Source organism: Pseudomonas sp. BIGb0381, from assembly GCF_024809815.1.
In the GTDB taxonomy this organism is placed as follows: domain Bacteria; phylum Pseudomonadota; class Gammaproteobacteria; order Pseudomonadales; family Pseudomonadaceae; genus Aquipseudomonas.
Genome location: NZ_JANUEN010000001.1, coordinates 617,054 through 731,894 on the forward strand (window position 1 = coordinate 617,054; position 114,841 = coordinate 731,894).

Consider the following 114,841-nt stretch of genomic DNA (forward strand, 5'->3'; position numbering starts at 1 on the left):
TGCCGGCCGCACGCGAGTTGTTGGAAGAGCAATTGACGCCGATCTGGACCGAAGGGCGCATGAAGCTCAACGACATCATCACCGAAAACAAGGCAGTGTCGGATAAAGCAACGGCGGCTATTGACGACGCGGTTGCCTCGGCCAAGGTCAGCATGTTCATGTCGCTGGCCGTGGCGATTCTTGCCGCTGGTCTGTGCGGCCTGCTGCTGATGCGCGCGATCATGGCGCCGATGCAGCGCATCGTCGACATCCTCGGCACCATGCGTGACGGTGACCTGAGCAAACGCCTGAACCTGGCGCGCAAGGACGAATTCAACGCGGTGGAAACCGGCTTCAACGACATGATGACCGAGCTTACGGCCCTGGTGTCCCAGGCCCAGCGTTCTTCGGTACAGGTCACCACCTCGGTCACCGAAATTGCCGCCACCTCCAAGCAGCAACAGGCCACTGCCACTGAAACTGCTGCGACTACCACCGAGATCGGTGCCACTTCGCGGGAGATCGCTGCCACTTCCAAGGATCTGGTCCGTACCATGACCGAAGTGTCCACCGCCGCCGACCAGGCCTCGGTGGCCGCCGGTTCCGGCCAACAAGGCCTGGCGCGGATGGAAGAAACCATGCATTCGGTGATGGGCGCCGCCGATCTGGTCAACGCCAAGCTGGCAATCCTCAATGAGAAGGCCGGCAACATCAACCAGGTAGTGGTGACCATCGTCAAGGTCGCCGACCAGACCAACCTGCTGTCCTTGAATGCCGCCATCGAAGCCGAAAAGGCCGGTGAATACGGGCGCGGTTTTGCCGTGGTGGCCACCGAGGTGCGCCGCCTGGCCGACCAGACTGCCGTGGCGACCTACGACATCGAGCAGATGGTGCGTGAGATTCAGTCGGCGGTTTCCGCTGGTGTCATGGGCATGGACAAGTTCTCCGAAGAAGTGCGCCGAGGCATGTTCGAAGTGCAGCAAGTGGGCGAGCAGCTGTCGCAGATCATTCATCAGGTACAGGCGCTGGCGCCGCGGGTGTTGATGGTCAACGAAGGCATGCAGGCCCAGGCCACGGGCGCCGAGCAGATCAACCACGCCCTGGTGCAACTGGGTGATGCCAGCAGCCAGACGGTGGAGTCCCTGCGCCAGGCCAGCTTTGCCATCGATGAACTGAGCCAGGTTGCGGTGGGTCTGCGCAGCGGCGTGTCGCGTTTCAAAGTCTGATGAGCGACCTCGCGGCTAAACGCGGCGCCGTCCCGGCAGCGAAAAAAGCGTTGTTCCTGGTGTTCCACGTCGGCCAGGAGCGCTTTGCCCTCAAGGCTACGGAAGTGGCCGAGGTGCTGCCGCGCCTGCCCCTCAAGCCCATCGCCCATGCGCCGCAGTGGGTGGCGGGGATCTTCGCCCATCGTGGCCTGCTGGTGCCGGTCATCGACCTCAGCGCCCTGACCTTCGGCAAACCTGCCCAGGCCCGCACCAGCACGCGGCTGGTGCTGGTCAACTATCAACCCGAACCCTGGGTCGAAGCGCGCTGGCTGGGGCTGATCCTGGAGCAGGCCACCGACACCCTGCGTTGCGCGATTGAGGAATTCAAACCTTATGGCCTGGACAACCGTGAAGCCCCGTACCTGGGGCTGGTCCGTGAAGATGCGTTGGGCCTGATGCAGTGGATCGGCGTCGATGAATTGCTCACTGAGCCAGTGCGCACTCTGCTGTTCAGCGCCGAGCAGAGCCTATGAGCAGCGACCCGCGCTTCTTTGCCTTCCTGAAGGAACGCATCGGCCTGGATGTCGCCTCGGTCGGCGAGGCCATCATCGAACGTGCCGTACGCCAGCGGTGCCAAGCCATTCAGGCCGGCACCACGAATGACTACTGGCACCATCTGCAGCGTTCCCACGATGAGCAGCAAGCGCTGATCGAAGCGGTGATCGTCCCCGAAACCTGGTTTTTCCGTTACCCCGAATCTTTCGCGACCCTGGCCCGCCTGGCCAAGGCGCGCCTGCTCGAGATCAACCAGATGCGTGCGCTGCGTATCCTCAGCCTGCCCTGTTCCACCGGCGAAGAGCCTTATTCGATCGCAATGGCGCTGCTGGATGCCGGCCTCGCGCCGCACCAGTTCAAAGTGCAGGGCATCGACGTCAGCCCTCTGTCGGTGGAGCGTGCCCGGCGCGGGGTGTACGGCAAGAACTCGTTTCGCGGCGGTGACATCGCCTTTCGTGATCGCCACTTCGTCGAATATGGCGACGGCTTCCACATCGCCGAGCGGGTGCGCGAACAGGTGCGCCTGCAGGTGGGCAACCTGCTCGACCCCGCATTGCTGACCAACGAGGCGAGCTACGATTTTGTGTTTTGCCGCAACCTGCTGATCTACTTCGACCAGCCGACCCAGAAGCACGTCTTCGATGTGCTCAAAGGCCTGACCCACGTGGACGGCGTGCTGTTTATCGGCCCGGCCGAGGGCAGCCTGCTGGGCCGGCATGGCATGCGTTCGATCGGTGTGCCGCAGTCCTTTGCGTTCAGCCGACATGCCGAGCCGGTCAAGCCCGAGCCGGTTTTCATGCCGATGCCCATACCCCAGCGCAGCGCCGCACCGATTCCTGTCAAGCCGCGACCGTTCAGCACAGTCAGCGCCCAAGTGGTGCCGATCAAGGCGCCGGCGTCCGATGCGAGCGCCTTGCTCAGCCGGATCGCTACATTGGCCAATGAAGGCAAAAGCGTTGATGCCCGCGCCGCGTGCGAACAATATCTGAACAACCACCCGCCGGCCGCCCAGGTGTTCTACTGGCTGGGACTGCTCAGCGATGTGGCCGGCAGCGCCCTGGAAGCCCAGGGCTATTATCGAAAAGCCTTGTACCTGGAGCCCCAGCATTCGCAGGCTTTGATGCACCTGGCCGCCTTGCTCGAGTCCCAGGGCGACAGTGCGGGGGCGCGCCGGTTGCAGGCGCGGGCCGCGCGTAGCGAGCGAGCCGACAGTGAGCAAAAACCATGAGTAGCCCAGACGTGCTCGACACTACCGGCCTGGACTTGACCCTGGCCGACACGCAAGCCATCGACGACTGCTGGAACCGCATCGGTATTCATGGTGACAAATCCTGCCCGTTGCTGGCGGACCATATCCACTGCCGCAATTGCTCAGTGTATTCGGCCGCGGCCACGCGCCTGTTGGACCGCTATGCCCTGCAACAGGACGATCATCGCCCGCAGGCCGGCGTTGCGCGTGGCGAGGAGGTGGCCACCCGTTCATTGCTGATATTCCGCCTCGGCGAAGAATGGCTGGGTATCGCCACCCGTTGCCTGGTAGAGGTGGCAACCCTGCAACCGATCCACTCCTTGCCGCACCAGCGTTCGCGTGCCTTGCTCGGCGTGGCCAATGTACGCGGCGCGCTGGTGGCATGCCTGTCGCTGGTGGAGCTGCTGGGCCTGGACACCACCGGCCATGGCGCCAGCGGTGGGCGGATCATGCCGCGGATGTTGATTATTGCCGCCCAGGACGGCCCGGTGGTGGTGCCGGTGGACGAAGTCGACGGTATCCATGCCATCGATGAGCGCACCTTGAAGGCGGCGTCGGCATCCGGTACCCAGGCCAGCGGCCGCTTTACCCAGGGCGTATTGCAGTGGAAGGGCCGCAGTCTGCGTTGGCTGGACGAGGCGCAATTGTTGTCCGCCGTGACCCGGAGCCTCACATGACCCCCGACCAGATGCGTGATGCTTCGCTGCTGGAACTGTTCAGCCTGGAAGCCGATGCGCAGACTCAGGTATTGAGCGCGGGCCTGCTGGCCCTGGAACGCAACCCGACCCAGGCCGACCAGTTGGAAGCCTGCATGCGCGCCGCGCACTCGCTCAAGGGCGCGGCGCGAATCGTTGGGCTGGACGCCGGCGTCAGCGTGGCGCATGTCATGGAGGATTGCCTGGTCAGCGCCCAGGAAGGCCGCCTGTACCTGCAACCCGAACATATCGACGCGCTGCTGCAGGGCACCGACCTGCTGATGCGCATCGCCACCCCCGGCAACGACGTGGGGCCGGCGGACATCGAAGCCTACGTGGCGCTGATGGAGCGCCTGCTCGACCCGTCCCAGCCCGCTGCCAGGCTCGCGCCGCCACCCGAGCCGGCGCCTGCGCCTATCGTCGAAGAGCTGCCCGCAGAACCCGAGCCCGCGCCACCGGTCACCAGCGAGCCTGTGCGCCAGAACAAGCGCATGACCGAAGGCGGCGAACGCGTACTGCGGGTAACCGCGGAGCGCCTGAACAGCCTGCTGGACTTATCCAGTAAATCCCTGGTGGAGACCCAGCGCCTCAAGCCCTACCTCGCCAGCATGCAACGCCTCAAGCGGATCCAGAGCAACAGCGTGCGTGCCCTGGACAACCTGGACGGCCAGCTCAAGACCCTGAACTTGAATCTCGAAGCCCAGGAAGCGCTGGCCGATGCCCGACGCCTGCTGAGCGAAGCCCAGGCGTTGCTGGCGGAAAAGACCGCCGAGCTGGATGAATTCGGCTGGCAGGCCGGGCAACGCGCCCAGGTGCTCTACGACACCGCGCTGGCGTGTCGCATGCGCCCGTTTGCCGATGTGCTGGCCGGGCAGGTGCGCATGGTGCGCGACCTCGGCCGCAGCTTGGGCAAGCAAGTACGCCTGGAGATCGAGGGCGAAAAGACCCAGGTCGACCGCGACGTGCTGGAAAAGCTCGAAGCGCCACTCACCCATTTATTACGCAATGCCGTCGACCACGGCATCGAAATGCCCGACCAACGCCTGTTGGCAGGCAAACCGGCCGAAGGCTTGATCCGCCTGCGTGCGTCCCATCAGGCCGGTTTGCTGGTGCTGGAACTGAGTGACGACGGCAACGGCGTCGACCTGGAGCGCCTGCGCGGCACCATCGTCGACCGGCACCTGTCACCGCTGGAGACCGCCCTGCGCCTGAGCGAAGAGGAACTGCTGACGTTCCTGTTTCTGCCTGGCTTCAGCCTGCGCGACAAGGTTACCGAAGTGTCCGGGCGTGGTGTCGGCCTGGATGCGGTGCAACATATGGTCCGTCAACTGCGTGGCGCGGTGGTGCTGGAGCAGACGGCGGGGCAGGGCAGCCGCTTCCATCTGGAGGTGCCGCTGACCCTGTCGGTGGTCCGCAGCCTGGTGGTGGAGGTCGGCGAAGAAGCCTATGCGTTCCCGTTGGCCCATATCGAGCGTATGTGCGACCTGGCGCCTGACGATATCGTGCAGTTGGAAGGCCGCCAGCATTTCTGGCACGAGGGTCGGCATGTGGGCCTGGTCGCCGCCAGCCAGTTATTGCAGCGCCCGCCAGGGCAGAACAATGATGAAACCTTGAAGGTGGTGGTGATCCGCGAGCGCGATGCGGTTTACGGCATCGCCGTGGAGCGCTTTATCGGCGAGCGCACGCTGGTGGTGCTGCCGCTGGATGATCGCCTGGGCAAGGTCCAGGATATCTCCGCCGGCGCCTTGCTGGACGACGGCTCGGTGGTATTGATCGTCGATGTGGAAGACATGTTGCGCTCGGTGGACAAGCTGCTCAACACCGGGCGCCTGGAACGCATCGCCCGGCGCAGCCAGCAGGCCAACGAAGCACCGCGCAAGCGAGTACTGGTGGTGGACGACTCGCTCACCGTGCGGGAGTTGCAACGCAAATTGCTGCTTAATCGTGGGTACGAAGTGGCCGTCGCGGTCGACGGCATGGACGGCTGGAACGCCTTGCGCTCCGAAGACTTCGACCTGCTTATCACTGACATCGATATGCCTCGTATGGACGGTATTGAATTGGTCACACTCTTGCGCCGTGACAGTCGCCTGCAATCGTTGCCGGTGATGGTGGTGTCGTACAAAGACCGTGAAGAAGACCGCCGTCGCGGGCTGGACGCTGGCGCCGATTATTATCTGGCCAAAGCCAGCTTCCACGATGACGCGCTGCTGGATGCCGTGGTGGAACTGATTGGAGGCGCGCGGTCATGAGGATTGCGATCGTCAATGACATGCCCCTGGCCGTGGAGGCCCTGCGCCGGGCCTTGAGCTTCGAACCCGCGCACCAGGTGGTGTGGGTGGCCGGCAATGGACTGGAGGCGGTGCAGCGCTGCGCTGAATTGACCCCGGACCTGATCCTGATGGACTTGATCATGCCGGTGATGGACGGCGTGGAGGCCACTCGGCAGATCATGGCCGAGACCCCGTGCGCGATCCTGCTGGTGACCGTCGACCGCCAGGCCAATATGAGTCGGGTGTTCGAAGCCATGGGTCACGGCGCCCTGGATGTGGTGGATACGCCGGCGCTCGGCGTGGGCAACCCCAAGGATGCGGCGGCGCCGTTGCTGCGCAAGATCCTCAACATCGGCTGGCTGATCGGCCAGCGCGGCAGCCGTGTGCGCGCCGAAACCACGCCGGAGCGCAGCACCGGCAAACGCCAGAGCCTGGTGGCGATCGGTTCTTCGGCGGGTGGCCCGGCTGCTCTGGAAATCCTGCTCAGGGGTTTGCCCCGGGACTTTGCCGCGGCCATTGTGCTGGTGCAGCATGTGGACCAGGTATTCGCCGCCGGCATGGCCGAGTGGCTGAGCAGTGCCTCCGGCCTGCCGGTACGCCTGGCCCGGGAAGGCGAACCGCCGCAAAGCGGGGTGGTGCTGCTGGCCGGCACTAATCATCACATTCGTTTATTGAAGAATGGCACGCTAGCCTATACCGCAGAGCCGGTGAATGAGATTTACCGGCCTTCGATCGACGTGTTCTTCGAAAGCGTGGCCAGCCACTGGAATGGCGATGCCGTCGGCGTACTGCTCACCGGTATGGGCCGTGACGGGGCCCAGGGGCTCAAGTTAATGCGTGAACAAGGTTATTTGACCATCGCCCAGGATCAGCAAAGCTCGGCGGTGTATGGCATGCCCAAAGCGGCGGCGGCGATTGATGCTGCTGTTGAAATTCGCCCACTGGATAGAATTGCGCCCCGACTGCTGGAGGTCTTTGCAAAATGATCATGACCTTCCACGGTGCAGGCTTGCAGGCAGTAATTCAGGTGACTGCACATGAATGATTTACAGATCGACGGCATCAAGACCGACGAAAATGCCGCCATGGTGTTGCTGGTCGACGACCAGGCCATGATCGGCGAAGCCGTCCGGCGCGGCCTGGCCCACGAAGAAAACATCGACTTCCACTTCTGCGCCGACCCGCACCAGGCGATTGCCCAGGCCATCCGTATCAAGCCCACGGTGATCCTGCAGGATCTGGTGATGCCCGGCCTCGACGGCCTGACCCTGGTGCGCGAATACCGCAACCACCCGGCCACGCAGAACATCCCGATCATCGTGCTTTCCACCAAGGAAGACCCGCTTATCAAGAGCGCGGCGTTCTCGGCGGGGGCCAACGATTACCTGGTCAAGCTGCCGGACAACATCGAGTTGGTGGCGCGCATCCGCTATCACTCACGCTCCTACATGACCCTGTTGCAGCGCGATGCCGCCTACCGTGCGCTGCGGGTCAGCCAGCAACAGCTGCTGGACACCAACCTGGTGCTGCAACGGCTGATGAACTCCGATGGCCTGACCGGGCTGTCCAACCGCCGCCACTTCGACGAATACCTGGAGCTGGAATGGCGACGCGCCATGCGTGACCAGACCCAGCTGTCGTTGCTGATGATCGATGTGGACTTCTTCAAGACCTACAACGACAGCTTCGGCCACGTCGAGGGCGACGAAGCCCTGCGTAAAGTCGCCAACACCATCCGTGAAGCCAGCAGCCGTCCCTCGGACCTGCCGGCGCGCTACGGCGGCGAAGAGTTCGCGCTGGTGCTGCCGAACACCTCGCCGGGTGGCGCACGTCTGGTGGCGGAAAAGCTGCGCATGGCCGTTGCCGCGCTGAAAATCCCGCATATTGCCCCGGCTGAAGGCTCAAGCCTGACCATCAGCATCGGCCTGTCGACCATGACGCCGGTGCAGGGTACGGATTGCCGCCAGTTGATCATGGCGGCGGACAAGGGCTTGTATACGGCCAAGCACAACGGGCGCAATCTGGTCGGCATCGAGTGAGTCGAGGCCGCAACAGATCAAAATGTGGGAGGGGGCTTCCTCCCTCCTACATTTAACCCTGCGTCGTCTGCCTTTTCGCCAGGCGGGCTGCCGCTCCCCCCCGTTTGCCGTTATACTCGCCGGCTTTCAAAAGTTCGCCAACGAGTGCTGCCCGCCATGGAAATCAACCCGATCCTTAACACCATCAAGGACCTGTCCGAGCGCTCCGAAACTATTCGGGGGTATCTTTGACTACGATCAAAAGCATGAGCGTCTGACCGAAGTCAATCGCGAGCTTGAAGATCCGAGTGTCTGGAACAAACCTGAATACGCCCAGGAACTGGGGCGCGAGCGCGCTGCGCTGGCGCAGATCGTCGACACCCTCGACGAGCTGAACACCGGCCTGGCCGACTGCCGCGACCTGCTGGACATGGCCGTCGAAGAAAACGACGAAGGCGCAGTGGGCGATGTCGTCGCCGAGCTGGCCCGTCTCGAGGAAAACCTCGCCAAGCTTGAATTCCGCCGCATGTTCAGCCACGAAATGGACCCGAACAACGCCTACCTGGACATCCAGGCCGGTTCCGGCGGCACCGAAGCCCAGGACTGGGCCAACATCCTGCTGCGCATGTACCTGCGCTGGGCCGACAAACGCGGTTTCGACGCCACCATCATGGAACTGTCGGCCGGTGAAGTCGCCGGCATCAAGGGCGCGACCGTGCACATCAAGGGTGAATACGCCTTTGGCTGGCTGCGTACCGAGATCGGCGTGCACCGCCTGGTGCGCAAGAGCCCGTTCGACTCCGGCAACCGTCGTCACACCTCGTTCTCTGCGGTGTTCGTCTCCCCCGAGATCGATGACAAGGTGGAAATCGAGATCAACCCGGCCGACCTGCGGATCGACACCTACCGCTCCTCCGGTGCCGGTGGCCAGCACGTAAACACCACCGACTCGGCCGTCCGTATTACCCACGTACCGACCAACACCGTGGTGAGCTGCCAGAACGAACGTTCCCAGCACGCGAACAAGGACACCGCCATGAAAATGCTGCGGGCCAAGTTGTACGAGCAGGAAATGCAGAAACGCAACGCGGCTTCCCAGGCGCTGGAAGACACCAAGTCGGATATCGGCTGGGGTCACCAGATCCGCTCTTATGTGCTCGATGCGTCGCGGATCAAGGATCTGCGCACTAACATCGAACGCAGCGACTGCGACAAGGTACTCGACGGTGACATCGACGAATACCTGGAAGCCAGCCTGAAGTCCGGCTTGTAATAAAGATTGTAGGAGCCGGCATGCCGGCGATCCCCGGCCTACGCCTGGGACAACGAACCTGATGGAAAATTTAAAGACATGAGCGACCAACAACTCGACCCGCAAGTCCTGCAACAGGAAGAAAACTCCCTGATCGCCCTGCGCAAGGAAAAGCTGGCTGCCGAGCGCGCCAAGGGCAATGCCTTCCCCAACGACTTCCGCCGCGAAAACTACTGCGATGCCTTGCAGAAGCAGTACGCGGACAAGACCAAGGAAGAGCTGGCAGAGGCTGCGATCCCGGTCAAGGTAGCAGGTCGCATCATGCTCAACCGTGGCTCGTTCATGGTGATCCAGGACATGACCGGGCGTATCCAGGTCTACGTCAACCGCAAGACCTTGCCTGAAGAAACACTGGCCTCGGTGAAAACCTGGGACATGGGCGACATCATCGCCGCCGAAGGTACCCTGGCCCGTTCCGGCAAGGGCGACCTGTACGTGGAAATGACCAGTGTGCGTCTGCTGACCAAGTCCCTGCGCCCGCTGCCGGACAAGCACCACGGCCTGACCGATACCGAGCAGCGCTACCGCCAGCGTTATGTCGACCTGATCGTCAACGAAGAGGTGCGCCAGACGTTCCGCGTGCGTTCGCAAGTCATCGCGCACATCCGCAGCTTCCTGATGCAGCGTGACTTCCTGGAAGTGGAAACCCCGATGCTGCAGACCATCCCGGGTGGTGCTGCAGCCAAGCCGTTCGAAACCCACCACAACGCACTGGACCTGGAAATGTTCCTGCGTATCGCGCCTGAGCTGTACCTCAAGCGTCTTGTTGTCGGCGGCTTTGAGAAGGTGTTCGAGATCAACCGCAACTTCCGTAACGAAGGCGTCTCGACCCGTCACAACCCGGAATTCACCATGTTGGAGTTCTACCAGGCCTACGCCGACTACGAAGACAACATGGACCTGACCGAAGAACTGTTCCGCGAACTGGCGCAACTGGTCCTGGGCAGCACTGACGTGCCGTACGGTGACAAGGTGTTCCACTTCGGCGAGCCGTTCGTGCGCCTGTCGGTGTTCGACTCGATCCTCAAGTACAACCCTGAACTGACCGCCGACGACCTCAATGACATCGACAAGGCACGCGCCATCGCCAAGAAAGCCGGTGCCAAGGTGCTGGGCTTCGAAGGCCTGGGCAAACTGCAGGTGATGATTTTCGAAGAGCTGGTGGAGCACAAGCTGGAACAGCCGCACTTCATTACCCAGTACCCGTTCGAAGTGTCGCCTCTGGCCCGTCGTAACGACGACAACCCGAACGTCACCGACCGTTTCGAGCTGTTCATCGGTGGCCGCGAAATCGCCAACGCCTACTCCGAGCTTAACGACGCGGAAGACCAGGCCGAGCGCTTCATGGCCCAGGTGGCCGACAAGGACGCCGGCGACGACGAAGCCATGCACTACGATGCCGACTTCGTACGTGCCCTGGAATACGGCATGCCGCCAACGGCCGGTGAAGGTATCGGCATCGACCGCCTGGTGATGTTGTTGACCAATTCGCCGTCGATCCGCGATGTGATCTTGTTCCCGCACATGCGGCCACAAGCGTAAGCGTAGCGAAATCCGAAGCCGCCTTTTATAAGGCGGCTTTTTTATGTGGCATTAATAAGCGTCAAACAAACAGCGCCATGGGATCGTTCCCGCGCTCTGCGTGGGAATGCACACCGTGACGCCCCGCGTCACCTGATAAGGAAGATCCGTCGTGAACCGCGTAACCGCTCAAGAAGGCGCCGCCGGCATTGCCGCTGCCGTGGCTGAAAGCGTCCAGTACCAGGGCCGTAAGGCCAGCCGTCGGGGCAGCGAGCAACGCAGGCAAGACATTCTCGATGCGGCCATGCGCATTGTGGTGCGCGATGGCGTGCGGGCCGTGCGCCATCGGGCCGTGGCGGCCGAGGCCGGCGTGCCGTTGTCGGCTACCACCTATTACTTCAAAGATATCGACGATTTGCTCACCGACACGTTCGCCCAGTACGTCGAGCGCAGCGCTGCGTTCATGGGCAAGCTATGGGTGCGTAACGAAGGCTTGCTGCGTGAGATGGTCGCCTATGGCGATGGCAGCCCGGAATCGCGTTCGCAACTGGCCGATGACATCGCGCGGTTGACCGCCGACTATGTGCTGCGCCAACTGACCAACCGCCGCGAACACCTGATGGCCGAGCAGGCCTTTCGCCAGGAAGCCTTGCTCAACCCGCGCCTGGCGCAATTGGTGCGTTCCCACCAGCAGATTCTGTTGCAGGGCACGGGACAGTTTTTCCAAGTATTGGGCTCCCGCGAGCCGCAACAGGACGCCAAGGTGTTGACGGCGATTATCAGTCGGATGGAATATCAGGGCCTGCTGGGCGGCGCAGAGCCTCTGACCGGTGAAGAGATGCTTGAGATCCTCAAGCGTTACATGCATTTGGTGTTGGCCTCGGTCTGACACCGGGGAGTCCAATGAAAACCTGGCGTGTGGCGATAATCGCCTTGTCGTTCCTGTTGCTCAGCGGTTGCCTGGTAACGTTCAAGGACCCGTTGCCCGCCCATGAGGCGGCGCCGGATGAATTGCTGGGCCATTGGACCAGCAGGAATGCCTGGGGCGAACCGCTCAACCTGCACATCAGCCGTATCGGTGAGCACCGCTATAAGGCGGTGAGCTACCCTAAAGCCACGCCGGCCCAGCGCGATGAGTACCTGTTTACGGTTTCGCGTCATGGCAGCCGCTGGTACCTGTCGGCACCGTTGCCGGCCCGGTTCGGAGGGCATTACTTCCTGGCGGGGTTCGAGTTCGACGATAAGCACGAATTGGTGGTCTATAACCTCGACCTCGAACAGATTCACCAGGCCATCGGGCAACAGGTGTTGCAGGGCAGCAGCGTGGATACCGTCGAAGGCACCGGGGTACTGGTCGACAGTTCCATGAGCCAGGTGTTTGCCTATCTGGATGATCCGGCCAATGCCGATGTGTTCGTTGAAGCCGTGCGCTACCGGCGTGCGGGCAAATAACGTTTAAAGAGGAAGCACCGGGTGGACGATTACCAGCAGACGATACGCACCTTGTCCGATCGCATTGTGCTGGCGCAAACACCGATTCGCGTCCTCGACGCTGTGAAGTGGGACGACAACATTCGCCAGGGGTTCCTCAAGGCCAAGGGCAAGGCAATGCCGGCCGTGGACCGCGACTATTACCTGAACCGGCCGCTGTCGTTCGACTCCAGTGCTGTGAAGCTGGAATTCCAGAACATCGAACGCGACATCACTCGCCGTCTCGGCCAGTTCAGCCCGGTGGGGCAGATCATGCGTCGCATGTGCCGTGAATACCGCATGGTGGTGCGGATGCTCGAAGCCCGCGGCACCGAGGACTTCGGCCTGATTTCCCAGGAACTGTACGGCGCGGCTTCCGATGCCTTCCACGCCGGCGACCCGACCCTGGCTGACCTGGGCCTGATGCTCTCCGACTACCTGAACAATATCGACGGCCGTGGCGACCTCAAGGACGAAGCCAAGACCCTTACCGCCAAGGACGCCGTGGCCCTGCTGCAAACCCGCCTGAACAAGGTGTTTGGCGAGGCGGAAGAGACCATTCGGGTGTTTGAGTCCGACGGCATCGTCGCCGATGCCGCAGCGGGCGCCGACTACATCAAGATCCGCGCCGACGCGATGTTCAACGACCGCGATGTGCGAGCACTGGAAGTCCACGAAGGCCTGGTGCATGTAGGTACCACGCTCAACGGTCAGAACCAGCCGATCTGCACGTTCCTGTCCAAGGGCCCTCCGTCGTCCACCGTGACCCAGGAAGGCTTGGCGATCCTGATGGAGATCATCACGTTCGCCTCCTACCCGAGCCGCTTGCGCAAACTGACCAACCGCACCCGTGCCATCCACATGGTGGAAGAGGGCGCCGACTTCCTGCAGGTGTTCGAGTTCTTCCGCGAACAAGGCTTTGAAATGGCCGAAAGCTATGGCAATGCCAGCCGGGTATTCCGTGGCTCGGTGCCGGACGGCCTGCCGTTTACCAAGGATTTGTCCTACCTCAAGGGCTTTATCATGGTTTACAACTACATCCAGCTGGCCGTGCGCAAAGGCAAGCTGGAGCAAGTGCCGCTGCTGTTCTGCGGCAAGACCACCCTGGAAGACATGCGCACCTTGCGCCAACTGGTCGACGAAGGCCTGGTGGTGCCACCCAAGTACCTGCCCGAACAGTTCCGCGACATGAACGCACTGGCGGCATGGATGTGCTTCTCCAACTTCCTCAACCACTTGAGCCTGGACCGGATCGAGGCGGATTACTCCAATATCCTTTAAACGCTGTTATTCACGAGGCTTCAACGGATGAGAATCCTCGGCATTCTATGCCTGCTACTCACATTGAACGGTTGCAGCTCGTTGCTGTTCTACCCCGAACCCGGCCTGCCGTTCACGCCCGAAAAAGCGCACTTGCAATACCGCGATGTCACCCTCACCACCGCCGACGGTGTGAAGCTGCATGCATGGTGGCTGCCGGCGAAGGCCGGAGTGCCCGTCAAAGGTACGGTACTGCACCTGCACGGCAACGGCGGCAACCTGGCCTGGCACCTGGGGGGCAGTTGGTGGTTGCCGGAGCAAGGTTACCAGGTCCTGCTGCTGGACTATCGCGGTTATGGGCTGTCGGAAGGCAAGCCCTCATTGCCGGCGATTTATCAGGATGTGGATGCGGCTTTCAGTTGGCTCGACAAGGCCCCCGAAACCAAGGGCCAACCGTTGATCGTCCTCGGCCAAAGCCTCGGCGGCGCGCTGGCGGTGCATTACCTGGCGGAACACCCACAGCGTCAGTCCCAACTCAAAGCCCTGGTACTGGACGGTGTGCCCGCCAGTTATCGTGACGTAGGACAATTCGCCCTGAGCACCTCCTGGTTAACATGGCCATTCCAGGTGCCTTTGTCTTGGTTGGTGCCCGACGCCGACAGCGCGATCAACGCCATGCCGCAGCTGACCGGCGTGCCGAAATTGCTGTTCCACAGTCTGGATGACCCGGTCGTGCCCGTGGCCAACGGTATCCGCCTGTATCAGGCCGCGCCACCGCCACGAGTGTTGCAGTTGACCCGAGGTGGCCATGTGCAAACCTTTGCCGACAAAACCTGGCAAACCGTGATGCTGCGTTATCTGGATGACCCGCAGCACTTTAACGGCCTGCGCCGCCTGGGCGAAATTCCGAACTATCCGACTCCTAAAGTTGACCCATCAGAGAGCCCGCAATGAGCGAAGAACGCAACATGATCCCGCTGATCCTCACCGGCATCGGCACCATCATCGGTACTGTCGGTTGTCTGTGGTACTACGGCTACCTGCACTTCGCCAAGCCGGAAGATGCTCTGCTGCTCAGTGACTTCACCATGCTCAAGACTGTGCCTGGTGAGGATTACAAGATCTCCCTTACCCCGGCCGCGCAAGTGGCGCAGTGTGTTGATGGTGTACTGGTAATGTTCGACACCGAGCAGAAAGGCCTGAGTGGTGTGCTGGTAAACAACAAGAAGCAGGCTGTGCGTTGCATGGGGCAGGAAACGCCGCAATTGCAGCAGTAAGCTATCGCATCACCGCCGTGGGAAAACGCGATGAAACCTGGCGATTAGTCCTTCGATGCACCTGCGATCCTCATAAGACTGGAACCATCTCAATTTGCCAACCACAGATTATGGGCTGATTGGTATTACTGATCGGTCCTTTTTATTAGTTAATGTGGAGTCGATGTTTATGGCAGGTATCAACGGAGTATCGGGTGCTGGGAGTGTGGGCAATATTGGTAACGCTGGCGGCGGGGCTCAAGGCGGCCTTGAACAGCAGATTCAGGACTTACAAAGTAAAATTAAGCAACAGCAGTCGCAAGGTTCCCAAGGTGGGCAGGGTAGCGGCGGTGCCGGAGGTGAAGAAAGCCTTGAGGAACTGTTGAAGAAGCTGGAAAAACTGCTTGCACAAACGAACCAAGGTGCACAGTCCGGTCAGGGTGCGCAAGACGGTCAGAGTCAGCAAGGCAGTCAAGATGGCGCACAGAGCGGTGCGCAAATCCAGACGCCGGACTACCAGGGGTCAGGCAGGGTTGGCAGCTGATTGGCCGCCTGAGAAAACCCGCCGGTCATAGGCGGTTTTTTTATAGTGCATGGGACGATCAGTCGGCGACGGGTTTATTTGGAACCATGTCGCGTAAGAAGCCACAGAAAGCGGGGTAACTTACACAGATCAGGGCCGAGAAAGTGGCGACAATTGCAAATCCTTTACCTCCTGTACATCCGGCAAGTTCTGAAAGTCAGGCATTTCGCAATCTGCTGAATATGTGCAGGTGTCATGGGGATCTGGAACGGCGGGCCCAACAGGAGCGTAAACCAAAAATTGAGCTGCCAGCGGAGGACACGCACCGTTCTATCCAGTTCGGCGAACCGAAAAAAAACCCACCGTGAGGTGGGTTTTTTTATCCAGCATCAATCAATCAGTTCGCCATGGACGAACGTGGCTTGACGGGCTGGTTGTCGTTGGAGATGGTCACTTCAACACGGCGGTTCATGGCACGGCCCGAGACGCTGCCGTTATCGGCAACCGGGTATTCCTTGCCATAACCCTGGGTCACGATGCGCGAAATATCCACGCCTTGCTGAGCCAGTGCGCGTTGTACCGATGCCGCGCGGCGCTCCGACAGGCTCTGGTTGTACGAATCGGAACCGGTGCTGTCGGTGTAGCCTTCGACGATCACCTTACGATCCGGATTGTCACGCAGGAACTGCGCAAGCTTGGTGATGTTAACCAGGCCGCTGGATTTCAGGTCGGACTTGTTGGTAGCGAACAGCACGTCGCCGAACGTCACCAGCGTACCGCGTTCGGTTTGCTTGGCATTCAAGCTGTCCTGCAACTGCTTGATCTGCGCATCACGGGCTTCAAGCAGTGCACGGGCACGTTCGTCGCCGGCGTTTTTCAGCTTGGCTTCGGATTCGCGCAGCACGATGGTGTCTTTGGCCACTTCAACACGCTGGTTGGTCAGGTAGGCCAGTTGGTCAACTTTCTTCTGGTCTTCCTTGTCGCGGTAAGCCTTGTCGGCCTTGTCCAGCCATTCGCTGGCGTCCTTGGTTTCCAGCGCGGCAAGCTTGGTGGCTTGCGGGTTGGTTTGCAGGGACGAGAAGTTGGTCCGTGCGTTTTCCAGGTTCGCGTTGGGCGGGGTGGAGCAGGCCGCCAGGGCAACGCTCATCGCCAGCAGGGCAGGGATCATCAATTGTTTACGCATAGTCGTGTCGTCCTTTCAATTCGATATCGGGTGCAGTGCAATCAGGCGCGGCGGTTTATTGCTGCTGGATAGCAGCCGGGCGCATACCTTCCTGACGCAGCTCCTGAACAGCTTTCTGGGAATCCTTCACAGCCTGTTCGGCCTTGGCGGCCTGGGACTTGCGCTCTGCAACGCGAGCATCCCATTCGGCTTGTTCGGCCAGGCGACGCGCCTCGTCATAGTTCTTGTCGTGCATGGCGATTTCGGCTTGCTTGAGCTTGTCCTGGGCCGACTTCATTTCTACGGCCGCGTACTCGGTACCGCCCGCGCTGACTGCGCTGTTGACCGCAGATTGAGTCACCGCGTATTGCTCGGTAGGCGGGTTGCCGGCGCAGCCAGCCAAAACGAAGCTGGTGCCGATTGCCAGCGCGGCCAATTTAAGCCCGCGCAGGTGGTTAAACGTGGATTTGGCAGTGCTGGTCTTCATCGTCTTCAACTCCATTGGATAACTCCTGAAAAACATCAAAATCCATCTCAGTCGGTGAGCGGCTGGGGCGCGGCGGTAAAGCACGACGGGCCCTTTCAAACGGCCGTTCCAAGTGATGGCTTACTGGCTGTGACCGGAGGCTTTTTTCAAAAGTTCAGAAGAGATGGCGATTTGCCTAAAAAAATATCTGACTGATTGGTCAGGGTAAAAAATTGGAACTTTTGCCACGTGCAGGGGTACTCCGAGCCTCGCCAGAGGCCCGGAATACGGGGGGCAGATGGGTGTCAATCGAGTCCGTCAGTGCTTTTGGTCGTCGGCACTGGCAGACAAATCATGCAGATAGCGACGGGACAAGGTCAGGAACCGCGGCGTAGGCCCGACGTCCTCGTACAGCGGGTCACCCTCCTCATCGGTGGCAATCACCTGCTGCCCCTTGATGTACGGAAAGCTGGCTTCCAGCTCTTCCAGGGCCGCCCCGATCAGTTCGCCGAGCAGTTCTTCGGTGTGGCGCTTGGGGTACATCTCGGCAATGGCCGCCAACCGCGCAGCGGCCTCTACATCCAGATGGATGGCGTACTCGGTCTTGGTCAAGCGACCCTTGGCGTTCTCTTCCCAATGCTGGGCCAGTTCTCGAATTTTCATGGCAACCTCAATAGAACCCGCGATGGCAGGCGGTGATGAGTGACCAGTCGCTCGCCTGGATAACGCGGCGACTCACAGTTGAGACTAGCTGCAAGTCACAAGGTTTAAAGTCTTGTCATAAAACGATGCTGGCGGCACTCTGGCAGACCTGCGCGTCCCGGATTTCTGGCTGGAGATTGGCTGATGAGTGATATCGATGCACGCTTGCGTGAGGATGTTCACCTCCTGGGTGAGCTGTTGGGCAACACCATTCGAGAGCAGTACGGCGATGATTTCCTCGACAAGATCGAGCAGATCCGCAAAGGGGCCAAGGCCGACCGCCGCGGAGCCGCCCCGGACAAAGCCGCTGGTGATGAACTGAGCGCCAGCCTCAATCAATTGCAGGAAGACGAACTGCTGCCCGTGGCCCGGGCCTTCAACCAGTTCCTTAACCTGGCCAATATCGCCGAGCAGTACCAGTTGATTCACCGGCGCGATGAGTCGCAACCGGCACCGTTCGAGTCCCGTGTTTTGCCGGAGTTGCTGGCCCGTCTGCAAGGCGAAGGCCACAGCAACGAGTCCCTGGCCCGTCAGTTGGGCCGCCTGGAAATCGAACTGGTCCTCACCGCCCACCCCACCGAAGTGGCGCGTCGCACCCTGATCCAGAAATACGACGCTATCGCCGCACAACTGGCGCTGCAGGATCACCGTGACCTCACCACCGCTGAGCGCGAGCAGATCCGCCAGCGCCTGCAACGCTTGATCGCTGAAGCCTGGCATACCGAAGAAATCCGTCGCACCCGGCCTACCCCGGTGGATGAAGCCAAGTGGGGCTTCGCGGTGATCGAGCATTCGTTGTGGCACGCCATCCCCAATTATCTGCGCAAGGCCGACCAGGCATTACACACTGCGACGGGCCTGCGTTTGCCCCTGGAAGCCGCGCCGATCCGCTTTGCGTCGTGGATGGGCGGCGACCGTGACGGCAACCCGAATGTCACCGCGCCGGTCACCCGCGAGGTGTTGCTGCTGGCGCGCTGGATGGCTGCCGACCTGTACCTGCGCGATATCGACCACCTGGCCTCCGAGCTGTCGATGCAAAAGGCCAGCCCGGCGTTGCAGGCCAAGGTCGGCGACAGCGTCGAACCCTATCGTGCCCTGCTCAAGCAGCTGCGCGAACGCCTGCGCGCCACGCGCCAATGGGCCCATACCGCGTTGAGCAGCAGCACGCCGGCGCCTGCCGAGGTCTTGCAGAACAACCGCGACCTGCTCGAGCCACTGGAGCTTTGCTATCAGTCGCTGCACGAATGCGGCATGGGCGTGATCGCCGACGGCCCGCTGCTCGATTGCCTGCGCCGGGCCGTAACCTTTGGTCTGTTCCTGGTGCGCCTGGATGTACGGCAGGACTCCAGTCGCCATTCGGCGGCCATGACCGAAATCACCGATTATCTGGGCCTGGGCCGGTACGAAGACTGGAACGAAGACATGCGCATCAGCTTCCTGATGAAGGAGCTGGCCAACCGTCGACCGCTGTTGCCGGGCTATTTCAAGCCGTCGGCGGATACGGCCGAAGTGCTCAACACCTGCAAGGAAGTGGCCGCCGCACCTGCCGCATCGTTAGGCTCGTATGTCATCTCCATGGCCGGTGCCGCCTCGGATGTATTGGCGGTGCAGCTGCTGCTTAAAGAGTCGGGCGTTCAACGGCCGATGCGTGTGGTACCGCTGTTCGAAACCTTGGCCGACCTGGATAACGCCGGTCCCGTGATCGAGCAACTGTTGCTGCTGCCGGGCTACCGTGCGCGCTTGCAGGGCCCGCAGGAAGTGATGATCGGCTATTCCGACTCGGCCAAGGACGCCGGCACCACCGCCGCCGCCTGGGCGCAGTACCGCGCCCAGGAGCGGTTGGTGGATATTTGCCGGGAGCAACAGGTGGAATTGCTGCTGTTCCATGGCCGTGGTGGGACCGTCGGGCGTGGCGGCGGCCCGGCCCATGCGGCGATCCTGTCGCAACCGCCGGGTTCGGTGGCGGGGCGTTTCCGTACCACCGAGCAAGGCGAGATGATTCGCTTCAAATTCGGCTTGCCGGACATTGCTGAACAGAACCTCAATCTCTATTTGGCTGCCGTGTTGGAAGCGACGTTGCTGCCACCGCCGCCACCGGAGCCGGCGTGGCGGCATTTGATGGATGAGTTGGCGGCCGACGGTGTCAGCGCTTACCGCGCAGTGGTGCGGGAAAATCCGCAATTCGTCGAGTATTTTCGCCAGTCCACCCCCGAGCAGGAGCTGGGCCGTCTACCCTTGGGCAGTCGCCCGGCCAAGCGGCGTGCCGGTGGTATAGAAAGCCTGCGCGCCATTCCGTGGATCTTCGGCTGGACCCAGACTCGCCTGATGCTGCCGGCCTGGCTGGGTTGGGAAGCTGCGTTGAGCAAGGCCCTGGAACGCGGCGAAGGCGAACTGCTGGGGCAGATGCGCGAACAGTGGCCGTTCTTCCGCACCCGCATCGATATGCTGGAAATGGTCCTGGCCAAGGCCGACGCCGATATTGCGCGCCTGTATGACGAGCGCCTGGTGCAGCCGGACCTGTTGCCATTGGGGGCGCACTTACGCGACCTATTGTCGCAGGCATGCGGCGTGGTGCTTGGCCTGACCGGCCAGTCGCAACTGCTGGCCCATAGTCCTGACACCCTGGAGTTCATCCGCCTGCGTAACACCTATCTTGACCCCCTGCACCTGTTGCAGGCCGAGTTGCTGGCGCGCTCGCGTCGCCAGGAAGCCGCGCAAGACAGCCCTCTGGAACAGGCGCTGCTGGTGTCCGTGGCCGGTATTGCGGCCGGCCTGCGCAACACCGGCTGAGGTTTTTTGCGTGTTCTCAAAGGCTTGCGAATAAACCACGACGGCCGCCCTGAAAGGGGTGGTCGGCGTTTACAGCGCTGGTTGCACTCAGGCACACCCTACCTATGACGTACGCGTGGCGCGGGTTCCTGCGACTTTTGGCGGCTTGTGTGGTTAGGGCCTGCTGTGTATCTTGATCAGCCTTTGGCCGTTTGGGCGGCTTGGGCCCATATTTTTATGAGCCACATATTTTTACGAGATTGGCCCCACGCGGCGAATCCGAGCGTCATCTCTATAAAAAATTGAGGAGCACATCGATGCGCGTCATTCTGCTGGGAGCTCCCGGGGCCGGTAAAGGTACTCAGGCAAAGTTCATCACTGAAAAATTCGGCATTCCACAAATCTCCACCGGTGACATGCTGCGCGCAGCCGTCAAGGCCGGCACCGAGCTGGGCCTGATCGCCAAGAGCGTGATGGACAGTGGCGGCCTGGTCTCCGATGACCTGATCATCAACCTGGTCAAGGAACGCATCAGCCAGGAAGACTGCAAGAACGGTTTCCTGTTCGACGGCTTCCCACGCACCATTCCCCAGGCTGAAGCCCTGGTGAAAGCCGGCGTCGAGCTGGACGCCGTGGTCGAAATCGCGGTTGAGGATGAAGAAATCGTCCAGCGTATTGCCGGTCGTCGCGTTCACGAAGCCTCTGGCCGCGTCTACCACACCGTCTACAACCCGCCTAAAGTCGAAGGCAAGGACGATGTCACCGGTGAAGACCTGGTGCAGCGTAAAGACGACACCGAAGAAACCGTGCGTCATCGCCTGTCGGTCTACCATTCCCAGACCAAGCCGCTGGTGGATTTCTACCAGAAGCTGTCCGCAGCCCAGGGCAAGCCGAAGTACAGCCATATCCCTGGCGTCGGCTCGGTGGAAGCCATCACCGCCAAGGTGCTGCAAGCACTGAGCTGATCCTTCATCGGCTCGATACACAACGGCCCGCTTGCGGGCCGTTGTTGTTTATACTGGCGCACTTTTTTTCGACTTGGACACCCACACCGATGAGCACCCTGCTGGCCCTGGACACCGCGACTGAAGCTTGCTCCGTTGCCTTGCTGCATGATGGCAAAGTCACAAGCCACTACGAGGTGATCCCGCGCCTGCACGCGCAGAAGCTGTTGCCGATGATCAAGCAGTTGCTCGAAGACGCTGGCATCACGCTGTCTGCCGTGGACGCCATTGCCTTTGGCCGCGGCCCGGGGGCGTTTACTGGTGTGCGTATCGCCATTGGTGTGGTTCAGGGCTTGGCCTTTGCGTTGGAGCGCCCGGTGCTGCCGGTCTCCAACCTTGCCGTACTGGCTCAGCGTGCCTTGCGCGAACAGGGGGCCCGGCAGGTGGCGGCGGCTATCGATGCACGTATGGACGAAGTGTATTGGGGCTGCTACCGCGAAACGGCTGGCGAAATGCGCCTTGTCGGCGTGGAAGCCGTGCAGCCACCGGAATCGGCGGTATTGCCCGCCGATGCCAGCGGTGACTGGTTCGGCGCTGGCACCGGCTGGGGTTATGGCGAGCGTATCGGCGTTCAACCTGCTGGCCAGGACGCCACCCTGTTGCCTCACGCCGAGGATCTGCTGACCCTGGCGCGCTTTGCGTTCGAACGTGGCGAGGCGATTCCTGCGGATCAGGCTGCACCGGTTTACTTGCGCGATAAAGTGGCGCAGACCAAGGCGGAAAGAGGGATTAGTTGACGCCAAAAATGATGGCAATTTGAGGCAAAAGCCGCCAATCGTCAGAATTTGCCCTCGTTTTTAAACCTTTTTCAAATTATGTGTTCTAGTTATCACCAGAGCATTTGCGCGCGACGGACAGTGCTGCCAAAATGCCATTACTGATAGCGAGTTCGCGCCTATGCGTATTGATGGATTTTCCTCACAGTCGTACCCAATCAAGCGCAAGCCGCGTAAGGCAAACGCTACGGTGGACGACTCCGTCGAGGATTCGCCGGATTTCATCGAGGTCCAATCCGATGCGCAGGCCAGTTCACAAGCCCGCATCAGCGGCGTTCCCGCCCGCCAGCAAGACATGGTCTTCCCGCGCTCCATGAGCAAAAGCGTTGCCACTGCCTTGGCCAGCTACCTGACCACCGCCGGATTTGTCGAATGGGATATGGAAGTGCTGGGTCTCGACATCCACATCTGATGCGTTTGCCTTACTACCTCGGCTGCCCGTCCTGGAGTGAAAACGCCTGGCGCGAGTACCTGTATCCAGTCGACGCCCGCTCCGGCGATTACCTTGCCCTTTATTCCCAGGTCTTCAACGCCGTTGAAGGCAATACCACGTTCTACGCTCGGCCCTCGGCCGCTACCGTGCAGCGCTGGGCCGACATCATGCCCGAAGATTTTCGCTTCACAGCCAAGTTCCCCGGTGACATCAGTCACGGTGGTGACTTGCGTGAGCAATTGCCGGCAGCGGAAAGTTTTGTCGGTTTGATGAGCCCGCTCGGTGAACGTGTTTCACCGCTATGGCTGCAACTGTCGGCGAGTTTTTCGCCGCAACGCCTGGCTGAACTGGCCGGCTTTATTGATGGCCTGGAACGCCCGATGGCGGTGGAAGTACGCCACCCTGAGTTCTTCGCCAGGGGGGATGCCGAACGTACGCTCAACCGCTTGCTGCGTGATCGAGGTGTCGAGCGCATCTGTCTCGATCCGCGCGCGTTGTTCAGTTGCACGTCAACTTCGGCGGCGGTGCTGCATGCACAATCGAAAAAGCCCAAGGTGCCGCCCCGTCCGGCAGCGCTGACCCAGTTCCCCCAAGTGCGTTTTATCGGTCATCCGGAGCTTGAGGCCAATGACCCGTTCCTGGTCCCGTGGGTGGAAAAAATCGCTGGTTGGATCGAAGAAGGCCGTACGCCCTACGTATTCCTGCACACCTCGGACAACCGCCTGGCCGCACAACTGGCCCTGCGTTTCCACGCCAAGTTGATGGTGCGCCTGCCCGGCCTTCCGGCACTGCCGACGTTAGATCGGCAACCCGAAGCGGAACAACTGGGGTTACTCTAGGGCTCTTTTCCCGCCAGGAGTCAGTCATGGATGCCCAAACCCTTCGCGCCGAAACCTTCAAGGCCTTGCATGAGCGCGACCGCGCCTTCGTGATGCCCAATCCATGGGACGCGGGCTCTGCCGTGATGCTCGCCAGCCTTGGCTTTGAAGCCCTGGCCACGACCAGTGCAGGTTATGCGTTCAGCCTGGGGCGCCCGGACGCGGAAGGGGCATTGTCCCTGGAAGACACCTTGCGCAATGCCGCCATGATCGCCAAGGCTACCGCGCTGCCGGTGGCGGCCGACCTGGAAAACGGTTTCAGCGACACCCCCGAAGGGTGTGCACAGGCCATACTGAGTGCCGCCGGCAGCGGCATCGTCGGTGGCTCTATCGAGGATGCCACCGGCATTGCCGTCGACCCAATCTATCCCTTCGACCTCTCCGTAGAGCGCGTGGAAGCTGCCGTGGCCGCTGCCCGCAGCTTGCCATTCCCCTTCACACTGACCGCTCGCGCGGAAAACCTCCTGCATGGTCGCGTGGATCTGCCCGACACCATTCGCCGCCTGCAGGCCTACGCCGAAGCCGGTGCCGACGTGCTCTATGCGCCGGGCCTGCGCAGTGCCGAGGACGTGCTCGCGGTGGTCAAGGCTGTGGCGCCAAAGCCGGTGAACGTGTTGATGTCCGGCGGCCTGAAACTCAGCGTGGCGCAATTGAGCGCGATGGGGGTAAAGCGCATCAGCGTGGGCTCGGCCATGGCACTGGCGGCCTATGGTGAATTCTACCGAGCGGCCCAGGAAGTGTATGAGCTGGGCACCTTCAGCTTTACCGAGCGCTCGATGCCCTTCAGCAAGGCAAATCAGTTCTTCAAGGACTGAGCCGTGCGTTTTTTCAGGGTGCTGGGTGCGCTGCTGGTGCTCGGCGGTGCATTTGTCGTGGGTGTATGGCGTGGCTGGCTGCCATTGCCGGCTGAATGGAACCCCTGGTCGCCGCTGGATGTACGGTCCAGCCCTAACCTGTTGACCCGCTACAAGTTGGGACGCCTGCAGGACGACCCCGCGCTGTGCGACCAGGTGCTGAAAACCGCTGGCCTGCGTGTCAGCCATCAGGCTGACACGCCCGCCGACGCTGCCTGTCCGCTGCGCAATACCTTGCGCGTGCAGGGGGCAGACGTGGCATTAAGCAGCAGCTTTCTGGCCAGCTGTCCGTTGGCCGTGGCGTTCGCGCTGTTCGAGCGTCATAGCCTGCAGCCGGCGGCCCAGGCGGTGTTCGGCCAAGCCGTGACGCGGGTCGATCACCTGGGCAGCTTTGCCTGTCGCAACATGTATAACCGTGCCGAAGGGCGGCTCAGCCAGCATGCGTCGGCCAATGCCTTGGATATCGCCGGGTTTCGCCTGGCGGACGGGCGCAGTATCAGCGTGCTCAAGGATTGGTCGGGGGAGGGTGACAGTGCGCGGTTCCTGCGCCAGGTGCGCGATGGCGCCTGTGATGATTTCAATGTGGTGTTGAGCCCGGACTACAACGCCGCGCACCGCAACCATTTCCATCTGGACATGGGCCGTTGGTGGGTGTGTCGCTAGGCCGCCAGGCGCAGGTTGTGGGTGATCAGTGGGCGTGCCCAGTGGTAATCGAAGTCCAGCGCCTTTTGTTGTGCCAGCAGTTCTTCGGTTGGGTAAGGCGTGGCAGGTGGTGGCAACAGGTCCAGTTCGAACTCGGCAATCGGCAAGTGCAGAGGGCGTGGTTCCGGCGCCGGGCCGGGCTCAGGCAGCGGCTGGCCGGCAGTCAGGACGATGGGGCGAACCCAAGTGCTTTCGAAATTCTGCTGGCGTTGTTGAGCGACGATTTCTTCCTGCGGGAATGGCGTGGCGGCTGGTGGCAGCAACTCGGTTTCGAATTCGGCGATGGGCAGGAACAGCGGCTCAGGTGGGGCGATCTCGGTGTCTTTGACGTCGCACTCACGCTGGGTGAGGATCTGCGACAACAGGTCGGCGCCGGCGCTGGGCTCTACTGCCGGGTCCGCCGGTGCCGGCGCCTTGGCGGCGAGCGCGTCCGGCGTTTCACCGAGCTGCTCGGCCAGCGCCCGGGCGAAGAAGTCCTGCCACACATGACTCACCCCGGCCAGCGCTTGAGTATTGCGCAGGCCGTAGTGGTTGTGGGTCGGCAGTACACCGATGGTTAGGGGGAGAATGTCTGACATTTTTCTCGGTCGACGCTCAGCTCTGGCAAAATACCTGACTGTTATTTTTATCGGCCGTTGTTTGCCGATCCTTAATATTTTTGAGCGTAGCGATTGATGAGCGAACAACCAGCGGCCAGCCGCATCCAGGTCGAGGCCTTGGGCGAAGGTTTCCAGGCCCGGGCCGAGCAGTGGGCTGAACAGCTCGGCTTGCCTTTACAGCTCGCGGAGGCGGATTTTTCCCTGCAGGTAGGGGAGCACGGCCTGCAACTGCAGCAGCTTGGGCCTGACGCGCCGGGTCCGGTGCGGGTGGACTTTGTCGAAGGCGGCGCGGCTCACCGGCGGCTATATGGTGGCGGCAGCGGGCAGATGATTGCCAAGGCCGTGGGCATTGCCCAAGGCGTGCGCCCTTGTGTATTGGATGCCACGGCCGGTCTGGGCAAGGACGCGTTCGTGCTGGCCAGCCTGGGCTGCGAGATGAGCCTGATCGAGCGCCAACCGCTGATCGGTGCCTTGCTCGAAGATGGCCTGGCGCGCGGCGCGCAGGATTTTGAGGTGGCGCCCATCGTCGCGCGCATGAAGCTGCTCAAGGGCAACTCCATTGACGTGATGCTCAATTGGCAAGGGGAGCCGCCCCAGGTGATTTACCTCGACCCGATGTTCCCTCACCGTGAGAAAACCGCCCTGGTGAAGAAAGAAATGCGCCTGTTCCGCCCGCTGGTGGGCGATGACCCGGACGCACCGGCCTTGCTGGCCGCCGCCCTGGCCCTGGCCAGTCACCGCGTGGTGGTGAAGCGCCCGCGCAAGGCGCCCTGCATCGAGGGGCCCAAGCCGAGCCATGCGCTGGATGGCAAGTCCAGCCGGTATGACATTTATCCCAAGAAAGCACTCAAGCCTTAAAAGGTACGCAAGAACTTGTAGCGAGCCCGCTCAAGGCCTATAGGCCCGCATAAACAACCCCACCACCTCCTGCACATGGGCTTCGGCGGCTTCTTCACTCAGTCGCCCCCCACAGCCATAAAGCAGGCAAAAGTTCGCCGTGCCCTTGAGCAGGCAGAAGAAGTGCTCGGCCGCGGTAAGCGGTCTGTCGATGCTCAGGGCGCCGCTCTGGTCAATCTTGCCGAGCAGGCGTTCCATGCCCTGGAGCATGCGCATGGGTCCGGCTTCAAAGAAGATTTGGGAGAGTTTCACGTCCTGATTGCCGGTGGTCATCATCAGGCGATGCAGGTTCACCGACTCTTCACTGTTGATCAGCCGATGGAACCCCCGCCCGATATTCAACAATACCGTTTCCACCGGCATGCCTTCGGGCAGTTCGAAGTACATCACCGGCAACTGTTCCTCGCACTTGGCCACCACGGCGGCGGTGAACAAGGTTTCTTTGTCGGTGAAGTGACTGTAGACGGTCAGTTTCGACACGCCGGCCTCAAGGGCCACGGCATCCATGCTGGTGTTGGCGTAGCCATTGCTCAAGAACAGGGTTTTCGCTGCCGAGAGGATAGCCTGGCGTTTTGCCATGTCCTTGGGACGCCCAGGGCTATTGGTGTTTACACGATTGTCGGACATTTTCACCTTTAATACTGGACTGGTGAGTTTGGTATTAATAACATACCGGCCAGTATAATTATTCCTAGCTTCATTTGCGAAAGGTCCTTCAGCATGCGCAGCACTTTCCTGCCCTTTGCGTTGCCTGTCTGCCTGGTCGTCCTGTTGGCCGCTTGCGGCCATGAAGACCCGATCCAGACTACCGTCCGCCCGGCCCTGGTGGTGCAGCCGCAGCCCTCGGCTCAGGCGACGGACAGCTACCCGGGTGAAGTACGCGCTCGTTATGAGCCGGACCTGGCCTTTCGCATCGGCGGCAAAGTCAGCAAGCGTCTGGTGGAGGAGGGCGAGCGGGTCAAGGCCAACCAGGCGCTGGCGGAACTGGATCCTCAGGATGTGCGCCTGCAACTGGAGGCCGCCCGTGCCCAGGTGGCCGCTGCCGAGGCCAACCTGAGCCTCGTGCGCGCCGAGCGTGATCGCTACAAGACCCTGATGGACCGTCAGATGGTCAGCCGTTCCCAGTACGACAATTCCGAAAACCTTTACCGTTCCGGCGAAGCGCGTCTCAAGCAGATCAAGGCCGAGTTCGACGTGGCCAGTAACCAGGCCGGTTACTCCGTCCTGCGCGCCCCCCAGGATGGCGTCGTCGCCAAGCGCGCGGTGGAAGTCGGCCAAGTGGTGTCCGCTGGCCAGACCGTGTTCACCCTGGCCACCGATGGCGAGCGTGAAGTGCTCATCAGCCTGCCTGAGCAAGGGTTTGGGCGTTTCAAGATCGGTCAGCCGGTAGCCGTGGAATTGTGGAGCCAACCGGACCAGCGTTTCACCGGGCGCATTCGTGAACTGTCGCCTGCGGCTGATCCAAAATCGCGCACCTTCGCGGCTCGCGTTGCCTTCACCGGCGGCAAAGTCCCGGCGGAACTGGGTCAAAGCGCTCGCGTATTCATACAGACCGATGGAGTTATTCCGCTGTCGGTGCCGCTGTCTGCCCTGAGTGCGGAGAACGGTGCGTCCTACGTCTGGCGTGTACAGCCGGACAACACCCTCAAGCGCACACCGGTACGCATCGGTGCCTTCGGCGAAAAAACCGTACCAGTGCTGGAAGGCTTGACCCCCACCGACTGGGTGGTCGCAGCAGGCGTACATGTACTCCATGAGGGACAGCAAGTGCGCCCGGTGGATGGCTCCAACCGTATAGTGAACCTGGCGGCCAAGGAGTAGTCCCCGATGGCTTTCAATCTTTCCGAATGGGCGTTGCGTAACCGCCAGATCGTACTGTTTCTGATGATCCTGCTGGCTGTGGTCGGTACCTTGTCCTATACCAAGCTGGGGCAAAGCGAAGACCCACCGTTCACCTTCAAAGCCATGGTGATCAAGACCAACTGGCCCGGCGCTACGGCCCAGGAAGTCTCGCGCCAGGTCACCGAGCGCATCGAGAAAAAACTTATGGAGACCGGCGAATACGAGCGCATCGTCTCCTTCTCTCGCCCAGGAGAGTCCACCGTCACCTTCATTGCGCGCGACTCCATGCACTCCGTGAAGATTCCTGAGCTGTGGTACCAGGTGCGCAAGAAGATCAGCGACATCCGGCAAACCTTGCCGCCGGATATCCAGGGGCCGTTTTTCAACGACGAGTTCGGCACCACCTTCGGCAATATCTACGCCCTGACCGGCGACGGCTTCGACTATGCCGTACTTAAGGACTACGCCGACCGCATCCAGATTCAGCTGCAACGGGTGGCGGATGTGGGCAAGGTCGAGTTACTTGGCCTACAGGATGAGAAGATCTGGATCGAGCTGTCCAACCTCAAGCTCGCCACCCTCGGCCTGCCGTTGGCCGCTGTACAGCAGGCGTTGCAGGAGCAGAACGCGGTGTCCACTGCCGGCTTCTTTGAAACCCCGAGCGAGCGTGTGCAACTGCGTGTGTCGGGTAACTTCAAGACGGTGGAAGAGATCCGCAACTTTCCTATTCGTGTCGGTGATCGAACCTTCCGCATCGGCGATGTTGCCGACATTCACCGCGGTTTCAACGATCCACCGGCGCCGCGCATGCGTTACATGGGGGCGGATGCTATCGGACTGGCCGTGGCCATGCGGGATGGCGGCGATATTCTGGTGCTGGGCAAGGCTCTTGAAGGCGAATTCGCACGCTTGCAAAAGAACCTTCCGGCGGGCATGGAGCTGCGCAAGGTGTCAGACCAACCGGCAGCGGTGAAAACCGGCGTCGGCGAATTCGTGCAGGTGTTGGCCGAGGCGTTGGCGATTGTCTTGCTGGTGAGCTTCTTCTCCCTCGGCGTACGCACTGGCATGGTCGTAGCCCTGGCGATTCCGCTGGTGCTGGCAATGACCTTTGCCACCATGTATTACCTCGGCATCGGCCTGCACAAGATCTCCCTCGGTGCGTTGGTGCTGGCCCTCGGCTTGCTGGTGGATGACGCGATCATCGCCGTGGAAATGATGGCAATCAAAATGGAGCAGGGCTACGACCGGCTCAAGGCTGCCAGTTTTGCCTGGACCAGCACGGCCTTCCCGATGCTCACCGGCACGCTGATCACGGCGGCCGGCTTCCTGCCGATTGCTACTGCGCAGTCGAGCACAGGTGAATACACGCGCTCGATTTTCCAGGTGGTGACCATCGCGTTGCTCGCCTCATGGGTCGCCGCCGTGGTGTTTGTGCCGTACCTGGGGGAAAAACTCCTGCCGGACCTGGCAAAGATTCACGCGGCCAAACACGGCACCGATGGTCCGGATCCCTACGGCACGCCGTTCTACCAACGTGTAAGACGCTTGGTGGAGTGGTGCGTGCGTCGGCGCAAAACCGTGATTGTGCTGACGTTGCTGCTGTTTATCGGCTCGGTGGCGTTGTTTCGCTTTGTGCCACAACAGTTCTTCCCGGCCTCGGGCCGCCTGGAACTGATGGTCGACCTGAAACTGGCTGAAGGCGCTTCCCTGAGCAACACTGCCGACCAGGTCAAGCGCCTGGAAGCCTTGCTCAAGGAGCACGCCGGCATTGATAACTATGTGGCCTACGTCGGCACCGGTTCGCCGCGTTTCTACCTGCCACTGGACCAGCAACTGCCAGCGGCCAGTTTTGCGCAGTTCGTGGTGTTGGCTAAAACTATCGAGGGACGCGAAAGCCTGCGCACCTGGCTGATCGAAACGCTTAACGAACAATTTCCCGACCTGCGCTCCCGTGTCACCCGCCTGGAGAACGGCCCGCCCGTGGGCTATCCGGTGCAGTTCCGCGTAACCGGCGAACATATCGAGGAAGTCCGTGCCCTTGCGCGGAAAGTCGCGGCCAAGGTTCGTGAAAATACCCACGTGGTCAACGTGCACCTGGACTGGGAAGAGCCGAGCAAGATCGTCTACCTCAATATCGACCAGGACCGCGCCCGCGCACTCGGCGTCAGTACCGCCAACCTGTCGAAATTCCTGCAAAGCTCACTGACCGGCTCCAGCGTCAGTCAATACCGAGAGGACAACGAGTTGATCGAAATCCTCCTGCGCGGCACCGTCCACGAACGCACCGAGTTGTCGCTGTTGCCAAGCCTGGCGGTGCCGACTGACAACGGCAAAAGCGTGGCCCTGTCGCAGATCGCCACTCTCGAATACGGCTTTGAAGAGGGCATTATCTGGCACCGCAACCGTCTGCCGACGGTGACCGTGCGCGCCGATATCTACGGCAAGGAACAACCGGCGACCCTGGTGCAGCAGATCCTGCCAACCCTTGAAGGCGTGCGCGCCGAACTGCCGGATGGCTACCTGCTGGAAGTCGGTGGCACCGTCGAGGACTCCGCTCGCGGGCAGAACTCGGTGAAGGCCGGTGTGCCGCTGTTTATCGTGGTGGTGCTGACCTTGCTGATGCTGCAACTGCGCAGCTTCTCACGCTCCGCGATGGTTTTTCTGACCGCGCCGTTGGGCCTGATTGGTGTGACGCTGTTCCTGCTGGTGTTCCGCCAGCCCTTCGGCTTCGTGGCCATGCTCGGGACCATCGCGCTGTCTGGGATGATCATGCGCAATTCGGTGATCCTGGTGGACCAGATCGAGCAGGATATCAAGGCCGGCCTGGCGCCGTGGCAGGCGATTATCGAAGCTACCGTGCGGCGTTTCCGCCCGATTGTGCTGACCGCCCTCGCAGCGGTGCTGGCGATGATCCCGCTGTCACGCAGCGTGTTCTTCGGGCCGATGGCGGTGGCGATCATGGGCGGGCTGATTGTGGCGACGGCGTTGACGCTGCTGTTCTTGCCGGCGTTGTACGCGGCGTGGTTCCGGGTGAGGAAGGGTGTTGTGTAAGCCTTGGAGTAACTTGGCGCGCTGATGGGGAACCTTTTTCTCACGCGTGCCACATAAGGTTACCTGTCAGGCAGGTACTTTATTCGGTCGGTTTGATCGCCAGAATAAAGATTCCATGACATTCATAGAGGCGGAAATAAGATGCTACAGGCATTGGGCAGCATGTACATGGCGTTTGGTGCATTGTTGGGTGGCAGTCAACCATCGCAAACGTGCAACGATTGCAACTCAGGTCGAAATAAGCGTGATCTGGAGGAAAGGGTATCGAATATGGAAAGAAATTCGATTAACTTCAGGCCAGTACAACCCACAAGCGGTATCACGATTCAGAATAGCAACACAAACACCCTCATCAGCCACTGAATACGTTGATTGGCAGCGTGCGTCTTTTCGCACACTGCAATTGCAAGAGCCCCGAATGCCACGGGGCGTTTGCTTTTTTCACGATAAATAACGGCCTCTGTGATACAACGCCCCAACACTTTATTCGCCAGGTTGGCAGCCGTAAGGGCTATCGGTGAAAAGACGATTGTTCATGACCCACTGAGGATAATGTTCATGTTGGGTACCGTTTTAGCACTCGTGTTGCTATTGGTTGTGCCCGGGCCGACAAACACCCTGTTGCTGCGCGCCGGTGTGCTGCTCGGCTTTCGGGCGTCGTGGAAGCTGGCCTACGTCGAGTGCGTGGCCTACGTGCTGCAGGTGTCACTGTGGGGCGTGGCGCTGGTTTACCTGGCAACGTATTCGCCTTGGGCATTGAAGGCTACGCAAATGGCCGCGACCTGTTACTTGCTGTACGTGTCCTATCAGTTATGGCAGCGCAAAGAGCAGGCTGTTGCGCCAGGCAAGGATCGGTTCTCCGGGCTGTATTTCTTCTGGCTGACGGTGATGAACCCCAAGGGCTTGTTGATCGTTTCGTTTATCGCGCCAGCGCATACATTTACCGCGTTGCTGGACTACACCGTATTCATGGCCACGCTTGCGCTGGTCGTGATACCCGTGGGCTCGGCCTGGATTATTCTGGGGAGTCAATTCGAGGGTATTCGAAGGACCTGGCTGACGCCCTTGAAGATCAATCGTGCGACTTCTGTGGCTATCTGCTGTTTTGCCACGCTAATGATGGGGCGCCTGGCCGACTCGCTCTTTTATTGAGCCTGAGACAAAAAACGCCAGGTATCGGATGACCGACCCTGGCGTTGTGAGGGGTGTCGAGGCACCCAGTGCGGAGTTTTCGGTTACAGCGCGCCAAACACTTTCTTCGCCAGGCTGGTAGCCGCAGCCGCCGGGTTCTTGCGAATCGTCTCTTCCTGCTGCGCAATCATCTTGAACAAACCATCCAGCGCCTGTTCGGTCACGTAGTTTTCGACGTTGGCGCTCTTGGCATCCACGGCGCCAAACGCGGCGGCCTTACCTGCGAGGGCGTTGTACTGCTGGGCCACGCCCACCTTGTCGGTAGCGGCCTTGACGATCGGCAGGAACTTGGCGCGGATCTGTTCGCGACTGCTCTTGTTCAAGTACTGGGTGGCGGAGTCCTGGCCGCCGCTGAGGATGCCCTTGGCGTCGGTCACGCTCATGTTTTTCACCGCGTTGACCAGGATCGGCTGGGCCTGGGTCACGGCGGTTTCAGCAGCTTTGTTCATGCTGTCTTCCAACTGCGTGACCTGGTCACCCATGCCGAACATTTTCAGTTTTTCGGCGACTTTGCCCAGCTTGCCCGGCAGGCCGATCTTCACTTCAGGGTTGTTGCTGAAACCGCCGGGTACACCGAGTTGTTTTACGGCGATCTGTGCGCCCTGGGTCAAGGCGTCCTTGAGGCCGCCGCTGGCGTCGCCCTGGGACAGGCTACTGAGGTCCAGAGCCATGGCATTGGCGCCGAGCAGCAGGCCGGCAAACAGGGCAGTGAGGCGAAGGGAGTTGCGGAGCATGGACGCTTCCTTATGTTCGAAGTCAGGGTGCTACGGCGTTCACGCGCACGCGCAGCGGCTGTGGATCCTGGCCGTTGAGCTGCACTGTGTGCCGTTCGGTGGTGATAAACAGTAGCTTGCCATCCAGTTCGATGCGAGCGCTCACCGAATAACTGTGGCCCGGCTTGATCTGTGCGGGGTCGTAGGTCAAGTGAAACGGCAGCGGCACCTGGCCTTTGACCGGGCCTTTCTGCTCGGCCAGCGTCACAGCGGGCGTATCCGCCAGGGACACGTCCTGGAGGCTGACACTCAAGGTGGCGGCGGGCGGCAGGGCGATGCGTTGCAGGTAGAACACTTCGCCGTCGAGGCTGGCCTTGGGGGCGGGATGCATGGATTGGCAGGCTCCCAGCAGGGCGGTGAGGCCCAGGAGAATGATTTTTTTCATGGTGCAGCTCCTTTTCAACGGCGCCAGCATCCAACTGGCGCCTTGTTCAATCTAGCGTGTTTCTTCTGCTTCCACCGGCGCTTCCGCCGCGCCATCCACACGGTGCAAGGCCACCTGGCGGATCGACAGGCGAATCTCCGCGGGCAACACGCGTTTGGCCGCGCCTTCGGCCAGTTCGCCGAGCAGATCGTGGTAGCTCAACTTGCCGGCCTCGTCGCGGCGCAGCACATCTTGCTCCAGCAAGGTCTGGATGAAATGTCGGAAAAGGCTCTTGTCGAAGAATTCCGGGGCGTTGAGGCCATGCAGGATCGACAGGCGCTGGGCCATGATCGTGCACAGGTCTTCCAGTTCTTCGGCGCTGATGCTGTTCTGGCCGCTGTTGAGCAGCAGCGAGATCGCCATGTAGAAGCGTTGCAGGGTCTGTGCGATGGTTTTGGACAGTAGCGTCAGCAACACGAAGTGTCGTGAGCTCGGTGCAGGGCGCAGGTACACGTTGTTTTCGAAGCGCAGCAGGCCTTGTTCGACGAACGCGTCCAGCCATTGATCGACCACGGTATCCAACTCGTCCAGTGACCAGCGAATAAACAGTTCCGATTGCAGGTACGGGTACAGCGCATGGGTATAGCGCAGGATCTGTTCGCGGCTCATCCGCGAGCTGCTTTGGAAGAAGCTGGCCAGCAGCGCCGGCAGAGCGAAGATGTGCAGCACGTTGTTGCGGTAGTAGGTCATCAGGACGGCGTTCTGCTCGTCCAGGTACAGAATCTTGCCCAAGGCATCGCTCTGTTCCGACAGCAGGTTCATGTCCTTGACGTGCTTGATCAGCGCCAGGCCGTCGCCTTCGGGCAAGGTGGTGTGGGGCGAATAAGGCACGCGGCGCAGCAGCGCCAGGTACAGGTCCAACTGGCGGGCCATGGCCTGTTCATCCAGGGCCAGGCGTGTGGTGGACAACAGCGCCAGGGCGACCAGGTTCACCGGGTTCACCGCGGCGGCTTCGTTCAAGTGGCGGGCCACCTGCTCGCCGAGGCGGTTGGTGGTTTCGTTGAGCCAGGCCGGTTTGTAGTTCGGGCCCAGTTCCTGGGCGCGCCAGTCCGGTTGCTCGGCGTCGAGGAATTCCGCCAGCTTGATCGGCTCGCCGAAGTTGACCGCGACCTGGCCAAAGCGCTGCTTGAGCGCGCCGACCACTTTGAAAATATCGAAGATCGACTCTTTCTTCTTGCTCGCCCCACGCAGCTCGCCGAGATACGTACGGCCTTCGAGCACGCGCTCATAGCCGATATACACCGGCACGAACACGATCGGCATGCGCGAGGAACGCAGGAAGCTGCGCAGGGTGATGGCCAGCATCCCGGTCTTCGGCTGCAACATGCGCCCGGTGCGCGAGCGTCCGCCTTCGACGAAGTACTCCACCGGGAAGCCCTTGGTGAACAGGGTATGCAGGTATTCGTTGAACACCGAGGTGTACAGCGGGTTGCCCTTGAAGGTGCGGCGCATGAAAAACGCACCGCCGCGGCGCAACAGGCTGCCGATCACCGGCATGTTCAGGTTGATGCCGGCGGCGATATGCGGCGGGGTCAGGCCGTTCTTGAACAGCAGGTAGGACAGCAGCAGGTAGTCGATATGGCTGCGGTGGCAAGGCACATAAATCACCTCGTAGCCCTGGGCAACCTTTTGCACGCCCTCAATGTTATTGACCTTGATGCCGTCGTAGATTTTGTTCCAGAACCAGCTCAGGACCACTTCCAGGAAGCGGATCGCGGTGTAGGTGTAGTCCGAGGCGATCTCATTGCCGTAGCGCAGGGCCAGGGCCTTGGCTTTTTCCGGACTGATTTTTTCCCGCTCGGCTTCGTCAAGGATGGCCTGGCGCACCAGCGGCATGTTGACCAGGCCTTTCACCAGATTGCGCCGGTGGGACAAATCGGGGCCAATCACCGCAGTCTTCAGGTTACGAAAGTGCACGCGCAGGATGCGTTGGGCCATGCGAACGGTGCGTTCGTGGCCTTTATTGTGCTCGATCAATTCACGCAGGTTGATGGGCGCGGAGAATTGCACGCGGGTCTTGCGTCCCAGGATCAGAATGCTCAACAACCGGCGTAGACGCCCGGTGACCGCCCAGCTGTCGGCAAACAGCAGTTTCCACGGGCTGGACTCGCTGGCAGGGGTTTGCCCCCAGAACACGCTGACCGGAATGATTTGTGCATTCTCTTCGGCGTGTTCGCTGAGGGTGTTGACCAGTCGGGTCAGGGTCGGCGGGGCGCCGCGCTTGTCCTGACGCCCCAGCCAGTCCGGCTCGGGCGTGAGGTAAAAGAACGCCGCGGGTTCCATCAACGGGCCTACCGATACCGGCAGCACCGGGCGCGGCAGGCCTGCCTTGGTGCACTCGGCATCGACCACGGCCAATTCGGTGAGGGAGGGCGATTGCAGGACGTAAAACACCGGCCGGCTGCGGTCGAGGTTAAGGGTTAGGGACGACTGGTTGATCGTCTCCGAGCGAACCCAGAGGTACAACAGTCGGCGCAAGGTGCCAAATACCAGACGGCGGAACGGGGAGCGGGTCATAGGCGAGCTGCTTCAAGTGGGAAAAACCGAGCAGGCGCTCGGGCGGGTAGTGTGCCGTATTCGCCGAAAATCGGCAAAAAAGCAGCCATGTAAACTTGAGTTGATCGTTTTTGAGCCTGTCTTATACTCGGCAGTTCAACGCGACCGGCTCAACAATAACAATCAAGTGGGAGTGAACAGATGGCAACGCGCGAGACAGGCAATGTGAAGTGGTTCAACGACGCCAAGGGCTATGGCTTTATCCAGCGTGAAGATGGCAAGGATGTGTTTGTGCACTACCGCGCCATTCGCGGCGATGGCCACCGTTCGTTGGCCGAGGGCCAGCAGGTGGAATATGCCGTGGTGACTGGCGAGAAGGGGTTGCAGGCGGAGGATGTGGTCGGCCTGTAAGTTCACCACTGAACCCATGTGGGAGGGGGCTTGCTCCCGATGGCAGAGTGTCAGTCACTGAATACATTGGCTGATACACCGCTATCGGGGGCAAGCCCCCTCCCACATGTTGATTGTGGTTTCCCGCTCAGGCTCAGGCAGTTTTCCAGGTGATCTGCTCTTCACCGTCTGCGCTGATGCGAATCCAGGTGTCGGCGCTTTCCTCACCTTCCTCCTCGACCCAGCTTCCCGGCGCGCAGCGCACTTCCACGTTCAGTGCAGCAAACGCAGCGCGGGCGCAGGCAATGTCGTCTTCCCACGGCGTCTGGTCACTTTCCAGGTACAGGCTGTTCCACTTGCCTACGGCTTTCGGCAGCCAGGTGACCGGCACATTGCCGGCCTTGCATTTGTAGGTCTGGCCACGTTGAACCCAGTCGCTGCAAGGGCCCAGGGCGGTGCCCAGCCAAGCGGCGATGGCCTTGTAGTCGACGTCGGCGTCCTTCAGGTAAATCTCGATATCGGGTTGGCGCATGGATATTCCTCGTTGCGGGATTCGAAAATCCATTCGCGGATGTTTAAAAGTCGGTTATTGAAGCACGAAATAATCGTAGCGCATCGATACCGTGACCAGCAGCGGTTCGGCCGCCTCGATCACCTCGGCACGGCGTTCGGCACTGGCGCGCCAGCCGTGAGGGGTCATGGCCAGCAGGTTGGCGCGGTCCTGGGGCTCGGCCAGGCTCAACGTGAATTCCAGGGTTTCGCTGTGCGCCAGGCTCATGCCGTCCGGCACCAGGGCCAGGTGCTTGTCGTCGGTGTACTCGCGCACTTCGTCGTACAGGCGCTCGCGCAGTTCCATCAGATGGCCGCTGGTAGGGCCGACCTTCATCAGGCCGCCGCCCGGGCTGAGCAGGCGCTTGGCCTCTTGCCAGTCCAACGGGCTGAACACACTGGCGAGGAACTGGCAGCTGGCGTCGGCCAACGGCACGCGGGCCATACTGGCGATCAACCAGGTCAGCGCCGGGTTGCGCTTGCACGCGCGCTTGACCGCTTCCTTGGAAATGTCCAGCGCGTAGCCATCGGCATGGGGCAGGGCCGCGGCGATTTGCGCGGTGTAGTAACCCTCGCCGCAACCGATGTCCACCCAGCGCTGCGGTGCACGTTCGGCGGCCAGCTCGGCCAGGCGCTTGGCTACCGGGGCGTAGTGCCCGGCGTTGAGAAAGTCACGACGCGCCTCGACCATGGCCAGGTTGTCGCCCGGGTCGCGGCTGTTCTTGTGCTGCACCGGCAACAGGTTCAGGTAACCCTGGCGCGCGCGGTCGAAACGGTGCCCGGCGGGACACGCCACGCCATTGTCCACCGCGTTGAGCGGTGCGCTGCAAATGGGGCAGGCAAGCATCAGGCGAGCAACTTGATCAGGGTCTGGTAATAGATTTCGGTCAGCACATCGAGGTCGCTGGCCAGGATCCGCTCGTTGACCTGGTGGATCGTCGCATTCACCGGGCCCAACTCGACCACCTGGGTGCCGAGGGTCGCAATGAAGCGCCCATCGGAGGTACCGCCACTGGTGGAGGCCTGGGTCTCACGCCCGGTGATCGCCTTGATGCTGGCCGACACCGCATCGAGCAACGCGCCCGGCTCGGTGAGGAACGGCAGGCCCGACAGCGCCCACTCCACATGCCAGTCCAGGCCATGCTTGTCGAGAATCGCCGCAACCCGCTGTTGCAGGCCTTCGACAGTGGATTCGGTGGAAAAACGGAAGTTGAACACCGCCGTCAGGTCACCCGGAATCACGTTGGTGGCGCCGGTGCCAGAGTTGAGGTTGGAGATCTGGAAGCTGGTCGGCGGGAAGAAGGCGTTGCCGTTGTCCCAGTGTTCGGCGGCCAGTTCGGCCAGGGCCGGTGCGGCCAGGTGGATCGGGTTCTTCGCCAGGTGCGGGTAGGCCACATGGCCCTGCACACCGCGCACGGTCAGGGTGGCACCGAGGGAGCCGCGACGGCCGTTCTTGACTACGTCGCCCACCAGGGTGGTGCTCGACGGTTCGCCGACGATGCACCAGTCCAGGCGCTCCTTGCGCGCCGCCAGGCGTTCAATCACGGCCTTGGTGCCGTGGTGCGCCGGGCCTTCCTCATCGCTGGTGATCAGGAAAGCGACCGAGCCCTTGTGGTCCGGGTAGTCGCTGACGAAGCGCTCCGCCGCCACCAGCATCGCGGCCAGGCTGCCCTTCATGTCCGCTGCGCCACGCCCGCAGAGCATGCCGTTTTCGTCGATCAATGCGTCGAACGGGTCGTTCTGCCAGGCGTGCACCGGACCGGTGGGGACCACGTCGGTGTGGCCGGCGAAGCACAGCACCGGACCCTCGTGCTTGCCATGGGTGGCCCAGAAGTTGTCCACATCCTCGATACGCATCGGCTCCAGCGCAAAACCGGCGTCGCCCAGGCGCTGCATCATCAGCTTCTGGCAATCGGCGTCGATCGGCGTAACCGAGGGGCGACGGATCAGGTCGATGGCAAGTTGAAGGGTCGGCGAAAGGTCGGCATGGGCCGTCATGGGAAAACTCCGGAAAGCATGTTTGGAAGAGCAGGGCGGGCAGACAAAACGGCCGTTATCTTATAGCAAAACGGCGGCCAGAGGCCGCCGTTTAGTGCATTGCGCAAGTTTTTAAGCCGCAGGTGCAGGCTCAGGTGCCACGGCCGGTTTTGGCAGCGACGACAGGAACGCCATGATCAATGCCGCCACATACGGCAGCGATTGCACCAGCAGCATCACCACCCAGAAACGTATGTCATTGCTCGGCAGGCCTTGCACCAGGTAGATCCCCAGCGCCGCGCCCCACAGCAGCAGCATGATGAACATTTCTTCGCGGGCTTCGGAAATTGCTACCCAGAAGCCGTGGTTATCCGCGTTTTTCGGTGTACGAAAGAACGGAATGCTGGTGGTGAAGAAGCCATACAGCACCGCCTTGGCGATGGTGTGGGACAGCGCCAGGCCAGCCAGGGCGGCGCAGAACGCGTCCTTGAGGTTCACGCCCACCGCACGGCGGTACAGGAAGATGATCTTGCCCACCTTGAACACGAACAACGCCAACGGCGGGATCGCGAAAATCAGCAGCGGCGGGTCGACCCGGGTCGGCACGATGATCATCGCCGCCGACCACAACAGCGCGCCGACGGTGAAGAAGATGTTCATGCCGTCCGCCACCCACGGCAACCAGCCCGCGAGGAAGTGGTAGCGCTGGCCGCGGGTCAGCTCGGTGTCTTTGCCGCGCAGCAGGCTGGCGGTGTGACGCTTGATGATCTGGATCGCGCCATAGGCCCAGCGGAAACGCTGTTTCTTGAAGTCGATAAAGGTATCCGGCATCAGGCCCTTGCCGTAGCTGTCGTGGTAGTACGCCGCCGACAGGCCTTTCTCGAATACCCGCAGGCCCAGTTCGGCGTCTTCGCAGATGCACCAGTCGGCCCAGCCCAGCTCCTCGAGCACCGAGCGACGGGTCATGGTCATGGTGCCGTGCTGGATGATCGCGTCGCGGTCGTTACGGGTGACCATGCCGATATGGAAGAAGCCTTTGTATTCGGCGTAGCAGAGCTTCTTGAAGGTGCTTTCGTTCTGGTCGCGGTAGTCCTGCGGCGACTGCACCACGGCGATTTTCGGGTCGGCGAAGTGCGGCACCATGTGCTTGAGCCAGTTCGGCGATACGCAGTAGTCCGAGTCGATCACCGCAATCACTTCGGCATCCTTGGCGGTGTGCGGGATCAGGTAGTTCAGTGCACCGCCCTTGAAACCGGCCAGGGGTGCGACGTGGAAAAACTTGAAGCGCGGGCCGAGGGTGTCGCAGTAGTCGCGCACCGGTTCCCATACCGCCGGGTCCTTGGTGTTGTTGTCGATGATCAGGACTTCGTAGTCCGGGTAATCGAGGGCGGCCAGGGCGTCGAGGGTCTGTTTGACCATCTCTGGCGGCTCGTTGTAGCACGGCACATGGATCGACACTTTCGGGCGGTAGTCTGATTCCCCTTCCACCGGCAGGAATTCACGCCGGCGCTTGTGGGTCCAGACCGCTTCCGCCAGTTCGTGGGCTTCGGTCAGCAACACGATGAATACGCCGAGGGCGCCCAGGGCCAACAAAATGCCGACGGTCACGCTGAACCACGTGCTGTATTGCTGGCTGTAGTCGTAGCCGATCCACACCAGTACCGAACCGCAGAGGAACGCGATAAAGGTCAGGAAGGTGCGGCCACGCTGGCGCAGGGATGAGCCGTCAATCATCAGCAGGGTCAGCGACAGCAATGCGAGCACCACCGATCCGATCGCCAGGACGCGCCATTGCGGGATGGCAACGACGGGCCCTTCGAAGTTGAACTTCTGCTGGCGCGCGGCGTTATACACGCCCCAATAAGCGCCGGCCGAGCCTTCGTCGCTGACTTTCCACGGCTGGTCGAACGCCTCGATCACGAAGTAGTTGTAGCCCTGGCGGTTCAGCTTGTTCACCAGCGTACGCAGGTAAATCGCCTGGTCTGCCGGGGACGTTTCATTGCCACCGCGCATACGACCGTTGCTTGGCCAGCCAACTTCCGACAGCAGCAGCGGCTTTTTCGGGAACAGTTTCTTCAGATCCTTGGCGCGGTCGAGGACATACTGGCCGGCCTTGTCCATCGGGATGTATTCCCAGAACGGCAGGATGTGCGCGGCGATCAGGTCGACGTGCTTGGCCAGTTGCGGGTTCTTTTCCCAGATATGCCATTGCTCGGAGGTCGTCACCGGGACTTTCACGGCGGCGCGCACCCGGTCCAGCAGCACAATCAGCGCTTCAGGGGTGATCTCTTCACGGAACAGGGCCTCGTTACCGACGACAACCCGCACGACACTGCGCGAGCTGTTGGCGATCTCGATGGCGCGCTGGACCTCGCGCTCGTTACGCTCCAGATCCGGGCTGATCCAGATCCCCAGCGTTACGCGCAGGCCGAACTCTTCGGCGAGCTTGGGAATGTCCCCCAATGTGCCGTCGACCGAGTAAGTACGGATGTTGTCCGTCAGCTTGCTCATGATCTCCAGATCGCGACGCATCTGTTCGTCGGTGGGGTACTGGTCTTTCTGCGGGAACTGGCCTTGCTGGAACGGCGAGTAGGAAAAACCGGAGATCTGCTCGGGCCAGTTGGGAGCAGTGACCGGGCGGTTGATCAGCGCCCAGAAGCCGGTGAACAGCGCGGCAATTGCCAGCACTACCACCAGGTTGAGTCCAAATTTACGCGATGACATGGCTATTTCGGGTTCCAAAGGGTGCGGAACGAAAAGAGGTGTCGGCCTGCGCCGAACGGCGCGCATCCTACACCGGCCGCTCCCTGAGCGTATAGCAGACAGAGAAAAGCCGGACGTTAGTCAGCGAAACACCCTCTAAGTTCTTTACTTGTAGCTTGTGGCTTCGAACTTGTCGCTACGTAGTCCATAATGCGCGCCGGTTTTTGGGGTAATGGTCATGAGCACAGAAGATCCGCGGTTTGCAGGCGTCGCCCGTTTGTATGGCATTGAAGGCCTGGAACGCTTGAAAGCGGCCCATGTGGCGATCGTCGGTGTCGGCGGCGTGGGCTCGTGGGCGGCGGAAGCCATGGCCCGCTGCGGGGTGGGCGAGATTTCGCTGTTCGACCTGGACGACGTCTGCGTCAGCAACAGCAACCGCCAGCTGCACGCCCTGGACAGCACCGTGGGCAAGCCCAAGGTCGAGGTGATGGCCGAGCGTTTGCGCGGCATCAATCCGGACTGCACGGTGCATGCGGTGGCAGATTTCGTGACCCGCGAGACCATGGCCGAATACATCACGCCCAACATCGATTGCGTGATCGACTGCATCGATGCCGTCAACGCCAAGGCCGCGCTGATCGCCTGGTGCAAGCGCCGCAAGATCCAGATCATCACCACCGGCGGCGCCGGCGGGCAGATCGACCCGACGCTGATCCAGGTGTGCGACCTGAACCGCACCTTCAATGACCCGTTGGCGTCGAAAGTGCGCTCCACCTTACGCCGTGACTACGGCTTTTCCCGCACCGTGACCCGTCATTACAGCGTGCCGTGTGTGTTTTCCACCGAGCAACTGCGTTATCCCAAGCCGGATGGCAGCATCTGTTTGCAGAAGAGTTTTGTCGGTGATGGGGTGAAGCTCGACTGCGCCGGCGGGTTTGGCGCGGTGATGATGGTGACGGCGACCTTCGGCATGGTCGCGGCGACCAAGGCGGTGGATAAGATTGTGGCCGGGGTGCGCAGGCCTTCCGAGCGGGTCAAACCCGCCTGAATCGCACCGCCCCTCCCACCTTTAGTCCTGTGTATGGCTTAGCGTTCGCATGCGCTGCAGGACTGCATTCAAGCCATTGCTGCGCGATGGCGACAGTTGGCGGGAAAGCCCGAGTTGATTGAACCAGTCAGGCAAGTCGACCGCCTGCAACTCGTCCGCCGACAACCCATTGACCCGCGCCAGCAGCAATGCCACCAAGCCACGAATCATCCGCGCATCGCTGCTCGCGGCGAATTGCCAATGACCGTGCTCGAAGCGCCCCACCAACCACACCAGGCTCTCACAGCCCTGCACCAGGTTGGCATCGACCTTCTCCTCATCCGCCAATACGGGCAGACGTTCACCCCACTGCATCAGCATTCGCGCGCGTTGCTCCCAGCTGCCCACCGACTGAAAGGCCTCCAGCGCGGCAACTGCATCCACCGGCAGGCTCATCGCAGCATATCCAGCGCCTGGTCCAGCGCTTCGAAGAAGCGCTCCAGATCATCGGAGTCGTTATACAGCGCCAGGGATACGCGGATCGCACCCGACAAGTGCATCGCCTTGAGCAGCGGCATCGCGCAATGATGCCCGGCACGTACGGCAATGCCTTGCTCGGTCAGCAGGTGCGCAAGGTCGGCGTTGTGCACGCCCTCGACCACAAAGCTGACCAGCGCCGCCTGCGGCGAACCCAGCACACGGACACCCTTGCGCGCTTGCAGCCCGCGCAACAGGTAGTCATGCAGGGCCGCTTCATGGGTGAGAATCGCCTTTGGGTCCAGCGAACTCAGGTAGTCCAGCGTCGCGCCCAGGCCGATCACGCCGGCAATCGGTGGGGTGCCGGCCTCGAACCCCAGCGGTGCCGGGCGGAAGCTGGCGCTGTGGTAGTCGGCCTGTTGCACCATCTCGCCACCGAATTGCCAATGGCGCAGGTGATGCAGGGCCTCGTTGCGGCCATACAGCACGCCGACGCCGTCGGGGCCGTACAGCTTGTGGCTGGAAAACACATAGAAGTCGCAGCCCAGGGCCTGCACGTCGTGACGGCCGTGGACGATGCCTTGGGCGCCATCGACCACTGTCAGGGCGCCGTGGGTCTGGGCCAACGCCAGCAAGGCTTGCAGCGGCTGCCAGGTGCCGAGGACGTTGGACAGTTGGCTCACCGCCAGCAGGCGCGTACGCGGGCCGATCAACTCGGCGGCGGCTTGCAGGTCGATCACGCCGTCATCGTCGAGCGGCAATAGCACCAGTGTGAGCGCGCGACGCTTGGCCAGTTGCTGCCACGGCAATAGGTTGGCGTGGTGTTCCAGGGCGCTGATGACAAGCTCATCGCCCGCATTGAATAAGTGCTCAAGGCCATAAGCCAAGAGGTTCAGCGCTGACGTCGCGCCGTGGGTAAACACGATTTGCCCGCTGTCACCTGCATTCAACCACTGCGCAACCTTGCTGCGACTGTCCTCGAAGGCTTGGGTCGCATGGGCTCCCGGCAAATGCTGGGCACGGTGCACATTGGCGGCGCCATTGACGTAGTAATGGCTGATGGCATCCAGCAAGGCTTGGGGTTTTTGCGTGGTGGCGGCGTTGTCCAGGTAGGTCTGGTCTTGCCGTTGCAGGGTGGCGATGGCCGGAAAGTCGGCGCGCCAGGGGGAGGGCACTAGCATGGTGTTCAAGACTCGTATAAGCGGGCTCCAGGGTCGGGGCCCGCTAGTGGCATCGAGTGGCTGCTTAGTTGTGAGCGTGCAGCGCTTCGTTCAGTTCGATGGCCGATTTGTGGGTTTTGCACTCCACGGCACCGGTCTCGGAGTTGCGGCGGAACAGCAGGTCCGGTTGGCCGGCCAGCTCGCGCGCCTTGACCACCTTGACCAGTTGGTTCGACTCGTCCAGCAATGCAACCTTGGTGCCGGCGGTCACGTACAGGCCCGACTCCACGGTGTTGCGGTCGCCCAACGGGATACCGATACCGGCATTGGCGCCGATCAGGCAGCCTTCTCCGACCTTGATCACGATGTTGCCGCCGCCCGACAGGGTGCCCATGGTCGAGCAACCGCCGCCCAGGTCCGAACCCTTGCCGACGAACACGCCAGCCGATACACGGCCTTCGATCATGCCCGGGCCTTCGGTGCCGGCGTTGAAGTTGACGAAACCTTCGTGCATCACGGTGGTGCCTTCGCCCACATAGGCACCCAGGCGGATACGCGCGGCATCAGCGATACGCACGCCGCTCGGTACCACGTAGTCGGTCATTTTCGGGAACTTGTCCACCGAGAACACTTCCAGCAACTCGCCACGCAGGCGTGCTTCCAGTTGGCGTTCGGCCAGCTCATTGATGTCGATTGCGCCCTGGCTGGTCCAGGCCACGTTCGGCAACTGCGGGAACACACCGGCGAGGCTCAGGCCGTGTGGCTTGACCAGGCGATGGGACAGCAGGTGCAGCTTGAGGTAGGCCTCTGGGGTGGACGTCAGTGCGGCGTCTTCGGCCAGCAAGGTCGCAACCAGCGGCGTGTGGCTTTCAGCCAGACGGCTCAGCAGAGCGGCTTGGGTGGCGTCGACGCCCTTGAGCGCGTCAGCCAGTTGCAGGGCCTGGGCGACGGTGAAGGTGATCGCCTGGTTGCCTTCGCTGTAGCCGAGGATCGGCGCGATGGCGGCAACGATTTCAGCCGATGGGTTGAGCAAGGGTTGTGCGTAAAACACTTCCAGCCAAGCACCTTGGCGGTTCTGAGTGCCGACGCCGAAGCCCAGGCTGAACAGGGAATTGGACATGCTGTTACCTCTACAAAAATGGAAGGGCTGGCCTACTTGAGGGCCGCCGAATAACTATCTGGCTTGAAGCCAATCAGGGTTCTGTCACCGAGATCAAGCACCGGACGCTTGATCATCGAAGGTTGTGCGAGCATCAATTCAATGGCTTTCGACTGATCGAGATCGGCTTTGCGTTCGTCTTCGAGTTTGCGAAAGGTGGTGCCCGCACGGTTCAAAACCACCTGCCAACCGTGCTCGTTGCACCATTGGGTCAAGTGTTCACGGTCGATACCGGCCGTTTTGTAGTCGTGGAACTCATAGCTCACCGCGTGCTCATCGAGCCAGGTGCGCGCCTTTTTCATGGTGTCGCAGGCTTTGATGCCGAAAAGGTGCAACGTTTTGCTTGAAGCGGTCAAGGAATTGCCCCCCCTGCTTTACTGATGTCAGTGCCAATGAAAATGAAAGATCACGGATTATGCCACGACCAGCGGGTTTGGGTGCCGCTCGTCAGCATCGTGCGACCTTTGTGCAAAAGCCAGCGCTTAACATAGCCGGGTAATATGGCACTTCAACGGCTGGTTGTTGCCTGATGTGTCGTTGCAAGTCGATTGTCCGGGAAACCGCGTTATGCAAACCGCCTACACCGTTCTTATCCTGCTGATGCTGGTCAGCGTTTCGCGTCTGGTCGGGCGTGTCATCCCCCTGCCGTTACCCCTGGTGCAGATTGCCGCTGGCGCCTTGCTGGCCTGGCCCACACTGGGGCTGCATGTGGCGCTGGACCCGGAGCTGTTCCTGTTTCTATTCCTGCCACCGCTGCTGTTCTCCGATGGCTGGCGCATGCCCAAGCGCGAATTGTGGCGCCTGCGTGGGCCGATCCTGACGCTGGCCGTCGGCCTGGTACTGTTCACCGTGGTCGGTGCTGGCTACTTCATTCATTGGCTATTGCCGACGATCCCGCTGCCGGTGGCCTTCGCCCTCGCTGCCGTGTTGTCGCCGACAGATGCCGTGGCCGTGTCGGCGATTGCCCAGAACCGCTTGCCGACACCGCTGATGCATATGCTCCAGGGCGAAGCGTTGATGAATGATGCCTCGGGCCTGGTGACCTTCAAGTTCGCCTTGGCCGCAGCATTGACCGGCGTGTTCTCTCTGGCCGATGCCAGCCTGACCTTTGTTTTGGTGGCCGTGGGCGGCCTGGCGGTCGGGGTGGCGCTGAGCTGGCTGGTCGGCCGCCTGCGTGCCTGGATGATTGCTCGAGGTTGGGATGACCCGGCAACGCACGTGGTGTTCATGTTGCTGCTGCCGTTTGCGGCCTACGTGCTGGCCGAACGCCTCGGCGCCTCGGGCATCTTGTCGGCGGTCGCGGCGGGCATGATGCAAAGCTGGCTCGACCTGTTGCCTCGCCAGACCAGCACGCGTTTGCTCAATCGCAGTGTCTGGTCATTGCTGGAGTTTGCTTTCAATGGCCTGATCTTCCTGCTGCTGGGCCTGCAACTGCCGGACATCATCAAGGCCGTGGTCAGTCATGAGCCGACGCTGTGGCCCGCCTTGTTGTATCGCTGCCTGGATGTGATTGCGATCTTTCTGGTGCTGGTGGTGTTGCGCTTTATCTGGGTACAGAGCATCTGGCGCCTGTCGGGTTTACTCCGGCGGCTACGTGGAAAAAGTGAGTTGACCCTGGTGCCGACCGCGCGTTCCTGTTGGCTGTTGACCGTGGGCGGAGTGCGCGGTGCGGTGACCCTGGCCGGTGTAATGTCGGTGCCATTGTTGCTGGTGCCGGGCCAGAGTTTCCCCGAGCGCGACCTGCTGATCTTTATCGCGGCCGGTGTGATCCTGCTGTCACTGGTCGCCGCATGCATCGCCCTGCCGCTGCTCTTGCGCGGCGTTGAAAAGAGTCCGGATGAAAAGCGCCATAACGAAGTGCGCGAGGCCTGGAAAAAAACCGCCGTGGCGGCGATCCATGCCTTGGAGGCAGAGGAGCCCGTTGACATCGCAACCCAGGACGCCGCCCAGGCCGCGTTGGCCACTGAACTCAAGGCACGCCTGATGTCGGAATATCGCCATCAGTTGGAAGTGTTCAATGACTCGGCCGAAGCCCAGGCATTGGCACAGCAGATGGACCAACTGGAGCGAAAGTTGCGTCTCAAGGCGCTGCGCGCGCAGCGGTTGGAGCTGTACAGCTTGAGCCGTCATCACCAGATTGGTGATGACGTGTTGCGAGAGGTGCTGGCAGAGCTGGATATGAGTGAGGCGAACTTGGGGCCCGTGAAGTAGAGGAGGTATTACACAGTTGGAGGGCGATCAGGTTTGATTAACACCTTCATCAACGTATAAATCAGTTGCCCCGCAGGCGTGCTGTCCTGCGGATAAAGCGATTGAATAAAACCCTTATCGCCGTCCGACAGTTGCAACGGTTTAGGGATTTCGTTTGGACTTTTCAATCGGGGCTTGGAAAAACTGTAATGCATGATTGATTGTTCATCGTAAGGTGAAGTTTTCACGGTGCTGCGGTGTGATTTCTTGAGGACGTCGTGGTAAGCGTCACCTCTTGTTTTATTTCGGGATTCGTAATCTTTGTAAACTTCATCCTCATCAAATACCAATGTCCGATCCGGATGCTGGTGTTCATGCCTTAAACCCAGCGCATGACCAAACTCATGTAGCACCTGCGCCTCAATACGTTCCGGCGAACTGCCGAAGCCAATGCTCATCGTCGGTTCAGAGGGGGAGATATTTTTTGCGTCCGTTCCAATGTACGACCAGCCTGCAGTGCTCGTGTTATTTGCGGTAATTCTGATATCGCCATGCGCTGTATCGACGAACTTGAAGTGCAGGTTGGTGTGAGGCGTCCATTTTCTTATATTGGCTTTTACCAGCGTCTTCTGCGCGTCCGTCATATCCAGCAAAGCTATCTTCAGGACTGAATGCTGTGGCCAGAGTTTGTCGGGGGTGGCGATGCCACGTTTATGCCGGGTGGGATTTGATTCGGGCGTCGTAAAGGCGGCTGTGTTGTATGAGGAAGTAGGGGGAGGCAAGTTGCAGACGGTCATGTCTTCTCTCCATCAAAAGTAAAAGGCCAGGCCGCCATGAACGGCATGGGCTGCCATTGGCATCATTGTTGGCTACTACTTTTGGTGGGTGAGAAACGCGGGCGTGTTCCCATTCAAAGGGTTGCTTGATCTTTCTTTGAGTTGGCCGCTCCGGAACGCGCGAGCGGCCCTTGGGATCAGCGGTGACGCTGAATGAAGTCCCGAATTCGCTCAGCCGCTTCCACGCACTCGGCAAGCGGTGCAACCAGCGCCAGGCGCACACGGCCAGCCCCAGGGTTGACGCCATCCACTTCCCGGGACAGGTACGAACCCGGCACCACGGTCACGTGTTCCTCGACGAACAAATCGCGGCAGAACGCGGCATCATCGCCTTGTACATTCGGCCACAGGTAGAACCCGCCGTCCGGGGCCTGTACGTCCAGCACCGGCTTGAGGATCGCCAGCACGGCATCAAACTTCTCGCGGTACAAGTCCCGGTTGGCCTGCACATGGGCCTCGTCCTGCCAGGCCGCGATACTTGCCAGCTGGGTTTGTACCGGCATCGCACAACCATGGTAAGTGCGGTACAGCAGGAAGCCCTTGAGGATCTCGGCATCGCCCGCGACAAAACCGGAACGCAGGCCTGGCAGGTTGGAGCGCTTGGACAGGCTGTGGAACACCACGCAGCGCTTGAAGTCCTGGCGGCCCAGTTCGACACACGCGCTGAGCAGGCCCGGCGGTGGGGTTTGTTCGTCGAAGTAGAGTTCGCTGTAGCACTCGTCGGCGGCGATCACGAAGTCATGTTCGTCGGCCAGGGCGATGAGTTTTTTCAGGGTGTCGACCGGGATCAGTGCACCCGTCGGGTTGCCCGGGGAGCAGAGGAACAGGATCTGGCAGCGTTTCCAGATGTCTGGCGACACGGCGTCGAAATCCGGGTTGAAGCCGTTTTCATCCAGGCAGGGCAGGTAATGTGGCTTGGCCCCGGCCAGGAACGCCGCGCCTTCGTAGATCTGGTAGAACGGATTCGGGCTGACCACCAGCGCGTCGTCACCACGGTTGACCACGGTCTGGGTGAAGGCAAACAGCGCTTCACGGGTGCCGTTGACCGGCAGGATATTGCGCGCCGGATCCAGCCAGCCCTTGGGTACGTCGAAGCGGCGCTCGCACCAGGCGCCAATGGCCTCGCGCAAAGCCGGGATGCCCAGGGTGGTGGGGTACACCGCCATCTGGTCGAGGTTGTTGGCCAGGGCATCGGCAACGAACTGCGGCGACTTGTGCTTGGGCTCGCCGATGGACAACGCGATCGGGCGCTTGTCCGGGTTCGGTGTGACGCTGCCCAGCAGGGCGCGTAGCTTTTCGAACGGGTAGGGCTGGAGCTGATTCAGGGCGTTGTTCATCGGTGGATCTCGTGCAAGGCGTTAAAAACTGGGAGGGGAGCGGTGGGCCGCTCCTGGTATCAAATCGTCAGGCGCGTCAGTTCGACACCGGGTTCCTGGGGCACGCTCAACTGCTGCACGATCGCCGCCTGCAAGCGCAGGCAAAGCTCGGGGTCGGACAGGGGCTGGTTGTCGGCGTCGGTAATAAAGAACACGTCTTCCACCCGCTCGCCGAGGGTTGCAATCTTGGCGTTCTGCAACGACAGGTCGAACTCCAGAAAAATCCCGCCGATCCTTGCCAGCAGCCCCGGGCGATCCGGCGCGCTGAGCTCCAGCACCGTGACCGGGCGTTGGGCGTCGTTGGAAATGGTCACCTGGGGCGCAAAGGCAAAGTGCTTGAGCTGGCGCGGTACCCGGCGCTGGATGATGGTCGGGTAGTCATCCGGGTTGCGCAGCGCTTCGGTCAGGCCTTCGCGGATCTTTTTCACCCGCGCCGGGTTATCGCCGATGGACTCGCCTTCGGTATCCAGCACGATATAGGTATCGAGGGTGAACTGGCTGCTGGAGGTGATGACCCGGGCGTCATGGATGTTCAGGTTGAGCTGATCCATGGCCGCCACGGTCACGGCGAAGAAGTCGTGCTGGTCGGGCGCATAGATGAAGATCTGCGTGCCGCCTTCGAATTCGCGCTGGGTGGTTTCCTTGATCAGCACCAGCGGGCCGCCATCGGCAGGCTGCTGCAGGATCGCGTCACTGTGCCAGGCCACATCGCCGGCGGTGTGGCGCAGGAAGTAGTCGTCACCCAGTTGCGACCACAACTGCTCGACGTCGTCCGGGTCGTTGCCACCGCGCACCAGGATGTCCAGGGCGGCGCTTTGGGTGCGGCGGATCTGCTCTTCGCGGTCCACCGGGTTTTCCAGGCCACGACGCAGCGCGCGCTTGGTTTCGGTGTACAGCTGGCGCAACAGACTGGCGCGCCAGGAGTTCCACAGGGTCGGATTGGTGGCGTTGATGTCGGAAACGGTCAGCACGTACAGGTAGTCGAGGTGGGTTTCATCGCCGACGATCCCGGCGAAGTCGTGGATCACCTGCGGGTCGGACAAGTCCTTGCGCTGGGCGGTGGTCGACATCAGCAGATGGTTCTGCACCAGCCACACGATCAGGCGGCTGTCCCACAGCGGCAGCTGGTGGCGCTGGCAGAACGCCTCGGCATCGACCGCGCCGATTTCCGAGTGGTCGCCATGTCGGCCCTTGCCGATGTCATGGTACAGGCCGGCGAGGTAGATCAACTCCGGCTTGGGCAGCTTGGCCATGAGCTTGCTGGCCAGCGGGAATTTCTCTGACACCTGGGTGTACTGCAACTTACGCAAGTGCTTGATCAGGTTCAGGGTGTGGGCGTCTACGGTATAGATGTGGAACAGATCGTGCTGCATCTGCCCGACGATGAAACCGAACTCCGGCAGGTAACGCCCGAGGATGCCATAGCGGTTCATGCGGCGCAGGTTGCGATGGATGCCGATCTTGCACTTGAACAGCTCGATAAACAGGCTGGTGTTGCGAATGTCGTTGCGAAAGTCATCGTCGATCAGGTGACGGTTTTCCCGCAGCAGGCGGATGGTATCGGCGCGTACGCCCTTGATTTCCGGCTGCTGGGCCATCAGCACGAAGATCTCCAGCATGGCGAACGGGGTGCGGCGGAACACGTTGTCGTTGCGTGCCTCGATATAGCCGTCGTGCAGCTGGAAGCGTGAGTTGATCGGCTGCGGCGGTGCTTCGTCTTCCGGGGCCAGGATCACTTCTTCGAAATGCTGGATGATCAGGTCGCTGAGCTGGGCAATGCTCATGACCACCCGGTAGTACTGCTGCATGAAGCTTTCGATGCTGGTCTTCGCGTCTTCGCCTTCAAACCCCAGCAGGGTTGCGATGCAGCGCTGGTGGTCGAACAGCAGGCGATCTTCGGAGCGCCCGGCGAGCATGTGCAGGGCGTAGCGCACTTTCCACAGGAATTCCTGGGACGACGCCAGCAGGGCGTTTTCGCTCTCCACCAGGAAGCCTTCGCCGGCCAGGGCGCGCAGGTTCAGCGTGCCGTATTGGCGACGCGCTACCCACAGAATCGTCTGGATGTCGCGCAGCCCGCCCGGAGAACCTTTGACGTTGGGTTCCAGGTTGTATTCGGTGTCGTTGTACTTGTGGTGCCGGGCCTTCTGCTCGGCGCGCTTGGCCAGGAAGAAGTCCTTGCTCGGCCACATGTGCGCGGTGCTGGTGACTTCGAGCATGCGCTGGCGCAGGCGCTCGGGGCCGGCGATGGTGCGGCTTTCCATCAGGTTGGTGATGACGGTGAGGTCGGCGCGGGCCTCTTCGGCGCATTCATCGACCGAGCGCACGCTCTGGCCGACTTCCAGGCCGATATCCCACAGCAGCGTGAGAAAACGCTCGATGGAATCGCGAAAGATCTCATGATCGGCGCTGTCCAGCAGGATCAGCAGGTCGATGTCGGAGTAGGGGTGCAGCTCGCCACGACCGTATCCGCCGACCGCCACCAGGGCAATATCGGCGTCTTCGCTCCAGCTGAACTGTTCCCAGGCCTTTTGCAGGATGTTATCGACGAACCAGGCGCGGTCCTCGATCAGCCGGCGGATGTCCCGGCCGCTGCGAAAGCGCTCGTCGAGTACCTCGCGGGCCTGGCGGATCGCCTTTTTGAACGCGGCGATGGGGCTCGCTTTCAGAGCCAGCTCGGCCTGGAACTGGCCACGGTCGAAGAGTTCGGGATCCACCTGGGGCATTGATCGGCTTTCCTTTCTATCTATCAGTCAGTCACAACACAGTTTGGGAAAACCTTGGCAGCCTTTACGCCGAAACGCGTGGGATCGTGTCGTCGGCGCGCAGGGTGAAGATCTCGTAGCCGGTCTCGGTGACCAGCAGGGTGTGTTCCCACTGGGCCGAGAGCTTGCGGTCTTTGGTGATGGCGGTCCAGCCGTCGCCCAGCACCTTGGTATCGGCCTTGCCCTGGTTGATCATCGGCTCGATGGTAAAGGTCATGCCTGCCTTGAGCTCCATGCCGGTGCCGGCGCGGCCGTAGTGCAGGATCTGCGGTTCTTCGTGGAAGACCGTGCCGATACCGTGGCCGCAGAATTCGCGCACCACCGAGAAACCGTTCTTTTCGGCGTGCTTCTGGATCACTTCACCGATGTCGCCCAGGCGGCAGCCAGGCTTGACGATCTCGATGGCTTTGTACATGCATTCCTGGGTGACCTGGGACAGGCGCTCGGCCCAGACCGGGACGTTGCCGACGTGGAACATGCGGCTGGTGTCACCGAAGTAGCGGTCCTTGATCACGGTGACGTCGATGTTCAGGGTGTCGCCGTCCTTCAACGGCTTGTCGCCCGGAATCCCGTGGCAGACCACGTGGTTGACCGACGTGCAGATCGACTTGGGGAAGCCCTTGTAGTTCAGCGGCGCAGGAATAGCGCCCTGCACATTGACTATATAGTCATGGCAGATTTGGTTCAGGGTTTCCGTGGTAACGCCGGGCTTGACGTGCTCGGCAATCATTTCCAGCACGTCGGCAGCCAGTTTGCCGGCAATGCGCATGCCGGCGATGTCTTCGGCGGTTTTCAAACTAACGGTCATACAGGCTCTCTCTAGCGCGATGCGCTGAAATCAATACGGTTTACGGGCGTGCGACAAAAGGTTGCAGAATTCGCACAAGCGCCAAAAAACGCGATTCTAACAGACGCGGGCGGCAAATCATGAGCCCCTGACGATCGCTTCTCTCTATCAGGTGGGGTTATATCGGGTCTATTCAAAGGGTTGCGTACAAGTCGCTCAGGCCAAATGTGATTGCGTGTTTCGTTTTCGCCCTTCGTGTGGTATAAAATGCGCCGCTTTCCGGGGATACCCCGCAAAGCTTAAATCCACACACGTGTCGACACGATGACCTGGGTGCCGGAGGCCTTGATGCCGCTGGTTGGTCATTGGGATACGTGGAGGCCAAACCCGACTTATTAAGGAACTATCATGTCCCAAGTCAATATGCGCGATATGCTGAAGGCCGGTGTGCACTTCGGTCACCAGACCCGTTACTGGAACCCGAAAATGGGTAAATACATTTTCGGCGCGCGTAACAAGATCCACATCATCAACCTTGAAAAAACCCTGCCAATGTTCAACGAAGCTCTGACTTTCGTAGAGCGCCTGGCTCAGGGCAAAAACAAGATCCTGTTCGTCGGCACCAAGCGTTCCGCTGGCAAGATCGTTGCTGAAGAAGCAGCACGTTGCGGTTCGCCGTACGTCGATCACCGCTGGTTGGGCGGCATGCTGACCAACTTCAAAACCATCCGTGCTTCCATCAAGCGTCTGCGTGACCTTGAAGTGCAAGCCGAAGACGGTACTTTCGCCAAGCTGACCAAGAAAGAAGCGCTGATGCGCACTCGTGACCTGGAAAAGCTCGATCGTTCCCTGGGTGGTATCAAGGACATGGGCGGTCTGCCTGACGCACTGTTCGTTATCGACGTTGATCACGAGCGCATCGCGATCACCGAAGCCAACAAGCTGGGCATCCCTGTTATCGGCGTAGTCGATACCAACAGCAGCCCGGAAGGCGTTGACTACATCATCCCAGGCAACGATGACGCCATCCGCGCTATCCAGCTGTACATGGGTTCGATGGCTGACGCTGTAATCCGTGGTCGCAACCACGTTGCTGGTGGTACTGAGCAGTTCGTTGAAGAAGCTCCGGTAGCCGCAGCTGAGTAATTGACGCCCTGGCGTTGACTCAGTAAGCAAAAAGGGGGCTTGGCCCCCTTTTTGCCACCTCGAAAACCATTTGTGAGCAGCGCAGCTACATCACCTGTAACGTGCAGCGGCTAACAAGGGTGGTTCGGGAAGAATTGATCCCCCGTTCGATCGGGTGGAATGGTTGAAAACCTATCCAAGAGGAATTTGAAAATGGCAGCAATTACTGCAGCGTTGGTTAAAGAACTGCGTGAGCGTACCGGCGAAGGCATGATGGATTGCAAGAAAGCCCTGGAAAAGGCTGACGGCGACATCGAAAAAGCCATTGATGACATGCGTGCTTCCGGCGCCATCAAGGCTGCCAAGAAAGCAGGCAACGTGGCTGCTGAAGGCGCTATCGCTCTGAAAGAAGACGGCAAATCTGCTGTTCTGCTGGAAGTGAACTCTCAGACCGACTTCCTGGCCCTGCAGGACGACTTCAAGGCCTTTGTTGCTGCCAGCGTTGAAAAAGCGTTCGCCGACAAGCTGACTGACGTCGCTCCGCTGATCGCCGCTCAAGAAGCTGATCGCCTGGTACTGGTCGGCAAGGTTGGCGAAAACGTCAACATCCGTCGCCTGGTGCGCGTTGAAGGTGATGTAGTTGGTGGTTACCTGCACGGCAACAAGATCGGCGTTGCAGTTGTCCTGAAGGGCGGCAATGTTGAGCTGGCCAAGGACATCGCTATGCACGTAGCGGCCAGCAACCCTGAGTTCCTGCTGCCTTCGGAAGTTTCTGCCGAAGCGATCGAGCGTGAAAAAGCTGTGTTCCTGCAGCTGAACGAAGAAAAAATCAAAGGCAAGCCAGAAAACATTGTTGAGAATATGGTCAAGGGCCGTATCAGCAAGTTCCTGGCCGAAGCAAGCCTGGTTGAGCAGGCGTTCGTCAAGAACCCTGAAGTCAAGGTTGGCGAATTGGCCAAGAAAGCCGGTGCTGAAATCGTTTCCTTCACTTACTTCAAGGTAGGCGAAGGCATCGAGAAGCCGGTCGACAACTTCGCTGAAGAAGTTGCTGCCCAGCTGGCTGCCGCCAAGCAATAAGACAGTTTTTAACTGTCGCCCGAAAGAGGCTGCCCGCTCACGCGCGCAGCCTCTTTTCAAATGGGCAGGCCGATTTTATTTGGCTTACCCTCGGAACTGGCTTACAAAGCCGTGTTCCGATGGCGCTGTGAGAGCGTCCAGCTAGAGTGAACGCAAGCCGTAAATGGCTCGCCAAGAATTTTTTAAAAATACGCCGCAGGAGAGATTCGCAATGGCTCAGCAGGGCAGTGGTTATCAGGCTCGCTATAAACGCATTCTACTCAAGCTTAGCGGCGAGGCCCTGATGGGCTCGGAAGAGTTCGGGATCGATCCCAAGGTTCTCGACCGCATGGCGCTGGAAGTCGGCCAATTGGTCGGCATCGGCGTACAAGTCGGCCTGGTGATCGGCGGGGGCAATCTGTTCCGCGGTGCGGCACTGAGTGCGGCCGGTATGGATCGGGTCACTGGCGACCACATGGGCATGCTGGCCACTGTGATGAACGCCCTGGCCATGCGTGACGCCCTGGAGCGTGCCAATATTTCGGCTATCGTGATGTCGGCTATTTCCATGGTGGGCGTGACCGATCACTATGATCGTCGCAAAGCCATGCGCCACCTGAACGCCAAAGAGGTGGTGATCTTTGCTGCCGGTACCGGCAACCCGTTCTTCACCACGGACTCGGCTGCCTGCCTGCGCGCCATCGAGATCGATGCTGACGTAGTGCTCAAGGCGACCAAGGTAGATGGCGTGTACACCGCAGACCCGTTCAAAGACCCGCATGCCGAGAAGTTCGATCATCTGACCTACGATGAAGTGCTGGATCGCAAGCTGGGCGTGATGGACCTGACGGCTATTTGCCTGTGTCGCGACCATAAGATGCCACTGCGCGTATTTAACATGAACAAGCCCGGTGCCCTGCTGAATATCGTACACGGCGGCGCGGAAGGGACTCTGATCGAGGAAGGCCAACAATGATCAATGAAATCAAGAAAGACGCCCAAGCGCGTATGCAGAAATCCCTGGAGTCTCTGAGCCACGCATTCGGCCAGATTCGTACCGGCAAGGCGCACCCGAGCATTCTGGGCAGCGTGATGGTGCCTTATTACGGCGCTGATACCCCGCTGAGCGGCGTGGCCAACGTTACCGTAAAAGATTCGCGCACCCTGCAAGTCGTGGCCTTCGAGCGCAACATGCTCGCCGCAGTCGACAAAGCCATCCAGAGCGCCGGCCTGAACCTCAACCCGACCAACCTGGGCGAGTTGCTGCTGATCTCCATGCCGGCCCTGACTGAAGAAACCCGCAAGGGCTTCACCAAGCAGGCCCGCAGCGCCGCTGAAGATGCGCGTGTTGCCGTGCGCAACATCCGTCGCGATGCCTTGGGTGACTTGAAGAAACTGGTCAAGGACAAGGAAATCAGCGAAGACGAAGAGCGTCGTGCCGTCGCCGATATCGATAAGCTGACCAAGGATGCCGAGGCCCAGATCACCAAGGCCACGGAAGAAAAAGAAAAGGACCTGATGGCCGTATAAGGGGTCAGGACGCCTTCATGGAAAAGACCAAGCAGACTGTGCCCTCTGTGGTGCCGCGCCATGTCGCGATCATCATGGATGGGAATAATCGCTGGGCGAAGAAACGCTTTATGCCGGGTGTTGCCGGGCATAAAGCGGGTGTCGATGCGGTACGGGCTGTGATCGAGGTATGCGCCGAGGCCAAGGTCGAGGTATTGACCTTGTTCGCGTTCTCCAGTGAAAACTGGCAGCGGCCCGCCGAAGAAGTCAGTGCCTTGATGGATCTGTTCTTCAAGGCACTGCGTCGCGAGGCCAAGCGCCTGAATGACAACAACATCAGCCTGCGCATCATCGGCGACCGCTCGCGCTTCCATCCGGAACTGCAGGCGGCCATGCGTGAAGCCGAGGCGATCACTGCTGGCACTGACCGCTTTGTGCTGCAAATCGCGGCCAACTACGGTGGTCAGTGGGATATTGCCCAGGCTGCGCAGCGACTGGCCCGTGAAGTGCAGGCCGGTCATCTGCGGCCGGACGACATCTCGCCTGAACTGTTACAAACCTGCCTGGTGACCGGTGACCTGCCGTTGCCTGACTTGTGTATCCGTACCGGTGGAGAGCATCGCATCAGCAATTTTCTCTTATGGCAGTTGGCCTATACCGAGCTGTACTTCTCCGACCTGTTCTGGCCGGACTTCAAACACGATGCCATGCGCACTGCGCTGGCCGATTTCGCTTCCCGTCAGCGTCGCTTCGGTAAAACGAGTGAGCAGATCGAAGCTGGAGCCCGGGTTTAAATGCTTAAACAACGAATCATCACAGCACTGATACTGTTGCCGATTGCCTTGTGCGGGTTCTTCCTGCTGGATGGCTCCGGCTTTGCACTGTTTATCGGCCTGGTGGTAACCCTGGGTGCCTGGGAATGGGCACGATTGGCAGGCTTCAACGCGCAGTTGCCGCGTGTGGTATATGCCCTTGTGGTGGCGGTGCTGCTGTTTCTGATGCATACCCTGTCGAGCATCATCGTGCCTTGGGTGTTGGGGGCCGCGGTGTTGTGGTGGGCGCTTGCGACCTACCTGGTGCTGACTTTTCCGCGCAGCAGTGGCCAGTGGTCCAGTGTCGCCAGCAAGTTGGTGATTGGCTTGTTGATTCTGTTGCCCGCCTGGCAAGGGTTGGTGGAGATCAAGAATTCGCCGATGGGTAACTGGCTGATCATGGCAGTGATGGTGCTGGTCTGGGGTGCAGACATCGGCGCCTACTTCTCTGGTCGTGCATTCGGCAAGCGCAAGCTGGCGCCGGCGGTCAGTCCGGGCAAGAGCTGGGAAGGTGTGTATGGCGGCCTGGCGTTGACGCTGTTGATCACACTTGTGGTGGGTGTGTTACGCGACTGGTCGGTGATGGACATCTTCCTGGCACTGCTCGGTACGGCCATCGTCGTATTCATTTCGGTGGTGGGTGACCTCACTGAAAGCATGTTCAAGCGCCAGGCCGGGATCAAGGACAGCAGCAACCTGCTGCCGGGACATGGCGGGGTGCTGGATCGTATCGATAGCCTTACCGCTGCCATCCCGATCTTTGCCGTGCTGTTGTGGATGACCGCTTCGTGAGTCGCCTGCAACAAGTGACCGTACTGGGTGCAACCGGTTCGGTAGGGTTGAGCGCCCTGGATGTGATCGCTCGTCATCCTGACCGCTATCAAGTGTTTGCCTTGACCGGGTTCACCCGTCTCAGCGAACTGCTGGCACTGTGCGTGCGCCACGTGCCGCGCTTTGCTGTTGTGCCCGGGCGTTCGGCGGCGCGGAGCCTGCAGGATGATCTGCGGGCTGCCGGGCTGGCCACTCAGGTGCTGGTGGGGGAGGAGGGGTTGTGCCAGGTCTCGGCCGATGCCGAGGTGGATACGGTGGTAGCCGCTATCGTCGGTGCCGCCGGCTTGCGTCCGACCTTGGCCGCCGTGGACGCGGGCAAGAAAATTCTGCTGGCCAACAAAGAAGCGCTGGTGATGTCCGGCGCGCTCTTCATGCAGGCTGTGCGCAAGAGCGGTGCCGTACTGCTGCCCCTCGACAGTGAGCACAATGCTATCTTCCAATGCATGCCTGGTGACTTTGCTCGCGGTCTCAGTCAGGTGGGGGTGCGTCGGATTTTGCTGACCGCTTCGGGTGGTCCTTTTCGGCAAACTCCCTTGGCGGAGTTGGAGCATGTGTCTCCGGACCAGGCGTGCGCTCATCCTAACTGGTCTATGGGGCGCAAAATCTCCGTAGACTCGGCAAGCATGATGAATAAAGGCCTGGAGTTGATCGAGGCCTGCTGGTTGTTCGATGCGCAACCGGATCAGGTCGAGGTGGTGATTCACCCGCAAAGTGTGATTCATTCACTGGTCGACTATGTGGATGGCTCGGTATTGGCCCAATTGGGCAATCCCGATATGCGTACTCCGATCGCCAATGCCCTGGCTTGGCCGGAGCGAATTGATTCCGGTGTGGCGCCACTGGATCTGTTTGCCATTGCCCGCTTGGACTTCGAGGCACCGGACGAACAACGTTTTCCTTGTCTGCGCCTGGCGCGTGAGGCGGCGGAGGCGGGTAACAGCGCGCCGGCGATGCTCAATGCGGCGAATGAGGTGGCGGTGGCGGCGTTTCTCGAACGGCGCATCCGCTTTCCGCAGATCGCGAGTATCATCGAGGACGTCCTGGGTCTTGAGCCTGTGGTGGCGGTGAACGACCTCGGCGCGGTATTCGAGGCGGACACCAAGGCACGCGCCTTGGCCGAACAATGGTTGAACCGCAACGCGCGTTAGGTTGTGGGCGCGATTGAGCCTTGGGGCACTGGATTGGAATGCGGAGAAATTAGATGAGTGCGCTTTACATGATTGTCGGCACCCTGGTTGCTCTGGGCGTGCTGGTCACCTTCCACGAATTCGGCCACTTTTGGGTGGCGCGTCGTTGCGGCGTCAAGGTACTGCGCTTTTCCGTCGGCTTCGGCATGCCGTTGGTTCGCTGGCACGACCGACGCGGCACCGAGTTCGTGATCGCGGCCATTCCGTTGGGTGGCTACGTCAAGATGCTCGATGAGCGTGAAGGCGAAGTGCCGGCCGATCAGCTGGACCAATCCTTCAATCGCAAGACCGTTCGTCAGCGTATCGCCATTGTTGCCGCCGGTCCGATTGCCAACTTTCTGTTGGCGATGCTGTTCTTCTGGGTCTTGGCCATGCTCGGCAGCGAGCAGGTGCGTCCTGTCATCGGCGCGGTCGAGGCTGACAGTATCGCGGCCAAGGCAGGTCTGGTCGCGGGACAGGAAATTGTTTCCATTGATGGTGAGCCGACGACGGGTTGGGGCGCGGTCAATTTGCAATTGGTACGTCGTTTGGGTGAAAGCGGCACGGTCAACGTCGTGGTACGTGAGCAGGATTCCAGTGCCGAGACCCCTCGCGCGTTGGCTCTGGACCATTGGCTCAAGGGCGCTGATGAGCCTGATCCGATCAAGTCCCTGGGCATCCGTCCATGGCGTCCTGCGCTGCCGCCGGTACTGGCTGAGCTGGACCCGAAAGGTCCGGCCCAGGCCGCTGGCCTGAAAACCGGCGATCGCTTGCTGGCCCTCGATGGCCAGGTGTTGGGTGAGTGGCAGCAGGTGGTCGATCTGGTCCGGGTACGCCCTGATACCAAAATTGTGCTGAAAGTTGAACGCGACGGTGCTCAAATCGACGTCCCCGTGACCCTGGCGGTACGTGGGGAAGCCAAGGCGGCCGCGGGGTACCTGGGCGCTGGCGTCAAGAGTCCGGAGTGGCCGCCATCGATGGTGCGTGAGGTCAGTTTCGGGCCGTTGGCGGCAATTGGGGAGGGTGCAAGACGCACTTGGACCATGAGTGTGCTGACCCTCGAATCCCTCAAGAAAATGTTGTTCGGCGAGCTCTCGGTAAAAAACTTGAGTGGACCGATAACCATTGCTAAAGTGGCGGGCGCTTCTGCCCAGTCGGGTGTCGCGGATTTCCTGAATTTCCTGGCTTATCTGAGTATTAGCCTGGGTGTTCTGAATTTGCTGCCCATTCCAGTATTGGATGGGGGGCATCTGTTGTTTTATCTGGTCGAGTGGGTGCGTGGTCGCCCCTTGTCGGATCGGGTGCAGGGTTGGGGGATACAGATCGGTATCAGCTTGGTGGTTGGGGTGATGTTATTAGCCCTGGTCAACGATCTGGGTCGACTGTAACGCTTCGCTGAATTGCGAATCTGCCGCATTTTGCGGCAGTTTGTTTATTGCCAGTTGGAATAAGAAAGGACTTCATGAAACGTCTGCTGCTAACTGCGGTTCTCACCGTATTGATGATCGCCGAAGTTCACGCCGAGTCCTTCACCATCTCCGATATTCGCGTCAACGGCCTCCAGCGGGTTTCCGCGGGTAGCGTCTTTGGTGCCTTGCCGTTGAACGTCGGGGAACAGGCTGATGACCGTCGCCTGGTGGAATCCACTCGTGCGCTGTTCAAAACCGGGTTCTTTCAAGACATCCAACTGGGTCGCGAAGGTAACGTCCTAGTCATCACCGTCGTCGAGCGACCTTCCGTCGCCAGTATCGAGATCGAAGGCAACAAGGCGATCTCCACTGAAGACCTGATGAAAGGCCTGAAGCAATCTGGCCTGGCCGAGGGCGAGATCTTCCAGCGCGCCACCCTTGAAGGTGTTCGTAACGAACTGCAACGCCAGTACGTTGCCCAGGGCCGCTACTCCGCGACCGTGGAAACGGAAGTGGTGCCGCAGCCTCGTAACCGTGTCGGCCTCAAGGTCAACATCAACGAAGGTACCGTGGCGGCCATTCAGCACATCAACGTGGTGGGTAACACCAAGTTCGCTGATGAAGACCTGATCGACCTGTTCGAGCTGAAGACCACCAACTGGTTGTCGTTCTTCAAGAACGATGACAAGTACGCCCGCGAAAAACTCTCCGGTGACCTGGAACGCCTGCGTTCCTACTACCTGGACCGTGGCTATATCAACATGGATATCGCTTCGACCCAGGTGTCCATCACCCCGGACAAGAAACACGTCTACATCACTGTCAACGTCAACGAAGGCGAGAAGTACAAGGTTCGTGACGTGAAGCTCAGCGGCGACTTGAAAGTGCCTGAAGACCAGGTCAGGGCCCTGTTGCTGGTGCAGAAAGACCAGGTGTTCTCGCGCAAGCTGATGACCACCACGTCCGAACTGATCACCCGTCGCCTGGGTAACGAAGGCTATACCTTCGCCAACGTCAACGGCGTGCCTACCCCGCACGATGAAGACCACACCGTGGACATCACCTTTGTCGTCGACCCAGGTAAGCGTGCCTACGTGAACCGCATCAACTTCCGTGGCAACACCAAGTCTGCGGACGAAGTGCTGCGCCGCGAAATGCGCCAGATGGAAGGTGGCTGGGCGTCGACTTACCTGATCGACCAGTCCAAGACCCGTCTTGAACGCCTGGGCTTCTTCAAGGAAGTGAACGTCGAAACGCCAGCCGTACCGGGTGTGGATGACCAGGTTGACGTGAACTACGCCGTGGAAGAGCAAGCGTCGGGTTCGATCACCGCCAGTGTCGGTTTCGCGCAGAGCGCCGGTCTGATCCTCGGTGGTTCCATCACCCAGAACAACTTCCTCGGTACCGGTAACCGAGTATCCATCGGCCTGACCCGAAGCGAATACCAGAGCCGATATAACTTCGGTTATACCGACCCCTACTGGACTGCTGACGGCGTGAGCCTGGGCTACAACGCCTTCTACCGCACCACTGACTACAAAGACCTTGATGTTGACGTAGCGAGCTATGCGATCGACAGTCTCGGTGCCGGTGTCAACGTGGGTTACCCGATCAGTGAGACTTCGCGCCTGACGTTCGGCCTGACCGCGCAACAGGATGAGATCAAGACCGGTGTGTACACCGTGGACGAGATCTTCGACTTCACTCGCAAGGAAGGCGACAAGTTCCTGAACTTCAAGGCGTCCGCCGGCTGGTCCGAGTCGACCCTGAACAAAGGCGTGCTTGCCACCCGTGGCCACTCCCAGAGCCTGACTCTGGAAGCAACGACGCCGGGCAGCGACCTGTCGTTCTTCAAGCTCGATTACCGTGGCCAGTTGTTCCAGCCGCTGAGCGATAACTACACCATGCGCCTGCACACTGAGTTGGGTTATGGCGACGGTTATGGTTCCACCAATGGGCTGCCGTTCTACGAGAACTACTACGCGGGTGGCTTCAACTCCGTGCGGGGCTTCAAGGACAGCACCCTGGGCCCACGTGGTACACCGAGCCGTGGTGTTGGTGTGACCGGTAACCAGGGCACCGTAGCTGACTCCGACAACGACCCGCTGCCATTCGGTGGTAACGTGTTGATCCAGGGTGGGGCGGAAATCCTGTTCCCGCTGCCGTTCGTCAAAGATCAGCGGTCCCTGCGTACTTCTGTCTTCTGGGATGTGGGTAACGTGTTCGACTCCAAGTGTGAACAGATCACCAACCCAAGCGGTGTGAAGTCCAGTACTGAGTGCAACGACGTGAGCCTAAGCAACTTGGCGAGCTCGGTGGGTGTAGGTGTGACCTGGGTGACCGCGCTCGGCCCGTTGAGCTTTGCTCTGGCCATGCCGATCAAGAAACCGGATAACGCTGAAACCCAGATTTTCCAATTCTCCCTCGGCCAGACGTTCTAAGCGTCTGACCCAAGATAACGACAACGGATTCTGTAGGAGTACATCGTGCGTAAGTTGACTCAATTGGTTCTGCTGGCCACCGTGCTGGTAACCACCCCGGCCTTCGCCGAAATGAAAATCGCCGTCCTGAACTATCAGATGGCCCTGCTGGAATCCGATGCGGCCAAGAAATACGCAGTGGATGCCGAGAAGAAATTCGGTCCGCAACTGACCAAGCTCAAGACGTTGGAAAGCAGCGCCAAGGGTATCCAGGACCGTCTGGTAGCGGGTGGCGACAAGATGCAGCAAGGCGAGCGCGAGCGTCTGGAGCTTGAGTTCAAGCAAAAGGCTCGTGACTACCAGTTCCAATCCAAGGAGCTGAACGAAGCCAAGGCTGTTGCCGACCGTGAAATGCTGAAGCAGCTCAAGCCTAAACTCGACAGCGCAGTGGAAGAAGTCATCAAGAAAGGTGCCTTTGACCTGGTGTTCGAGCGTGGCGCAGTGATCGACGTCAAGCCTCAATACGACATCACCCGTCAGGTGATCGAGCGCATGAACCAGCTGAAGTAAGCCATGACCGCGACTATCAAGCTCGGCGAGTTGGCCGAGTTCCTGGGAGCCACCTTGCGTGGTTCCCAGGAGAAGGAAATCACTGGGCTAGCCACCTTGCAGGAGGCTGGCCCAGCTCAGTTGAGCTTCCTTGCAAACCCTCAATACCGTAAATACCTCGTCGACAGCCAGGCTGCAGCCGTGTTGTTGAAGGCAGCTGATGCAGAAGGGTTTGCCGGGGATGCGCTGGTGGTACCCGACCCATACCTGGCCTATGCGCGGGTGTCACACCTGTTCGATCCGAAACCCAAGGCAGCCGGCGGTATTCATGCGTCGGCGGTGATCGCCGATGATGCCCAGGTTGATCCTGCGGCAAGCATTGGCGCCTTTGCGGTGATCGAGAGTGGCGCGCGCATTGGCGCAGGTGTGACGGTCGGTGCCCATTGTTTTATCGGTGCGCGCTGCGAGATCGGTGCCGATGGTTGGTTGGCGCCTCGCGTGACCCTGTACCACGATGTGCGTATCGGGGAGCGTGTAGTGATTCAATCGGGTGCCGTGATCGGTGGTGAAGGCTTTGGCTTTGCCAACTCGAAAGGCGTCTGGCACAAGATTGCCCAGGTCGGCGGTGTATTGATCGGCGACGACGTGGAAATCGGTGTCAACACGGCTGTCGATCGCGGAGCCCTGGCCGATACCGTGATTGGTAACGGCGTGAAGCTCGACAACCAGATCCAGATCGCTCACAACGTGCAGATTGGCGATCACACCGCCATGGCCGCCTGTGTAGGCATTTCCGGCAGCACCAGGATCGGCAAGCATTGCATGCTCGCCGGTGGCGTAGGGCTGGTGGGGCATATCGATATTTGCGACAACGTTTTCATCACCGGCATGACCATGGTGACCCACTCGATTACCGAACCGGGGGCCTACTCATCTGGTACCGCCATGCAGCCCGCAGCTGAATGGCGCAAGAGTGCAGCACGTTTGAGGCAGCTCGACGACATGGCTCGACGTCTCAAACAGCTGGAAAAGCGTGTTGGGGACGTGACCCCTGGCGGTAATGCTTCATCTGAAGGCTGATACCATTTCCATATCAAGTGTGCACAGCCGCTAGACTGCCTCCTTGATTTGCTAGCGGGGCGTGCGTTTAGTCGCCCGCCCCCAATCTTTATTACAGGCTTCCCCCCGAAATGATGGACATCAACGAGATTCGCGAATACCTGCCTCACCGTTACCCGTTCCTGCTGGTGGACCGCGTAGTGGACCTCAATGTTGAGGAAAAGCGCATTCGTGCCTACAAGAATGTCAGCATCAACGAACCGTTCTTCAACGGTCACTTCCCCGCGCATCCCATTATGCCGGGCGTATTGATCATCGAAGCAATGGCCCAGGCTGCCGGTATCCTTGGTTTCAAAATGCTCGACCTCAAGCCTGCCGACGGCACGCTTTACTATTTCGTGGGCTCCGACAAGTTGCGCTTTCGCAACCCGGTTACTCCGGGTGACCAGTTGATCCTGGAAGCCAAGTTCATCAGCTGCAAGCGCCAGATCTGGAAGTTCGAATGCCAGGCCTCGGTAGACGGCAAGCCGGTGTGCTCGGCCGAGATCATCTGTGCGGAACGCAAACTATGAGTTTGATTGACCCTCGCGCAATCATCGATCCGTCGGCCGTACTGGCCGCCGACGTTGAGGTCGGCCCCTGGTCGATCATCGGCGCAGGTGTGGAAATCGGCGAGGGGACTGTCATCGGGCCGCACGTGATCCTCAAAGGTCCGACCCGCATTGGCAAACACAACCGCATCTACCAGTTTTCCTCGGTAGGCGAAGACACCCCGGACATGAAGTACAAGGGTGAGGAGACGCGCCTGGTAATCGGTGATCACAACATCATCCGTGAAGGCGTGACCATTCACCGTGGCACCGTGCAGGATCGTGCAGAGACCACGCTGGGTGATCACAACCTGGTCATGGCCTATGCCCATATCGGCCATGACAGCGTGATCGGCAACCACTGCATCCTGGTCAACAACACGGCGTTGGCTGGCCATGTACACGTTGACGATTGGGCGATCCTGTCCGGCTTTACCTTGGTGCATCAGTATTGCCATATCGGCGCCCACAGTTTTTCCGGCATGGGCACCGCCATCGGCAAGGACGTTCCAGCGTTCGTCACGGTGTTCGGCAACCCGGCCGAAGCCCGCAGCATGAACTTCGAAGGCATGCGCCGTCGTGGGTTCAGCGAAGACGCGATTCACGCCCTGCGCCGTGCCTACAAGGTGGTCTACCGTCAGGGGCTGACGGTAGACCAGGCGTTGATCCAACTGGCCGAGCCAGCAGCGTTGTTTCCGGAAGTCGCGGTGTTCCGTGACTCGATCCAGGCTTCGACCCGCGGCATCACCCGCTGATCATGGCTACTCTGCGTATCGCGCTCGTGGCCGGAGAAGCTTCCGGCGACATTTTGGGCGCAGGTCTTATGCGGGCGCTCAAGGCCCGGCACCCTGCGGTGGAATTTATCGGTGTCGGCGGCCCGCTGATGCAGGCCGAAGGCCTCACGTCATACTTCCCCATGGAGCGTCTGTCGGTCATGGGCCTGGTCGAGGTGCTGGGTCGCTTGCGTGAGCTTCTGGCTCGTCGCAAGCTGCTGATCCAGACGCTGATCGAAGAAAAGCCCGATGTCTTTATCGGAATCGATGCGCCGGACTTCACCCTCAATATCGAACTCAAGTTGCGTCAGGCCGGGATCAAGACCGTGCACTACGTCAGCCCCTCTGTGTGGGCGTGGCGGCAGAAGCGTGTGTTGAAGATCCGCGAAGGCTGCGACCTGATGTTGACCCTGTTGCCGTTCGAAGCCAGGTTCTACGAGGAGAAGGGCGTGCCGGTACGGTTTGTCGGGCATACCCTGGCTGACAGTATTCCTTTGCAGGCTGATCGTGCGGCTGCCCGTGCCGAACTTGGCCTGCCCGAAGGGCCGCTCGTCGCGCTGATGCCGGGCAGTCGAGGCGGCGAAGTGGGCCGTCTTGCCAGCGTGTTTTTCGATGCTGCCGAGCGCCTTCAAGCCTTGAAGCCCGGGGTACGTTTCGTGTTGCCCTGCGCCAGCCCGCAACGGCGTGCACAAATCGAGACACTGCTGGTCGGTCGCAATCTCCCATTGACCCTGCTCGACGGTCGGTCGCACCTGGCCTTGGCGGCCTGTGATGCCGTGCTGATCGCGTCGGGTACCGCGACCTTGGAGGCGCTGCTGTACAAGCGCCCGATGGTCGTGGCCTATCGCCTGGCACCGCTGACGTTCTGGATTCTCAAGCGCATGGTCAAAAGTCCTTACATCTCCCTGCCCAACTTGCTGGCTCAGCGCCTGTTAGTGCCGGAGTTGTTGCAGGACGATGCAACGCCCGAAGCCCTCGCGCAAACCCTACTACCCTTGATCGACGGCGGCGAAGAACAGACCCGTGGTTTTGACGACATCCACCGCACCCTGCGCCGTGATGCATCGAACCAGGCGGCGGACGCCGTATTGACCTTGATCGGCCAAAAACAGGAAGCTTTATGAGCACGCAAATAGGCCTGGATTTCAGCCTGGTTGCCCAAACCCACGAACTGGTGGCCGGTGTTGACGAAGTGGGGCGCGGTCCGCTGTGTGGTGCGGTGGTTACGGCGGCCGTGATCCTTGATCCGAACCGTCCGATCCTGGGCCTCAACGACTCGAAAAAACTCACTGAAGCGCGTCGTGAGAAACTCTACGACGAAATCTGTGAAAAGGCCCTGAGCTGGCATATCGCCCGGGCTGAAGTCGAAGAAATCGACGAATTGAACATTCTGCACGCCACAATGCTGGCCATGCAGCGTGCCGTTGAAGGTCTGCATATCACCCCAAAACTGGCGATGATCGACGGCAACCGTTGCCCGAAGCTGGCGATGCCGGCTGAAGCGGTGGTCAAGGGCGATAGCAAGGTGCCCGCCATTGCAGCGGCGTCGATCCTGGCCAAGGTCAGCCGAGACCGTGAAATGGCGGCGTTCGAATTGATCTACCCCGGCTACGGCATCGGAGGGCACAAGGGCTATCCGACGCCCGTTCATCTGGAAGCCCTGGCCCGTCTCGGTCCAACGCCGATCCACCGGCGCTCGTTTGCCCCGGTGCGCCAGGCTTATGAGCTGCGCGAGAACCTCAGCGAGGTTTAGTCGCAAGGCTGATGTTTTTGCCAAGGCCCGGTACAATCCCGGGCCTTGTTGTTTCTAAGTTTCTGGACAGGATCACTATGCCGGCTTCATTCGTTCACCTGCGCCTGCACACTGAATACTCCCTGGTCGACGGCCTGGTACGGATCAAACCGCTGGTCAAGACCCTGGTGGGCATGAACATGCCTGCGGTCGCGGTTACCGATCAAAACAACATGTGCTCCCTGGTCAAGTTCTACAAGAACGCCATGGGCGCCGGCATCAAGCCGATCTGCGGCGCCGACCTGTGGCTGTCCAACAAAGACCCGGATAACCCCCTGAGCCGCATCAGCCTCCTGGCGATGAATGGCGTGGGTTATCGCAACCTCACCGAATTGATTTCCCGTGGCTTTATCGACGGTCAGCGCAACGGCTCGATCATCATCGAGCGCGAATGGGTCGCCGAGGCCAGCGAAGGCCTGATCATGCTGTCGGCCGCCAAAGAGGGCGAGATCGGTATCGCGCTGCTGGGCGGTAATCCCCATGAAGCCGAAGTGCTGGCGAGGGAGTGGATGCAGGTCTTCCCCGACCGTTTCTACCTGGAAGTCCAGCGCACCAATCGTCCCAACGATGAAGAGCATCTGCACGCCGCCGTGGCCCTGGCCGACAAGCTGGGCGCGCCGTTGGTGGCGACCAACGATGTGCGCTTTATCAAGAAGGAAGATTTCGAGGCCCACGAAACCCGCGTGTGCATCGGCGAAGGCCGGGCCCTGGATGACCCGCGCCGCTCCAAGAACTACAGCGAAGAGCAGTACCTCAAGAGCGCGGAGGAGATGGCCGAGCTGTTCAGCGACCTGCCCGAGGCCCTGGAAAACTCCGTTGAGATCGCCAAACGCTGCAATATCGAAGTGAAGCTGGGCAAACACTTTTTGCCCAACTTCCCGATTCCCGATGGCATGACCATCGATGAGTATTTCCGCAAGGTGTCGTTTGATGGTCTGGAGGAGCGTCTGTCCGTCCTGCTGCCCAAGGACACCACCGAAGATTACGAGGCCAAGCGCCAGGTCTACGTCGACCGGCTGAATTTCGAGCTGGATATCATCATCCAGATGGGGTTCCCCGGTTACTTCCTGATCGTGATGGACTTTATCCAGTGGGCCAAGAGCAACGGCGTACCGGTAGGTCCGGGCCGGGGGTCGGGTGCTGGCTCGCTGGTCGCCTATGTTCAGAAGATCACCGACCTCGATCCACTGGAATACGACCTGCTGTTCGAACGGTTCCTGAACCCGGAACGGGTCTCCATGCCCGACTTCGACGTCGACTTCTGCATGGACGGCCGGGACCGCGTGATCGAATACGTGGCCGAGAAATACGGCCGCAACGCTGTGAGCCAGATCATCACCTTCGGTTCCATGGCGGCCAAGGCGGTAATCCGTGACGTGGCGCGGGTGCAGGGCAAGTCCTACGGCCTGGCGGACCGCCTGTCGAAGATGATCCCGTTCGAAGTCGGCATGACCCTGGAAAAAGCCTACGAGCAGGAAGAGATCCTGCGCGACTTCATCAAGGTCGATGAAGAAGCCGCCGAAATCTGGGACATGGCGCGCAAGCTCGAAGGCGTGGTGCGTAACGTCGGTAAACACGCCGGTGGCGTGGTTATCGCGCCGACCAAGCTGACCGACTTCTCTCCGATCTATTGCGATGAAGAGGGCGGCGGCCTGGTTACCCAGTTCGACAAGGACGATGTGGAGGCGGCCGGCCTGGTGAAGTTCGACTTCCTCGGCCTGCGGACCCTGACGATCATCGACTGGGCGCTCAAGACCATCAACCGCGACCGCGCCAAGGTCAACGAAGAACCACTGGATATCGCGTTTATCCCGCTGGACGACAAGCCGACCTACACCTTGCTGCAAAAAGCCGAAACCACGGCGGTGTTCCAGCTTGAATCCCGCGGCATGAAAGAGCTGATCAAAAAGCTCAAGCCCGACTGCCTGGAAGACTTGATCGCACTGGTGGCGCTGTTCCGTCCGGGCCCGCTGCAATCGGGCATGGTGGATGACTTCATCAACCGTAAGCACGGCCGCGCCGAGTTGGCGTACCCGCACTCCGATTACCAGTACGAAGGCCTCAAGCCGGTATTGGCGCCGACCTACGGCATCATCCTGTACCAGGAACAGGTGATGCAGATCGCCCAGGTGATGGCCGGCTACACCCTCGGTGGCGCGGACATGCTGCGGCGTGCCATGGGTAAGAAAAAGCCCGAGGAAATGGCCAAGCAGCGCGGCGGTTTCATTGAAGGGTGCGCCACCAACAATATTGACGCCGACCTCGCCGGTAACATTTTCGACCTAGTAGAAAAATTCGCCGGTTATGGCTTCAACAAATCCCACTCCGCCGCCTACGGCCTGGTGTCGTACCAGACCGCCTGGCTGAAAGCCCACTACCCGGCGCCGTTCATGGCTGCGGTACTCTCGGCGGATATGCACAACACCGACAAGGTCGTGACCTTGATCGAGGAAGTGCGCACCATGAAGCTGCGCCTCGACGCACCGGACGTGAACGCCTCGGAGTTCAAGTTCACGGTGAACGACGAAGGTCGCATCATCTATGGCCTGGGCGCTATCAAGGGCGTGGGCGAAGGCCCGGTGGAAGCCATCACCGAAGCGCGCCAGGACGGGCCGTTCAAGGATTTGTTCGACTTCTGCGCGCGGGTTGACCTCAAGCGCATCAACAAACGCACCCTCGATGGCCTGATCCGCAGCGGCGCACTCGACCGTCTTGGGCCGTATTTTCATGATGAGCCGAAGGCTTACCAGGCGAATATCGACCGCAACCGCGCGGTGCTGCTCACCGCCATGGAAGAAGCGATCAAGGCCGCCGAACAGACCGCTCGGACCCACGACAGCGGTCACGCCGACCTGTTTGGCGGGTTGTTCGTCGAAGAAGATGCCGATGTGTACGCCAACCATCGCAAGGCCAAGGAGCTGACCCTCAAGGAACGCCTCAAGGGTGAGAAAGACACCTTGGGCCTCTACCTCACCGGCCACCCGATTGACGAATATGAAGGCGAAATCCGCCGCTTCGCCCGTCAGCGCATCATCGACCTGAAACCGGCGCGGGATACCCAGACCGTCGCCGGCATGATCATCGCCCTGCGGGTGATGAAAAATAAAAAAGGCGACAAGATGGGCTTTATCACCCTCGACGACCGCTCGGGCCGGATCGAAGCGTCGCTGTTTGCCGACGCCTTTCACTCTGCGCAGTCGCTGCTGCAGACCGACGCCATGGTGGTGGTGGAAGGGGAGGTCAGCAACGATGACTTCTCTGGCGGCCTGCGTCTGCGGATCAAGCGGGTGATGAGCATGGAAGATGCACGCACCAACCTGGCCGAAAGCCTGCGCCTGAAGGTGAAAACCGAAGCCCTCAAGGGCGATCAGCTACGCTGGTTGGGTGACCTGCTCAAGCGTCATCGCGGCGCTTGCCCGGTGACCATGGAGTACACCGGCAACGACGCCAAGGCGATGTTGCAGTTCGGTGAGACCTGGCGAATTGATCCTGCTGATGGCTTGATTCAAGCTTTGCGTGACCAGTTCGGCCGTGACAACGTCTTCCTCCAATACCGTTGACGGTCAGAGCGCCTGACCTCGGCTGAACATTTAATCTCGACCTAAACGCGCCTCTCCCTTAAGGTAGGGCGCGAATAGACAACCGGCTGGCCAGGCAACCCTTGGCCGTCGACCCAAGACGGACGCTTATGAACCCGAATTTTCTTGATTTCGAACAGCCGATCGCTGACCTGCAAGCCAAGATCGAAGAACTGCGCCTGGTCGGCAATGACAATTCGCTGAATATCGGCGATGAGATCGCTCGCCTGCAAGACAAGAGCAGCACGCTCACCGAAGACATCTTCGGCAAGCTGACCAGCTGGCAGATCGCGCGCCTGGCCCGCCACCCGCGCCGTCCGTACACCCTGGACTACATTCAGCACATCTTCACCGAGTTCGACGAGCTGCACGGCGACCGCCACTTCTCCGACGACGCGGCCATCGTGGGCGGTATCGCTCGCCTGGACGACCAGCCGGTCATGGTCATCGGTCACCAGAAAGGCCGTGAAGTGCGCGAGAAAGTGCGCCGCAACTTCGGCATGCCGCGTCCGGAAGGCTACCGTAAGGCCTGCCGTTTGATGGAAATGGCCGAGCGCTTCAAGATGCCGATCCTGACCTTTATCGATACGCCGGGTGCTTACCCAGGTATCGACGCCGAAGAACGCAACCAGAGCGAAGCCATTGCCTGGAACCTGCGCGTCATGTCTCGTCTGAAAACCCCAATCATTGCCACCGTGATCGGTGAGGGTGGTTCTGGCGGTGCACTGGCCATCGGTGTCTGTGACCAGTTGAACATGCTGCAATATTCGACCTACGCGGTGATCTCGCCGGAAGGTTGCGCCTCGATCCTGTGGAAAACCGCAGAAAAGGCGCCGGACGCTGCCGAAGCCATGGGCATCACTGCCGATCGCCTCAAGGGCCTGGGTATCGTCGACAAAGTGATCGCCGAGCCATTGGGCGGCGCCCACCGCGACCCGGCCGCCGCCGCCGCCACTATCCGTGCCGAGTTGGGTTCGCAACTGGCGATGCTCAAGAAGCTGGATAACGAAGCGCTGCTGGCCCGTCGCTACGAGCGCCTGATGAGCTACGGCCTGTAAGCCGACGCCGTAATTTAATGTGGGAGGGGGCTTGCCCCCGATTGCAGGGTCTCAGTCACCACATCTCGTGACTGACCCACCGCTATCGGGAGCAAGCCCCCTCCCACATTTGCTTTGTGTATGCTTGGTCAACGTATTCCAGATTTGCGGCGGTAACGTTTGATGAAACCAACCTTGCCCGCCAAGCTCCTGCAAGCCCTGTCCCCCTGGCGCAACGCCCCGGCCTGGCATATCGCTTTCTCGGGTGGGCTTGATTCCACTGTCCTTCTGCATCTCCTGGCCATCCTGGCAAAATCCGAAACATTACCGCCCCTCAGCGCTGTCCATGTCCACCATGGTCTGCAGGCTGTTGCCGACGCCTGGCCAAGCCATTGCCAGTCGGTGTGCGACAGCCTGGGCGTACCCTTGCGGGTTATGCACGTGCACGTGCCGCCCGGCGCCAGCCTTGAGCGTGCCGCCCGTGAGGCGCGTTACCAGGCGTTTACCGAAGTGGCCAGGGAGGGGGAAGCAGTGCTCACTGGCCAACATCGTGATGATCAAGCCGAAACGCTGCTATTCCGTCTGCTGCGCGGTGCTGGGGTGCGCGGGCTCGCCGCAATGCCTGCGCATCGTCCGTTGGCGGGTGGTTTTCTGGTGCGGCCGTTGCTGGATGTCTCGCGCGCCGAGTTGGAAGCCTATGCCGGTGATCATCAACTCAAGTGGATTGAAGATCCTTCCAACGCCGATCCACGCTTCTCCCGTAATTACCTGCGGCACCGCGTGATCCCGACGTTGACGGAGCGTTGGCCCCAAGCCGTCTCCAGCCTGGCCCGCACTGCCGAGCACCTCGGTGAGGCCGAGGCGTTGCTGGGCGAGTTAGCCTGCATGGACCTGCAAGCCGCCGATCAACCTTCACGGTTTCCTTGGCTGCTTTTGCCATCATTGGCCCTCGCTCCACTGCGCGAACTTTCCGATGCTCGCCAGCGCAACGCCCTGCGCCATTGGCTGGCTCCGCTGACCCGGTTACCCGACAGCGACCATTGGGCTGGCTGGTATTCCCTACGTGATGCCAAGGGGGACGCACAGCCCTTATGGCGTCTTGCCGATGGGGAATTGCACCGTTGCGGCGAGCGCATCTGGTGGCTGCCTGGCGTCTGGTCGGAATTTTCCCACGGGTCGGTGAGCTGGCCTGATCCGCGAAACCCACTAGAGTTACCCGGCAATGGCCTGCTGAAGATAATCGGCAAGGCGCCCGAAGGCCCTTTGGAAGTCCGTTATCGCCAGGGCGGTGAAATGCTGGATGTGTCAGGCCGAGGCCGGCGCGACTTGAAGCGTCTGCTTAATGAATGTGGAGTGCCAGTGTTCGTCCGTGGCAGATTGCCGCTGCTCTATCAGGGCGAGCAATTGCTCGGCGTGCCTCACCTCACTGGACTCCGGGGAGCACCGCGCGAAGGCTGGCAATTAGATTGGATACCACAGACCTGCGATCAAGGTTTGAGCTGATAGCGCCTTTCCGGTAGACTACGCTCCCTTCTTGATACAACTTCTGTGGATTCGCCTGAATCGCAGCAGTTGCCGATTACCAAGCAGTCTTTGCTGGGCGATTCCAAAAAATGTGTAGCGATCAACGTACCGGTGTTTCATTGCTGGTCTGTCACAACGCGGCGGTTTTTTTGAAAGGTGCACTGTGATTAATGCAGGTGATCGGGGGCTTCGGCCTCTCTTCGCTTTCCCCGGCGGCTCGGACCGCTTTAACGCAGACTTCTAGGGTTTTTCATGACGCGCTACATATTCGTCACGGGCGGTGTTGTTTCTTCATTGGGGAAAGGCATTGCCTCCGCTTCATTGGCGGCCATCCTGGAGGCGCGGGGGCTTAAAGTCACCATGCTCAAGCTGGACCCGTACATCAACGTCGACCCGGGCACCATGAGCCCGTTCCAGCACGGTGAAGTGTTCGTCACACACGACGGCGCCGAGACCGACCTGGACCTGGGCCACTACGAGCGGTTCATCCGCACGACCATGACCCAGAACAACAACTTCACCACCGGCCGTGTCTACGAGCACGTGCTGCGCAAAGAGCGCCGTGGTGACTACCTGGGTGCAACCATCCAGGTGATCCCGCACATCACCGACGAAATCAAGCGCCGCATCATCAAGGGTGCAGGCGATGCCGACGTGGCGATGGTCGAGATCGGTGGCACCGTGGGTGACATCGAATCCCAACCGTTCCTCGAAGCTATCCGCCAGCTGCGTTTCGAAGTCGGCGCCAAGCGCGCGATGTTGATGCACCTCACGTTGGTGCCGTACATCGCCACCGCCGGCGAGACCAAAACCAAGCCTACCCAGCACTCGGTCAAGGAACTGCGTTCCATCGGCCTGCAGCCGGACGTGCTGGTCTGCCGCTCCGATCACCCGATCGATATTTCCTCGCGTCGCAAGATCGCGCAGTTCACCAACGTTGAAGAACGTGCGGTGATCGCCCTGGAAGACGCCGACACCATCTACAAGATCCCGGGCATCCTGCATTCCCAGGGCCTGGATGATTTTGTGGTCGAGCGTTTCGGCCTGCAGTGCAACGGCGCGGACCTGTCCGAGTGGGAAGCTGTGGTTGACGCCAAGCTCAACCCTGAGCACGAAGTCACCATCGCCATGGTCGGCAAGTACATGGAACTGCTGGACGCGTACAAATCGCTGATCGAAGCGATGAGCCACGCGGGCATCAGCAACCGTACCAAGGTCAACCTGCGCTACATCGATTCCGAAGACATCGAGAACCAGGGCACCGCGTTGCTCGAAGGTGTCGATGCGATCCTCGTTCCAGGCGGTTTCGGCCTGCGTGGCGTGGAAGGCAAGATCACCGCCGTGCAATACGCTCGTGAGAACAAGGTGCCGTACCTGGGCATCTGCCTGGGCATGCAAGTGGCCGTTATCGAATTCGCCCGTAACGTGATGGGCTGGAAAGACGCCAACTCCACCGAGTTCGACAGCAAGAGCGGCCACCCGGTCGTGGGCTTGATCACCGAGTGGGAAGACGCCACCGGCGCCGTCGAAACCCGTACCGAAAGCTCCGACCTGGGCGGTACCATGCGCCTTGGCGCGCAAGACTGCCTGCTGGAGCCGGGTTCCCTGGTTCACGACTGCTACGGCAAGGACGTGATCGTCGAGCGTCACCGTCACCGCTACGAAGTGAACAACAACCTGCTGCCGCAAATCAAAGAGGCTGGCTTGAAAATCTCCGGTCGCTCCGGTGATGGCGCGCTGGTTGAAGTGGTCGAGGCCCCGGATCATCCGTGGTTCGTCGCTTGCCAGTTCCACCCAGAGTTCACCTCGACTCCACGCGACGGTCACCCGTTGTTCAGCGGTTTCGTCAAGGCTGCACTGACGCAACACCAGAAGAAGGCGTAAACCTGATGGCCCAGAAGATCATTCGCGTAGGCGACATCGAGATTGCCAACGACAAGCCCATGGTGCTGTTCGGCGGCATGAACGTGCTGGAAAGCCGTGACATGGCGATGCAGGTCTGTGAAGAGTACGTCAAGGTCACCGAAAAACTGGGTATCCCTTACGTGTTCAAGGCCAGCTTCGACAAGGCCAACCGTTCGTCCGTGACCTCCTATCGCGGCCCGGGCCTTGAAGAAGGCATGCGGATCTTCCAGGACATCAAGCAAGCCTTCGGCGTGCCGATCATCACCGACGTCCACGAGCCTGAACAGGCTGCCGTGGTCGCCGAGGTGTGCGACATCATCCAGCTGCCGGCCTTCCTGTCGCGCCAGACCGACCTGGTCGTTGCAATGGCCAAGACCGGTGCTGTGATCAATATCAAGAAAGCCCAGTTCCTCGCACCCCAGGAAATGAAACACATCCTGAACAAGTGCGTGGAAGCGGGTAACGACCAGTTGATTCTCTGCGAGCGTGGTTCGAGCTTCGGCTACAACAACCTCGTGGTGGACATGCTCGGTTTCGGCATCATGAAACAGTTCGAATACCCGGTGTTCTTCGACGTGACCCACGCGCTGCAAATGCCCGGTGGTCGCGCCGACTCCGCCGGTGGGCGCCGTGCCCAGGTACTGGACCTGGCCAAGGCCGGCATCAGCCAGTCCCTGGCTGGCCTGTTCCTGGAAGCCCACCCGGACCCGGACAACGCCAAATGCGACGGCCCATGTGCCCTGCGCCTGGACAAGCTGGAACCATTCCTGGCCCAGCTCAAGCAGTTGGACGAACTGGTCAAGAGTTTTCCGACGGTAGAGACCGCGTAAGCGTTGATTCTCCGGTAGACTTTCCCACGCTTTACGCTCAGGCCTACGGGCCTGAGCCTTGTCGCCTGCAAGCCTGCCCCGTTGTTCCACCCTTGCGGTCGGTCAAAAAATTTCCTTCAGCTGCGTCGTTTTCGTCAACTTTGGAGTGTTTACAACAATGGCAAAAATCGTCGACATCAAAGGTCGTGAAGTTCTCGACTCCCGTGGCAACCCCACCGTCGAAGCCGACGTGCTTCTCGATAACGGCATCATCGGCAGCGCCTGCGCGCCGTCCGGTGCTTCCACAGGTTCGCGCGAAGCGCTGGAACTGCGTGATGGCGACAAGAGCCGTTACCTGGGTAAGGGTGTCCTCAAGGCTGTAGCCAACATCAACGGCCCGATCCGTGACCTGCTGCTGGGTAAAGACCCGCTGGACCAGAAAGCCCTGGACCACGCGATGATCAAGCTCGACGGCACTGAAAACAAAGGCAGCCTCGGCGCCAACGCCATTCTCGCCGTGTCCCTGGCTGCTGCCAAGGCCGCCGCCCAGGACCAGGACCTGCCGCTGTACGCCCACATCGCCAACCTGAACGGTACCCCGGGTGTCTACTCGATGCCGGTTCCGATGATGAACATCATCAACGGTGGCGAGCATGCCGATAACAACGTCGACATCCAGGAATTCATGGTGCAGCCGGTCGGCGCCAAGACCTTCTCCGAAGGCCTGCGCATGGGCACCGAGATTTTCCATCACCTCAAAGCCGTACTGAAAGCCCGTGGCCTGAGCACTGCCGTAGGTGACGAAGGTGGTTTCGCACCGAACCTGGCGTCCAACGAAGATGCACTGAAAGTGATCTCCGAAGCCGTGGCCAACGCCGGCTACACGCTGGGCACCGACGTGACCCTGGCCCTGGACTGCGCCGCCAGCGAATTCTACGAAGATGGCAAATACAACCTGTCCGGCGAAGGCCAGGTGTTCAACTCCGAAGGCTTTGCCGACTACCTGAAGGGCCTGACCCAGCGCTACCCGATCATCTCGATCGAAGACGGCCTGGACGAGTCCGACTGGGATGGCTGGAAAATCCTCACCGACAAGATCGGCGAAAAAGTCCAGTTGGTGGGTGACGACCTGTTCGTGACCAACACCAAGATCCTGAAAGAAGGCATCGACAAAAAGATCGCCAACTCGATCCTGATCAAGTTCAACCAGATCGGTACCCTGACCGAAACCCTGGAAGCCATCCAGATGGCCAAGGCTGCGGGCTACACCGCTGTGATCTCGCACCGCTCCGGCGAAACCGAAGACTCGACCATCGCCGACCTGGCCGTGGGCACTTCGGCGGGCCAGATCAAGACCGGCTCCCTGTGCCGCTCTGACCGTGTGTCCAAGTACAACCAATTGCTGCGTATCGAAGAGCAACTGGCCGGCAAAGCCAAGTACAACGGTCGCGGCGAGTTTCGCGGCTGATCGGTAGATGGTAAAAAGTCGGCAGATTGCGTCGGAAAATTCACGATAGTGAACATTTCGGCGTTAATCTGATGGCTATCAAGCACAAGCCTGGTTCTTCCAGGCTTCGTGCTATCAGTTGCTGTAAAAGTTTTGCATGGCGTGTTTTTTCACTGGATACCCGATATTCGATGCGCAGTCCCAATTGGTTGTTCCTCGTCTTGCTCTTGTTGCTGGCTGGCCTGCAATACCGCCTATGGGTAGGTAATGGCAGCTTTGCGCAAGTAAAAGACCTGACCCAGCAAATTGCCGACCAGCACGCCGAGAACGAACGCCTGCTGGAGCGCAACCGCGTCCTCTATGCCGAAGTGCTTGAGCTGAAAAAAGGTACCGAGACCGTTGAAGAGCGGGCTCGTCATGAGTTGGGCATGGTCAAGGAGGGCGAAACCCTCTACCAGTTGGCCCAATGAGCCACCGTTTGCCGGCCTTCTGGGCCGTGATACCTGCCGCGGGCGTCGGTGCCCGTATGGCTGCGGACCGTCCCAAGCAATACTTGCAGTTGGGCGGACGTACTATTCTCGAACACAGCCTTGGCTGTTTTCTCGACCATCCCAGCCTCAAGGGGTTGGTGGTCAGTCTTGCTGCTGATGATCCGTATTGGCCCAGCCTGGCGTGTGCCGCGGACCCTCGTATCCAACGTGCGGACGGTGGTTCGGAGCGCTCGGGCTCGGTGCTCAATGCCCTGCTGCAGCTCAATGCCCTGGGCGCCAGCGATGACGATTGGGTGTTGGTGCATGATGCGGCGCGGCCTAACCTGAGCCGTGATGACCTCGACAAGTTGCTGGCCGAGTTGGCGGACGATCCGGTAGGCGGCCTGCTGGCTGTGCCGGCCCGCGACACCCTCAAACGCGTCGACAAGCAGGGCCGGGTGGTGGAAACCGTCGACCGCAGCTTGATCTGGCAGGCCTACACGCCGCAGATGTTCCGCCTGGGGGCCTTGCATCGCGCGTTGGCTGACAGCCTGGTGGCCGATGCGCTGATCACCGATGAAGCCTCAGCCATGGAATGGTCCGGGCAGGCGCCGCGTTTGATCGAAGGGCGGTCGGACAATATCAAGGTGACCCGGCCGGAAGACCTGGAGTGGCTGCGGTTGCGGTGGGCCAATCGACGGTAGTCAGTTGCACCAGGTCGACTTCATCGCAGGCAAGCCAGCTCCCACATTCGATCACCTTCTCCCCAGACAGCTCGGTCAAATGTGGGAGCCGGGCTTGCCCGCGACGAGGCCCGCTTAGACACCCAATACTCAACCGCTGTACTCCGGCCGCTCGGCCAACCCCTCTTTCAAGAAATCCACCAACTTCCTGACCTTCGGCGACAAGTGCCGTTGTTGCGGATACAGCGCCCACACCGCCGTATTCGGCGGCTGATGCGCCTCCAGCAGCGACACCAATGCGCCGCTGTGCAGGTGCTCCAGCACGTAATAGTCGGGCAGTTGGCACAACCCCACCCCTTGCAGCGCCGCATCCAAAACCGCTTGCCCACTGTTGCAGCGCCAGTTGCCCTGTACCCGTTGGGAAAATTCCCGCCCGTCCTGGGCCAATTGCCAAATGTCCGAGCTGCCGATCAGGCAGTTATGCCGACTCAATTCCGACAAGCTGTGTGGGCGTCCGTACCGGGCCAGGTAGGACGGCGACGCGCACAGGTACATGCGTCGGGGTGCGAGGCGGCTGGCGACCATGCGCGAATCCTGCAAGCGTCCCAGGCGAATCGCCAGGTCGAGGCCTTCGTGCACCAGATCCAGTTGGCGGTTGCTCAGTTCGATATCCACCCGCAATTGCGGGTACAGGCCCATGAACCGTGTCACCAGTGGCACGATGAAACGCTCGCCATAAGCCACCGCGCAGGTCATGCGCAACATCCCTTTCGGTTCGCTGGTGAGGTCACCCACGGCGCGCAGGGCTTCTTCGCGGCCATCCTGTAAGCGCTGGCAATGTTGCAGAAATGTCTGACCCGCTTCAGTCAGTGTCACCTTCCGGGTACTGCGATACAGCAACCGTGTTTGCAGGCGCTCTTCCAGGCGTGCCACCTGGCGGCTGATGTGGGACGAAGACACACCCAGCCGCTCGGCAGCCGCCGTAAATTGGCTGCATTCGGCGACGGCAACGAATTCATCGATGCCTTCCCAGCGGTTCTCCAACATGTTGATTGTCCCTGTACAGCAATAAAGTTTTGCTTTTGCCTGGATTATTAATCATGGAGGCATGTTTTACACTCTCTCCATCAGTTTTTAACTCCCTGGAGAAACCTGGATGATCAAGTCCCGCGCTGCCGTTGCCTTTGAAGCCAAGAAACCCCTCGAGATCGTGGAAGTCGATGTGGCCATGCCCAAGGCGGGCGAAGTGCTGTTGCGTGTGGTCGCCTCCGGGGTTTGCCACACTGACGCCTACACCCTTTCCGGCGCTGACCCGGAAGGCATCTTCCCGTCCATCCTTGGCCATGAAGGCGGTGCGGTGGTCGAAGCCATCGGCGAAGGCGTGACTTCGGTGGCGGTCGGCGACCATGTGATCCCGCTGTACACCCCGGAATGTGGCAAGTGCAAATTCTGCCTGTCGGGTAAGACCAACCTGTGCCAGGCCATTCGTTCCACCCAAGGCAAAGGCCTGATGCCAGATGGCACCACGCGTTTCTCCTACAAGGGTCAGCCGATTTTCCACTACATGGGCACCTCGACGTTCTCCGAGTACACCGTGCTGCCGGAAATTTCCGTCGCCAAGATTCCTAAAGAAGCACCGCTGGAGAAGGTCTGCCTGCTTGGCTGCGGCGTCACCACCGGCATCGGTGCGGTGATCAATACCGCCAAGGTCAAGCCGGGCGACACCGTGGCCATCTTCGGTCTCGGCGGTATCGGCCTGTCAGCCGTGATTGGTGCGGTCAAGGCCAAGGCCGGCCGTATCATTGCGATTGACATCAACCCGGCCAAGTTCGAGATCGCCAAGCAACTGGGCGCCACCGACTGCATCAATCCGAAAGACTATGACCGCCCGATTCAGGACGTGATTGTCGATTTGACTGATGGCGGCGTGGACTTTTCCTTCGAGTGTATCGGCAACGTGCAACTGATGCGTGCCGCGCTCGAGTGCTGCCACAAGGGTTGGGGCGAGTCGGTGATCATCGGCGTTGCCGGTGCTGGCCAGGAAATCTCCACGCGTCCATTCCAACTGGTGACCGGTCGCGTCTGGCGTGGCTCGGCGTTCGGTGGCGTACGCGGCCGTACTGAATTGCCAAGCTACGTGGAAATGGCCCAGACCGGCGAGATTCCGCTGGACACGTTCATCACACACACGATGGGCCTGGAAGACATCAACAAAGCGTTTGACCTGATGCATGAAGGCAAGAGCATTCGTACCGTCATCCACTTCTGAGGTCGGCCATGAGTCTGGAAAACCTGTCGTGCCAGAAGAGCTTCGGCGGCTGGCATAAACGCTACAAGCATCACTCGGATGTGCTCGGCTGCGACATGACCTTCGCCGTCTACCTGCCGCCGCAAGCGGAGCAGGGCGGCAAGCTGCCGGTGCTGTACTGGCTGTCCGGCCTGACCTGCACCGATGAGAACTTCATGCAGAAAGCCGGTGCCCAGCGCATGGCTGCGGAACTGGGGTTGATCATCGTGGCGCCGGACACCAGCCCGCGTGGGCCAGGTGTACCGGGCGACCCGGATAACGCCTGGGATTTCGGCCTGGGCGCAGGGTTTTACCTGAATGCCACGCAGGAGCCGTGGGCCAAGCACTATCGGATGCATGACTACGTGGTGCAGGAATTGCCGGCATTGGTTGAAGCGCATTTCCCGGCTTCGGACAAACGCGGCATCAGTGGCCACTCCATGGGCGGCCACGGTGCGTTGGTGTGTGCCTTGCGCAACCCCGGGCGTTACCTGTCGGTGTCGGCGTTTTCGCCGATCAACAACCCGATGGATTGCCCGTGGGGCCAGAAAGCCTTCTCCCGTTATCTGGGAGAAGAACGCTCCAAATGGCGCGAATGGGATGCCTGTGTGCTGATCGGCGAAGCCTCGGAAAAGCTGCCACTGCTGGTGGATCAGGGCGACCGCGACGATTTCCTCGCGGTGCAGCTCAAGCCCGAAGCCTTGGCGCAAGCGGCCAAGGCGGCGAACCATCCACTGGAACTGCGCCTGCAGCCTGGCTACGACCACAGCTACTTCTTTATCGCCAGCTTCATCGAAGACCATTTGCGACATCATGGTCGTGCTTTGCTCGGTTAATGTGAGGCAAAAGTAGGTAGAATCACGCCCTGAATTAAATCGGGGCGTTTTTTTATGCGTATTGGCCACGGCTACGATGTGCACCGTTTCGCTGAAGGCGATTTCATCACCCTGGGCGGCGTGCGCATTGCGCACCACCATGGGTTGCTGGCTCATTCCGACGGCGACGTTGTATTGCATGCCTTGAGCGATGCCTTGCTCGGCGCGGCGGCGCTGGGCGATATCGGCAAGCACTTTCCGGATACCGATCCCACCTTCAAGGGCGCGGACAGCCGTGCCTTGCTGCGCCATGTGGTCGGCCTGATCCACGCCAAGGGCTGGAAGGTCGGTAACGTCGATAACACCATCGTGGCCCAGGCGCCGAAAATGGCCCCGCATATCGAATCCATGCGTGCACTGATTGCCGCAGACCTGCAAATTGAATTGGATCAAGTCAACGTGAAAGCCACCACCACCGAAAAGCTCGGGTTCACCGGTCGTGAAGAGGGCATCGCGGTGCACTCCGTCGCCTTGTTGCTGCGCGCATGAACGACCTGCAACTGCTAGGCCCGCGTGCCTATGGCGAGGCCCTGGGCAGCGCGGTTCTGAAGGCCACGGCTGAAGATTTCCAGGTCGACGAGGTGCTCGAAATTCCGCTCAGCGGCGAAGGCGAGCACCTGTGGTTGTGGGTTGAGAAACGCGGGCTCAATACTGAGGAAGCCGCGCGGCGTATCGCTAAGGCGGCTGGCGTGCCGTTGCGCACCGTCAGCTATGCCGGGCTCAAGGATCGCCAGGCGTTGACCCGCCAGTGGTTCAGCGTACAACTGCCGGGCAAGGCCGATCCGGACATGAGCGGTGCGGAAAACGACACCCTCAAGATCCTGAAAACCGCCCGCCACAAGCGCAAGCTGCAGCGTGGCGCGCACTCGGCCAACGGCTTTACCTTGCGCCTGACCCAATTGGCCGGTGATACCGCCGCCATCGACGCGCGGCTGAAATTGATTGCCCAGTACGGCATTCCCAACTATTTCGGCACCCAGCGTTTTGGCCACAACGGTGGCAATGTCGTCGACGCGCGGGAATGGGCGGCGCGCAAGGCTCTCCCGGAGCAGCGCAATGTGCGTTCGCGGTTGTTGTCCACCGCGCGTAGCTTCCTGTTTAACAAAGTGCTGGCGGCGCGCGTCGCCGACGGTTCCTGGCAGCGCGCGCAAGTGGGCGATCTGTTGGCGTTCACCGACAGCCGCAGCTTTTTTCCGGCGGGGGAGGCTGAGTGCAGCGACCCGCGCCTGGCGATCCTGGACCTTCACCCCACCGGCCCGCAGTGGGGCGAGGGTGATTCTCCGGCGACGGGCGCCACGTTTGAGTTGGAACAGGCGGTTGCCGCCGGTGAAGCCGACCTGCGTGATTGGCTGGTGAATGCCGGCATGAGCCAGGAACGTCGCATTCTGCGACTGCCCATTGGCGGGTTGACGTGGCATTATCTCGGGCCTGACATTCTGCAATTGGAATTCGTCCTGCCGGCCGGATGCTTCGCCACTGTCTTGGTGCGCGAGCTTGTTGATCTGGTGCCGGTGGGGCAGACGGACAGCCCATGCGTATTCTGATATCAAACGATGACGGTGCCACCGCACCCGGTCTTGCCGCGCTCTATGGTGCGCTGGAAGGTTACGCCGAGTGCGTGGTGGTTGCCCCCGACCAGGACAAGAGCGGCGCCAGCAGTTCGCTGACGCTCGACCGTCCGCTGCACCCGCAGGTTCTGGCCAATGGCTTTATCAGTGTGAACGGCACCCCCACCGACTGCGTGCACCTGGCGATCAACAGCCTGTTGGATCACGAGCCGGACCTGGTGGTGTCGGGTATCAACCTCGGCGCCAACCTGGGCGACGACGTGCTGTATTCCGGTACCGTGGCGGCGGCGCTTGAAGGGCGCTTCCTTGGCCGGACCTCGTTTGCATTTTCGTTGGCATCGCGCCAACTGGACAACCTGCCCACCGCCGCCTATTTCGCACGCAAGCTGGTGGAGGCCCATGGCTCCCTGGACCTGCCGCCGCGCACGGTGCTCAACGTCAACATTCCCAATTTGCCCCTCGACCATATTCGCGGCATCCAGCTTACGCGCCTGGGCCATCGCGCCCGTGCGGCAGCACCGTTGAAGGTGGTCGACCCGCGTGGCAAGGAAGGCTATTGGATCGCGGCAGCGGGCGATGCCGAAGACGGTGGCCCAGGCACGGACTTTCACGCGGTGATGCAAGGCTATGTGTCGATTACCCCGTTGCAACTTGATCGCACCTTCAGTGATGCCTTCAGTAGTCTCGATGGCTGGCTGGAGGGGCTGCGCTGATGGCTCGTGAACAAGACGACCTGCTGCGCCGGGGCATCGGGATGACCTCCCAGCGTACCCGTGAGCGTTTGATCCAGCGCCTGTACGAAGAGGGGCTTTCCAACGCCCAGGTGTTGGAAGTGATCCGGCGTACGCCTCGGCACCTCTTTGTCGATGAAGCCTTGGCCCACCGTGCCTATGAAGACACGGCATTGCCCATCGGCCATAACCAGACCATCTCCCAGCCTTATATGGTTGCGCGCATGAGTGAGTTGCTGCTGGCGGCGGGGCCGTTGGACAAGGTGCTGGAGATCGGCACCGGTTCCGGCTACCAGACGGCCGTGCTGTCGCAACTGGTGGAGCGGGTATTCTCGGTGGAGCGCATCAAGGTGCTGCAGGATCGCGCCAAGGAACGCCTGGTGGAGCTGAACCTGCGCAACGTGGTATTCCGCTGGGGCGATGGTTGGGAAGGGTGGCCGGCACTGGCGCCGTACAACGGGATTATCGTCACCGCCGTGGCCACTGATGTTCCGCAAGCGTTGCTCGACCAACTGGCCCCGGGCGGGCGCCTGGTCATCCCGGTGGGGTCCGGTGAAGTGCAACAATTGATGCTTATTGTCCGTGAAGAGAATGGCTTTTCCCGACATGTATTGGGGGCCGTACGATTTGTTCCGTTACTCAACGGCCCGCTGGCCTGATCATTTCACGCTGGCAGTGAATTCTGTCGGTGAGGATGTGTCTTACGGCGGGGTCTATCAAATCAACATGATGGGCAGATCGATTCAACGCACTGAATGATTCGTTTCAGTCGCGTGACGGTAAAACTTCAATGCCCAGTTATACTTGCGTCATATTTCAAGCCTGATACAGGCGTTCATGTTCAGCCACCACAAAGGGAGCGGCGGGTGAGTCTCACAGGTCTTGCGCAGCGTATGAGTAAAACAAGTTTTCAGCGACTGGTGCTTGGCCTTGTCTTTGGTTCCCTTCTGGTAGGGTGCTCCAGCTCGCCAAGCAGCGGTGCGCGGGTCGTTGACCGCAATAACGCCGCGCCGCAAAAGCCGACGGTAACGACCGGGCAATATGTGGTGCGCAAGGGCGACACGCTGTTCTCGATCGCCTTCCGATATGGCTGGGACTACAAGGCGCTCGCAGCCCGTAACAATATTCCCGTGCCTTACACGATACATCCGGGTCAGACGATTCGCTTTGACGGTCGCACCGGTTCTACCCCTACGGCAGTTGTGACACGCACCGGATCTTCGCCGTCGTCTTCGAGCAAAACCACCATCATCACCCGGCCTGCCGGTACCGCTTCGCCGAGTGTTGCGAACAAGCCGGCACCCGCGCCGTCGCCCCCTGCAGGGCCTGCGCCGACCGGTTGGGGATGGCCCTCAAATGGAGTGTTAATTGGGAAATTCTCTTCAAACGGCAGTTTGAATAAAGGCATTGATATTGCCGGGGATTTGGGACAGCCTGTTTTAGCTGCGTCTGATGGGACGGTGGTGTACGCCGGGAGTGGTTTGCGGGGCTACGGCGAACTGGTCATCATCAAACACAGCGATACCTACGTCAGTGCTTACGGCCACAACCGTAGGCTGTTGGTTCGGGAGGGGCAGCAAGTCAAAGTCGGACAGACAATTGCCGAAATGGGGTCAACTGGTACAGACCGGGTGAAACTGCACTTTGAGATTCGCCGTCAAGGGAAGCCTGTAGATCCGCTGCAATTCCTACCCCGTCGTTGATGTGTTGCACAGCCTGTTCCTCGCGTAGAAGGAACAGGCTCCAGCGTTGCCAAGGATAAAGGCGTCGCTTGAGCTTGAGGTCGAACTCACCAAAGGACTATAACAATGGCTCTCAGTAAAGAAGCGCCGGAGTTTGACATCGACGATGAGGTTCTCCTTATGGAGACCGGTATCGCTACGGAATCGATGTCGAATGAGGGACCTGCTGTACCTTCAGTTCGCACCAAATCCAAGAACTCCACCGCGTTAAAGCAACACAAATACATTGATTACACGCGGGCGCTCGATGCGACCCAGTTGTACCTCAATGAAATCGGCTTTTCCCCTTTGCTTACCCCCGAAGAAGAAGTCCATTTTGCGCGCTTATCGCAAAAGGGTGATCCGGCTGGGCGCAAGCGCATGATTGAAAGCAACCTGCGCCTGGTGGTGAAAATCGCCCGACGCTACGTCAATCGTGGGCTGTCCTTGTTGGACCTGATCGAGGAAGGCAACCTGGGCTTGATTCGGGCGGTGGAGAAGTTCGACCCTGAGCGGGGCTTTCGCTTCTCGACCTATGCTACCTGGTGGATTCGCCAGACCATCGAACGGGCGATCATGAATCAGACCCGCACGATCCGGTTACCGATCCATGTGGTCAAGGAACTCAACGTCTACCTGCGGGCAGCGCGCGAGCTCACTCAAAAACTCGATCATGAACCCTCGCCCGAAGAAATCGCCAACCTGCTGGAAAAACCGGTAGGGGAGGTCAAGCGCATGCTTGGTCTTAACGAGCGGGTGTCTTCGGTCGACGTCTCGCTGGGTCCGGATTCGGATAAAACCCTGCTGGACACCCTGACGGATGATCGTCCTACGGATCCTTGCGAGCTGCTGCAGGACGTTGATCTTTCCCAAAGCATTGACCAGTGGCTGTCGGAACTCACTGACAAGCAGCGTGAGGTGGTGATTCGCCGCTTTGGCCTGCGTGGGCATGAGAGCAGCACGCTGGAGGACGTAGGCCTGGAGATCGGCCTCACCCGTGAGCGGGTGCGGCAAATCCAGGTGGAAGGGCTCAAGCGCCTGCGCGAGATTCTGGAGAAGAATGGCCTGTCGAGTGAGTCGTTGTTTCAATAACGACACAGCTTGAATGCTTGAATGTGGGAGGGGGCTTGCCCCCGATAGCAGTGTGTCAGTCAATGCATGTATCGACTGCTACGCCGCCATCGGGAGCAGGCCACCTCCCACATTTTTTATGTCAGGTATCAAGTGGGTGTTAATACCAAATTCCAGGCATAAAAAAACCCCGCTTTTAAGGGCGGGGTCTTTTCGACTAAGTCAGTACAAGTTAGATAACTTGAACTTCTTCAGCTTGCATGCCTTTCTGACCGCGGGTAGCGATGAAAGAAACCTGTTGGCCTTCTTTCAGGCTTTTGAAGCCGTCGGATTGGATAGCTTTGAAGTGAACGAACAGGTCGTCACCGGATTGTGGAGTGATGAAGCCGAAGCCTTTTTCATCGTTGAACCACTTAACGGTACCAGTTTGGCGATTAGACATGGTGTATCTCCTTGGACAAAGTTAACTGCGACTCAGGAAAAGCCCTGGCCGAGACTGAGTGCAAAGAGCAGGAAAAATTCTTGGAGATGGTTGGATCGAAATTCAACATATCGTGTAGAGATTCTCAGTGACACAAGCAGCACAGTGGCGCCACCTTAACCCTTTTTCCGGGACGTGCCAATGGTATTTCCGAAGGTTTCTCTATTTTCGTGACTGGCGGTGGTATTTACAGGCGCCGGTTGCGGCAATACGGGGCCCGGCCCCGCTGGCTGAACCTTATAGCTGCCGGCACATTCATCAAGAAAAGATCCACGCCCTTTGAACCCCAACGCCGGCCCCGGTAAGATGCCACACAGATTTTTTCCACCTCGCTATTCAGGACACCCGCCATGAGCATCAAATCGGACAAGTGGATTCGCCGCATGGCGCAAGAGCACGGCATGATCGAGCCCTTCGTTGAGCGCCAGATTCGTGGCGAAGGCGATGACCGCGTGATCTCGTACGGCGTTTCCAGCTACGGCTACGATGTGCGTTGCGCCGATGAGTTCAAGGTGTTCACCAACATCAACTCGGCGATCGTCGATCCGAAGAACTTTGACGAAAAGAGCTTCGTCGACGTGAAAAGCGACGTGTGCATTATCCCGCCAAACTCCTTTGCCCTGGCACGCACCGTGGAGTTCTTCCGTATCCCCCGCGATGTGCTGACCATTTGCCTGGGTAAAAGCACCTACGCGCGCTGCGGCATTATCGTCAACGTGACGCCGCTTGAGCCTGAGTGGGAAGGTCACGTGACCCTGGAGTTCTCCAACACCACCACCCTGCCTGCGAAGATCTACGCCAACGAAGGCGTGGCGCAGATGCTGTTCCTGCAGTCTGACGAGGCCTGTGAAGTGTCCTACAAAGACCGGGCCGGCAAGTACCAGGGCCAGCGCGGCGTCACCTTGCCACGCGCTTGATCGAAAGGTCCTACGCGTAAAGGGAATTAGTCCGCAGAAAGTGACTCTATTGGGTGTACTGCCTCGGTGCGTGCGAAACGCGCCGAGCCACGCTTGAGGAGTGCCTTATGAAGATTGACCCGCGAATCAGCGCAGAACTTGCCCGGCTTGAACCCAACCAGATTGGCGTTCTGGCCTGGTCCCTGATGGCCGACCCCGCCTATGCGGGCGGTATCCCCGGCCAACCTGATGAAGACTGGCCCCAGCAGCCCACCGAGCCCGGTGAGCCAACCCTTCCGGATGAACCGCCTCCCGCGCCGGTCGCCTGAGGCACGGAAGGCGGGTCAGCGAATCTGCCACACCTGGTGATCGCCGATGACAAAGATTCGGTGGTCATTGTCCTGATCGACTGCATACCCCCCGGTAAACGCCCCAAACGCCGGTAGCAGGCTGACGCGCGTGCCGAACTGAAAGCACGGCAGGCGCAGGCTCTGCCGGCCCTTGCCGCGCAAGCGATACACCGGGTGCACATGCCCCGCCAGCACATGTTGGCTGGCATGGGCGTGCGGTTCGTGTTGCAGGGCGAAAGGCCCCATCAGCAGTGGCTCCGGCACCACGTCGATCCTCAAGTCAGCCGGTGGGTCGCCCGCGCGTTTATCGTGATTACCGCGAATCAAGGTCATCGACAGGTCGCAATGACGTGCTCGCCAGGCCCTCAAGGCGCTGAGGGTGCCGCTGGCGTGGGAGCCGGGCCCGTGCAGGAAGTCGCCGAGAAAGATCACCTGGGCGCACGGCACGGCCGCCAACAGCCGATCCAGGCGCTGCAGGTTCTCGGTGGTGGTGCCTTGCGGTACCGGCTGGCCCAGGCTGCGGTAGGCCGATGCCTTGCCAAAGTGTGCATCGGCGATCAGCAGGCACTCGCGCCCCGGCCAGTAGAGCGCCTTATCCGCCAACAGCCACAATTCTTCGCCCTCCAGCGTGACTGAGCACACCATCAGCGTTTGCCGTTATCGGCGACTTTTTCCAAGTCCTTGACCATCCGCGCAATGCGCTCCGAGAGTTTTTCCGAACTCATGCTTTCGCGCATCCGTTCTACCAGCAGCGGGAAGGCCAGGGGTGTAGGACGTTCAATCACATGCAAGTCCAGTGTCAGCGCCGAGAGGCGAAGCAAGGTCTCTTCCAACCGACGAATATCCAACTCATCGCGCAGGACTTCTTCACCCGCCTGGGCCAGCAACAGGTTCTGCGGGTCATATTGCTTGAACACCTCAAAGAACAGCCCGCTGGAAGCTTGCACTTGGCGCGTGCTTTTCGGCGCGCCGGGGTAACCGGCAAACACCAGCCCGGCGATACGCGCAATCTCGCGAAAGCGGCGCAGGGCCAGTTCTCCGGCGTTCAGGCTGGCTGCCACGTCTGCCAACAACTGCTTCGGGCTCAATAGCGCCTCATTCAGTAAGCGTGGCCAATCCACCTCGGTGGCGCTGAGCAACTCCAAGCCGTAATCGTTGACGGCAATCGAGAATGTCACAGGCTGCTGCTGGCTGACCCGCCACGCCAAAAGGCTCGCCAGCCCCAGGTGCACCTGGCGGCCGGCAAACGGGTAGAGGAACAGGTGCCAGCCCTCCCGCGATTTCAAGGTTTCGGCCAGCAAGTGCGCGCGCGTCGGCAAGCCGGACCAGCGCAACTGCGTCTGCAGCAGCGGTTGCACCGCCTGCATTTCCGGGCCCTCGTAGAGCCCGTGCGCCGCCGCATCGAAGCGCTCCACCACGGCTTGGGCCAGCTCATTGGAAAGGGGCATGCGCCCGCCATTCCAGCGCGGTACCGCGGCTTTTTTGGCGCTGCTGCGGCGCACATAGGCGGTCATGTTTTCCACTCGCACCAATTCCAGCAGGCGGCCGGCAAACAAGAAACCATCACCCGGCTTGAGCCGTGCAATAAAGCCTTCTTCAACACTGCCCAGGTTCTTGCCGCCGCCGCCCTTGCTCCAGAATTTCAGCTGGATGCTGGCGTCGCTGACAATGGTACCCACGCTCATGCGATGGCGGCGCGCAAGCCGGGCATCGGGCACACGCCAGATGCCATGCTCGTCCGGCTCCACGCGGCGGTAATCCGGGTAAGCGGTCAGCGATAAGCCGCCATGCCGTACAAAGCCCAGGGCCCAGGCCCAATCGGCCTCTGTGAGGTCACGATAGGCCCAGGCGCCACGGACCTCAGCCAGCAATGCCTGCGGCGTAAAGCCACCGCCGAGGGCCATGCTCACCAAATGTTGTACGAGCACATCCAACGGCTTGTGGGGCGATTCGCGGGCTTCGATACGCCGCTCTGCAATGGCGTCCTGGGCCGCAGCGGCTTCCACCAGTTCCAGGCTGTGGGTCGGCACCAGGGTCACCCGCGACGGCCGTCCGGGTGCATGACCCGAGCGCCCGGCGCGTTGCATCAGACGCGCCACGCCTTTGGCCGAGCCGATTTGCAGTACGCGCTCCACCGGCAAAAAATCCACCCCCAGGTCCAGGCTGGATGTGCACACCACTGCCTTGAGCTGACCGTCTTTCAACGCCCGCTCCACCCAGTCGCGGGTCTCGCGGGACAGCGAGCCATGGTGCAGGGCAATCACCCCGGCCCAATCGGGCCGCGTCTCCAGCAACGCCTGATACCAGATTTCCGACTGCGCCCGCGTGTTGGTAAACACCAGGCAACTGCTGCTGGCGTCGACTTCGGCGACCACCTGCGGCAGCATCTTCAAGCCGATATGCCCGGCCCACGGAAACCGCTCGGCGATTGGCGGCAGCAAGGTGTCGACGTGCAACTGCTTGGTCGTTTGCCCCTGTACATTAATCCCGTCCCCTTGTGGGACCAGCACTTCCAAGGCGTGGGACTGGTTACCGAGGGTGGCCGAAATGCCCCACACCATCAGTTCGGGGTGCCAGCGCCGCAGCCGCGCCAACGCCAGTTGCAACTGCACGCCGCGCTTGTTGCCGATCAGCTCATGCCATTCATCCACCACCACCATGCGCAGGTGCGCCAGGCTCGTTTCGCTGTCGGCGCGGGCGAGCATCAGGGTCAGGCTTTCCGGGGTGGTGACCAGCGCGGTGGGCTGGCGTCGGGTTTGCCGGGCGCGTTCGCTGCTGCTGGTGTCGCCGGTGCGCAGGCCGACGCTCCAGGGAATCTGCAAGGCCTCGAGCGGCGCTTCGAGGGCGCGTGCGGTGTCGGCGGCCAACGCACGCATGGGCGTGATCCACAGCACGGTGAGCGGCTCTGCCGGTGGTTTACGTTTACCGGAGGCCGGCGGGCGGGTTGTGGCGAAACGATTGAGGGCGGCAAACCACAGGGCGTAGGTTTTGCCGGCGCCGGTGCTGGCGTGCAGCAAGCCCGAATGGCCGTCCTTGACCGCCGTCCATACGTCTTTCTGGAAGGCGAACGGCTTCCAGCCTTTGGCGGCAAACCACGTTTTGGCGAAGTCGAGGGGTTTTGCCATGCGGCAGCGAACGCTCTGGAGGGTCTATTCCACAGACCCTCCAGGCGTCGCAAAGGTTTACTTCAAATTGCCGCTCAGGAACTGTTGCAGGCGCTCGCTCTTGGGATTGCCCAGCACATCCTCTGGCGCGCCTTGCTCTTCCACCAGGCCCTTGTGCAGGAACAGCACCTGGCTGGACACCTTGCGCGCAAAGCTCATTTCGTGGGTCACCATGATCATGGTGCGGCCTTCCTCGGCCAGGCCCTGGATCACCTTCAACACTTCACCCACCAGCTCCGGGTCGAGGGCCGAGGTGGGTTCGTCGAACAGCATCACTTCCGGCTCCATGGCCAGGGCGCGGGCGATGGCCACCCGTTGCTGCTGGCCACCGGACAGGAACGCCGGGTATTGGTCCGCTACCCGTCCCGGTAAACCCACCTTGTCCAGGTAGCGACGGGCGCGGTCTTCGGCGTCCTTCTTGCTGCAACCCAGCACCCGGCGCGGGGCCATGGTGATGTTTTCCAGCACGCTCATATGGCTCCACAGGTTGAAATGCTGGAACACCATCGCCAGCCGCGTGCGCAGGCGCTGCAGTTCGGCATCGTCGGCCACGCGCATGCCATGGCGGTCGCTGACCATGCGGATCGGCTGGCCGTCGAGGGTCATGGCGCCGTCGTTGGGGGTTTCCAGGAAGTTGATACAGCGCAAAAAGGTGCTTTTGCCCGAGCCGCTGGCGCCGATCAGGCTGATCACATCACCGGTCTTGGCCTTGAGCGAGACACCTTTGAGCACCTCATTGTCGCCATAGCTTTTATGCAGGCCTTCAACGGTCAATTTGTACATGGGGCGTGCATCCTCAAGGCGAAAGTAGATAGCCGCTGCGGTAGGCCTCGGTGCCTGCGACATGGCCGATGACCATCCCGGCAGTGGCCATACGGCGCAGCGAACGGGCGTAAAGCAGTCCGGCCTTCTGGCAGTGCACGGGCGTTACGCGGTCGGTAATGGGGTCGATGATTTCGGCGATCAGTTGCCCGGCTTCCAGGTATTCACCGGGCAGGGCGCTGAACACCAGCAAGCCGCCCACCGGTGTCGCCACGGGTTCGACACCGGCCAGGGGCGTAGCGGGGTAAGGCAGTGCCGGCAGCGGCGCTGCGTCACCGGCAATCGCGCCGAAGTGGATCAGGTAGTCGATGATTGCCTGGCAGTCGAGGGCGGCCAACCCATGGTTGACGTCGCCCTGGCCGCGCAGCTCGACGGTCACCGAAAAGCTCCCCATGGGGATCGGGAAGCGCGTGCCGAAACGTTGCTGCAACTGCCACCACACCAGGGTGAAACACTCATCGAAGGACTGCCCGCCGGAGTCGGTGGCGAGCAAATTGGCCTCCGAGCCGAGATAGCGCGCCAGCGGTTCCACCTGCGGCCAGGATTCGGGCGTGGTGTAGAGGTGCGCCACGGCTTCGAAGTCGCAATGCAGGTCCAGCACGATGTCGGCGTCGCAGGCCAGGCGTTGCAACACCAGGCGTTGGGAGTGCAACTGGGTCGCGGCGGTTTGCCCGGCCAGGGCGGCGCTCAACGCGGCACGGATCAGTTCGACATTTTGTTGCGGGTTATCGCCGAGCGAGCCCTCGACCTGATCGCCGACGGTATCGCTGAGGTCGACAAACAGGCGATTGAAGTTCTGCCCGCTTTCCAACTCGTAGCGGCCCAGCGGGATATCCATCAACACCTGTTCCAGGCCCACCGGGTTGGCGATGGGCACCAGCACGATTTCGCTGCGCAAGCGCCCGGCGGCGGCCAACTCGGCCAGGCGCACCTTCAAGTGCCAGGCCACCAGCATGCCCGGCAGTTCATCGGCATGCAGCGACGACTGGATATAGACCTTACCTTCGGCGTGTTCGGGGCCGAAGTGGAAACTGTGAATCTGCCGCGCCGTGCCGGGCACCGGCGCGATCAGATCGTGTACCTGATGACGCATGAAGGCTCCTTAATGGCTTGGCCCGAGAAACGCCAGCCAGCGGCGCTCCGCCAGACGAAACAAACCGACCAGGGCAAAGGTCACGGTCAGGTAGATCAGCGCGGCGATGCCGAATGATTGGAACGTCATGAACGTGGCCGAGTTGGCGTCCCGCGCCACCTTGAGGATGTCTGGAATCGTCGCGGTAAACGCTACCGTGGTCGAGTGCAGCATCAAGATCACTTCGTTGCTGTAGTAGGGCAACGAGCGGCGCAACGCCGACGGCATGATCACGTAGGCGTACAGCTTCCAGCCGCTCAAGCCATAGGCCTTGGCGGCCTCGACTTCGCCGTGGGCCATGCTGCGGATGGAACCGGCGAAAATCTCGGTGGTGTAGGCGCAGGTGTTGAGCGCGAAGGCCAGGATCGTGCAGTTCATCGCATCGCGAAAGAACGCATCCAGCACCGGTTGTTCACGCACGGCGGCAATGCTGTAGATGCCGGTGTAGCAGATCAGCAACTGGATATAGAGCGGCGTGCCACGGAACAGGTAGGTGTAGAACTGCACCGGCCAGCGTACCAGCGGGTTGCGCGATACACGGGCGATGGACAGCGGGATCGACACCACAAAGCCGATGACCAGGGCGGCGCTGAGCAACCACATGGTCATCGCCAGGCCAGTGATGTGCTGGCCGTCGCTATAAAGGAAGGGGCGCCAGTATTCCTGCAAGAGTTCGATCATCGCACCGCCTCCCGTGAGCCTGCGGAGTAGCGACGTTCAAGACGACGCAGGACGAAGTTGGACGCGCTGGTGATCAACAGGTAGATCAGTGCGGCGAGCACCAGGAAGTAGAACAGCTGGTAGGTGCTTTTGCCGGCATCCTGGGCGGCCTTGACCACGTCCGCCAGGCCGATGATCGACACCAGGGCCGTGGCCTTGAGCATCACCATCCAGTTGTTGCCGATACCCGGCAGGGCAAAGCGCATCATCTGCGGGAAGGTCACGAAGCGGAAGCGTTGCCCGCGCTTGAGGCCATAGGCCGTGGCGGCTTCCAGCTGGCCACGGGGGACGGCGAGGATCGCGCCGCGAAACGTCTCGGTGAAATAAGCACCGTAGATAAAGCCCAGGGTGATCACCCCGGCGCTGAATGGGTCGATCTCGATATATTCCCATTCCATGAAGTCGGTCAGGCTGGTGAGCCAGGTTTGCAGGCTGTAGAAAATCAGCAGCATCAGCACCAGGTCCGGTACACCGCGAATCAGTGTGGTGTAGAGCTGGGCGGGGATGCGCAGGAAGGGCAGGCTGGAAAGCTTGGCGCTGGCGCCGAGCAGGCCCAGCAATACGCTGACGGCCAGGGACAGCACCGACAACTTGATGGTCATCCAGGTGCCTTGCAGCAACAACGGGCCGAAACCCTTCAAGCTGAGTGCGCTCAGCCCGAGGGTTTGCAACAGTTCTTCGAACATAAATCAGGACCTATGGCGATAAAAAAGCGCCCCTTGAGAGAAGGGGCGCCCCAGGCATTATTTGCCGCTGTACAGGTTCAGATCGCCGAAGTGTTTCTTCTGGATGGTGGCGTAGGTGCCATCATCGTGTAACGCTTTGATACCTTTATCCAAAAGGGCCTTCAGTTCAGTGTTACCTTTTTTGATACCGATGGCGGTTTTCGATGGCAGCAACGGGTCATCGATGGCGGCGCTGACTTCGTAGCCGACACCGGCCGGGGACTTCAAGAAGCCCAGTTCGGCTTGCAGCATGTCCTGCACCGAAGCGTCGAGACGACCGGAAGTCAGGTCGGCATAAACCTGGTCCTGGTTGGCGTAGGCCTTGGTGGTTACACCGGCTTTATCCAACACGGCCTTGGCGTAGGCTTCCTGGATGGTGCCTTGCTCGTAGCCCACGGATTTGCCCTTGAGGGACTCTGGCGTCGAGTAACCCGCGCCTTTCTTGAACACCAGCGAAGTCGGGCCGGAGAACAGTTCGCTGGAGAAGTCGATGGCCTTCTCACGCACCGGGGTCACGGTCATGGACGAAATCACACCGTCGAACTTGTTGGCTTTGAGGCCTGGAATCATCCCGTCGAAGTCACTTTCGACCCACTTGCACTTCACTTTCAGTTCGGCGCAGATCGCATTGCCCAGGTCGATATCGAAGCCCACCAGGCTGCCGTCGGCTGCCTTGGATTCGAACGGAGCGTAGGACGGATCGACACCAAAACGCAGTTCCTTGTATTCCTTGGCCAGCGCGGTACCGGCGGCCATGCACAGAGCCAGTGCAGAAAGGGTCAGCAATGCTTTTTTCATTATGTAATCCCTGGAAACCAAGATAAGCGCTTGTGGCGCGTTTAGGACTGTTACTGAACGGTGTCAGACGGATCACGAGTAGCAATTTCTGCACCATAGTTCCGAATGAGCGTTTTAAAAGGTGGGACAAGGGAGTCATGAGTGTAGGAGATGCCCGAAAATGGGCGTTGAAAATTGATCGCACCATTTCAGGTCATAAGGACATTCAAATGTGGGAGGGGTGGTGAATTTATGTCAGGCCAGAAGATCTTGCAGGGTGGCCAGGCTGTCGGCCTCCTCTATCGTCTTGTCCTGCCGCCAACGCAACATCCGCGGGAAGCGCACTGCAATCCCGCTCTTATGCCGCTTGGACAGGGCAATGCCTTCAAACCCCAACTCGAACACCATGCTTGGCGTCACGCTGCTGACCGGGCCGAACTTCTCCACGGTGGTCTTGCGCACGATGGCGTCGACCTTGCGCATCTCTTCGTCGGTCAGCCCCGAATAGGCCTTGGCGAAGGGCACAAGGGTCCGCTCGCTGCCGGGCGGGCCATCCCACACGGCAAAGGTGTAATCGCTGTAGAGGCTGGCGCGTCGGCCATGGCCGCGTTGGGCATAGATCAACACCGCATCGACACTGAAGGGGTCGACTTTCCACTTCCACCACAGGCCCATGTCTTTGGTGCGGCCCACGCCGTACAGGCCGTCGCGTGCCTTGAGCATCATGCCCTCCACGCCGAGGCTGCGGGAGGCTTCGCGTTGTTGTGCCAGGTCCTGCCATGTGGCGCCCGTCAGCAGTGGCGAGGGCATCAGCACAGGTTGGTTGCACTGGGCAATCACCTGTTCCAGTTGGGCACGGCGTTCAGCCTGGGTGTGGTTGCGCCAGTCGTCGCCCTGATGTTCCAGCAGGTCATAGGCCAGGACGGCGACCGGTGCATCGTCGAGCACCTTTTTGCTCAGGGTCTTGCGGCCAATGCGTTGTTGCAGCAGGGCAAAGGGCTGCACCGCGTCCTTCCAGACCACGATCTCGCCATCGATCACCGTGCCATCGGGCAGCCCACTGACCAGGCTGTGCAGTTCGGGGAAGCGCTCGGTCACCAGCTCTTCGCCCCGCGACCAGATCCACAGCCGGCCTTCACGCTTGACCAGTTGCGCGCGAATGCCGTCCCATTTCCATTCCACCTGCCAGTCGGCGGGGTAGCCGAGCAAGGCGTCGAATTGCTCCACCGGTTGCGCCAGCCCATGGGCGAGAAAAAACGGATAGGGCTGTCCGCCCCGTTGTGCATGTTCGTCGGATGATTCGGCGGCGATCAGCTTGAGGTAGCCTTCGGCTGTCGGTCGGTTGGACAAATCGGTGTAGCCCACCAGCCGCTGTGCCACGCGCTTGCTGTCGAGGTCGGCCATGGCTGCGAGCGCGCGGGTGACCAGCAATTTAGACACGCCGACGCGAAAGCTGCCGGTGATCAACTTGATGCACACCATCAGGCTTGGCTGGTCCAGTTGCGCCCATAACGCCGGCAACCGTTCGGCCAGGTCCAGGGGCGACAGGCCACGCAGCGGCAGGAGTTTTTCTTCCAGCCATACGGCCAGGCCGTCCTCGGAGGTGTAGGTGGATTCCGGCAGGAGCAGGGAAATCGTCTCGGCCAGGTCGCCTACAGACTGGTAGCTTTCTTCGAACAGCCACGGTTCGATGCCGGACGCTTCGGTGGCCATGTCCCGCAGCAGGCGCGTGGGCACCAATTGCCGGGGGCGCCCGCCAGACAGGAAATACACGGCCCATGCGGCGTCTTCCGGCGGCGCTTGCAGGAAGTAGGTTTGCAGGGCTGCGAGCTTGGCATTGCTGGAGGTGGTGGCGTCGAGATTGGCGTACAGCTCGGCGAAGGCTTTCATGCCGTGGCCTCTTCTTCGTCATCGCCGTATTCAGTGGTGAAGCCCTGGGCATCCAGGCCTTTTTCCCGCAGGTGGCGTACCAATACGCCGACAGAGCCGTGGGTGACCATCACCCGTTCGGCGCCGGTTTGTTCGATGGCCCACAGCAGCCCGGGCCAGTCGGCGTGATCCGACAGCACGAACCCCCGGTCCACCCCGCGCCGCCGCCGGGTACCGCGCAGGCGCATCCAGCCGCTGGCGAAGGCATCGCTGTAGTCGCCAAAGCGCTTGATCCAACTGCTACCGCCAGCGGACGGCGGTGCGATGATCAGGGCCTGGCGCAGCAACGGGTCGGTCTTTTTGAAATCTCCGGCGTAGAGGGTTTCGGGGATGTAGATTCCGGCTTCGCGGTACACCCGGTTCAAGGGCTCGACTGCACCGTGGCTGAGGATCGGGCCGATGCTGGCATCAATGCCATGCAGGATGCGCTGGGCTTTGCCGAAGGAATAACAGAACAACACGCTGGCTTTGCCGGCGGCGATATTGGCCTGCCACCAGTCGTTGATCCCGGCAAAGATCTGCGCCTGGGGCTGCCAGCGGTAGATCGGCAGGCCGAAGGTGGATTCGGTGATAAAGGTGTGGCAACGCACCGGTTCGAAAGGCGCGCAGGTGCCATCGGGTTCCACTTTGTAGTCGCCTGAAGCCACCCAGACTTCGCCCTGGTATTCCAGGCGCACCTGGGCCGAGCCGAGTACATGCCCGGCTGGGTGAAAACTCAGGGTCACGCCGAGGTGCACGAGTTGTTCGCCATAGGCCAGGGTTTGCAGGTTGATGTCCTGGCCCAGGCGCGAGCGCAGGATGCCTTCGCCGGGGGCGGCGGCCAGGTAGTGCTGGTTGCCGCTGCGAGCGTGGTCGCCGTGGGCGTGGGTGATGACAGAGCGTTCCACCGGGCGCCAGGGATCGATGTAGAAATCTCCGGCGGGGCAGTAGAGGCCTTCGGGCCGGGCGATGACAAGATCCATGGGCTGACCGGGGCGATGGGCTTATCAGGTATGAGGCGGGAGCGAGCGCAGAAGTTCTATCTGAATGCATGTGGGCCAAATGTGGGAGGGGGCTTGCCCCCTCCCACATTTGGATCCGGTTTCGTCAGGTGGAAGTCAGGTCACTTGCCTGGGGTCAGGGTCAACCTGGCCTTGCCATACACCTTCTCGAAGTTCTGCGGCTGCATCGGGAAGCTCAGGTATTGCGCCTTGAGCGATGGGTCGATGCCATTGGCGTAGTTCGGGCTCGCCGGGTTGCCGGATTGGCCGATACCACCTTGGCCCATCATCGGTTCTAGCTGGCCGAAGTCGACGATCATGCGCAGCGCCGGCACCTGGGTGGTGTTGAAGTCCTGGCCCCAGTTGTACGGCGCCGGGTTCAAGGTGTTGTGGTCGCCACCGGACGCCAGTGGGCCGCGAATCACTTGGCCGCTGGTGTTTTTCCAGGTGGTGCTGTGCAGCTTGCCCCACTGCCAGGCCTTGTGGTCAGCGCCCAGTTGGCTGTCGCCGGCGCTGATCGCGGCGGCCAGGCTGCGGGCGAGGATGGCGGGTTTGTCTTCTTTTTGCGCGGTGCGCACGTCGTCCCAGAACGGGCTGTCTTCGCGGCCCAGCAGGTGGTCGGCCTGGGCGGCATAGGACAGGTTGGCGTTGCTGACAAAAGCTTTCCAGCTGGCGCTGTTTTCCGGGCCCAGCTCGTCAAGGAAGATCTGCCGGGTGCTTTCCTGCAGGAACAGCTCGTAGAGCGCGGCGTCTGCGGAGGTGGACACCAGGCGCCCATCGAACGCCATCAGGCGCGTCAGCGCTTCCCGTGCCTTGGCCTGCTCGGCGGCTGGCAGCGCATCAATCGCCTGTTTCAGCGGTTGGGCCATGCCCGGTGCCTGGAACATGGTCTTGAGCTTTGCGGCGAAAGTGGTGGTCTGGTCGTACTGCATGGCGATCATGCTGCGGCTGTCGTGCTTGCCGGCATTGGCCAGTTGCGCCAGGCGCTCGCTGCGCTCCGGTGCATCCCAGGAGTTGGACAACTGCATGCCGTAGCCACGCGGCGCGGTGCGCTGGTTGGCGGTGCCGATCCAGCCTTGAGCCGGGTCCTGGTCATAGGGGTGCAGCATCGCGTCGGCGTAACCGTCCCAGTCAAAGCGCGTATCCCAGCCCGGCGAGGGCAGCAGGCCTTCGCCTTCGCGCCGGTTGGGGAAGCGGCCGGTGACCTGCCAGCCAATGCTGCTGGCGTCGGCGAAGATCATGTTCAAGGCAATGGCGCGAATGTTCCGGGTTGCGTCCGAGGCCTTGCCGGCGTTTTGCGCGCGGGAGAGGTCGAAGAACGCGTCGAGGCTCTTGTCATCCTTGAAGTCGGCGGTTTGCAGGGCCAGGCCCAAGCCGCTGGTCAGGGCCTGGCTGCTGTTGAGCAGGGCACCGTGGCGGGTTTCGTATACCACTTCGCGAATCGAGCGTTGGCCCTTGACGAAGAAGGTTTCGTTACGCACCGCTGCCGGCAGCCATTTTCCGTTGTTCTCGTAGTACAACGCGCTGCCCTGGCGTTTGACCTTTTCCAGGAACAGGTCCTGGGTATCGCCCTTGACCGTGCTCATGCTCCACGCCACGTTGCCGTTGAAACCGGACAACAGGGTCGGCAGGCCGGCAATCGAGGCGCCGACGGCCTGGTATTTCGGTGCGCGAATCTGCACGTAGTTCCACGGTGACGGCGCCTGCGGCTGGGCGGCGAGGTCGCCTGCCAGCAGGCTTTTGCCGCTGCGGCTGCGTTGCGGGCCGATGGCCCAGTTACTCGACGTGGTAACGCCCAGCGAGTTGAGGCTGCTCAATTGCTGGCTGACGGTGTCCAGCCCGGCCAGGCCGGTGATCTGGCTGAGGTTCACGCCCTTGAGTTTCTCGGCCTCGGCCAGAGGGATCGGCTCATCCGGCGCGCTCGGCGTCAGCCAGGCGAGTTTGTCCGCGCCGACTTTTTGCGCCAGCACCAGGGACGCAAGTTCTTCCTGCAGGTTGGCCGACTCGCTGAAATTCAACAGGCAGAACAGCAGCGCCGAATCTTCCGGCTTCCAGTATTCCGGCTTGTAGCCGGTCTGGGCCAGGTCCGGCGGCAGCTTGTCGCGGTAGCGGAACAGGTAGGCGTTGACGCCACGGGCATACACTTCGAAGAAGCGCTTGAGGCGCGGCGACGAGGCGTTATACAGCTCGCCGGCGCTTTTTTTCAGATTGACCGCACGCATGAAACGGTCCACATCCAGCACCTCAGGCCCGGACATCTCCGCCAGGCGGCCCTGGGCCAGCAGGCGCAGGGTGACCATCTGGGTGATGCGGTCACTGGCGTGTACATAACCGAGGCTGAACAGCGCGTCGTGGAAGGTGTTGCTTTCGATCAGCGGCATGCCCTGGGCGTTGCGGCGTATCGAAACATTCTGTGCGAGGCCCTTGATCGGCTGTACGCCGGCAACGGGGGGCAGGGTGTCCTGGGTGCTCTGGAGCTGGCAACCGGCCAGGCTTAATGCACTGGCTACTGCCGCGGCAACGCCGAACCGGGGAAGAAAATGTGAGAGGGCTGGCGAGGCCATGGCAAAGCTCCTGCGGGGGGTAGCGTCAGTAAAGGCGCTACGTTAGTGAGCGCGGTGAAACGACGCAAGCAGGAGTTGTGTAAACACATGAGTACTTAAACTTAAGCCTGGCGCAGATCGGTGTGGGAGGGGGCTTGTGCCCTCCCACCTTGGCCTTCAGCGCAACTTACGCGCCGTGGCACTTCTTGAATTTCTTCTCACTGCCGCACGGGCAAGGGTCGTTGCGGCCAACGTCCTTCAACGCATTGCGCACCGGCTCCTGGTGAGCGTGGCCGCAGTTCGGGCCGTGGACATGGCCGTGGTCGTGATCATGGTGATCGTGATCGTGGTTGCAGTCAGGACCATGGACATGGGGTTGCTGAGTCATCGATGTCGCTCCGGGATAAAATCGCCGGGGATTATCTCGCCATTGTGGTTCACCTGCACGTCATAACCGATGAATAATCCGGTTTTCAGTTCCCCCTCCAGACGATACGGCACAGGCTTGTCGGGTTTTTTCAGCATCTGCACCACATCGCGGATCTGCGGCCAGAGGTTGGTGCGCACCGACACCTTGAAAAATGCATGGCCCTTGGGCGGTACAGTCAGCCATTCATTGGACTCGCCTTCGGTGAGCACAAAATCATCCAGGGTGACCTTGTAGATCAGCCCACGCACGGTCAGGTCCGAGTCGTTGCGGTTATCCACGCGAAAGTACAGCTTGAATTTCTGCTCCAGCAGCTTGGCCCGCACCACTTCGACTTTCACCAGGGAGACGTGGGGTGGGGGCGAATTGTCTTCGAACCAGGAGACGCAACCGGTCAGGCCAAAGATTAACGCCAGCATCAAGCTGTAGATCCGAAGCATGGCGTTGGTCCTGTGGTAGGGAATTAGAGGTAGCTGGAACAACACTTCTTGAATTTCTGCCCACTGCCGCACAGGCACGCATCGTTGCGTCCGGCTTTGACTTCCACCGTGGGGTCGATGAAGTACCAACGCCCATCATTCTGTACGAAAGAAGACTGCTCGCGGTGGCTATGTTCACCGGTGCTGTCATGCCAGCGTGCGGTAAAGGTCACGAAGGCGTGTTCCGGCTGGCCGCCGAACACCTCGGAACTTTCAACCTCCAGGCCGAGCCAGGTGCTCTGGGCGCTCCAGGCGCCGATGGCTTCTCGGTCCAGGCCAGCCTGTTGCGCGGGCAAAGTGGTGGCGACCAGGTAGTCCACCAGGCCCAGCACATAGGCGCTGTAGCGTGAACGCATCAGGGCGCTGGCGCAGGGGGCCGGGTGCCCGGCGTGATAATGGCCGCAGCAGGCATCCAGCAGGTTGCCACTGCCGCAGGGGCAAATGGATGTACTCATTTGATCAGGTACTCTGCTAACAGTTATATGTGTTTTATTTTTCATAAATCAGTCGCTGACCTAAATTAACTTGTTTCGCTTACCCCAAGCGCGTGTTGCAAATTAGCGACCGCCATCTGCCTCATTGCAGGTCTACGGCAAGCCTCTCATCAAGCGTTCGTCATAGGTGAAGGTTAGTCTATGAGGTCATGCTATACGCGCAAACAAGTATGAGCGCATAACCGATGTTTGAATCGCCCCGGGTTTTGTAGGCGCCTCTTTGCCTTAAGCAGTGGTGGGGGCCCCCTTTCCTGCTTCGACAATAAAATAAATACCTTGGATTTCAATGGGTTGAATGCCAGATGCGAGTCTCGCTCCAGTTCGTCACTGCAGGCACTCACTAAGGTCTGTAGCCTGTCGATTCAGCAGAACCATGTTTCTGCTCGAAGTCCTGAAATAGCTAACCGCCAATCACTCCAGCCATAACATGGCCGGGATGATTGGCGGTTTTGCGTTTTTATCGCTTTCCAAACTTCGAAACCAGCACCGCTCTCAGTTTGGGAATCGGGGAGCCGCTATGCCTGTCGATCCTTGTTCCGCCCGCTGCCTCTGTCCGTTAGGCAGGTAAGGCCGCGCGCCGCAGCAAGGTGCTTGCTCGGCGCGCGGAGCGGTAGATCACCAGTTGAAGTTCACCGAGGTCAGCAGGGTGCGCTCGTCACCGTAGTGACAGGTGGAGAAACTGCACTCCGCGTAGCGCTTGTCGGTCAGGTTGCTGGCGTTGACGGTCACGTCCCAGTGTTCGTCGATCTGGTAGCGCGCCATGGCGTCGAACAGGGTATAGGCTGGCATGGCGGAATCCATGCCCGAGGCCTGTATTGTACCCATGTAGCGAGCGCCGGCGCCCACGCTCAGCTGCGGGATGCCCCAGTTGACGAAGTCGTAGCGGGTCCACAGGGCTGCCTGGTGGTAGGGCGTTTCGTCGGTACGTTGACCCACTTCGGCGGCGATAGCGCTCTTGGTGGTGCGTGCATCGGTATAGGCGTAGGTGGCGATCACGCTGAGTGCCGGGGTGACATCCGCCTTGGCTTCCAGCTCCAGACCGCGGGAACGTACCTCGCCGGTTTGGCGGTACTCGTCGGTAGCTGGATCCTGCTTGAGCACGTTGGTCTGGGTCAGCTCATAGACTGCTGCGCTGAGCAGCATATTGCTGTCCTTGGGCTGATAGCGCACGCCTACTTCGTACTGTTTACCCTCGGTGGGGGTGAAGGTCTGGCCGGTGACTTCTGCAACGGAAACCGGGAAGAACGACTCGCTATAGCTGATATAGGGCGCCAGGCCGTTGTCCGCCAGGTAGACCAGGCCCGCACGCCAAGTGGTGGCTTCGTCGCTTTGGCTGGCCTTGGCGCCATTGCGATGCGCCGTCTGCTGCTGGTCAGCCCAGTCGTGGCGGCCACCTACCTGCAGGACCCACTTATCGCCGAACTTGATCTGATCCTGGAAATAGGCACCTTTTTGCAGCATATCCAGCTGCGAGCCACGGTCCAGGGCGGGGCTTCTGTTGACCACTACGGGCTGACCATAGTTGTAGCGACTCAGGTCCAGGTTCAGGCTGGGGTCTGTGCCTCGGAAGTTATGGGAGTCGTAGGAAGTGTCATAGCCGTCGAAACCGACCAGAACGGTGTGCTCGACGCTGCCGAGCTGCCATTTCGATTCGATATTGGTATCGCTGCCCAGGGTTCGAGCACGCTCACGGCGATCACTGTATTGCCTTTGCAGAATGCCGGTCGTGGCGGCCTGATTGATCACCGCGGCAGTGACTGCCGGATTACCGGTTCTGACCTGCAGGTATTTCCACTTCACGTCTGACTCGGAGTAACGCAGCTTGTGATTAAGCGTGAAGTGCTCGTTGAAGTGGTGGGTGAATTCGTACCCCAGGGCCGACATCTCGCCATTCATGTCGTCGTAGCCCGGCTCGCCGATAAAGTCGTGGCGGCCGATCTTGAAGGCGCCGTCACCCACACCTTTGACCAACTGATAGGGCAGGGGCGCGGGGAAACGCGTATCGGTTTTCTGGTAGAAGGACAGCAGGGTCAGCGATGTGTCTTCGTCAGGGCGCCAGGTCAGCGCCGGGGCGATGTAGATCTTGTCGTCGTTGAGATGATCCTGCTGGGTGTCGCTGTTGCGGCTGAGCAGGGTCAGGCGATAGCTCAGGGTGTCGCTACCGGGCAGAGCACCGCTGAAATCGGCGGCGAGCTGCTTGCGGTCATTGGAGCCTGCCTGCAGTTGCAGCTCATGAAGCGGCGTTTCGGTTGGGCGCTTGCTGACGCCATTTACCATGCCGCCGGGCGAGAGCTGGCCGTAGAGCACCGAGGCAGCGCCACGGATGACCTCGACGCGCTCCAGGCCATAAGGTTCCTGAATGCCGTCGTAGGAGTTGTTCTGCAGGCGCAGGCCGTCTCGCAGCGAGCCGCCGGTGGCGGATTCGACCGAGAAGCCGCGGATGCGGAAGCGGTCCGCAGTGCGGTTGAAAGAGGTCGCACTGGCGGTGAACCCTGGCGTGTAGCTCAACACCTGGGCCAACGTTTCCGCCTGGCGGTCGCGGATCTCGTCGCTCGTCACCACAGACAGCGACTGCGGCGTCTCGGTGATCGGCGTATCGGTCTTGGAAGCGCTCATGTTGCGTTTGGCTACATAGCCGACCACATGCTCGGTGGGCTGTTCAACGCTTTGCCCGGTAACGTTGATGGCATCAATCTCCACGGACGCAGCCGTGGGTGCCTGGTTAGTCTCAGCGGCATGCAGGCTGCCCGAGCCCAGGCTGGCCATGGCCAGTGTGAGTGCGGTAAGGCTGAAGGCTGGGCGTCGGGCGAAACGTTCGGGGCTTAGGTGCGTAACCTGGCGCATGGCGAAGGAACATCCTCTGGTCTTCTTGTATGTGTGCGCAATGCGGAGGACATTCTGTGATCCTTCACGCCAGTGCGCCGTGGCAGTCAGCTGTAGCGCGCGAACTCTACATCTAAATGAGAAAGATTTGTACTAGCTCACAATTTATTGTCATCACTAAGATATTACTGCAAGCTACTACGTATAAATATTCAAGGCCTGGACGCTGCCTGATAGGCAATGCCCGCCCTGAGCTGGATGAGATTCGCGGTGAACCCGCATGCCTGGCAAGCTGCGCGGGCTCTGAGCCAGGCGGGCGCTGGCGCAGTGGTTCGAATTCGAGTGTGTATGCATGTTGAAAGCAATGGGGCTTCAGCTTCAATTCGACGGATTGAAGGTGCTGAATGACATCAGTCTGACCATTCCCGAGGGCTGCTTTACCGCATTGATCGGTGCCAATGGTTGTGGCAAGACCACCTTGCTGAACGTGCTGGCGCGCATGCTACGACCAGCCAGCGGCGACGTACTGCTGCAGGGTAAGCCCCACGTTCAGCTCTCGCGACGTGATCTGGCCAGGCAAATAGCGCTGTTGCCGCAACGCACCGCTTCGCCTGCCGGGATAACCGTGCGCGAGCTGGTCATGCAGGGGCGCTACCCCTGGCAAAGCTGGTGGCAGCAGTGGAGTGACGCCGACCAGCAGGCGATCGACCGCGCCGTGGCACTGGCCGACGTCGGCATGCTGCTGGACCGCACCCTGACCAGCCTGTCCGGGGGGCAGTTACAGCGCTGCTGGATTGCCATGACTCTGGCGCAGGAGACCCCGGTCATCCTGCTCGACGAACCCACCACCTTTCTCGACATCGCTCATCAGATCGCCTTGCTCGAACTGCTCGCCGAGCTATGTGACCAAGGGCGCACTGTCGTCGCGGTTCTGCATGACCTCAACCAGGCCGCGCGCTATGCCGATCAACTGGTGATGTTGCGCCAGGGCAAGGTGCACGCCCAGGGCACGCCTGCCGAGGTCTTCACTCCGGCCAACCTCAAGGCTGTGTTCGATCTGGATGCGCACATTCTCATCGATCCGCATTCCGGTGATCCTCTGTGCGTGCCGGCTTCGCCTGCTCGCCTGCGCGCGCTCGACAGCCAGGTAGCCCGATGACGGGTGGGTGGCGCTGGCCGATCTGGTTATCGATCTTGATCGGCATCGGCCTGGCGTCGACGCTGCACCTGGCAGTGGGGGCCAAGTCGATCCCCTGGAGCGATGTCTGGCAGGCGCTGCTGGCGTATGACCCGAGTAATTCTGATCACAGCGTCATCCGCGGTTCGCGCCTGCCGCGCCTGTGGGTGGCGATGACTGTGGGCGCCTGCCTGGGGCTGGCCGGCACGGTGATGCAGGCCGTGGGCGACAATCCGTTGGCAGACCCGGGCATCCTCGGCATCAACAGCGGTGCGGCCTTGTTCGTGGTCATTGGCTTGCTGGTGCTACCCGGCAACGACATGACCATGATTCCCCTGTTTGCCTTCAGCGGCGCTCTGGTGGCCGCCATCGGCGTCATGCTGCTGGCCGGGCGCACGCCCAATCCGGTACGCCTGACGCTTTCCGGGGCGATGATGGCCGCGCTGTTCGGCGCTATCACCGCGATTCTGCTGCTGCTCGATCAGCAGGGCCTGGACAGCCTGCGCCGCTGGCTGACCGGCTCGCTGGGTATCAGCGGGGCAAACCTGCCAAGCTGGCTCTGGCCCTACCTGATCGTCGGCATGTTGCTTTGCCTGATCAATGTGCGGGCGTTGAATGCCTATCGGCTGGGCGCGCAGGTGGCCTCCAGCATGGGCGTCAACCTGTTGCGGATGCGGCTGCTGAGTTTGGCGGCCGTGGTGCTGCTGTCCGGTTGCGCAGTGGCGTTGGCTGGCCCCATCGGTTTTGTCGGGCTGGTAGTACCGCATGCGGCGCGACTGCTGGTTGGCCACGACCTGCGGCAGCTGCTGCTGGCTACGCCGCTGCTGGGTGGCTTGCTGCTGGTGCTGGCCGATGTAGTGGCGCGCACCCTGGTGAGCCCTTACGAACTCAACACCGGCATCGTCACCGCGCTGATCGGCGGCCCGGTGTTCGTCGCGCTGGTGCTGAGGAAGCTCAAGTGAGTCGCTGGCTGACCACGCCAAGGCGTTGCCCCGGGTTGCCCTGGGTCGGCCGACCCATCGATGTGTTGGCGGCGTCTGTGCTGCTCTTGTTGCTGACGGGCCTGACGCTGTACGCGGCGGGCGTAGGTAGCTACACGATGGGCATGGCTCAGCTCTGGCAGGGCCTGTTCGCCGATGAGAAGGCGCTGTCGGCCAACGTGCTGTGGGAGTTGCGCCTGCCGCGCATCCTGCTGGCGATACTCGGGGGCGCGGCGATGGCTCTGGCTGGCGTGTTGATGCAGTCACTGACGCGCAACCCACTGGCTGCCCCGGGATTGGTCGGGGTGGAGGCGGGCGCCAGCGTCACCATGTTGCTGATCCTGGTGCAGTGGCCGGAGGCCTTGCCGCTGCCGCTCTATCCTCTGGCAGCGTTGCTCGGCGGTCTGGCGGTGGCGCTGTTTATCGTCGCGCTATCCTGGCGCGGTGGCATTGCCCCGCTGCGCCTGATTCTGGTTGGCGTGGGGCTGACGGCCATGCTCGGTGCCGTCGCCGATCTGCTGATCACCTACGGCAATATCGATCGGGTCGAATCGGCGCTGATGTGGCTTGGCGGCAGCCTGCATCGCAGTGGTTGGCCGCAGGTGCAGAGCCTGCTGATCTGGCTGCTGGTGGCGGGCATGCCCCTGTTGTTCTGTCATCGCCAGCTCAATCTCCTGCAACTGGGCGAGAGCGTGGCGCTCAGCCGCGGCCTGAATGCACCGCTGATAATGCTCTTGCTGTTGCTGTGCAGCGTCACGTTGACCGCAGCAACGGTGGCCAATATCGGCGTTATGACCTTCGTTGGCCTGGTCGCGCCGCATCTGGCGCGGCAGTTGTGCGGTGACCGGCATGGCGCGTTGTTGCCGCTGTCGGCCCTGTTCGGGGCCGTACTGGTTCTGTTGGGTGACACTCTGGGGCGCGCCTTGCTGCCGCCGTTGCAACTGCCGGCCGGTCTGGTGGTGGCGATTATCGGTGCACCTTATCTGTTGGTTTTGCTGGCGCGGCAACGCAACCGTTGACGCGTCGTCACTGAAGGACATGTCGAAGATGATGGTGAAGTTCAAAGCCCTTTCCCTGATAGCCTGTGTACTGCTGGGCCTGAGTTCGATGCAGGCTGTCGCCGCCGACACCCGTGTGTTCGAGAACCGTTTCGGCCGTGTCGAAGTGCCGGTCGCACCGCGTTGCGTGGTATCCCTGCATGACCTCAGCCTGACCACCCAACTGCTCGAGCTGGGCATAACCCCTTGCGGGTCCACGGGGCGCAAGAAGCTGTTCTCGGACGTGTTATTCCGTGGCGCTCAGCAGCGCTTCGATGTTTCCGGCATTCGCTATGTCGGTTCGCACCAGTCGCCCGATCTCGAGGCCATCGCGGCGCTCAAGCCTGATCTGATCGTCGGGCTGTCCTATCACCAGGACCTGAAAGAGCGCCTCAGCAGCATTGCCCCGGTGGTGCTGCTGCCGGCGCGCGAGGCCGACATCAAGACTTACGCCAAGGAGCTGGCCGAACTGGTAGGCAAGCAGCAGCGCTACCAGAAGCTGCTGAACGAATACCAATGGATCGTCGGCGAATTCGCCAAGCGGGTGAAGGAGCCGGGGCGTATCACGGTAACCACCCTGGAGGTCTATCCGGATGGTTTCCAACTGATCGGCCGTTCCGGCATGGATGACGTGATCGCCGACTTCGGCCTCGGGCGCGTGTCGGCCTTCAAGGAGGCGCGTCAGAACGTGCCTTACAGCCTGGAGCGCATTGGCGACTTCGACAGTGATTTCATCATCGATACCTATGAGGAAATGCTCGGTTCGGAGGCTGGCACCGAGGCCTTCCGCCGTTCGCCGCAGTGGCAGAACCTGTTCGCGGTGAAGAACCATCAGTTCCTATATTTCAACCGCAGTCGTTTTGCCGACACCATGCAGGGCATGATCGGCTCTGCCTACCTGCTGCTGTCGCATATCGGCGAACGCGATTACAACCTGCAGGAAAAGTGAGCCAGCCAGCCTGGGTAAGCGGCTACGGCCGCCCAGGTGATGGCTAAATAATGCCTCGGGCTCTGCTGCTTCGCGGCTTGTGTGCAGCAGTAAGTGCCCGGGATTTCAAGTTTAAATAATATTAATTCCTGTTTGATAATGAGTCGGCTTTGCGATAATTTTGTGCGTCTCGTCAGTAGCACCAAGGAACGCAGATGCTTACCGATTTGCTCAACCGTGCAAACCATTCACTCGACGAGGTTCAGGCGGGTGTCGAGGGACCGCTGCCCTTCGTGTTGCGCGCCCCAGTGCCCGGCGACTCCTGGCGTGATCACGCAGAGCTGATCCGGCGTGCCGCCGACAGCGACCTGCAGACCACCGGTGGCATCCTCTTTCGCGATTTCGCTTTCCGTGACGCCAACGACTTCGAGGATTTCACCCGCAGTTTCGGTCACGAGCTGCTGACCTACGACTACGCCTCCACGCCACGCACCAAGCTCAACAGCCGCGTCTATACCTCGACCGAATACCCCGCTCACCAGGTCATTCCGCTGCACAACGAGCAGTCCTACTCGTTGAACTGGCCGATGAAAATCTGGTTTCACTGCATCCAGGCCGCGCCGGTCGGCGGTGAGACGCCCATCGCCGACAGTCGCCTGATCTATCAGCGCATCGATCCCGCCATCCGCCAGCGTTTTGCCGACAAGCGCCTGATGTACGTGCGCAACTACGGCAATGGTCTGGATCTCTCCTGGCAGCAGGCGTTCAGCACCGAGGACCGCAGCGAGGTCGAGCGCTTTTGTCGGCTCAGCCACATCGACTTCGAGTGGAAGGACGACGGCGAGCTGCGTACGCGCCAGGTCTGCCAGGCCGTCGCGCAGCACCCAGTCACCGGGGAGTGGGTCTGGTTCAACCAAGCGCATCTGTTCCACATCTCCAACCTCCCGGCAGCGCTACGCGAAACCCTGGTGTCGATCGTCGGCGAGGAGGGCGTGCCGCGTAACGTCTTCTACGGTGATGGCTCGCCCATCGAGCTGGAGGCGCTGGAGCATGTGCGCGATGTTCTGCAGCGCACTCAGATCAGCTTCCCCTGGCAGGCGGGCGATGCGCTGATGCTCGACAACATGCTGGTCGCCCATGGTCGCTCCACCTTTCAGGGGGAACGCAAGGTGGTGGTGGCCATGGCCGAGCCCGCCTCGGCCGTCTGACGCTGAATAATCCTCGAAGCCACTGCCAAGTTGGCTGACCTCGAATCCTCACGATGAAGGACGACACATGTTCGATCGCCTGATGCATGACTGCTGGCTGCGCGGTATCCGCATGTCCGCGAGCGAAGGCTGCCTGATGATTTCCACTGGCTTGCCTGAGGCCCTGAGTACCGAGCTGGAGCGTGAGCTGCAAGCGCGCAGTGCGGAAATTCTGGCCTGGTTGGCGCGCCACCCGGACTACTTCCAGGCGCGCCCGCTCAGCGATAACGAGCAGGCCCTGTGGTTCCTGCAGCGTATGGAGCCCGGCAGTTGCGCCTACAACATCGCCCTGGCCGGGCGTATCAGGCCGCAGTACCTCTGGGCGGATCTGCCGCATCGTCTGGAGCGGGCCTGGCAGACGGTGCAGCAGCGTTATCCGCACCTGTGCAGTGCCTATGTCGAGCGTGATGGCGAGTTGCTGCAGTGGGACAGCCGCCCGCAGCCCACCTCACTGCAATGCGAAATCTGGCAGGACGCGGATGCGGCCAGTGTGCAGCAACGTGTCATCGAGCTGGCCGACAAACCCTTCGATCTGGCTGCCGGTGAGATCAGCCGGCTGGTGCTGTTGAGCAACCAGTTGGGCGACCGTGTCGAGCACACGGTGCTGCTGGGCATCCACCATATCGCCTCCGACCTGACCACCTTCGACGTGCTGTTCAGTGAGCTGTTCTCCCTGGTCGATGGCGACGTGCTTGCCGATGTCGACCCCGAGGCCTATCGCAACTGGTGCAGCGCGTTGTACCTGCGCAGCGAGGCGATCGAGGCCGAGGAACTGACCTGGTGGCAGGCGCAGCTGGCCGATGCGCCGACGTTGGAGCTGCCCACCGACTTCGCTCATTGCAGCACCCAGGGCTTCGAGGGCGGAGAGCTGTCGTTCCATTTTGGCGCGGACAACAGCGAGCGGCTGCTTGCGGTCGCCAAAAGCCTGGGAGTGACGCCCTACGTCTATTGGTTCTCACTGTTCCAGCAATTTCTCGGGGTGCTGTCCGGGCAGGATGATTTCGTTCTCGGTACGCCCAGTGGCTGGCGCCTGAAGCGCCAGCAGGCTGAACTGCCGGGCTATCTGGTCAACCCGTTGCCGGTGCGCTGCCGTTTGCGTCGTGACCTGTCCAGTGCTGAGTGGGCCAAGCAGGTGGCTGCCACTGTCCGGCAGACCTTGCGCCATCGTCACTATCCCTTCGCGCGCCTGGCCAAGCATCTGGATCTGCCGCGGCAGAGGGGCCGGGCACCGGTGTTCCAGCACATGTTCACGCTGAACAAGGAGCGTGACGTGCCGTTCGAGCGCTACATCGAGCGCATGATTGGCGAGCAGCGTGGTGCGGCCCACGAATTGAACCTGGTGATCATCGATGACCTGCCCGAATTCATCGGGCGCTGGCGTTACAGCAAGGCGCTGTATCGGCGCGAGAGCGTCGAGCGTTTTCAGGCGCAGTTCATTGCCCTGGTCATGGCGGCCATGGAGCAGCCGGACGTGCCGTTTGCCGAATTGGACTGGCTGCCTCTCGAGCAGCGTTCGCAATTGTCTGGCGAACGCCTGCCGGTACCGGAAGAGAGCGCCTGGAAGGCTTTTGCCAAACACTGCATGGAGAAGCCCCAGGCCATCGCGCTGGAGGATCAGCAGGGGCAATTGAGCTATGCCGAACTGGCCAGGGCCGTGGTCGCCCGTGGCGAGCGCCTGCACGGTTCGCTGAGTGCGAGCGGTGATAGGGTTGCCCTTTGCCTGCCGCGCAGCCGCGAACTGGTGATGCATATGCTCGCCGCCTGGCAGTGCGGCGCGACCTATCTGGCCCTCGACCCGCAGTGGCCCGAGTCGCGTCTGCAGGACATCTGCCTGGATGCAACGCCCAGGGTCTATGTGGGTGAGGGCGAACGGCCAAACTGGTTACCGACGCAGGTGCAGTGGCTGGCCGTGCCGGTCGAGGCGCTGTTCAGCGATGCGCCGCTGCGCACCAGCGTGCCGGCGGACTTGCCGGCCTACGTGGTCTACACCTCCGGCTCCAGCGGACGGCCCAAGGGCGTGGAGGTGACCCAGGGCAACCTTATTCACTATGCCAGCGCCTGCCTGGCACGCCTGCGCTTGAGCGCCGACGCCAGCCTGACGAGTCTGGCCAGTTGCGCCACGGATCTGGGCCACACCGCCTTGTTCGGCGCGCTGCTCAGCGGCCGGCGCTTGTGCCTGCTGGACGAAGCGCTGGCCTTCGATGC

The 114,841-nt window shown here is 60.7% G+C and carries 104 protein-coding genes (2 of these 104 cut by a window edge); 68 read left to right on the plus strand and 36 right to left on the minus strand.

What is annotated here, in order from left to right; genetic code table 11:
* The 15 genes from M2397_RS03050 to M2397_RS03120 all read left to right on the plus strand — a co-directional run.
* On the plus strand, positions 1-1,205 hold the 3' portion of the coding sequence (locus M2397_RS03050; protein ID WP_145335091.1) for a methyl-accepting chemotaxis protein. The gene continues 418 nt to the left of window position 1, outside the view; 1,205 of the gene's 1,623 nt are visible here — the last part of the coding sequence; its start codon lies off the left edge, out of view; it ends in the stop codon at positions 1,203-1,205.
* Positions 1,205-1,717, plus strand: coding sequence for a chemotaxis protein CheW (locus M2397_RS03055; protein WP_131697296.1), 513 nt, complete (start codon positions 1,205-1,207; stop codon positions 1,715-1,717). The genes M2397_RS03050 and M2397_RS03055 overlap by 1 nt, the downstream gene beginning before the upstream one ends.
* Positions 1,714-2,967 (plus strand): protein-glutamate O-methyltransferase CheR, encoded by a 1,254-nt coding sequence (locus M2397_RS03060; protein WP_145335089.1) that lies wholly within the window; start codon positions 1,714-1,716, stop codon positions 2,965-2,967. The genes M2397_RS03055 and M2397_RS03060 overlap by 4 nt, the downstream gene beginning before the upstream one ends.
* Complete coding sequence (locus tag M2397_RS03065; RefSeq protein ID WP_145335088.1) at positions 2,964-3,665, plus strand: chemotaxis protein CheW; 702 nt, start codon at positions 2,964-2,966, stop codon at positions 3,663-3,665. Before M2397_RS03060 ends, M2397_RS03065 begins: the two co-directional genes overlap by 4 nt.
* Positions 3,662-5,935 (plus strand): hybrid sensor histidine kinase/response regulator, encoded by a 2,274-nt coding sequence (locus M2397_RS03070; protein WP_167654833.1) that lies wholly within the window; start codon positions 3,662-3,664, stop codon positions 5,933-5,935. Before M2397_RS03065 ends, M2397_RS03070 begins: the two co-directional genes overlap by 4 nt.
* Positions 5,932-6,942: a chemotaxis response regulator protein-glutamate methylesterase gene (locus M2397_RS03075; RefSeq protein WP_131697292.1), complete on the plus strand. Its 1,011-nt coding sequence runs from the start codon at positions 5,932-5,934 to the stop codon at positions 6,940-6,942. Before M2397_RS03070 ends, M2397_RS03075 begins: the two co-directional genes overlap by 4 nt.
* A 51-nt stretch (positions 6,943-6,993) precedes the next feature.
* Positions 6,994-7,995 (plus strand): PleD family two-component system response regulator, encoded by a 1,002-nt coding sequence (locus M2397_RS03080; RefSeq protein ID WP_131697291.1) that lies wholly within the window; start codon positions 6,994-6,996, stop codon positions 7,993-7,995.
* A 156-nt stretch (positions 7,996-8,151) separates the two neighbouring features.
* A protein-coding gene (prfB, locus tag M2397_RS03085) for a peptide chain release factor 2 (RefSeq protein ID WP_098465888.1) occupies positions 8,152-9,247 on the plus strand; the annotation gives its coding sequence in 2 pieces (ribosomal slippage) (positions 8,152-8,223 and positions 8,225-9,247; 1,095 coding nt in all).
* A gap of 78 nt (positions 9,248-9,325) precedes the next feature.
* The gene (lysS, locus tag M2397_RS03090; protein ID WP_131697290.1) at positions 9,326-10,828 is read left to right on the plus strand and encodes a lysine--tRNA ligase; all 1,503 of its coding nucleotides are present in this window, start codon (positions 9,326-9,328) and stop codon (positions 10,826-10,828) included.
* 151 nt (positions 10,829-10,979) lie between these two features.
* Positions 10,980-11,696, plus strand: coding sequence for a TetR/AcrR family transcriptional regulator (locus M2397_RS03095; RefSeq protein ID WP_131697289.1), 717 nt, complete (start codon positions 10,980-10,982; stop codon positions 11,694-11,696).
* Positions 11,697-11,710: 14 nt separating this feature from the next.
* Entirely contained in the window at positions 11,711-12,259 is a 549-nt protein-coding gene (locus M2397_RS03100; RefSeq protein WP_259242284.1) for a hypothetical protein, read from the plus strand.
* A gap of 21 nt (positions 12,260-12,280) precedes the next feature.
* Positions 12,281-13,558 (plus strand): flavohemoglobin expression-modulating QEGLA motif protein, encoded by a 1,278-nt coding sequence (locus tag M2397_RS03105; protein WP_131697287.1) that lies wholly within the window; start codon positions 12,281-12,283, stop codon positions 13,556-13,558.
* Between the two features lie 27 nt (positions 13,559-13,585).
* Positions 13,586-14,491 (plus strand): alpha/beta hydrolase, encoded by a 906-nt coding sequence (locus M2397_RS03110; protein WP_131697286.1) that lies wholly within the window; start codon positions 13,586-13,588, stop codon positions 14,489-14,491.
* Entirely contained in the window at positions 14,488-14,814 is a 327-nt protein-coding gene (locus M2397_RS03115; protein ID WP_003172217.1) for a hypothetical protein, read from the plus strand. The genes M2397_RS03110 and M2397_RS03115 overlap by 4 nt, the downstream gene beginning before the upstream one ends.
* Before the next feature lie 94 nt (positions 14,815-14,908).
* Positions 14,909-15,337 (plus strand): hypothetical protein, encoded by a 429-nt coding sequence (locus tag M2397_RS03120; RefSeq protein ID WP_184744486.1) that lies wholly within the window; start codon positions 14,909-14,911, stop codon positions 15,335-15,337.
* 376 nt (positions 15,338-15,713) lie between these two features.
* On the opposite strand, the gene M2397_RS03125 is transcribed toward M2397_RS03120, so the two are convergent.
* The 3 genes from M2397_RS03125 to M2397_RS03135 all read right to left on the minus strand — a co-directional run bounded on the left by M2397_RS03125 (position 15,714) and on the right by M2397_RS03135 (position 17,607).
* Complete coding sequence (locus M2397_RS03125) at positions 15,714-16,499, minus strand: OmpA family protein (protein ID WP_131697284.1); 786 nt, start codon at positions 16,497-16,499, stop codon at positions 15,714-15,716.
* Between the two features lie 55 nt (positions 16,500-16,554).
* Positions 16,555-16,965, minus strand: coding sequence for a DUF4398 domain-containing protein (locus M2397_RS03130; protein WP_178116714.1), 411 nt, complete (start codon positions 16,963-16,965; stop codon positions 16,555-16,557).
* 297 nt (positions 16,966-17,262) lie between these two features.
* Entirely contained in the window at positions 17,263-17,607 is a 345-nt protein-coding gene (locus M2397_RS03135; RefSeq protein ID WP_027604509.1) for a hypothetical protein, read from the minus strand.
* A 183-nt stretch (positions 17,608-17,790) separates the two neighbouring features.
* On the opposite strand from M2397_RS03135, the gene ppc reads away from it, so the two are divergent.
* The 7 genes from ppc (at position 17,791) to M2397_RS03170 (ending at position 25,023) form a co-directional block, all read left to right on the plus strand.
* Positions 17,791-20,436, plus strand: a complete 2,646-nt coding sequence (gene ppc, locus M2397_RS03140) for a phosphoenolpyruvate carboxylase (protein WP_131697281.1) — start codon at positions 17,791-17,793, stop codon at positions 20,434-20,436.
* A 296-nt stretch (positions 20,437-20,732) separates the two neighbouring features.
* Positions 20,733-21,380: an adenylate kinase gene (adk, locus tag M2397_RS03145; protein WP_010212617.1), complete on the plus strand. Its 648-nt coding sequence runs from the start codon at positions 20,733-20,735 to the stop codon at positions 21,378-21,380.
* Positions 21,381-21,469: 89 nt separating this feature from the next.
* Positions 21,470-22,156: a tRNA (adenosine(37)-N6)-threonylcarbamoyltransferase complex dimerization subunit type 1 TsaB gene (tsaB, locus tag M2397_RS03150; protein ID WP_131697280.1), complete on the plus strand. Its 687-nt coding sequence runs from the start codon at positions 21,470-21,472 to the stop codon at positions 22,154-22,156.
* A gap of 160 nt (positions 22,157-22,316) precedes the next feature.
* Entirely contained in the window at positions 22,317-22,607 is a 291-nt protein-coding gene (locus M2397_RS03155; protein WP_065926482.1) for a hypothetical protein, read from the plus strand.
* A complete protein-coding gene (locus M2397_RS03160; RefSeq protein WP_131697279.1) occupies positions 22,607-23,467 on the plus strand; it encodes a DUF72 domain-containing protein in 861 nt (286 codons plus the stop codon). Before M2397_RS03155 ends, M2397_RS03160 begins: the two co-directional genes overlap by 1 nt.
* Before the next feature lie 26 nt (positions 23,468-23,493).
* A complete protein-coding gene (locus M2397_RS03165) occupies positions 23,494-24,321 on the plus strand; it encodes an isocitrate lyase/phosphoenolpyruvate mutase family protein (RefSeq protein WP_131697278.1) in 828 nt (275 codons plus the stop codon).
* 3 nt (positions 24,322-24,324) lie between these two features.
* Entirely contained in the window at positions 24,325-25,023 is a 699-nt protein-coding gene (locus M2397_RS03170) for an extensin family protein (RefSeq protein WP_131697277.1), read from the plus strand.
* On the opposite strand, the gene M2397_RS03175 is transcribed toward M2397_RS03170, so the two are convergent.
* Positions 25,020-25,640, minus strand: a complete 621-nt coding sequence (locus tag M2397_RS03175; protein WP_131697276.1) for an energy transducer TonB — start codon at positions 25,638-25,640, stop codon at positions 25,020-25,022. The genes M2397_RS03170 and M2397_RS03175 overlap by 4 nt on opposite strands.
* Positions 25,641-25,736: 96 nt before the next feature.
* Between M2397_RS03175 and M2397_RS03180 the strand changes: the two genes are divergently transcribed.
* A complete protein-coding gene (locus tag M2397_RS03180) occupies positions 25,737-26,519 on the plus strand; it encodes a class I SAM-dependent methyltransferase (protein WP_131697275.1) in 783 nt (260 codons plus the stop codon).
* 30 nt (positions 26,520-26,549) lie between these two features.
* Here the strand turns inward: M2397_RS03180 and M2397_RS03185 are convergent, their stop codons facing one another.
* A complete protein-coding gene (locus M2397_RS03185; RefSeq protein ID WP_131697274.1) occupies positions 26,550-27,185 on the minus strand; it encodes a TetR/AcrR family transcriptional regulator in 636 nt (211 codons plus the stop codon).
* Between the two features lie 93 nt (positions 27,186-27,278).
* On the opposite strand from M2397_RS03185, the gene M2397_RS03190 reads away from it, so the two are divergent.
* The 3 genes from M2397_RS03190 (at position 27,279) to M2397_RS03200 (ending at position 32,603) form a co-directional block, all read left to right on the plus strand.
* Complete coding sequence (locus M2397_RS03190) at positions 27,279-28,379, plus strand: efflux RND transporter periplasmic adaptor subunit (RefSeq protein ID WP_259242285.1); 1,101 nt, start codon at positions 27,279-27,281, stop codon at positions 28,377-28,379.
* A 6-nt stretch (positions 28,380-28,385) separates the two neighbouring features.
* Entirely contained in the window at positions 28,386-31,451 is a 3,066-nt protein-coding gene (locus tag M2397_RS03195; RefSeq protein WP_259242286.1) for an efflux RND transporter permease subunit, read from the plus strand.
* A gap of 558 nt (positions 31,452-32,009) precedes the next feature.
* Entirely contained in the window at positions 32,010-32,603 is a 594-nt protein-coding gene (locus M2397_RS03200; protein ID WP_131697271.1) for a LysE family translocator, read from the plus strand.
* An 83-nt stretch (positions 32,604-32,686) separates the two neighbouring features.
* Here the strand turns inward: M2397_RS03200 and M2397_RS03205 are convergent, their stop codons facing one another.
* From M2397_RS03205 to plsB, 3 genes are read right to left on the minus strand one after another with little or no spacing between them, the layout of a single operon-like run.
* The gene (locus M2397_RS03205; RefSeq protein ID WP_131697270.1) at positions 32,687-33,376 is read right to left on the minus strand and encodes a DUF4197 domain-containing protein; all 690 of its coding nucleotides are present in this window, start codon (positions 33,374-33,376) and stop codon (positions 32,687-32,689) included.
* A 22-nt stretch (positions 33,377-33,398) separates the two neighbouring features.
* Positions 33,399-33,800 (minus strand): YbaY family lipoprotein, encoded by a 402-nt coding sequence (locus M2397_RS03210; protein WP_131697269.1) that lies wholly within the window; start codon positions 33,798-33,800, stop codon positions 33,399-33,401.
* Between the two features lie 51 nt (positions 33,801-33,851).
* Entirely contained in the window at positions 33,852-36,356 is a 2,505-nt protein-coding gene (gene plsB, locus M2397_RS03215; protein ID WP_145335069.1) for a glycerol-3-phosphate 1-O-acyltransferase PlsB, read from the minus strand.
* Positions 36,357-36,536: 180 nt separating this feature from the next.
* On the opposite strand from plsB, the gene M2397_RS03220 reads away from it, so the two are divergent.
* A complete protein-coding gene (locus M2397_RS03220; protein ID WP_032891681.1) occupies positions 36,537-36,746 on the plus strand; it encodes a cold-shock protein in 210 nt (69 codons plus the stop codon).
* A gap of 133 nt (positions 36,747-36,879) precedes the next feature.
* Here M2397_RS03220 and M2397_RS03225 read toward each other — a convergent pair whose 3' ends face one another.
* The 4 genes from M2397_RS03225 to M2397_RS03240 all read right to left on the minus strand — a co-directional run bounded on the left by M2397_RS03225 (position 36,880) and on the right by M2397_RS03240 (position 41,975).
* Entirely contained in the window at positions 36,880-37,257 is a 378-nt protein-coding gene (locus M2397_RS03225; RefSeq protein ID WP_065938761.1) for a hypothetical protein, read from the minus strand.
* 54 nt (positions 37,258-37,311) lie between these two features.
* Positions 37,312-38,121 (minus strand): putative RNA methyltransferase, encoded by an 810-nt coding sequence (locus tag M2397_RS03230; protein ID WP_184744476.1) that lies wholly within the window; start codon positions 38,119-38,121, stop codon positions 37,312-37,314.
* Complete coding sequence (gene dapE / locus M2397_RS03235) at positions 38,121-39,272, minus strand: succinyl-diaminopimelate desuccinylase (protein ID WP_131697266.1); 1,152 nt, start codon at positions 39,270-39,272, stop codon at positions 38,121-38,123. The genes M2397_RS03230 and dapE overlap by 1 nt, the downstream gene beginning before the upstream one ends.
* 111 nt (positions 39,273-39,383) lie before the next feature.
* Positions 39,384-41,975 carry a glycosyltransferase gene (locus M2397_RS03240; protein ID WP_131697265.1) on the minus strand — a complete coding sequence of 864 codons (2,592 nt, stop codon included), beginning with the start codon at positions 41,973-41,975 and terminating at the stop codon, positions 39,384-39,386.
* A 211-nt stretch (positions 41,976-42,186) separates the two neighbouring features.
* On the opposite strand from M2397_RS03240, the gene tcdA reads away from it, so the two are divergent.
* Positions 42,187-43,002, plus strand: a complete 816-nt coding sequence (gene tcdA, locus M2397_RS03245) for a tRNA cyclic N6-threonylcarbamoyladenosine(37) synthase TcdA (RefSeq protein WP_131697264.1) — start codon at positions 42,187-42,189, stop codon at positions 43,000-43,002.
* A gap of 21 nt (positions 43,003-43,023) precedes the next feature.
* On the opposite strand, the gene M2397_RS03250 is transcribed toward tcdA, so the two are convergent.
* From M2397_RS03250 to M2397_RS03265, 4 genes are all read right to left on the minus strand, one after another.
* On the minus strand, positions 43,024-43,437 hold the full coding sequence (locus M2397_RS03250; protein ID WP_131697263.1) for a SufE family protein: 414 nt from the start codon (positions 43,435-43,437) through the stop codon (positions 43,024-43,026).
* Positions 43,434-44,639, minus strand: coding sequence for an aminotransferase class V-fold PLP-dependent enzyme (locus tag M2397_RS03255; protein ID WP_131697262.1), 1,206 nt, complete (start codon positions 44,637-44,639; stop codon positions 43,434-43,436). Before M2397_RS03255 ends, M2397_RS03250 begins: the two co-directional genes overlap by 4 nt.
* 64 nt (positions 44,640-44,703) lie before the next feature.
* Positions 44,704-45,738 (minus strand): 2,3,4,5-tetrahydropyridine-2,6-dicarboxylate N-succinyltransferase, encoded by a 1,035-nt coding sequence (gene dapD / locus M2397_RS03260; protein ID WP_027604485.1) that lies wholly within the window; start codon positions 45,736-45,738, stop codon positions 44,704-44,706.
* A 32-nt stretch (positions 45,739-45,770) separates the two neighbouring features.
* A complete protein-coding gene (locus M2397_RS03265) occupies positions 45,771-46,079 on the minus strand; it encodes an arsenate reductase (protein ID WP_231982825.1) in 309 nt (102 codons plus the stop codon).
* Between the two features lie 265 nt (positions 46,080-46,344).
* On the opposite strand from M2397_RS03265, the gene M2397_RS03270 reads away from it, so the two are divergent.
* Entirely contained in the window at positions 46,345-47,988 is a 1,644-nt protein-coding gene (locus tag M2397_RS03270; protein WP_259242288.1) for a Na+/H+ antiporter, read from the plus strand.
* A gap of 8 nt (positions 47,989-47,996) precedes the next feature.
* Here the strand turns inward: M2397_RS03270 and M2397_RS03275 are convergent, their stop codons facing one another.
* From M2397_RS03275 to map, 4 genes are all read right to left on the minus strand, one after another.
* On the minus strand, positions 47,997-48,764 hold the full coding sequence (locus M2397_RS03275; protein WP_259242289.1) for a M12 family metallopeptidase: 768 nt from the start codon (positions 48,762-48,764) through the stop codon (positions 47,997-47,999).
* Positions 48,765-48,940: 176 nt separating this feature from the next.
* Entirely contained in the window at positions 48,941-50,140 is a 1,200-nt protein-coding gene (gene dapC / locus M2397_RS03280; protein WP_131697258.1) for a succinyldiaminopimelate transaminase, read from the minus strand.
* A 59-nt stretch (positions 50,141-50,199) separates the two neighbouring features.
* On the minus strand, positions 50,200-52,902 hold the full coding sequence (locus tag M2397_RS03285) for a [protein-PII] uridylyltransferase (RefSeq protein WP_145335053.1): 2,703 nt from the start codon (positions 52,900-52,902) through the stop codon (positions 50,200-50,202).
* A 64-nt stretch (positions 52,903-52,966) separates the two neighbouring features.
* On the minus strand, positions 52,967-53,749 hold the full coding sequence (gene map, locus M2397_RS03290; RefSeq protein WP_016975842.1) for a type I methionyl aminopeptidase: 783 nt from the start codon (positions 53,747-53,749) through the stop codon (positions 52,967-52,969).
* Between the two features lie 387 nt (positions 53,750-54,136).
* On the opposite strand from map, the gene rpsB reads away from it, so the two are divergent.
* The 23 genes from rpsB (at position 54,137) to ispD (ending at position 80,293) form a co-directional block, all read left to right on the plus strand.
* Positions 54,137-54,874, plus strand: a complete 738-nt coding sequence (gene rpsB, locus M2397_RS03295) for a 30S ribosomal protein S2 (protein ID WP_003219330.1) — start codon at positions 54,137-54,139, stop codon at positions 54,872-54,874.
* 192 nt (positions 54,875-55,066) lie between these two features.
* Positions 55,067-55,930: a translation elongation factor Ts gene (tsf, locus tag M2397_RS03300; protein WP_065926460.1), complete on the plus strand. Its 864-nt coding sequence runs from the start codon at positions 55,067-55,069 to the stop codon at positions 55,928-55,930.
* 211 nt (positions 55,931-56,141) lie between these two features.
* Entirely contained in the window at positions 56,142-56,885 is a 744-nt protein-coding gene (gene pyrH, locus M2397_RS03305) for a UMP kinase (RefSeq protein ID WP_003172271.1), read from the plus strand.
* Positions 56,882-57,439, plus strand: coding sequence for a ribosome recycling factor (frr, locus tag M2397_RS03310; protein WP_016974404.1), 558 nt, complete (start codon positions 56,882-56,884; stop codon positions 57,437-57,439). Before pyrH ends, frr begins: the two co-directional genes overlap by 4 nt.
* Before the next feature lie 17 nt (positions 57,440-57,456).
* A complete protein-coding gene (uppS, locus tag M2397_RS03315) occupies positions 57,457-58,212 on the plus strand; it encodes a polyprenyl diphosphate synthase (protein ID WP_167654844.1) in 756 nt (251 codons plus the stop codon).
* On the plus strand, positions 58,213-59,022 hold the full coding sequence (locus M2397_RS03320; RefSeq protein ID WP_145335049.1) for a phosphatidate cytidylyltransferase: 810 nt from the start codon (positions 58,213-58,215) through the stop codon (positions 59,020-59,022). It abuts the gene before it with no gap.
* A complete protein-coding gene (gene ispC, locus M2397_RS03325; protein ID WP_131697254.1) occupies positions 59,019-60,209 on the plus strand; it encodes a 1-deoxy-D-xylulose-5-phosphate reductoisomerase in 1,191 nt (396 codons plus the stop codon). Before M2397_RS03320 ends, ispC begins: the two co-directional genes overlap by 4 nt.
* A 53-nt stretch (positions 60,210-60,262) precedes the next feature.
* Entirely contained in the window at positions 60,263-61,615 is a 1,353-nt protein-coding gene (gene rseP / locus M2397_RS03330; RefSeq protein ID WP_131697253.1) for a sigma E protease regulator RseP, read from the plus strand.
* Between the two features lie 74 nt (positions 61,616-61,689).
* Positions 61,690-64,077: an outer membrane protein assembly factor BamA gene (gene bamA / locus M2397_RS03335; RefSeq protein ID WP_131697252.1), complete on the plus strand. Its 2,388-nt coding sequence runs from the start codon at positions 61,690-61,692 to the stop codon at positions 64,075-64,077.
* A 45-nt stretch (positions 64,078-64,122) separates the two neighbouring features.
* A complete protein-coding gene (locus M2397_RS03340) occupies positions 64,123-64,626 on the plus strand; it encodes an OmpH family outer membrane protein (protein ID WP_003172279.1) in 504 nt (167 codons plus the stop codon).
* 3 nt (positions 64,627-64,629) lie between these two features.
* The gene (lpxD, locus tag M2397_RS03345; protein ID WP_131697251.1) at positions 64,630-65,685 is read left to right on the plus strand and encodes a UDP-3-O-(3-hydroxymyristoyl)glucosamine N-acyltransferase; all 1,056 of its coding nucleotides are present in this window, start codon (positions 64,630-64,632) and stop codon (positions 65,683-65,685) included.
* A gap of 110 nt (positions 65,686-65,795) precedes the next feature.
* Complete coding sequence (fabZ, locus tag M2397_RS03350) at positions 65,796-66,236, plus strand: 3-hydroxyacyl-ACP dehydratase FabZ (RefSeq protein ID WP_003172281.1); 441 nt, start codon at positions 65,796-65,798, stop codon at positions 66,234-66,236.
* A complete protein-coding gene (gene lpxA, locus M2397_RS03355) occupies positions 66,233-67,009 on the plus strand; it encodes an acyl-ACP--UDP-N-acetylglucosamine O-acyltransferase (RefSeq protein WP_025855134.1) in 777 nt (258 codons plus the stop codon). The genes fabZ and lpxA overlap by 4 nt, the downstream gene beginning before the upstream one ends.
* A 2-nt stretch (positions 67,010-67,011) precedes the next feature.
* The gene (gene lpxB / locus M2397_RS03360) at positions 67,012-68,151 is read left to right on the plus strand and encodes a lipid-A-disaccharide synthase (RefSeq protein ID WP_065926454.1); all 1,140 of its coding nucleotides are present in this window, start codon (positions 67,012-67,014) and stop codon (positions 68,149-68,151) included.
* Positions 68,148-68,780 (plus strand): ribonuclease HII, encoded by a 633-nt coding sequence (gene rnhB / locus M2397_RS03365; protein WP_027604470.1) that lies wholly within the window; start codon positions 68,148-68,150, stop codon positions 68,778-68,780. The genes lpxB and rnhB overlap by 4 nt, the downstream gene beginning before the upstream one ends.
* 77 nt (positions 68,781-68,857) lie before the next feature.
* On the plus strand, positions 68,858-72,379 hold the full coding sequence (dnaE, locus tag M2397_RS03370; RefSeq protein ID WP_131697250.1) for a DNA polymerase III subunit alpha: 3,522 nt from the start codon (positions 68,858-68,860) through the stop codon (positions 72,377-72,379).
* Positions 72,380-72,507: 128 nt separating this feature from the next.
* Complete coding sequence (locus tag M2397_RS03375; protein ID WP_003172288.1) at positions 72,508-73,455, plus strand: acetyl-CoA carboxylase carboxyltransferase subunit alpha; 948 nt, start codon at positions 72,508-72,510, stop codon at positions 73,453-73,455.
* A gap of 162 nt (positions 73,456-73,617) precedes the next feature.
* On the plus strand, positions 73,618-74,937 hold the full coding sequence (gene tilS / locus M2397_RS03380) for a tRNA lysidine(34) synthetase TilS (RefSeq protein ID WP_259242290.1): 1,320 nt from the start codon (positions 73,618-73,620) through the stop codon (positions 74,935-74,937).
* A gap of 273 nt (positions 74,938-75,210) precedes the next feature.
* Entirely contained in the window at positions 75,211-76,842 is a 1,632-nt protein-coding gene (locus M2397_RS03385; protein WP_053137224.1) for a CTP synthase, read from the plus strand.
* Positions 76,843-76,847: 5 nt separating this feature from the next.
* Positions 76,848-77,693, plus strand: coding sequence for a 3-deoxy-8-phosphooctulonate synthase (kdsA, locus tag M2397_RS03390; RefSeq protein ID WP_010212442.1), 846 nt, complete (start codon positions 76,848-76,850; stop codon positions 77,691-77,693).
* A 157-nt stretch (positions 77,694-77,850) separates the two neighbouring features.
* Entirely contained in the window at positions 77,851-79,140 is a 1,290-nt protein-coding gene (eno, locus tag M2397_RS03395; protein ID WP_027604464.1) for a phosphopyruvate hydratase, read from the plus strand.
* 170 nt (positions 79,141-79,310) lie between these two features.
* On the plus strand, positions 79,311-79,589 hold the full coding sequence (ftsB, locus tag M2397_RS03400; protein WP_131697248.1) for a cell division protein FtsB: 279 nt from the start codon (positions 79,311-79,313) through the stop codon (positions 79,587-79,589).
* A complete protein-coding gene (ispD, locus tag M2397_RS03405) occupies positions 79,586-80,293 on the plus strand; it encodes a 2-C-methyl-D-erythritol 4-phosphate cytidylyltransferase (protein WP_131697247.1) in 708 nt (235 codons plus the stop codon). Before ftsB ends, ispD begins: the two co-directional genes overlap by 4 nt.
* A 129-nt stretch (positions 80,294-80,422) precedes the next feature.
* Here the strand turns inward: ispD and M2397_RS03410 are convergent, their stop codons facing one another.
* Positions 80,423-81,319: a LysR substrate-binding domain-containing protein gene (locus tag M2397_RS03410; protein ID WP_027604462.1), complete on the minus strand. Its 897-nt coding sequence runs from the start codon at positions 81,317-81,319 to the stop codon at positions 80,423-80,425.
* A gap of 109 nt (positions 81,320-81,428) precedes the next feature.
* Here M2397_RS03410 and M2397_RS03415 point away from each other — a divergent pair, with 109 nt between their 5' ends.
* The 8 genes from M2397_RS03415 (at position 81,429) to rpoS (ending at position 88,546) form a co-directional block, all read left to right on the plus strand.
* On the plus strand, positions 81,429-82,541 hold the full coding sequence (locus tag M2397_RS03415) for an S-(hydroxymethyl)glutathione dehydrogenase/class III alcohol dehydrogenase (protein ID WP_017137160.1): 1,113 nt from the start codon (positions 81,429-81,431) through the stop codon (positions 82,539-82,541).
* An 8-nt stretch (positions 82,542-82,549) separates the two neighbouring features.
* Complete coding sequence (gene fghA / locus M2397_RS03420; protein WP_145335039.1) at positions 82,550-83,395, plus strand: S-formylglutathione hydrolase; 846 nt, start codon at positions 82,550-82,552, stop codon at positions 83,393-83,395.
* Between the two features lie 54 nt (positions 83,396-83,449).
* Positions 83,450-83,923, plus strand: coding sequence for a 2-C-methyl-D-erythritol 2,4-cyclodiphosphate synthase (gene ispF, locus M2397_RS03425; protein ID WP_092487654.1), 474 nt, complete (start codon positions 83,450-83,452; stop codon positions 83,921-83,923).
* A complete protein-coding gene (gene truD / locus M2397_RS03430; RefSeq protein WP_259242291.1) occupies positions 83,920-84,978 on the plus strand; it encodes a tRNA pseudouridine(13) synthase TruD in 1,059 nt (352 codons plus the stop codon). Before ispF ends, truD begins: the two co-directional genes overlap by 4 nt.
* Complete coding sequence (gene surE, locus M2397_RS03435; protein WP_131697244.1) at positions 84,966-85,715, plus strand: 5'/3'-nucleotidase SurE; 750 nt, start codon at positions 84,966-84,968, stop codon at positions 85,713-85,715. Before truD ends, surE begins: the two co-directional genes overlap by 13 nt.
* Before the next feature lie 41 nt (positions 85,716-85,756).
* Positions 85,757-86,392 (plus strand): protein-L-isoaspartate(D-aspartate) O-methyltransferase, encoded by a 636-nt coding sequence (locus tag M2397_RS03440; protein WP_248083845.1) that lies wholly within the window; start codon positions 85,757-85,759, stop codon positions 86,390-86,392.
* 207 nt (positions 86,393-86,599) lie between these two features.
* A complete protein-coding gene (locus tag M2397_RS03445) occupies positions 86,600-87,436 on the plus strand; it encodes a peptidoglycan DD-metalloendopeptidase family protein (protein WP_131697242.1) in 837 nt (278 codons plus the stop codon).
* A 105-nt stretch (positions 87,437-87,541) separates the two neighbouring features.
* The gene (gene rpoS / locus M2397_RS03450; RefSeq protein ID WP_131697241.1) at positions 87,542-88,546 is read left to right on the plus strand and encodes an RNA polymerase sigma factor RpoS; all 1,005 of its coding nucleotides are present in this window, start codon (positions 87,542-87,544) and stop codon (positions 88,544-88,546) included.
* A gap of 211 nt (positions 88,547-88,757) precedes the next feature.
* Here the strand turns inward: rpoS and M2397_RS03455 are convergent, their stop codons facing one another.
* The gene (locus M2397_RS03455) at positions 88,758-88,967 is read right to left on the minus strand and encodes a cold-shock protein (RefSeq protein WP_002554837.1); all 210 of its coding nucleotides are present in this window, start codon (positions 88,965-88,967) and stop codon (positions 88,758-88,760) included.
* A 389-nt stretch (positions 88,968-89,356) separates the two neighbouring features.
* On the opposite strand from M2397_RS03455, the gene dcd reads away from it, so the two are divergent.
* Together dcd and M2397_RS03465 are read left to right on the plus strand one after the other, a co-directional pair.
* A complete protein-coding gene (dcd, locus tag M2397_RS03460; RefSeq protein WP_003172320.1) occupies positions 89,357-89,923 on the plus strand; it encodes a dCTP deaminase in 567 nt (188 codons plus the stop codon).
* Between the two features lie 107 nt (positions 89,924-90,030).
* Entirely contained in the window at positions 90,031-90,231 is a 201-nt protein-coding gene (locus M2397_RS03465) for a hypothetical protein (RefSeq protein ID WP_027604457.1), read from the plus strand.
* A gap of 15 nt (positions 90,232-90,246) precedes the next feature.
* Here the strand turns inward: M2397_RS03465 and pdeM are convergent, their stop codons facing one another.
* From pdeM to M2397_RS03535, 14 genes are all read right to left on the minus strand, one after another.
* Complete coding sequence (pdeM, locus tag M2397_RS03470; RefSeq protein ID WP_259242292.1) at positions 90,247-90,897, minus strand: ligase-associated DNA damage response endonuclease PdeM; 651 nt, start codon at positions 90,895-90,897, stop codon at positions 90,247-90,249.
* On the minus strand, positions 90,897-93,377 hold the full coding sequence (locus M2397_RS03475; protein WP_259242293.1) for a ligase-associated DNA damage response DEXH box helicase: 2,481 nt from the start codon (positions 93,375-93,377) through the stop codon (positions 90,897-90,899). The genes pdeM and M2397_RS03475 overlap by 1 nt, the downstream gene beginning before the upstream one ends.
* Positions 93,378-93,434: 57 nt before the next feature.
* Positions 93,435-94,199, minus strand: a complete 765-nt coding sequence (locus M2397_RS03480; RefSeq protein WP_131697238.1) for an ABC transporter ATP-binding protein — start codon at positions 94,197-94,199, stop codon at positions 93,435-93,437.
* Between the two features lie 13 nt (positions 94,200-94,212).
* Positions 94,213-95,331: a succinylglutamate desuccinylase/aspartoacylase family protein gene (locus M2397_RS03485; RefSeq protein WP_259242294.1), complete on the minus strand. Its 1,119-nt coding sequence runs from the start codon at positions 95,329-95,331 to the stop codon at positions 94,213-94,215.
* A gap of 9 nt (positions 95,332-95,340) precedes the next feature.
* Positions 95,341-96,051, minus strand: coding sequence for an ABC transporter permease (locus M2397_RS03490; protein ID WP_090408453.1), 711 nt, complete (start codon positions 96,049-96,051; stop codon positions 95,341-95,343).
* Entirely contained in the window at positions 96,048-96,776 is a 729-nt protein-coding gene (locus M2397_RS03495) for an ABC transporter permease (RefSeq protein WP_131697236.1), read from the minus strand. Before M2397_RS03495 ends, M2397_RS03490 begins: the two co-directional genes overlap by 4 nt.
* Before the next feature lie 57 nt (positions 96,777-96,833).
* Positions 96,834-97,613 (minus strand): transporter substrate-binding domain-containing protein, encoded by a 780-nt coding sequence (locus M2397_RS03500; protein ID WP_131697235.1) that lies wholly within the window; start codon positions 97,611-97,613, stop codon positions 96,834-96,836.
* 234 nt (positions 97,614-97,847) lie between these two features.
* A complete protein-coding gene (locus M2397_RS03505) occupies positions 97,848-99,482 on the minus strand; it encodes an ATP-dependent DNA ligase (RefSeq protein WP_259242295.1) in 1,635 nt (544 codons plus the stop codon).
* Positions 99,479-100,483: a ligase-associated DNA damage response exonuclease gene (locus M2397_RS03510; RefSeq protein ID WP_259242296.1), complete on the minus strand. Its 1,005-nt coding sequence runs from the start codon at positions 100,481-100,483 to the stop codon at positions 99,479-99,481. Before M2397_RS03510 ends, M2397_RS03505 begins: the two co-directional genes overlap by 4 nt.
* 140 nt (positions 100,484-100,623) lie before the next feature.
* Positions 100,624-103,065, minus strand: a complete 2,442-nt coding sequence (locus M2397_RS03515; protein ID WP_259242297.1) for a penicillin acylase family protein — start codon at positions 103,063-103,065, stop codon at positions 100,624-100,626.
* A 166-nt stretch (positions 103,066-103,231) separates the two neighbouring features.
* Positions 103,232-103,432 carry an SEC-C metal-binding domain-containing protein gene (locus M2397_RS03520; protein ID WP_003189235.1) on the minus strand — a complete coding sequence of 67 codons (201 nt, stop codon included), beginning with the start codon at positions 103,430-103,432 and terminating at the stop codon, positions 103,232-103,234.
* On the minus strand, positions 103,429-103,911 hold the full coding sequence (locus tag M2397_RS03525) for an LEA type 2 family protein (protein ID WP_259242298.1): 483 nt from the start codon (positions 103,909-103,911) through the stop codon (positions 103,429-103,431). Before M2397_RS03525 ends, M2397_RS03520 begins: the two co-directional genes overlap by 4 nt.
* A gap of 23 nt (positions 103,912-103,934) precedes the next feature.
* Positions 103,935-104,405 carry a YchJ family protein gene (locus M2397_RS03530; RefSeq protein WP_145335016.1) on the minus strand — a complete coding sequence of 157 codons (471 nt, stop codon included), beginning with the start codon at positions 104,403-104,405 and terminating at the stop codon, positions 103,935-103,937.
* 654 nt (positions 104,406-105,059) lie between these two features.
* Positions 105,060-107,210, minus strand: coding sequence for a TonB-dependent siderophore receptor (locus M2397_RS03535; RefSeq protein WP_259242451.1), 2,151 nt, complete (start codon positions 107,208-107,210; stop codon positions 105,060-105,062).
* Positions 107,211-107,619: 409 nt separating this feature from the next.
* On the opposite strand from M2397_RS03535, the gene M2397_RS03540 reads away from it, so the two are divergent.
* The 6 genes from M2397_RS03540 to M2397_RS03565 all read left to right on the plus strand — a co-directional run.
* The gene (locus M2397_RS03540) at positions 107,620-108,426 is read left to right on the plus strand and encodes an ABC transporter ATP-binding protein (protein ID WP_145335014.1); all 807 of its coding nucleotides are present in this window, start codon (positions 107,620-107,622) and stop codon (positions 108,424-108,426) included.
* Positions 108,423-109,406: an iron ABC transporter permease gene (locus M2397_RS03545; RefSeq protein WP_145335012.1), complete on the plus strand. Its 984-nt coding sequence runs from the start codon at positions 108,423-108,425 to the stop codon at positions 109,404-109,406. The genes M2397_RS03540 and M2397_RS03545 overlap by 4 nt, the downstream gene beginning before the upstream one ends.
* The gene (locus tag M2397_RS03550) at positions 109,403-110,443 is read left to right on the plus strand and encodes an iron ABC transporter permease (protein WP_145335010.1); all 1,041 of its coding nucleotides are present in this window, start codon (positions 109,403-109,405) and stop codon (positions 110,441-110,443) included. Before M2397_RS03545 ends, M2397_RS03550 begins: the two co-directional genes overlap by 4 nt.
* Positions 110,444-110,471: 28 nt before the next feature.
* Entirely contained in the window at positions 110,472-111,410 is a 939-nt protein-coding gene (locus M2397_RS03555; RefSeq protein ID WP_237683037.1) for an ABC transporter substrate-binding protein, read from the plus strand.
* Positions 111,411-111,604: 194 nt separating this feature from the next.
* A complete protein-coding gene (locus M2397_RS03560) occupies positions 111,605-112,597 on the plus strand; it encodes a TauD/TfdA family dioxygenase (RefSeq protein ID WP_131697226.1) in 993 nt (330 codons plus the stop codon).
* A 67-nt stretch (positions 112,598-112,664) separates the two neighbouring features.
* On the plus strand, positions 112,665-114,841 hold the start of the coding sequence (locus tag M2397_RS03565; RefSeq protein WP_259242299.1) for a non-ribosomal peptide synthetase. The gene runs 2,629 nt beyond the window's last position; only the first 2,177 of its 4,806 coding nucleotides appear in the window; its start codon is at positions 112,665-112,667; its stop codon lies beyond the right edge, outside the window.

Excerpts from the sequence above, each read along its gene's own strand:
- M2397_RS03055 (WP_131697296.1), top strand. The coding sequence starts at position 1,205 with ATGAGCGACCTCGCGGCTAAACGCGGCGCCGTCCCGGCAGCGAAAAAA.
- M2397_RS03060 (WP_145335089.1), top strand. The coding sequence starts at position 1,714 with ATGAGCAGCGACCCGCGCTTCTTTGCCTTCCTGAAGGAACGCATCGGC.
- M2397_RS03065 (WP_145335088.1), top strand. The coding sequence starts at position 2,964 with ATGAGTAGCCCAGACGTGCTCGACACTACCGGCCTGGACTTGACCCTG.
- M2397_RS03070 (WP_167654833.1), top strand. The coding sequence starts at position 3,662 with ATGACCCCCGACCAGATGCGTGATGCTTCGCTGCTGGAACTGTTCAGC.
- M2397_RS03075 (WP_131697292.1), top strand. The coding sequence starts at position 5,932 with ATGAGGATTGCGATCGTCAATGACATGCCCCTGGCCGTGGAGGCCCTG.
- M2397_RS03080 (WP_131697291.1), top strand. The coding sequence starts at position 6,994 with ATGAATGATTTACAGATCGACGGCATCAAGACCGACGAAAATGCCGCC.
- lysS (WP_131697290.1), top strand. The coding sequence starts at position 9,326 with ATGAGCGACCAACAACTCGACCCGCAAGTCCTGCAACAGGAAGAAAAC.
- M2397_RS03100 (WP_259242284.1), top strand. The coding sequence starts at position 11,711 with ATGAAAACCTGGCGTGTGGCGATAATCGCCTTGTCGTTCCTGTTGCTC.
- M2397_RS03110 (WP_131697286.1), top strand. The coding sequence starts at position 13,586 with ATGAGAATCCTCGGCATTCTATGCCTGCTACTCACATTGAACGGTTGC.
- M2397_RS03115 (WP_003172217.1), top strand. The coding sequence starts at position 14,488 with ATGAGCGAAGAACGCAACATGATCCCGCTGATCCTCACCGGCATCGGC.
- M2397_RS03125 (WP_131697284.1), bottom strand. The coding sequence starts at position 16,499 with ATGCGTAAACAATTGATGATCCCTGCCCTGCTGGCGATGAGCGTTGCC.
- M2397_RS03130 (WP_178116714.1), bottom strand. The coding sequence starts at position 16,965 with ATGAAGACCAGCACTGCCAAATCCACGTTTAACCACCTGCGCGGGCTT.
- M2397_RS03135 (WP_027604509.1), bottom strand. The coding sequence starts at position 17,607 with ATGAAAATTCGAGAACTGGCCCAGCATTGGGAAGAGAACGCCAAGGGT.
- ppc (WP_131697281.1), top strand. The coding sequence starts at position 17,791 with ATGAGTGATATCGATGCACGCTTGCGTGAGGATGTTCACCTCCTGGGT.
- adk (WP_010212617.1), top strand. The coding sequence starts at position 20,733 with ATGCGCGTCATTCTGCTGGGAGCTCCCGGGGCCGGTAAAGGTACTCAG.
- tsaB (WP_131697280.1), top strand. The coding sequence starts at position 21,470 with ATGAGCACCCTGCTGGCCCTGGACACCGCGACTGAAGCTTGCTCCGTT.
- M2397_RS03155 (WP_065926482.1), top strand. The coding sequence starts at position 22,317 with ATGCGTATTGATGGATTTTCCTCACAGTCGTACCCAATCAAGCGCAAG.
- M2397_RS03160 (WP_131697279.1), top strand. The coding sequence starts at position 22,607 with ATGCGTTTGCCTTACTACCTCGGCTGCCCGTCCTGGAGTGAAAACGCC.
- M2397_RS03165 (WP_131697278.1), top strand. The coding sequence starts at position 23,494 with ATGGATGCCCAAACCCTTCGCGCCGAAACCTTCAAGGCCTTGCATGAG.
- M2397_RS03175 (WP_131697276.1), bottom strand. The coding sequence starts at position 25,640 with ATGTCAGACATTCTCCCCCTAACCATCGGTGTACTGCCGACCCACAAC.
- M2397_RS03180 (WP_131697275.1), top strand. The coding sequence starts at position 25,737 with ATGAGCGAACAACCAGCGGCCAGCCGCATCCAGGTCGAGGCCTTGGGC.
- M2397_RS03185 (WP_131697274.1), bottom strand. The coding sequence starts at position 27,185 with ATGTCCGACAATCGTGTAAACACCAATAGCCCTGGGCGTCCCAAGGAC.
- M2397_RS03190 (WP_259242285.1), top strand. The coding sequence starts at position 27,279 with ATGCGCAGCACTTTCCTGCCCTTTGCGTTGCCTGTCTGCCTGGTCGTC.
- M2397_RS03195 (WP_259242286.1), top strand. The coding sequence starts at position 28,386 with ATGGCTTTCAATCTTTCCGAATGGGCGTTGCGTAACCGCCAGATCGTA.
- M2397_RS03200 (WP_131697271.1), top strand. The coding sequence starts at position 32,010 with ATGTTGGGTACCGTTTTAGCACTCGTGTTGCTATTGGTTGTGCCCGGG.
- M2397_RS03205 (WP_131697270.1), bottom strand. The coding sequence starts at position 33,376 with ATGCTCCGCAACTCCCTTCGCCTCACTGCCCTGTTTGCCGGCCTGCTG.
- M2397_RS03210 (WP_131697269.1), bottom strand. The coding sequence starts at position 33,800 with ATGAAAAAAATCATTCTCCTGGGCCTCACCGCCCTGCTGGGAGCCTGC.
- plsB (WP_145335069.1), bottom strand. The coding sequence starts at position 36,356 with ATGACCCGCTCCCCGTTCCGCCGTCTGGTATTTGGCACCTTGCGCCGA.
- M2397_RS03220 (WP_032891681.1), top strand. The coding sequence starts at position 36,537 with ATGGCAACGCGCGAGACAGGCAATGTGAAGTGGTTCAACGACGCCAAG.
- M2397_RS03225 (WP_065938761.1), bottom strand. The coding sequence starts at position 37,257 with ATGCGCCAACCCGATATCGAGATTTACCTGAAGGACGCCGACGTCGAC.
- M2397_RS03230 (WP_184744476.1), bottom strand. The coding sequence starts at position 38,121 with ATGCTTGCCTGCCCCATTTGCAGCGCACCGCTCAACGCGGTGGACAAT.
- dapE (WP_131697266.1), bottom strand. The coding sequence starts at position 39,272 with ATGACGGCCCATGCCGACCTTTCGCCGACCCTTCAACTTGCCATCGAC.
- M2397_RS03240 (WP_131697265.1), bottom strand. The coding sequence starts at position 41,975 with ATGTCATCGCGTAAATTTGGACTCAACCTGGTGGTAGTGCTGGCAATT.
- tcdA (WP_131697264.1), top strand. The coding sequence starts at position 42,187 with ATGGTCATGAGCACAGAAGATCCGCGGTTTGCAGGCGTCGCCCGTTTG.
- M2397_RS03250 (WP_131697263.1), bottom strand. The coding sequence starts at position 43,437 with ATGAGCCTGCCGGTGGATGCAGTTGCCGCGCTGGAGGCCTTTCAGTCG.
- M2397_RS03255 (WP_131697262.1), bottom strand. The coding sequence starts at position 44,639 with ATGCTAGTGCCCTCCCCCTGGCGCGCCGACTTTCCGGCCATCGCCACC.
- dapD (WP_027604485.1), bottom strand. The coding sequence starts at position 45,738 with ATGTCCAATTCCCTGTTCAGCCTGGGCTTCGGCGTCGGCACTCAGAAC.
- M2397_RS03265 (WP_231982825.1), bottom strand. The coding sequence starts at position 46,079 with ATGAAAAAGGCGCGCACCTGGCTCGATGAGCACGCGGTGAGCTATGAG.
- M2397_RS03270 (WP_259242288.1), top strand. The coding sequence starts at position 46,345 with ATGCAAACCGCCTACACCGTTCTTATCCTGCTGATGCTGGTCAGCGTT.
- M2397_RS03275 (WP_259242289.1), bottom strand. The coding sequence starts at position 48,764 with ATGACCGTCTGCAACTTGCCTCCCCCTACTTCCTCATACAACACAGCC.
- dapC (WP_131697258.1), bottom strand. The coding sequence starts at position 50,140 with ATGAACAACGCCCTGAATCAGCTCCAGCCCTACCCGTTCGAAAAGCTA.
- M2397_RS03285 (WP_145335053.1), bottom strand. The coding sequence starts at position 52,902 with ATGCCCCAGGTGGATCCCGAACTCTTCGACCGTGGCCAGTTCCAGGCC.
- map (WP_016975842.1), bottom strand. The coding sequence starts at position 53,749 with ATGACCGTTAGTTTGAAAACCGCCGAAGACATCGCCGGCATGCGCATT.
- rpsB (WP_003219330.1), top strand. The coding sequence starts at position 54,137 with ATGTCCCAAGTCAATATGCGCGATATGCTGAAGGCCGGTGTGCACTTC.
- tsf (WP_065926460.1), top strand. The coding sequence starts at position 55,067 with ATGGCAGCAATTACTGCAGCGTTGGTTAAAGAACTGCGTGAGCGTACC.
- pyrH (WP_003172271.1), top strand. The coding sequence starts at position 56,142 with ATGGCTCAGCAGGGCAGTGGTTATCAGGCTCGCTATAAACGCATTCTA.
- frr (WP_016974404.1), top strand. The coding sequence starts at position 56,882 with ATGATCAATGAAATCAAGAAAGACGCCCAAGCGCGTATGCAGAAATCC.
- uppS (WP_167654844.1), top strand. The coding sequence starts at position 57,457 with ATGGAAAAGACCAAGCAGACTGTGCCCTCTGTGGTGCCGCGCCATGTC.
- M2397_RS03320 (WP_145335049.1), top strand. The coding sequence starts at position 58,213 with ATGCTTAAACAACGAATCATCACAGCACTGATACTGTTGCCGATTGCC.
- rseP (WP_131697253.1), top strand. The coding sequence starts at position 60,263 with ATGAGTGCGCTTTACATGATTGTCGGCACCCTGGTTGCTCTGGGCGTG.
- bamA (WP_131697252.1), top strand. The coding sequence starts at position 61,690 with ATGAAACGTCTGCTGCTAACTGCGGTTCTCACCGTATTGATGATCGCC.
- lpxD (WP_131697251.1), top strand. The coding sequence starts at position 64,630 with ATGACCGCGACTATCAAGCTCGGCGAGTTGGCCGAGTTCCTGGGAGCC.
- fabZ (WP_003172281.1), top strand. The coding sequence starts at position 65,796 with ATGATGGACATCAACGAGATTCGCGAATACCTGCCTCACCGTTACCCG.
- lpxA (WP_025855134.1), top strand. The coding sequence starts at position 66,233 with ATGAGTTTGATTGACCCTCGCGCAATCATCGATCCGTCGGCCGTACTG.
- lpxB (WP_065926454.1), top strand. The coding sequence starts at position 67,012 with ATGGCTACTCTGCGTATCGCGCTCGTGGCCGGAGAAGCTTCCGGCGAC.
- rnhB (WP_027604470.1), top strand. The coding sequence starts at position 68,148 with ATGAGCACGCAAATAGGCCTGGATTTCAGCCTGGTTGCCCAAACCCAC.
- dnaE (WP_131697250.1), top strand. The coding sequence starts at position 68,858 with ATGCCGGCTTCATTCGTTCACCTGCGCCTGCACACTGAATACTCCCTG.
- M2397_RS03375 (WP_003172288.1), top strand. The coding sequence starts at position 72,508 with ATGAACCCGAATTTTCTTGATTTCGAACAGCCGATCGCTGACCTGCAA.
- tilS (WP_259242290.1), top strand. The coding sequence starts at position 73,618 with ATGAAACCAACCTTGCCCGCCAAGCTCCTGCAAGCCCTGTCCCCCTGG.
- M2397_RS03385 (WP_053137224.1), top strand. The coding sequence starts at position 75,211 with ATGACGCGCTACATATTCGTCACGGGCGGTGTTGTTTCTTCATTGGGG.
- kdsA (WP_010212442.1), top strand. The coding sequence starts at position 76,848 with ATGGCCCAGAAGATCATTCGCGTAGGCGACATCGAGATTGCCAACGAC.
- eno (WP_027604464.1), top strand. The coding sequence starts at position 77,851 with ATGGCAAAAATCGTCGACATCAAAGGTCGTGAAGTTCTCGACTCCCGT.
- ftsB (WP_131697248.1), top strand. The coding sequence starts at position 79,311 with ATGCGCAGTCCCAATTGGTTGTTCCTCGTCTTGCTCTTGTTGCTGGCT.
- ispD (WP_131697247.1), top strand. The coding sequence starts at position 79,586 with ATGAGCCACCGTTTGCCGGCCTTCTGGGCCGTGATACCTGCCGCGGGC.
- M2397_RS03410 (WP_027604462.1), bottom strand. The coding sequence starts at position 81,319 with ATGTTGGAGAACCGCTGGGAAGGCATCGATGAATTCGTTGCCGTCGCC.
- M2397_RS03415 (WP_017137160.1), top strand. The coding sequence starts at position 81,429 with ATGATCAAGTCCCGCGCTGCCGTTGCCTTTGAAGCCAAGAAACCCCTC.
- fghA (WP_145335039.1), top strand. The coding sequence starts at position 82,550 with ATGAGTCTGGAAAACCTGTCGTGCCAGAAGAGCTTCGGCGGCTGGCAT.
- ispF (WP_092487654.1), top strand. The coding sequence starts at position 83,450 with ATGCGTATTGGCCACGGCTACGATGTGCACCGTTTCGCTGAAGGCGAT.
- truD (WP_259242291.1), top strand. The coding sequence starts at position 83,920 with ATGAACGACCTGCAACTGCTAGGCCCGCGTGCCTATGGCGAGGCCCTG.
- surE (WP_131697244.1), top strand. The coding sequence starts at position 84,966 with ATGCGTATTCTGATATCAAACGATGACGGTGCCACCGCACCCGGTCTT.
- M2397_RS03440 (WP_248083845.1), top strand. The coding sequence starts at position 85,757 with ATGACCTCCCAGCGTACCCGTGAGCGTTTGATCCAGCGCCTGTACGAA.
- rpoS (WP_131697241.1), top strand. The coding sequence starts at position 87,542 with ATGGCTCTCAGTAAAGAAGCGCCGGAGTTTGACATCGACGATGAGGTT.
- M2397_RS03455 (WP_002554837.1), bottom strand. The coding sequence starts at position 88,967 with ATGTCTAATCGCCAAACTGGTACCGTTAAGTGGTTCAACGATGAAAAA.
- dcd (WP_003172320.1), top strand. The coding sequence starts at position 89,357 with ATGAGCATCAAATCGGACAAGTGGATTCGCCGCATGGCGCAAGAGCAC.
- M2397_RS03465 (WP_027604457.1), top strand. The coding sequence starts at position 90,031 with ATGAAGATTGACCCGCGAATCAGCGCAGAACTTGCCCGGCTTGAACCC.
- pdeM (WP_259242292.1), bottom strand. The coding sequence starts at position 90,897 with ATGGTGTGCTCAGTCACGCTGGAGGGCGAAGAATTGTGGCTGTTGGCG.
- M2397_RS03475 (WP_259242293.1), bottom strand. The coding sequence starts at position 93,377 with ATGGCAAAACCCCTCGACTTCGCCAAAACGTGGTTTGCCGCCAAAGGC.
- M2397_RS03480 (WP_131697238.1), bottom strand. The coding sequence starts at position 94,199 with ATGTACAAATTGACCGTTGAAGGCCTGCATAAAAGCTATGGCGACAAT.
- M2397_RS03485 (WP_259242294.1), bottom strand. The coding sequence starts at position 95,331 with ATGCGTCATCAGGTACACGATCTGATCGCGCCGGTGCCCGGCACGGCG.
- M2397_RS03490 (WP_090408453.1), bottom strand. The coding sequence starts at position 96,051 with ATGATCGAACTCTTGCAGGAATACTGGCGCCCCTTCCTTTATAGCGAC.
- M2397_RS03495 (WP_131697236.1), bottom strand. The coding sequence starts at position 96,776 with ATGTTCGAAGAACTGTTGCAAACCCTCGGGCTGAGCGCACTCAGCTTG.
- M2397_RS03500 (WP_131697235.1), bottom strand. The coding sequence starts at position 97,613 with ATGAAAAAAGCATTGCTGACCCTTTCTGCACTGGCTCTGTGCATGGCC.
- M2397_RS03505 (WP_259242295.1), bottom strand. The coding sequence starts at position 99,482 with ATGAAAGCCTTCGCCGAGCTGTACGCCAATCTCGACGCCACCACCTCC.
- M2397_RS03510 (WP_259242296.1), bottom strand. The coding sequence starts at position 100,483 with ATGGATCTTGTCATCGCCCGGCCCGAAGGCCTCTACTGCCCCGCCGGA.
- M2397_RS03515 (WP_259242297.1), bottom strand. The coding sequence starts at position 103,065 with ATGGCCTCGCCAGCCCTCTCACATTTTCTTCCCCGGTTCGGCGTTGCC.
- M2397_RS03520 (WP_003189235.1), bottom strand. The coding sequence starts at position 103,432 with ATGACTCAGCAACCCCATGTCCATGGTCCTGACTGCAACCACGATCAC.
- M2397_RS03525 (WP_259242298.1), bottom strand. The coding sequence starts at position 103,911 with ATGCTTCGGATCTACAGCTTGATGCTGGCGTTAATCTTTGGCCTGACC.
- M2397_RS03530 (WP_145335016.1), bottom strand. The coding sequence starts at position 104,405 with ATGAGTACATCCATTTGCCCCTGCGGCAGTGGCAACCTGCTGGATGCC.
- M2397_RS03535 (WP_259242451.1), bottom strand. The coding sequence starts at position 107,210 with ATGGCCAGCCTGGGCTCGGGCAGCCTGCATGCCGCTGAGACTAACCAG.
- M2397_RS03540 (WP_145335014.1), top strand. The coding sequence starts at position 107,620 with ATGTTGAAAGCAATGGGGCTTCAGCTTCAATTCGACGGATTGAAGGTG.
- M2397_RS03545 (WP_145335012.1), top strand. The coding sequence starts at position 108,423 with ATGACGGGTGGGTGGCGCTGGCCGATCTGGTTATCGATCTTGATCGGC.
- M2397_RS03555 (WP_237683037.1), top strand. The coding sequence starts at position 110,472 with ATGATGGTGAAGTTCAAAGCCCTTTCCCTGATAGCCTGTGTACTGCTG.
- M2397_RS03560 (WP_131697226.1), top strand. The coding sequence starts at position 111,605 with ATGCTTACCGATTTGCTCAACCGTGCAAACCATTCACTCGACGAGGTT.